The organism is Dickeya ananatis (genome assembly GCF_019464615.1).
GTDB lineage: Bacteria > Pseudomonadota > Gammaproteobacteria > Enterobacterales > Enterobacteriaceae > Dickeya > Dickeya oryzae.
In genome coordinates this window covers 3,397,467-3,512,809 of sequence record NZ_CP040816.1, presented here as the reverse complement: position 1 = coordinate 3,512,809, position 115,343 = coordinate 3,397,467, and the positions used below count along the sequence as shown (strand labels likewise).

General features: G+C 52.3%; 102 protein-coding genes and 4 tRNA genes (1 of these 106 only partly in view). 65 read left to right on the top strand and 41 right to left on the bottom strand.

Annotation, left to right across the window (positions count from 1 at the left end):
* Both ubiT and FGI04_RS15555 read left to right on the top strand, forming a co-directional pair.
* Positions 1-219 carry the 3' portion of a ubiquinone anaerobic biosynthesis accessory factor UbiT gene (gene ubiT / locus FGI04_RS15560; RefSeq protein WP_012883350.1) on the top strand. Its footprint begins 306 nt before the window's first position, so the window shows 219 of its 525 coding nt (coding positions 307-525); the start codon falls outside the window, past its left edge; the stop codon is at positions 217-219.
* Entirely contained in the window at positions 213-716 is a 504-nt protein-coding gene (locus FGI04_RS15555) for a GNAT family N-acetyltransferase (protein ID WP_016943556.1), read from the top strand. The genes ubiT and FGI04_RS15555 overlap by 7 nt, the downstream gene beginning before the upstream one ends.
* Here FGI04_RS15555 and FGI04_RS15550 read toward each other — a convergent pair.
* Entirely contained in the window at positions 703-1,005 is a 303-nt protein-coding gene (locus tag FGI04_RS15550; protein ID WP_210174343.1) for a GIY-YIG nuclease family protein, read from the bottom strand. The genes FGI04_RS15555 and FGI04_RS15550 overlap by 14 nt on opposite strands.
* A 301-nt stretch (positions 1,006-1,306) precedes the next feature.
* On the opposite strand from FGI04_RS15550, the gene deoC reads away from it, so the two are divergent.
* The 4 genes from deoC (at position 1,307) to deoD (ending at position 5,657) form a co-directional block, all read left to right on the top strand.
* Positions 1,307-2,086 carry a deoxyribose-phosphate aldolase gene (gene deoC / locus FGI04_RS15545; protein ID WP_407336960.1) on the top strand — a complete coding sequence of 260 codons (780 nt, stop codon included), beginning with the start codon at positions 1,307-1,309 and terminating at the stop codon, positions 2,084-2,086.
* Between the two features lie 60 nt (positions 2,087-2,146).
* Positions 2,147-3,478 carry a thymidine phosphorylase gene (gene deoA / locus FGI04_RS15540; protein WP_016943559.1) on the top strand — a complete coding sequence of 444 codons (1,332 nt, stop codon included), beginning with the start codon at positions 2,147-2,149 and terminating at the stop codon, positions 3,476-3,478.
* 82 nt (positions 3,479-3,560) lie between these two features.
* Positions 3,561-4,784 (top strand): phosphopentomutase, encoded by a 1,224-nt coding sequence (deoB, locus tag FGI04_RS15535; protein ID WP_407336959.1) that lies wholly within the window; start codon positions 3,561-3,563, stop codon positions 4,782-4,784.
* A 147-nt stretch (positions 4,785-4,931) separates the two neighbouring features.
* The gene (gene deoD, locus FGI04_RS15530; RefSeq protein ID WP_168364927.1) at positions 4,932-5,657 is read left to right on the top strand and encodes a purine-nucleoside phosphorylase; all 726 of its coding nucleotides are present in this window, start codon (positions 4,932-4,934) and stop codon (positions 5,655-5,657) included.
* 336 nt (positions 5,658-5,993) lie between these two features.
* Here the strand turns inward: deoD and rimI are convergent, their stop codons facing one another.
* Both rimI and FGI04_RS15520 read right to left on the bottom strand, forming a co-directional pair.
* Positions 5,994-6,437 (bottom strand): ribosomal protein S18-alanine N-acetyltransferase, encoded by a 444-nt coding sequence (gene rimI, locus FGI04_RS15525; RefSeq protein WP_016943562.1) that lies wholly within the window; start codon positions 6,435-6,437, stop codon positions 5,994-5,996.
* On the bottom strand, positions 6,406-6,825 hold the full coding sequence (locus FGI04_RS15520; RefSeq protein WP_033570699.1) for a DNA polymerase III subunit psi: 420 nt from the start codon (positions 6,823-6,825) through the stop codon (positions 6,406-6,408). Before FGI04_RS15520 ends, rimI begins: the two co-directional genes overlap by 32 nt.
* Positions 6,826-6,999: 174 nt before the next feature.
* On the opposite strand from FGI04_RS15520, the gene rsmC reads away from it, so the two are divergent.
* Entirely contained in the window at positions 7,000-8,028 is a 1,029-nt protein-coding gene (rsmC, locus tag FGI04_RS15515; protein ID WP_342698688.1) for a 16S rRNA (guanine(1207)-N(2))-methyltransferase RsmC, read from the top strand.
* A gap of 68 nt (positions 8,029-8,096) precedes the next feature.
* On the opposite strand, the gene FGI04_RS15510 is transcribed toward rsmC, so the two are convergent.
* The gene (locus FGI04_RS15510) at positions 8,097-9,092 is read right to left on the bottom strand and encodes an aldo/keto reductase (RefSeq protein ID WP_407336958.1); all 996 of its coding nucleotides are present in this window, start codon (positions 9,090-9,092) and stop codon (positions 8,097-8,099) included.
* 114 nt (positions 9,093-9,206) lie between these two features.
* Here FGI04_RS15510 and FGI04_RS15505 point away from each other — a divergent pair, with 114 nt between their 5' ends.
* From FGI04_RS15505 to FGI04_RS15490, 4 genes are all read left to right on the top strand, one after another.
* Entirely contained in the window at positions 9,207-10,109 is a 903-nt protein-coding gene (locus FGI04_RS15505; protein WP_342698686.1) for a LysR family transcriptional regulator, read from the top strand.
* 116 nt (positions 10,110-10,225) lie between these two features.
* A tRNA-Leu gene (locus FGI04_RS15500) sits at positions 10,226-10,311 on the top strand.
* 32 nt (positions 10,312-10,343) lie between these two features.
* Positions 10,344-10,429 (top strand) — tRNA-Leu (locus tag FGI04_RS15495).
* A 73-nt stretch (positions 10,430-10,502) separates the two neighbouring features.
* Positions 10,503-10,588 (top strand) — tRNA-Leu (locus FGI04_RS15490).
* A 102-nt stretch (positions 10,589-10,690) separates the two neighbouring features.
* Here FGI04_RS15490 and FGI04_RS15485 read toward each other — a convergent pair.
* Together FGI04_RS15485 and FGI04_RS15480 are read right to left on the bottom strand one after the other, a co-directional pair.
* Complete coding sequence (locus FGI04_RS15485; RefSeq protein WP_342698685.1) at positions 10,691-10,987, bottom strand: DUF1435 domain-containing protein; 297 nt, start codon at positions 10,985-10,987, stop codon at positions 10,691-10,693.
* A 115-nt stretch (positions 10,988-11,102) separates the two neighbouring features.
* Positions 11,103-12,008 carry a LysR family transcriptional regulator gene (locus tag FGI04_RS15480; RefSeq protein ID WP_342698684.1) on the bottom strand — a complete coding sequence of 302 codons (906 nt, stop codon included), beginning with the start codon at positions 12,006-12,008 and terminating at the stop codon, positions 11,103-11,105.
* A gap of 111 nt (positions 12,009-12,119) precedes the next feature.
* Between FGI04_RS15480 and budA the strand changes: the two genes are divergently transcribed.
* The 5 genes from budA (at position 12,120) to gcvP (ending at position 19,950) form a co-directional block, all read left to right on the top strand.
* Positions 12,120-12,908, top strand: a complete 789-nt coding sequence (gene budA, locus FGI04_RS15475) for an acetolactate decarboxylase (protein ID WP_080647262.1) — start codon at positions 12,120-12,122, stop codon at positions 12,906-12,908.
* Positions 12,909-12,969: 61 nt separating this feature from the next.
* A complete protein-coding gene (gene alsS / locus FGI04_RS15470; protein ID WP_342698683.1) occupies positions 12,970-14,649 on the top strand; it encodes an acetolactate synthase AlsS in 1,680 nt (559 codons plus the stop codon).
* Positions 14,650-15,367: 718 nt separating this feature from the next.
* Positions 15,368-16,468: a glycine cleavage system aminomethyltransferase GcvT gene (gcvT, locus tag FGI04_RS15465; protein ID WP_407336957.1), complete on the top strand. Its 1,101-nt coding sequence runs from the start codon at positions 15,368-15,370 to the stop codon at positions 16,466-16,468.
* A gap of 31 nt (positions 16,469-16,499) precedes the next feature.
* Positions 16,500-16,907: a glycine cleavage system protein GcvH gene (gene gcvH / locus FGI04_RS15460; protein ID WP_012771094.1), complete on the top strand. Its 408-nt coding sequence runs from the start codon at positions 16,500-16,502 to the stop codon at positions 16,905-16,907.
* 169 nt (positions 16,908-17,076) lie between these two features.
* A complete protein-coding gene (gcvP, locus tag FGI04_RS15455) occupies positions 17,077-19,950 on the top strand; it encodes an aminomethyl-transferring glycine dehydrogenase (protein ID WP_407336956.1) in 2,874 nt (957 codons plus the stop codon).
* 79 nt (positions 19,951-20,029) lie between these two features.
* On the opposite strand, the gene FGI04_RS15450 is transcribed toward gcvP, so the two are convergent.
* Entirely contained in the window at positions 20,030-20,638 is a 609-nt protein-coding gene (locus FGI04_RS15450; RefSeq protein ID WP_407336955.1) for an HD domain-containing protein, read from the bottom strand.
* Between the two features lie 212 nt (positions 20,639-20,850).
* Between FGI04_RS15450 and trhA the strand changes: the two genes are divergently transcribed.
* Positions 20,851-21,501: a PAQR family membrane homeostasis protein TrhA gene (trhA, locus tag FGI04_RS15445; RefSeq protein WP_342698740.1), complete on the top strand. Its 651-nt coding sequence runs from the start codon at positions 20,851-20,853 to the stop codon at positions 21,499-21,501.
* A gap of 61 nt (positions 21,502-21,562) precedes the next feature.
* Here trhA and ygfZ read toward each other — a convergent pair whose 3' ends face one another.
* Entirely contained in the window at positions 21,563-22,543 is a 981-nt protein-coding gene (gene ygfZ, locus FGI04_RS15440; protein WP_407274574.1) for a tRNA-modifying protein YgfZ, read from the bottom strand.
* Between the two features lie 308 nt (positions 22,544-22,851).
* On the opposite strand from ygfZ, the gene sdhE reads away from it, so the two are divergent.
* Complete coding sequence (sdhE, locus tag FGI04_RS15435; RefSeq protein ID WP_038906203.1) at positions 22,852-23,118, top strand: FAD assembly factor SdhE; 267 nt, start codon at positions 22,852-22,854, stop codon at positions 23,116-23,118.
* Positions 23,099-23,530, top strand: coding sequence for a protein YgfX (locus tag FGI04_RS15430; RefSeq protein ID WP_012883372.1), 432 nt, complete (start codon positions 23,099-23,101; stop codon positions 23,528-23,530). The genes sdhE and FGI04_RS15430 overlap by 20 nt, the downstream gene beginning before the upstream one ends.
* Positions 23,531-23,618: 88 nt before the next feature.
* On the opposite strand, the gene fldB is transcribed toward FGI04_RS15430, so the two are convergent.
* Together fldB and FGI04_RS15420 are read right to left on the bottom strand one after the other, a co-directional pair.
* On the bottom strand, positions 23,619-24,137 hold the full coding sequence (fldB, locus tag FGI04_RS15425; protein ID WP_342698678.1) for a flavodoxin FldB: 519 nt from the start codon (positions 24,135-24,137) through the stop codon (positions 23,619-23,621).
* Between the two features lie 152 nt (positions 24,138-24,289).
* A complete protein-coding gene (locus FGI04_RS15420) occupies positions 24,290-25,615 on the bottom strand; it encodes an MFS transporter (RefSeq protein WP_342698677.1) in 1,326 nt (441 codons plus the stop codon).
* 262 nt (positions 25,616-25,877) lie between these two features.
* On the opposite strand from FGI04_RS15420, the gene xerD reads away from it, so the two are divergent.
* The 21 genes from xerD (at position 25,878) to FGI04_RS15315 (ending at position 47,737) form a co-directional block, all read left to right on the top strand.
* Entirely contained in the window at positions 25,878-26,777 is a 900-nt protein-coding gene (gene xerD / locus FGI04_RS15415; RefSeq protein ID WP_342698676.1) for a site-specific tyrosine recombinase XerD, read from the top strand.
* A gap of 86 nt (positions 26,778-26,863) precedes the next feature.
* The gene (dsbC, locus tag FGI04_RS15410) at positions 26,864-27,580 is read left to right on the top strand and encodes a bifunctional protein-disulfide isomerase/oxidoreductase DsbC (protein ID WP_407274576.1); all 717 of its coding nucleotides are present in this window, start codon (positions 26,864-26,866) and stop codon (positions 27,578-27,580) included.
* Between the two features lie 23 nt (positions 27,581-27,603).
* Positions 27,604-29,334: a single-stranded-DNA-specific exonuclease RecJ gene (gene recJ, locus FGI04_RS15405; RefSeq protein WP_342698674.1), complete on the top strand. Its 1,731-nt coding sequence runs from the start codon at positions 27,604-27,606 to the stop codon at positions 29,332-29,334.
* A 167-nt stretch (positions 29,335-29,501) separates the two neighbouring features.
* Positions 29,502-30,600 (top strand): peptide chain release factor 2 gene (gene prfB, locus FGI04_RS15400; RefSeq protein ID WP_342698673.1). Its coding sequence is split into 2 segments (ribosomal slippage): positions 29,502-29,576 and positions 29,578-30,600, totalling 1,098 coding nucleotides; the frame shifts between segments, so codons are not numbered across the junction.
* Positions 30,601-30,608: 8 nt separating this feature from the next.
* Positions 30,609-32,126, top strand: coding sequence for a lysine--tRNA ligase (lysS, locus tag FGI04_RS15395; protein WP_016943583.1), 1,518 nt, complete (start codon positions 30,609-30,611; stop codon positions 32,124-32,126).
* A 271-nt stretch (positions 32,127-32,397) separates the two neighbouring features.
* Entirely contained in the window at positions 32,398-33,069 is a 672-nt protein-coding gene (locus FGI04_RS15390; protein ID WP_407336953.1) for a LysE family translocator, read from the top strand.
* A gap of 85 nt (positions 33,070-33,154) precedes the next feature.
* A tRNA-Gly gene (locus FGI04_RS15385) sits at positions 33,155-33,228 on the top strand.
* Between the two features lie 346 nt (positions 33,229-33,574).
* Complete coding sequence (locus FGI04_RS15380) at positions 33,575-33,952, top strand: winged helix-turn-helix transcriptional regulator (protein ID WP_168363468.1); 378 nt, start codon at positions 33,575-33,577, stop codon at positions 33,950-33,952.
* Between the two features lie 471 nt (positions 33,953-34,423).
* Complete coding sequence (gene rfbB / locus FGI04_RS15375; RefSeq protein WP_342700133.1) at positions 34,424-35,494, top strand: dTDP-glucose 4,6-dehydratase; 1,071 nt, start codon at positions 34,424-34,426, stop codon at positions 35,492-35,494.
* Positions 35,494-36,372, top strand: coding sequence for a glucose-1-phosphate thymidylyltransferase RfbA (rfbA, locus tag FGI04_RS15370; RefSeq protein WP_248588377.1), 879 nt, complete (start codon positions 35,494-35,496; stop codon positions 36,370-36,372). Before rfbB ends, rfbA begins: the two co-directional genes overlap by 1 nt.
* A 189-nt stretch (positions 36,373-36,561) precedes the next feature.
* Positions 36,562-37,344 (top strand): ABC transporter permease, encoded by a 783-nt coding sequence (locus FGI04_RS15365; protein WP_248588376.1) that lies wholly within the window; start codon positions 36,562-36,564, stop codon positions 37,342-37,344.
* Between the two features lies 1 nt (position 37,345).
* Positions 37,346-38,113, top strand: coding sequence for an ABC transporter ATP-binding protein (locus FGI04_RS15360; RefSeq protein ID WP_342700128.1), 768 nt, complete (start codon positions 37,346-37,348; stop codon positions 38,111-38,113).
* Positions 38,103-39,068, top strand: a complete 966-nt coding sequence (locus tag FGI04_RS15355) for a GNAT family N-acetyltransferase (protein WP_342700127.1) — start codon at positions 38,103-38,105, stop codon at positions 39,066-39,068. Before FGI04_RS15360 ends, FGI04_RS15355 begins: the two co-directional genes overlap by 11 nt.
* On the top strand, positions 39,069-39,479 hold the full coding sequence (locus FGI04_RS15350) for a sugar 3,4-ketoisomerase (protein WP_248588373.1): 411 nt from the start codon (positions 39,069-39,071) through the stop codon (positions 39,477-39,479).
* Between the two features lies 1 nt (position 39,480).
* Entirely contained in the window at positions 39,481-40,587 is a 1,107-nt protein-coding gene (locus tag FGI04_RS15345) for a DegT/DnrJ/EryC1/StrS family aminotransferase (protein ID WP_342700126.1), read from the top strand.
* 260 nt (positions 40,588-40,847) lie between these two features.
* Positions 40,848-41,957: a glycosyltransferase family 2 protein gene (locus tag FGI04_RS15340; protein ID WP_407274579.1), complete on the top strand. Its 1,110-nt coding sequence runs from the start codon at positions 40,848-40,850 to the stop codon at positions 41,955-41,957.
* Positions 41,958-41,960: 3 nt separating this feature from the next.
* A complete protein-coding gene (locus FGI04_RS15335; protein WP_342700124.1) occupies positions 41,961-43,355 on the top strand; it encodes a glycosyltransferase family protein in 1,395 nt (464 codons plus the stop codon).
* Between the two features lie 9 nt (positions 43,356-43,364).
* Positions 43,365-44,291 carry a glycoside hydrolase family protein gene (locus tag FGI04_RS15330; RefSeq protein WP_342700123.1) on the top strand — a complete coding sequence of 309 codons (927 nt, stop codon included), beginning with the start codon at positions 43,365-43,367 and terminating at the stop codon, positions 44,289-44,291.
* Positions 44,281-45,363: an ATP-grasp domain-containing protein gene (locus FGI04_RS15325; RefSeq protein WP_342700122.1), complete on the top strand. Its 1,083-nt coding sequence runs from the start codon at positions 44,281-44,283 to the stop codon at positions 45,361-45,363. Before FGI04_RS15330 ends, FGI04_RS15325 begins: the two co-directional genes overlap by 11 nt.
* Positions 45,360-47,027 (top strand): thiamine pyrophosphate-binding protein, encoded by a 1,668-nt coding sequence (locus FGI04_RS15320; RefSeq protein ID WP_407336952.1) that lies wholly within the window; start codon positions 45,360-45,362, stop codon positions 47,025-47,027. The genes FGI04_RS15325 and FGI04_RS15320 overlap by 4 nt, the downstream gene beginning before the upstream one ends.
* 83 nt (positions 47,028-47,110) lie before the next feature.
* Positions 47,111-47,737, top strand: coding sequence for an HAD family hydrolase (locus FGI04_RS15315; protein WP_342700120.1), 627 nt, complete (start codon positions 47,111-47,113; stop codon positions 47,735-47,737).
* Between the two features lie 127 nt (positions 47,738-47,864).
* Here the strand turns inward: FGI04_RS15315 and FGI04_RS15310 are convergent, their stop codons facing one another.
* The gene (locus FGI04_RS15310; protein WP_342700119.1) at positions 47,865-48,608 is read right to left on the bottom strand and encodes a glycosyltransferase; all 744 of its coding nucleotides are present in this window, start codon (positions 48,606-48,608) and stop codon (positions 47,865-47,867) included.
* Positions 48,609-48,618: 10 nt separating this feature from the next.
* Positions 48,619-50,502, bottom strand: a complete 1,884-nt coding sequence (locus tag FGI04_RS15305) for a polysaccharide biosynthesis protein (protein ID WP_407274583.1) — start codon at positions 50,500-50,502, stop codon at positions 48,619-48,621.
* A 151-nt stretch (positions 50,503-50,653) separates the two neighbouring features.
* On the opposite strand from FGI04_RS15305, the gene FGI04_RS15300 reads away from it, so the two are divergent.
* On the top strand, positions 50,654-51,628 hold the full coding sequence (locus tag FGI04_RS15300; protein WP_407320903.1) for a UDP-glucose 4-epimerase family protein: 975 nt from the start codon (positions 50,654-50,656) through the stop codon (positions 51,626-51,628).
* Between the two features lie 9 nt (positions 51,629-51,637).
* On the top strand, positions 51,638-52,186 hold the full coding sequence (locus FGI04_RS15295; protein WP_342700116.1) for a sugar transferase: 549 nt from the start codon (positions 51,638-51,640) through the stop codon (positions 52,184-52,186).
* A gap of 67 nt (positions 52,187-52,253) precedes the next feature.
* Here FGI04_RS15295 and FGI04_RS15290 read toward each other — a convergent pair whose 3' ends face one another.
* Genes FGI04_RS15290 through FGI04_RS15270 form a run of 5 tightly spaced genes read right to left on the bottom strand, consistent with a single transcriptional unit; the run spans position 52,254 to position 57,235 of the window.
* The gene (locus tag FGI04_RS15290; RefSeq protein WP_407336951.1) at positions 52,254-53,576 is read right to left on the bottom strand and encodes an ABC transporter substrate-binding protein; all 1,323 of its coding nucleotides are present in this window, start codon (positions 53,574-53,576) and stop codon (positions 52,254-52,256) included.
* Positions 53,569-54,654: an ABC transporter ATP-binding protein gene (locus FGI04_RS15285; RefSeq protein WP_407320904.1), complete on the bottom strand. Its 1,086-nt coding sequence runs from the start codon at positions 54,652-54,654 to the stop codon at positions 53,569-53,571. The genes FGI04_RS15290 and FGI04_RS15285 overlap by 8 nt, the downstream gene beginning before the upstream one ends.
* Positions 54,654-55,475 carry a glycerophosphodiester phosphodiesterase GpdQ gene (gene gpdQ, locus FGI04_RS15280; protein WP_407274585.1) on the bottom strand — a complete coding sequence of 274 codons (822 nt, stop codon included), beginning with the start codon at positions 55,473-55,475 and terminating at the stop codon, positions 54,654-54,656. Before gpdQ ends, FGI04_RS15285 begins: the two co-directional genes overlap by 1 nt.
* A 10-nt stretch (positions 55,476-55,485) precedes the next feature.
* Complete coding sequence (locus FGI04_RS15275; RefSeq protein WP_342700113.1) at positions 55,486-56,373, bottom strand: carbohydrate ABC transporter permease; 888 nt, start codon at positions 56,371-56,373, stop codon at positions 55,486-55,488.
* A complete protein-coding gene (locus FGI04_RS15270; RefSeq protein WP_407320906.1) occupies positions 56,363-57,235 on the bottom strand; it encodes a carbohydrate ABC transporter permease in 873 nt (290 codons plus the stop codon). Before FGI04_RS15270 ends, FGI04_RS15275 begins: the two co-directional genes overlap by 11 nt.
* Before the next feature lie 236 nt (positions 57,236-57,471).
* On the opposite strand from FGI04_RS15270, the gene FGI04_RS15265 reads away from it, so the two are divergent.
* From FGI04_RS15265 to FGI04_RS15250, 4 genes are all read left to right on the top strand, one after another.
* Positions 57,472-57,900: a TOBE domain-containing protein gene (locus FGI04_RS15265; RefSeq protein WP_342700111.1), complete on the top strand. Its 429-nt coding sequence runs from the start codon at positions 57,472-57,474 to the stop codon at positions 57,898-57,900.
* A 264-nt stretch (positions 57,901-58,164) separates the two neighbouring features.
* A complete protein-coding gene (lpxP, locus tag FGI04_RS15260) occupies positions 58,165-59,088 on the top strand; it encodes a kdo(2)-lipid IV(A) palmitoleoyltransferase (RefSeq protein WP_407274717.1) in 924 nt (307 codons plus the stop codon).
* An 816-nt stretch (positions 59,089-59,904) separates the two neighbouring features.
* Positions 59,905-61,272: an NCS2 family permease gene (locus FGI04_RS15255; RefSeq protein WP_342700109.1), complete on the top strand. Its 1,368-nt coding sequence runs from the start codon at positions 59,905-59,907 to the stop codon at positions 61,270-61,272.
* A gap of 208 nt (positions 61,273-61,480) precedes the next feature.
* Entirely contained in the window at positions 61,481-63,127 is a 1,647-nt protein-coding gene (locus FGI04_RS15250) for a Na+/H+ antiporter (protein WP_342700108.1), read from the top strand.
* Positions 63,128-63,182: 55 nt separating this feature from the next.
* On the opposite strand, the gene actP is transcribed toward FGI04_RS15250, so the two are convergent.
* From actP to acs, 3 genes are all read right to left on the bottom strand, one after another.
* A complete protein-coding gene (gene actP, locus FGI04_RS15245; RefSeq protein ID WP_342700107.1) occupies positions 63,183-64,841 on the bottom strand; it encodes a cation/acetate symporter ActP in 1,659 nt (552 codons plus the stop codon).
* Positions 64,838-65,149, bottom strand: a complete 312-nt coding sequence (locus FGI04_RS15240; RefSeq protein WP_342700132.1) for a DUF485 domain-containing protein — start codon at positions 65,147-65,149, stop codon at positions 64,838-64,840. Before FGI04_RS15240 ends, actP begins: the two co-directional genes overlap by 4 nt.
* A gap of 143 nt (positions 65,150-65,292) precedes the next feature.
* Entirely contained in the window at positions 65,293-67,254 is a 1,962-nt protein-coding gene (gene acs / locus FGI04_RS15235) for an acetate--CoA ligase (RefSeq protein WP_407274586.1), read from the bottom strand.
* 754 nt (positions 67,255-68,008) lie between these two features.
* Here acs and FGI04_RS15230 point away from each other — a divergent pair.
* On the top strand, positions 68,009-68,401 hold the full coding sequence (locus FGI04_RS15230; RefSeq protein ID WP_342700105.1) for a transcriptional regulator: 393 nt from the start codon (positions 68,009-68,011) through the stop codon (positions 68,399-68,401).
* 981 nt (positions 68,402-69,382) lie between these two features.
* On the top strand, positions 69,383-70,393 hold the full coding sequence (locus tag FGI04_RS15225) for an AI-2E family transporter (protein ID WP_168364960.1): 1,011 nt from the start codon (positions 69,383-69,385) through the stop codon (positions 70,391-70,393).
* Positions 70,394-70,509: 116 nt separating this feature from the next.
* Here FGI04_RS15225 and FGI04_RS15220 read toward each other — a convergent pair whose 3' ends face one another.
* A complete protein-coding gene (locus FGI04_RS15220) occupies positions 70,510-72,036 on the bottom strand; it encodes an MFS transporter (RefSeq protein ID WP_342700103.1) in 1,527 nt (508 codons plus the stop codon).
* A 464-nt stretch (positions 72,037-72,500) separates the two neighbouring features.
* On the opposite strand from FGI04_RS15220, the gene FGI04_RS15215 reads away from it, so the two are divergent.
* Positions 72,501-72,722: a helix-turn-helix domain-containing protein gene (locus FGI04_RS15215; protein WP_342700102.1), complete on the top strand. Its 222-nt coding sequence runs from the start codon at positions 72,501-72,503 to the stop codon at positions 72,720-72,722.
* A 38-nt stretch (positions 72,723-72,760) separates the two neighbouring features.
* Here the strand turns inward: FGI04_RS15215 and FGI04_RS15210 are convergent, their stop codons facing one another.
* From FGI04_RS15210 to nifJ, 6 genes are all read right to left on the bottom strand, one after another.
* Entirely contained in the window at positions 72,761-74,257 is a 1,497-nt protein-coding gene (locus tag FGI04_RS15210) for a mannitol dehydrogenase family protein (protein WP_342700101.1), read from the bottom strand.
* A 101-nt stretch (positions 74,258-74,358) separates the two neighbouring features.
* Complete coding sequence (locus FGI04_RS15205) at positions 74,359-75,963, bottom strand: DHA2 family efflux MFS transporter permease subunit (RefSeq protein ID WP_407320908.1); 1,605 nt, start codon at positions 75,961-75,963, stop codon at positions 74,359-74,361.
* A complete protein-coding gene (locus FGI04_RS15200; RefSeq protein WP_407320909.1) occupies positions 75,950-77,071 on the bottom strand; it encodes an HlyD family secretion protein in 1,122 nt (373 codons plus the stop codon). The genes FGI04_RS15205 and FGI04_RS15200 overlap by 14 nt, the downstream gene beginning before the upstream one ends.
* A complete protein-coding gene (locus FGI04_RS15195) occupies positions 77,068-77,523 on the bottom strand; it encodes a MarR family winged helix-turn-helix transcriptional regulator (protein WP_342700098.1) in 456 nt (151 codons plus the stop codon). Before FGI04_RS15195 ends, FGI04_RS15200 begins: the two co-directional genes overlap by 4 nt.
* A gap of 268 nt (positions 77,524-77,791) precedes the next feature.
* Positions 77,792-78,874 carry a L,D-transpeptidase family protein gene (locus tag FGI04_RS15190; RefSeq protein ID WP_342700097.1) on the bottom strand — a complete coding sequence of 361 codons (1,083 nt, stop codon included), beginning with the start codon at positions 78,872-78,874 and terminating at the stop codon, positions 77,792-77,794.
* Positions 78,875-79,181: 307 nt separating this feature from the next.
* Positions 79,182-82,715, bottom strand: a complete 3,534-nt coding sequence (gene nifJ / locus FGI04_RS15185; protein WP_407336950.1) for a pyruvate:ferredoxin (flavodoxin) oxidoreductase — start codon at positions 82,713-82,715, stop codon at positions 79,182-79,184.
* Positions 82,716-83,263: 548 nt separating this feature from the next.
* On the opposite strand from nifJ, the gene FGI04_RS15180 reads away from it, so the two are divergent.
* The 3 genes from FGI04_RS15180 to FGI04_RS15170 all read left to right on the top strand — a co-directional run bounded on the left by FGI04_RS15180 (position 83,264) and on the right by FGI04_RS15170 (position 85,243).
* Entirely contained in the window at positions 83,264-83,686 is a 423-nt protein-coding gene (locus FGI04_RS15180; protein WP_342700095.1) for a hypothetical protein, read from the top strand.
* A gap of 160 nt (positions 83,687-83,846) precedes the next feature.
* Complete coding sequence (locus tag FGI04_RS15175; protein ID WP_407336949.1) at positions 83,847-84,392, top strand: GNAT family N-acetyltransferase; 546 nt, start codon at positions 83,847-83,849, stop codon at positions 84,390-84,392.
* A 128-nt stretch (positions 84,393-84,520) separates the two neighbouring features.
* A complete protein-coding gene (locus FGI04_RS15170) occupies positions 84,521-85,243 on the top strand; it encodes a YnfC family lipoprotein (RefSeq protein WP_407336948.1) in 723 nt (240 codons plus the stop codon).
* A gap of 185 nt (positions 85,244-85,428) precedes the next feature.
* Here FGI04_RS15170 and FGI04_RS15165 read toward each other — a convergent pair whose 3' ends face one another.
* Both FGI04_RS15165 and FGI04_RS15160 read right to left on the bottom strand, forming a co-directional pair.
* Entirely contained in the window at positions 85,429-85,668 is a 240-nt protein-coding gene (locus tag FGI04_RS15165; protein WP_342700092.1) for a DinI family protein, read from the bottom strand.
* Between the two features lie 73 nt (positions 85,669-85,741).
* The gene (locus tag FGI04_RS15160; protein ID WP_407320913.1) at positions 85,742-86,224 is read right to left on the bottom strand and encodes a GNAT family N-acetyltransferase; all 483 of its coding nucleotides are present in this window, start codon (positions 86,222-86,224) and stop codon (positions 85,742-85,744) included.
* A gap of 136 nt (positions 86,225-86,360) precedes the next feature.
* Here FGI04_RS15160 and FGI04_RS15155 point away from each other — a divergent pair, with 136 nt between their 5' ends.
* Positions 86,361-86,753: a VOC family protein gene (locus FGI04_RS15155; protein WP_342700090.1), complete on the top strand. Its 393-nt coding sequence runs from the start codon at positions 86,361-86,363 to the stop codon at positions 86,751-86,753.
* Positions 86,754-86,773: 20 nt separating this feature from the next.
* A complete protein-coding gene (locus tag FGI04_RS15150) occupies positions 86,774-87,058 on the top strand; it encodes a YciI family protein (RefSeq protein ID WP_407336947.1) in 285 nt (94 codons plus the stop codon).
* A 46-nt stretch (positions 87,059-87,104) separates the two neighbouring features.
* Here the strand turns inward: FGI04_RS15150 and ddlA are convergent, their stop codons facing one another.
* Together ddlA and FGI04_RS15140 are read right to left on the bottom strand one after the other, a co-directional pair.
* Positions 87,105-88,205: a D-alanine--D-alanine ligase gene (ddlA, locus tag FGI04_RS15145; protein WP_342700088.1), complete on the bottom strand. Its 1,101-nt coding sequence runs from the start codon at positions 88,203-88,205 to the stop codon at positions 87,105-87,107.
* A 339-nt stretch (positions 88,206-88,544) separates the two neighbouring features.
* Positions 88,545-89,402 (bottom strand): MurR/RpiR family transcriptional regulator, encoded by an 858-nt coding sequence (locus FGI04_RS15140; protein ID WP_012883443.1) that lies wholly within the window; start codon positions 89,400-89,402, stop codon positions 88,545-88,547.
* A gap of 311 nt (positions 89,403-89,713) precedes the next feature.
* Between FGI04_RS15140 and FGI04_RS15135 the strand changes: the two genes are divergently transcribed.
* Positions 89,714-91,225: a CoA-acylating methylmalonate-semialdehyde dehydrogenase gene (locus tag FGI04_RS15135; protein ID WP_407336946.1), complete on the top strand. Its 1,512-nt coding sequence runs from the start codon at positions 89,714-89,716 to the stop codon at positions 91,223-91,225.
* 27 nt (positions 91,226-91,252) lie between these two features.
* On the top strand, positions 91,253-93,184 hold the full coding sequence (iolD, locus tag FGI04_RS15130) for a 3D-(3,5/4)-trihydroxycyclohexane-1,2-dione acylhydrolase (decyclizing) (RefSeq protein ID WP_407336945.1): 1,932 nt from the start codon (positions 91,253-91,255) through the stop codon (positions 93,182-93,184).
* 141 nt (positions 93,185-93,325) lie between these two features.
* On the opposite strand, the gene FGI04_RS15125 is transcribed toward iolD, so the two are convergent.
* The 5 genes from FGI04_RS15125 to FGI04_RS15105 all read right to left on the bottom strand — a co-directional run bounded on the left by FGI04_RS15125 (position 93,326) and on the right by FGI04_RS15105 (position 95,801).
* Complete coding sequence (locus tag FGI04_RS15125; protein ID WP_407340076.1) at positions 93,326-94,003, bottom strand: hypothetical protein; 678 nt, start codon at positions 94,001-94,003, stop codon at positions 93,326-93,328.
* Complete coding sequence (locus FGI04_RS15120; protein WP_407336943.1) at positions 94,000-94,293, bottom strand: 2Fe-2S iron-sulfur cluster-binding protein; 294 nt, start codon at positions 94,291-94,293, stop codon at positions 94,000-94,002. Before FGI04_RS15120 ends, FGI04_RS15125 begins: the two co-directional genes overlap by 4 nt.
* A complete protein-coding gene (locus FGI04_RS15115; RefSeq protein WP_407336942.1) occupies positions 94,293-94,541 on the bottom strand; it encodes a hypothetical protein in 249 nt (82 codons plus the stop codon). The genes FGI04_RS15120 and FGI04_RS15115 overlap by 1 nt, the downstream gene beginning before the upstream one ends.
* A 30-nt stretch (positions 94,542-94,571) precedes the next feature.
* The gene (locus FGI04_RS15110) at positions 94,572-94,919 is read right to left on the bottom strand and encodes a hypothetical protein (RefSeq protein ID WP_407336941.1); all 348 of its coding nucleotides are present in this window, start codon (positions 94,917-94,919) and stop codon (positions 94,572-94,574) included.
* A gap of 132 nt (positions 94,920-95,051) precedes the next feature.
* Positions 95,052-95,801, bottom strand: coding sequence for an AAA family ATPase (locus FGI04_RS15105; protein WP_407274600.1), 750 nt, complete (start codon positions 95,799-95,801; stop codon positions 95,052-95,054).
* A 654-nt stretch (positions 95,802-96,455) separates the two neighbouring features.
* Between FGI04_RS15105 and iolG the strand changes: the two genes are divergently transcribed.
* The 8 genes from iolG to iolB all read left to right on the top strand — a co-directional run bounded on the left by iolG (position 96,456) and on the right by iolB (position 106,110).
* On the top strand, positions 96,456-97,460 hold the full coding sequence (gene iolG / locus FGI04_RS15100) for an inositol 2-dehydrogenase (protein ID WP_407336940.1): 1,005 nt from the start codon (positions 96,456-96,458) through the stop codon (positions 97,458-97,460).
* 96 nt (positions 97,461-97,556) lie between these two features.
* The gene (locus FGI04_RS15095) at positions 97,557-98,495 is read left to right on the top strand and encodes a substrate-binding domain-containing protein (RefSeq protein WP_342700084.1); all 939 of its coding nucleotides are present in this window, start codon (positions 97,557-97,559) and stop codon (positions 98,493-98,495) included.
* A gap of 56 nt (positions 98,496-98,551) precedes the next feature.
* Complete coding sequence (locus FGI04_RS15090) at positions 98,552-100,099, top strand: sugar ABC transporter ATP-binding protein (RefSeq protein ID WP_342700083.1); 1,548 nt, start codon at positions 98,552-98,554, stop codon at positions 100,097-100,099.
* A 16-nt stretch (positions 100,100-100,115) separates the two neighbouring features.
* On the top strand, positions 100,116-101,150 hold the full coding sequence (locus tag FGI04_RS15085) for an ABC transporter permease (RefSeq protein WP_342700131.1): 1,035 nt from the start codon (positions 100,116-100,118) through the stop codon (positions 101,148-101,150).
* Between the two features lie 17 nt (positions 101,151-101,167).
* The gene (locus FGI04_RS15080) at positions 101,168-102,301 is read left to right on the top strand and encodes a Gfo/Idh/MocA family protein (RefSeq protein ID WP_407336939.1); all 1,134 of its coding nucleotides are present in this window, start codon (positions 101,168-101,170) and stop codon (positions 102,299-102,301) included.
* A gap of 72 nt (positions 102,302-102,373) precedes the next feature.
* Complete coding sequence (locus FGI04_RS15075; RefSeq protein WP_407336938.1) at positions 102,374-104,338, top strand: bifunctional 5-dehydro-2-deoxygluconokinase/5-dehydro-2-deoxyphosphogluconate aldolase; 1,965 nt, start codon at positions 102,374-102,376, stop codon at positions 104,336-104,338.
* Positions 104,339-104,368: 30 nt separating this feature from the next.
* Positions 104,369-105,259: a myo-inosose-2 dehydratase gene (gene iolE / locus FGI04_RS15070; protein ID WP_210176021.1), complete on the top strand. Its 891-nt coding sequence runs from the start codon at positions 104,369-104,371 to the stop codon at positions 105,257-105,259.
* A 23-nt stretch (positions 105,260-105,282) separates the two neighbouring features.
* Positions 105,283-106,110 carry a 5-deoxy-glucuronate isomerase gene (gene iolB, locus FGI04_RS15065; RefSeq protein WP_407336937.1) on the top strand — a complete coding sequence of 276 codons (828 nt, stop codon included), beginning with the start codon at positions 105,283-105,285 and terminating at the stop codon, positions 106,108-106,110.
* Between the two features lie 205 nt (positions 106,111-106,315).
* Here the strand turns inward: iolB and mltB are convergent, their stop codons facing one another.
* The gene (gene mltB, locus FGI04_RS15060) at positions 106,316-107,419 is read right to left on the bottom strand and encodes a lytic murein transglycosylase B (RefSeq protein ID WP_038906211.1); all 1,104 of its coding nucleotides are present in this window, start codon (positions 107,417-107,419) and stop codon (positions 106,316-106,318) included.
* Between the two features lie 278 nt (positions 107,420-107,697).
* On the opposite strand from mltB, the gene FGI04_RS15055 reads away from it, so the two are divergent.
* Positions 107,698-108,630, top strand: coding sequence for a nucleoside recognition domain-containing protein (locus tag FGI04_RS15055; RefSeq protein ID WP_210176019.1), 933 nt, complete (start codon positions 107,698-107,700; stop codon positions 108,628-108,630).
* Positions 108,631-108,790: 160 nt separating this feature from the next.
* Here FGI04_RS15055 and FGI04_RS15050 read toward each other — a convergent pair whose 3' ends face one another.
* The 4 genes from FGI04_RS15050 to FGI04_RS15035 form a co-directional block, all read right to left on the bottom strand.
* Positions 108,791-109,573 (bottom strand): transporter substrate-binding domain-containing protein, encoded by a 783-nt coding sequence (locus FGI04_RS15050; protein WP_342700078.1) that lies wholly within the window; start codon positions 109,571-109,573, stop codon positions 108,791-108,793.
* Positions 109,574-110,377: 804 nt separating this feature from the next.
* Positions 110,378-110,848 carry an MEKHLA domain-containing protein gene (locus FGI04_RS15045; RefSeq protein ID WP_342700077.1) on the bottom strand — a complete coding sequence of 157 codons (471 nt, stop codon included), beginning with the start codon at positions 110,846-110,848 and terminating at the stop codon, positions 110,378-110,380.
* A gap of 243 nt (positions 110,849-111,091) precedes the next feature.
* A complete protein-coding gene (locus FGI04_RS15040; RefSeq protein WP_434964869.1) occupies positions 111,092-114,157 on the bottom strand; it encodes an efflux RND transporter permease subunit in 3,066 nt (1,021 codons plus the stop codon).
* Positions 114,154-115,266, bottom strand: a complete 1,113-nt coding sequence (locus FGI04_RS15035) for an efflux RND transporter periplasmic adaptor subunit (RefSeq protein ID WP_407336936.1) — start codon at positions 115,264-115,266, stop codon at positions 114,154-114,156. Before FGI04_RS15035 ends, FGI04_RS15040 begins: the two co-directional genes overlap by 4 nt.
* Positions 115,267-115,343: the final 77 nt, after the last annotated feature.

The following is a 115,343-nucleotide window of genomic DNA, read 5'->3' as shown; positions in this document are numbered from 1 at the left end:
CGCCGGGAAGACCCGGATACGCTGTTTTTCCAGCGTCGTCTGCGTATTGAAGGCGATACCGAGCTGGGGCTGTACGTCAAAAACCTGATGGACGCCATCGAGCTGGAAAATATGCCTGCACCGTTGCGGGTGGCGTTGCTGCAACTGGCGGGATTTGTCGCAGCCGGTTTACAGGAGGGCGCGGAGCCGGTTAGCCCGCACGCGCCAGTATCATGTTGATTCGCGTTGAGATTCCGGTGGATGCACCGGGGATTGATGCCTTACTGCGGCGCTCGTTCCCTACCAGTGCGGAGGCGGAGCTGGTGCATCAGTTGCGTGAAGACGGCCAGCTGACGCTGGGGATCGTCGCGACTGACGACGAGGGCGGTGTCATCGGCTATGCCGCGTTTAGCCCGGTCACGCTGGGCGGCGAAGATTTACAGTGGGTCGCGCTGGCACCGATGGCGGTGGACGAAAACCACCGTTGTCAGGGTATTGGCGAGAAGCTGGTGTACGAAGGGCTGGATGCACTTAACGAGTTTGGTTATACCGCGGTGGTGGTGCTGGGCAACCCGCGCTACTACGCGCGTTTCGGCTTTGTGCCGGCAGCGGAACAGCAACTGTATTGCCGCTGGCTGGGTTACGAGTCGGACTTTCAGGTCTATCCGCTGGCAGATAACCACTTTCAGGGTGCCAGCGGTCTGGTGGAGTACGCCGAACCGTTTAATCGTTTTTAAAGCACGGCAGAAAATCGGTCAGTGTCGAAGGCTGGTGTTGTACCAGCCTTTCTTTTTGCAGTTTGCTCAGTTGCTTGATGCGGTATTCCCATTTCAGCGCCGTCGAGCGATCACCCGCCACACAATGATACACCAGCGTCAACGGCCCTTTTCCGCGCAGTGATCGCGCACCTTTGCCATTCTGATGCTCTGCCAGACGCCTGTCGACATCGGTGGTAATGCCGGTATAAAGCCATCCGCTGCCAGTACGCAGCAGATACACAAACCAGATAGTCTCACTGTTGTTCACGCCATTTCCTTTTCGTGGTTTAGCGCTTATTTTACGGTGACAAGCCGATAAAGGCTGCCTGTTTGACGGCATTCAGGCAAGTATTCCCCGCGTCAGCGGGGATAAGCGTGAACCTAATAGCGCGGCACAATCCGTCACGATGTCCTGGGCTTTATTGTGATAATATTCACATCTATCGTGAATTATGTGTGTGTAATTTCTTTTTTATGTGAATAAAACCACAAAATGGGTTGTCATCTCCGGGTGAAATAGCCGTATTCGCCGGAGATATGACCGTGTGGTCGATGATCGGGAGCCTTGTATGACTGATTTAACTGCAGCAGCGCAGCGTGCGCTGGGATTGATGGATTTAACCACCCTGAATGATGACGACACCGATGAAAAGGTGACGGCCCTGTGTCGTCAGGCCAATAGCCCGGCGGGGAAAACCGCTGCTATCTGTATCTACCCGCGTTTTATACCGCTGGCGCGTAAGGTGCTGCGTGAGCAGGGTACGCCGGATGTTCGTATCGCCACCGTGACCAATTTCCCACACGGTAACGACGACATTGATATCGCGCTGGCGGAAACCAATGCGGCTATCGCCTACGGTGCCGACGAGGTGGACGTGGTGTTCCCGTATCGGGCGTTGATGGCGGGTAACCGTGAGATCGGTTTCGAGCTGGTGAAAGCCTGTAAATCGGCCTGTGCGGCAGCCGGTGTGCTGCTGAAAGTGATCATTGAAACCGGTGAGTTGAAAACCGACGCACTGATCCGTGAAGCCAGTGAGATTGCGATTGATGCGGGTGCGGATTTCATCAAAACCTCGACCGGGAAAGTCGCGGTAAACGCTACGCTGCATTCGGCTGAGGTGATGTTGAGTATCATCCGCGATAAAGGCGTTGGCGAGCAGGTTGGGTTTAAACCCGCGGGTGGCGTGCGTACGGCACAAGATGCTGCCGATTATCTGCAACTGGCCGATAGCATAATGGGCGCTGGCTGGGCAGATGCCCGTCATTTTCGTTTCGGCGCGTCCGGTTTGCTCGGCAGCTTGCTGACCACACTGGGCCATGCCGTCGGGCAGGCGCGCAGCAGCTACTGATGCGGTTCGTGCTACCGGCGCGACGCAGGCGTACCTCAGCACCAGACAGGAGAAGCTATCGTGTTTCTGATTCAGGAAATTATTCGTAAAAAACGGGACGGCCATCCGCTCAGTGCGGAAGAGATTCGCTTTTTTATTAACGGTGTGCGCGATAACACCGTGTCAGAGGGGCAAATTGCCGCACTGGCGATGACCATCTTCTTTCACGATATGACGATGGATGAACGGGTGTCGCTGACGCTGGCGATGCGCGATTCCGGCACGGTGCTGGATTGGTCCGGCTTACACCTGAATGGCCCGCTGGTGGACAAGCACTCTACCGGTGGCGTTGGCGATGTGACATCACTGATGCTGGGGCCGATGGTGGCGGCTTGCGGCGGCTATGTGCCGATGATCTCTGGCCGTGGACTGGGCCACACCGGTGGCACGCTGGATAAACTGGAGTCCATTCCGGGGCTGGATATCTTCCCTGATGACGAGGTGTTTCGTCAGATTATCCGTCAGGTCGGGGTGGCGATTATCGGACAAACCAGCTCCCTGGCCCCGGCAGACAAGCGTTTTTACGCCACCCGCGACATCACCGCTACCGTGGATTCCATCCCGCTGATTACCGCTTCCATTCTGGCGAAAAAACTGGCGGAAGGGCTGGATGCGCTGGTGATGGATGTTAAGGTCGGTTCCGGTGCGTTTATGCCGACCTATGAGCAGTCTGAACAGCTGGCGAAGGCGATTGTCGGTGTCGCCAATAATGCCGGTTGCCGTACCAGTGCGTTGTTGACCGACATGAACCAGGTGCTGGCTTCCAGTGCGGGTAACGCGTTGGAAGTCCGCGAAGCGGTGCGCTTTTTGACCGGTGAGCAGCGTAATCCTCGTCTGTTTGAAGTGACGATGGCGCTGTGCGAATCGATGTTGCTGTCGGGCAACCTGGCGCGTGATGCCGCCGAGGCGCGAGCTAAACTCCAGAGTGCGTTGGACAGTGGCCGTGCGGCGGAGGTCTTTGGCCGTATGGTGGCAGCCCAGCATGGCCCGGCGGATTTCGTCGAGCATTACGATCGTTATCTGCAACCGGCGACGCTAAGCAAACCCGTGTTTGCTGAACGGGACGGGATTGTCAGCGCGATGGATGCGCGTGCGTTGGGTATGGTTGTGGTGGCGTTGGGTGGTGGCCGACGTCAGGCCAGTGATATCATTGATAGCAGCGTAGGGTTGAGCGACATGGTCAGCCTGGGTGATCGGGTGGATGCCGAGCGTCCGCTGGCGGTTATCCATGCCAGAACCGAATCGGATTGGCAGCAGGCGGCACAGGCGTTGCGTGAAGCAATCTGTCTGGATTCTCAGGCACCTGCGCCTTGTCCATTGATTTATCGCCGACTGGATATCGCGGATATCTAAGCGTTGGTCGCCGTTTTGCCCTACGCGCATTTATACTTTATGTACACGCTGTGCCCTTACGCACGACGCAGGAGATAACAACATGAAACGTGCATTTATTATGGTTCTCGACTCGTTTGGGATTGGCAGCACTGCTGATGCCAGGCGGTTTGGCGACGCGGGTTCAGATACGCTGGGCCATATCGCACACGCCTGCGCACAAGGCAAGGCGGATACCGGTCGGCAGGGGCCGCTGCGGTTGCCGAACCTGAGCCGTTTAGGGTTGGGCAAGGCGGCGGAAGGCTCCACCGGGCAGTTTCCGCCGGGGCTGGATGCACAGGCGGATATTATCGGTGCGTATGCCTACGCCAGCGAAATCTCCTCGGGTAAAGATACGCCATCCGGCCACTGGGAAATCGCCGGGGTGCCGGTGTTGTTCGACTGGGGCTACTTCCTCGACGAACACAACAGCTTCCCGCAGGCGCTGCTGGACCGGCTGGTGGAGCGTGCCGGGTTACCGGGCTATCTCGGTAACTGCCACTCTTCCGGTACGGTGATCCTTGACCAGCTTGGTGAGGAACACATGAAAACCGGCAAGCCGATTTTCTATACCTCGGCGGATTCGGTATTTCAGATCGCCTGCCATGAAGAGACCTTCGGGCTGGATAAACTGTATGAACTGTGTGAAATCGCCCGTGAGGAACTGACCGAAGGCGGTTACAACATTGGTCGTGTGATCGCCCGGCCGTTCGTTGGTGATAAAGCCGGCCAGTTCCAGCGTACCGGCAATCGCCATGATCTGGCGGTGGAACCGCCAGCACCGACCATGCTGAAAAAGCTGGTGGATGAAAAAGGCGGCCAGGTGGTATCGGTAGGGAAAATCGCCGATATCTACGCTAACGTCGGTATCACCAAAAAGATCAAAGCCACCGGTATCGATGCGTTGTTTGACGCCACGCTCAGCGAAATGGAGCAGGCGGGTGACAACACCATCGTGTTCACCAACTTTGTGGATTTCGACTCGTCTTACGGCCATCGTCGTGATGTGGCGGGGTATGCCGCCGCGCTGGAGCTGTTTGACCGCCGTCTGCCGGAGATGCTCGCTCGCGTGACGGGTGATGACATTCTGATTCTGACGGCCGACCACGGCTGCGACCCGACCTGGCCCGGAACCGATCACACCCGTGAGCACGTACCGGTGCTGATGTACGGGCCGGGTGTGAAGCCGGGTGATTACGGCCATCGCACCACCTTTGCCGACATAGGCCAGACGGTTGTCCGTTATTTCGGCCTGTCGCCGATGGATTACGGTACGCCGCTGTTTTAACGGATCGGCTCAATGTTTTGATGAATCGATGTTTTAGCGGATCGATGTTTTAACCGATCGATACGTTGATAGGTCGATGCGCTGACCGCGCGACGCTATACTTCATCATCATGAATTCACACTGGATTTAAAAAGGAAGAAAAAAGGATGGCTACGCCACATATCAATGCAGAAATGGGTGACTTCGCTGACGTGGTACTGATGCCGGGCGACCCGCTGCGCGCTAAGTACATCGCGGAAACTTTTCTGGAAAACGCGGTGGAAGTGAACAACGTGCGTGGCATGCTGGGCTTCACCGGTACTTACAAAGGCCGTCGTATCTCCGTGATGGGCCACGGCATGGGCATCCCGTCCTGCTCGATTTACACCAAAGAACTGATAACCGAGTTCGGCGTGAAGAAAATCATCCGCGTGGGGTCCTGCGGTGCGGTGCGCGCCGATGTGAAACTGCGTGATGTTGTGATCGGCATGGGGGCTTGCACTGATTCCAAAGTGAACCGCATGCGTTTTAAAGATCATGATTTCTCGGCGATTGCCGACTTTGATCTGCTGCGTCACGCGGTGGATGCGGCGAAAGCGCGCGGCATCAACGCCCGCGTTGGTAACCTGTTCTCCGCTGATTTGTTCTACACGCCGGACCCGCAAATGTTTGACGTAATGGAAAAATACGGCATTCTGGGCGTGGAAATGGAAGCGGCCGGTATTTACGGCGTGGCGGCGGAATTCGGCGCGAAAGCGCTGGCTATCTGCACCGTGTCTGACCATATCCGTACCCACGAGCAGACCACGGCGGCCGAGCGCCAGACCACCTTCAACGAGATGATCGAAATCGCGCTGGAGTCGGTACTGCTGGGCGATAAAGCCGAGGCTTGAGGCTGTTGACAAACAGCTATGTTGTATTGTGAATAGTGATGTTTGTCCGGTCAGTGAGTCATTTCGTGCGGGATAAACGGTGTAATTTCTTTGCTGCTTCATTGCACGCACGACAAGGAGAGGTGCAAGCGCCACCTCTCCTTGACCACTGGCTAGTGGCTAAACTGCGGCGCTACTCGCTACCTTCGGCGTTCGACTTCGCGGTTCGGGCCGCCTGTGACGCGCTCCAGGCGCGGCACAGGCTTTCGCGACGTCCTGTCGCTCACCCGGCGAAGTCGCCCACCTCAGCGCAGTTTTTGATGCCAGAAAAGCGTCATCCTGTACTTAAGGATTTTATCACCCCAGCGGTAGCGCCATAATAATGGCGTCTTCGCGGCCGTTGGCCGTCGGGTAATAATCCCGCCGTACCGAGACTTCGTTGAATCCCAAACTTTGATACAGCGCGATGGCGCGGGCGTTGGACGCGCGCACTTCCAGCCACAGCGTCACAATGCCACGCTGCTCCAGTTCGGTAATCAGGTGTTCCAGCAACTGACGCCCGTAGCCGTGGCGCTGGTGCGCCGGGTCAACCGCAATATTGAACAGCGTGGCTTCATCCAGCACCACCTGAGTAATGGCGTAGGCCACCAGTTGCTGGTCATGACACAGTTTCAGGTTGAGGTAACGCTCGCCCTGATTGCTGATGAAGGTTTTTTCGCTCCACGGAAAAGCGTGGCTTAAGCATTCAATGTCAAACGCCTGCGGCAGGTCAGCCGTGGTCAGGGTGGAAATCATGTTCATGGTGACAAATCTGTTGCCACAGGGCGCGTTTCGCCCCGGCGTTGTGAGAGAGCTCGGCCAGAGCCGGGCTGGTCAGTTGCACGCCATCCAATGCCAGCGCATCGGTGACTGGCTGACCCAGCCACCAACTGTGGCAGCGGGTATGTTCCGGTAGCATCTGCGCCTGACGTGGCGTCAGGCTTATCATCTGCTGCGAAGAGAGATTCAGGCTGCGCAAGACATCCTGTAACAGCGGGTCATCGCTGGCGGGCAGTGGATCGGCGATGATAATCAGCCGGACATCAGGCGGCAGGCTGACGGCGATTTCGCCTTTCAGCACCGACGGACGACGCAAGGTCCACTGGGTGATCCCCAGTTGCTGTAACAGCCAGTCCCGTCTTGATGTCATGCCTTACTCACTCTGCGTGCGATGTTAGTGCCCGTGGTAACCGCGCCCGATGTCGCAAATCGTCGTATCTGGCGATGGTGGCGCACGATTGTGCGGCGCTATGCTAACAAATCGCTGAACCTGCGCCAACAAACCACTATAATCCCCGCTCAGTTTATTGAGGAGCCAGACCTGATGTCAGCATTAACCCCCGCCAGTGAAGTGATATTGCGCCATAGTGATGAATTTGTTGCCCGCCGGGTACTGTTTGCCGGTGATTTGCAGGATACATTGCCTGCGCATTTTGAGGCGGCGGCCGTTACTGTGCACACCACGCAATACCATCATTGGCAGCAGTTGCAGCCTGTATTGGGCGACAACGTGCATTTTTCGCTGCTGGCGCAGGCGGACATGGTCGCCGGGTGCGACACCTTGATTTACTACTGGCCGAAGAGCAAACAGGAAGCACAGTTCCAGTTGTCTAATCTGCTGTCGCTGTTGCCGGTCGGGTGCGAAATTTTTGTCGTCGGCGAAAACCGTAGTGGGGTGCGCAGCGCTGAAGGTATTTTGGAGCCGATCGCCGCTATCAATAAGATCGACAGCGCGCGTCGCTGCGGTTTGTACCACGGTCGTCTGGATGCCGCCTCCGCGTTTGCACTGGAAGACTGGTGGCTGGAATATGACGTGGATGGCGTGCCGGTACGCACATTGCCGGGGGTATTCAGCCGTGAGGGACTGGATAGCGGCAGCCAGTTGCTGCTCTCGACGCTGGAACCACACCGTAAGGGGAAAGTGTTGGATCTTGCCTGCGGTTCTGGGGTGCTGGCAGCATCGTTTGCCCGGTTATCGCCGAAAATTCGCCTGACGCTGAGCGATGTGAGCGCGGCGGCGCTGGAAGCGAGCCAGGCGACGCTGGCGGCGAATGGACTGGAAGGCCAGGTTATCGCCAGCAATGCCTACTCAGATATTCAAGGGCGCTTTGATCTGATTATCTCGAACCCACCGTTCCACGACGGCATGCAAACCAGCCTGCATGCGGCGGAAATGATGATTCGCGGTGCTGCTGCTCATCTGAACATCGAAGGTGAACTGCGTATCGTCGCCAACGCCTTCCTGCCGTACCCGGCGCTGCTGGACGAGACATTCGGTAGTCATGAAGTGCTGGCTCAGACTGGCCGTTTCCGCGTATACCGCGCCGTGCTGCGTCGCCATAAGAACCGCTAATTCACCCGAAAGTAACCCGCCATTTACCCGAAGGCCCGGCTTTCTGGCCGGACCTTCAGGCTTGATGCTCAGGCGTTATCGATCGTCGCCATCCCCTCTCGTCCATAGCGCTCGCCAGCGGCGACATGCGGCGGGAAGATAGCGTTAATCTCATCCAGTTCATGTGGTGTCAGAGCGATCGACTGCGCGCCGATATTTTCTTCCAGATAGCGACGACGTTTGGTCCCAGGGATCGGCACGATATGCTCGTCTTGTGCCATCACCCAGGCTAATGCCAATTGTGAGGGCGTGACGGCTTTTTCCCGCGCCATTTGCGTGATTTTTTCTACCAGTTGTAGATTTTTAGCGAAATTCTCATCGCTAAAACGCGGGTTACTGCGCCGAAAATCGTCTGTGGACAGGGCATCCGGGCGCGTGATGGCACCGGTCAGGAAGCCACGCCCCAACGGGCTGTAAGGCACAAAACCAATACCCAGACGGCGACAGGTGGGGAGGATCTCTGCTTCCACATCTCGCGTCCACAAGGAGTATTCACTTTGCAGCGCGGTGATAGGATGCACGCGCTGTGCCCGCTCCAGCGTGGCGGCCGACGCCTCGCTCAGGCCGATATACCGAATCTTGCCCGCTTTCACCAAATCAGCCAGCGCGCCGACGCTCTCTTCGATCGGCACGGCCGGGTCGATACGATGTTGGTAGTAGAGATCGATAACATCAACGCCCAGACGCGTCAGGCTGCCCTCAACGGCCTGACGGATATACTCAGGTCGGCCACAGACACCGCGCAACGCCGGGTTGGTCGGATCGCGCAAAATGCCGAATTTGGTAGCCAGAAATACCTGATCCCGTTTGCCCTTGATGGCTTTGCCTACCAGTATTTCATTGGTGTGGGGGCCGTACATGTCGGCGGTGTCCAGCAGGGTGACACCCAGTTCCAGCGCCCGATGCAGGGTGGCGATGGCTTCGTTTTCATCCTGACTGGTGGAATAGAAATCACTCATCCCCATACAGCCGAGGCCGAGGGCGGATACCGTTGGCCCCTGCGGGCCGAGTTTTCGCTGTTGCATGTTTCTTGCTCCGTGTTGTTAGCGGCGTTTTCTCAGTGTGGTTGTTTCAATCAAAAAGATAAATTCGCGGTTTTATGCAACACTGTTTGTAAAATACAAACAATGGGGCCGGGGATGGATCAGGTTCAGGCCATGCGGGTCTTCGTGCGTATCGTGGAGGCGGAGAGCTTCAGCCGGGCGGCGGAAAAGCTGGGATTGCCGCGCGCCACCGTGAGCCAGACGCTGAAACGGCTGGAAGTCAGGCTGGGCGTGCGCTTGCTGCAACGTACTACACGTCAGGTGCAGGTGACGGACGAAGGCCTGCTGTACTACCAGCGTTGTGTACAACTGCTGGCGGAGCTCGACGAGACGGATGCGTTGTTTTCCCATCAGCGTCAGCAGCCCAGCGGCCGTGTGCGTATCGATATGCCGCACTCGCTGGCACGACAGGTGGTGATCCCGTCATTACCTGCGTTTTACCGCCGGTACCCGCAGATTTCGTTGGTGCTGAGTGCCAACGACGCGGCGATAAATGTGTTGCGAGAAGGCGTGGACTGCGTATTGCGTGCCTGGCAGGTGGATGATGACTCACTGGTCGCGCGATCATTACCGTCGCTGCCGCAGGTTACCTGTGCTTCGGCGACCTATTGTGCCGAGTTTGGTGTGCCTGACTCGCTGGAGGCGCTGGCGACACACCGCATGGTCGGGTATTTTTCGTTACGCACATTGCAGCGTTATCCGCTGGAATTCATGCAGCAAGGGCAGCTCGTTACCCGTACCTTGCCCAGTCTGGTCGAGATAAGCGGTGCGGATGCGTATATCGCTGCCTGTCAGGCTGGGATGGGGATTATTCAGGCTCCCCGTTATGGCCTGGAATCGTTGCTGTCTGGCGGTGAATTGATTGAGATATTGCCGCAGTTGCCACCGCCCGACATGCCGCTGTATGTGATGTATCCTTCCGGGCGTTTTCTGGCTCCGCGCATTCGGGCCGTGATCGACTGGTTGGCGCAATGCTTTCATCAGCCACCGTTTGGGTGAATGCTGGTTTTTACAGCAAACGCCGCGGCGTGGCGGAAATAATGATTGACGTTGGTGCTAAAACCTCTAGAATGCGCCTCCGTGGTGGCATTATGTGACGTAATGTTGCTTGGTTTGCGAAGGTGGCGGAATTGGTAGACGCGCTAGCTTCAGGTGTTAGTGTCCTTAGGACGTGAGGGTTCAAGTCCCTCTCTTCGCACCAAACTCACCACAGATTTGTATTTCACAGTACCTGCGAAGGTGGCGGAATTGGTAGACGCGCTAGCTTCAGGTGTTAGTGTCCTTAGGACGTGAGGGTTCAAGTCCCTCTCTTCGCACCACTGGGATACAAATCAGCGTCTTGCTGTATCATCGCAGTAAGCAATCGTGCAGTAAGCAATCGTAGTAAACAGTGCGAAGGTGGCGGAATTGGTAGACGCGCTAGCTTCAGGTGTTAGTTTCCTTAGGACGTGAGGGTTCAAGTCCCTCTCTTCGCACCACTCTCCTTATCTTTCTTCGGCTTCAACACAGCAATATCCATCCATAACAACATCTATCTACTACTGCTCGTTTTCCCTCATACGCCCGACCGTTATGCTGATTCAGGGCCAATGCGGCCACCCTTTGAGCGTGAGCGACAGCGCCGCCAGGCCGCCTGCCAGCGCAATGCAGGAAGGCAGCAGCAGATAGTGGCGCATACGCCGGTGGAACAACATGCCCACCGTGAGCAGCATGGCCAGCGCACAGATGTATTTTAAGTGAGTTTGATTCAGTTCCGGCAGGGCCAGTAACGGCATCAACGCAGTCGGTAGCAGTACACCCCAGGCGCTGGACAGGCGTTTACCAAAATACCAGCTTATTCCCCACAGCCCGCACGCCGCGATCATGGCAGTCAGCATGGTGGTTTCTCTTGTTGATAATGATAACCAATATCATATATCAGATTTTCCGCTATACAACCGATGTCGTGTGATTTTTCTATGACCTGCCGCTTGGCCGACGGCAGGGGATAAATCAGGCAGATTCAGGCGCGGCACGCAGATAGTCGCGTACCAGCTGTAACATGTTGAGTAGCGTGGCACTGCGGTCATGTTTACGCCAGATAACGGCAATCTGCGTGGTGAGGTGGGGGGTGTTGGTATCGTGGTAGGTCACATTACCGGTCTGGATGCTGGTCATCGATGCCGGGACGAAGGTCACGCCAAAGCCGGACGCCACCATACTGATGGTCGCGGTGAGGTGTGGTGCCAGCGGGTTGATTTTGGGCTGATAACCCGACAGGTAGCAGGCTCGGACAATCAGGTCGTGCAGGCTAGGGCAGAGTTCACGCGGGAAAATAATCAGCGGTTCATTCTGCAACTGCCCAAGATTGATTCGTGTTTGATCGCTAAATGGGTGGTTTTCCGGCAGCACCAGACGCATCGATTCATTAGCCAGTAGTTCACCTTCAAACTCTTCGCCGATGTTGTCTGGCAGGCGTACAAACGCGATATCAATGGTGCGGTTACGCAGGCTCTCCAGAATTTCATGGATATGCTCTTCCCGCGGCTGTAGCCGTACCTTGGGGTGGTGTTGCCGATAGCGGCGCAGCAGCGTCAGTACCGCTGGGTGAAAGGTGACGGCACAGGAAAAGCCGACATTGATAATACCGCTCTCTCCACGAGCGATGCTGCGTACCCTTTCCACCGCGGCATCGGTCAGTTCAAGAATATGGCTGGCGTCCTGATACAGCGCTTCGCCCGCTTCCGTCATTTCCACTCCACGGGTCAGCCGCTTGAACAGCGGTGTGCCGATTTCTCGCTCAAGTTTTTGAATCTGCTGACTTAATGGTGGTTGTGATATGCCAAGGCTTTCCGCTGCACGGGTGAAATGCCGGGTTGAGGCCACTGCGACAAAATAGCGCAGATAACGTAATTCCATATATTTTCGATCTCCAATTGGCCACTTCTCTGTATTGGAACTTTGGTGTGACGGCGGTCAATATTCAAGTGAAAGGTTAAATAAATTTAAGTCGATCATCGTCGGAAGGGAATGGATATGAAAGATGTTAACTGTGTCGACCCGTGTGTCAGGGAACTGGCCAGCTTTGCACTTCATCATCAGGAACAGCATCCAGAATGCGTTATTTATCAGACCTCATTAATGAGCGGCCTTATTAATGGGGTTTACGAAGGTCACACCACCATGGAAGAGCTTCTTAAACATGGCGATTTTGGATTAGGAACATTTAACAATCTTGATGGTGAACTGGTGGCGCTCAATAGCCGCATCTTTCAGCTTCGTGAAGACGGTAGCGCACGTGCGGCGTTACCGTACCAGAAAACCCCTTTCGCGGTAATGACCTTTTTCCGGCCGACGGAACAGATCCACTTTGGACAGACCATCGGCCGCGAAGCGATTCATCAGCGCATTAATGAGTTGATTGCAACAGATAATCTGTTTTGTGCCCTGCGGATAGATGGCCGTTTTAGCCATGCAGAAACCCGTACGGTACCCCGCCAGGAACGACCTTATAAACCGATGCTGGAAGCGATTGCCCAACAACCGACGTTTCGTTTCGAACACTGTCAGGGCAGCGTAATCGGTTTCCGTAGTCCTGCCTATGTTCAGGGGATTAATGTGGCTGGTTATCATGAACATTTCATCACCGACGATCGCAAAGGTGGTGGACATCTCCTTGATTATCAATTGGAAGAAGGCGTATTGACCTTTGGCTCCATCGCGAAGCTGGTTATCGACCTTCCCCGTGACCGGGATTTCCTGAAGGCCAATTTATCCCCTGACGATCTCGATAGCGTCATTCACTCCGTAGAGAGCTGAGACATCGGGTAGGTGTAGGTACTGAAAGCACAAGCACACTGTTATGCAGAGGATAAACATTATGGAAAATATGGATGGTCAACAGCACTGGACGAGCGGTGCGGAGCTGATCGTAAAACATCTTGAGCAACAAGGCGTCAACTATGTCTTCGGCATTCCTGGTGCAAAAGTCGACCGCGTGTTTGATTCATTGGTGGACTCCCCCATTCAGACCATTCCCGTCAGGCATGAAGCCAACGGCGCGTTTATGGCGGCGGCTGTCGGTCGCCTGACCGGTAAAGCCGGTGTGACGCTGGTGACATCGGGGCCTGGCTGTTCGAATCTGGTGACCGGGATGGCTACCGCGACAACAGAAGGCGACCCGGTGGTAGCGCTGGGGGGCGCGGTAAAACGTGCCGACCGCCTGAAGCTGACCCACCAAAGCCTGGATACCGTTAGCCTGTTTCAGCCCGTGACCAAGTACAGTGCGGAGATCACCGTGTCGTCGGCGATTTCAGAAGTGATGGCCAACGCCTTTCGTGCCGCCGAATTTGGTCGTCCGGGGGCCGCGTTTATCAGCCTGCCGGAAGACATTGTTAATGAACCGGTTGATAGCCCGGTTCTGGCTCGAACCACGTTGCCGACCCTCAACAGTGCGCCGTATGCCGATGTCGAGCGGGTAGCCGGGCTTATCAAAAATGCCAAAAACCCGATCCTGTTGCTGGGGTTGATGGCCAGCCAGCCGAAAAATGCGCAGGCGTTGCGCCGGTTGCTGCATCACAGCGGTCTACCGGTCACCAGTACTTATCAGGCGGCTGGGGTGATCGACCAACAGCACTTTGACCATTTTGCCGGGCGGGTTGGGCTGTTTAATAATCAGGCTGGCGACAAGCTGTTACAGCAGGCCGATCTTATCGTGACGGTGGGATACAGCCCGGTGGAGTATGCCCCGGCGCTGTGGAATACCGGTAAGGCGACGCTGGTGCACATTGATGTGTTGCCCGCTGAAGTGGAAAGTGCCTACCGCCCGGATGTGGAACTGGTGGGTGACATCAGCATCACCATCGATATGCTCAATGAGCAACTGGCCTCACCGATTGTGCTGTCGTCAACGGCTCAGGCAATTTTGGAAGAGCGCCGTCAGTTGCGCCATCAACTGGCGACCCGCGCGATTAACATGGATGGCTTTGCCATTCACCCGCTGCGGCTGGTGCGGGTCATGCAGGATCTGGTCAATAAAGATGTGACCTTGTGCGTGGACATGGGCAGCTTCCATATCTGGCTGGCGCGCTATCTTTATAGCTTCCGTGCCCGTCAGGTGTTGATGACGAATGGACAACAAACCATGGGGGTGGCATTGCCGTGGGCGATTGCTGCCGCGTTGGTCAATCCTGGTCAGAAGGTGGTGTCGGTTTCGGGGGATGGCGGTTTCATGCAATCCAGTATGGAGCTGGAAACGGCGGTACGGCTGAAATCTAACATCCTGCATATTATCTGGGTGGATAACGCCTACAACATGGTGGAAATTCAGGAAGAGAAAAAGTATCACCGTGCTTCTGGCGTCAAGTTCGGGCCTATCGATTTCAAAGCCTATGCGGAAGCCTTCGGTGCCAAAGGGTTTGCCGTGGAATCGGCGGCTGAACTGGTGCCGAAACTCTGGCAGGCCATGGATGTGGACGGCCCGGCGGTTATCGCCATTCCGGTGGATTATTCTGACAACCATTACCTGATGGAGAACGTCAACATCAGCCACCTGATTTAAGACGTCGTATCGTCAGTTATTCAGGCCCTGTCATCCTACCTGCTGCAGGATTTGCAGCCTTTTTGAGTGTGATTCGCTCATGATGCTCCACGCGTCCTGAAGCCCCGAGATAGGGCGCTTCGCGTTCCCCACTGTGTTTCACACGGTGGGGAACGCCGTCCGAGAGTGGCAGGACGCGCATTTTTTCGCCTTATCTTGTTATGTCTTGCATTGAAATATCCCACCGTTGGTGATGGTCTGACGTGATCATCCATATTCTGTATCTGTCACCTTCTCGCGCTCGCCAGTAACCGCATCAGGTTGTCGTTGATGGGAAGATGTCCACGATGGCGATCACAAAATCAGCCTGTGCATGTGATGATTGAGGGCATCTCGATTGCCTGAAATAATCTAATTTTAGGGGTTTTTCGCATTACTTTATCTAATTAACATGGCGAATTCTGAATCTGATATCGCACCATGAAACCAATTTTTAATAATTATTGGTGCTAATTTTATTTAATGTATTGGATTTAAATTTCAATTAATTAAAAATTTATAGATTTTTGTTCTTTTCATTTGTTTTGTGAATGGGGTGGAGTTCTGTCTTTTTATATAGATAAACTTATGGCTATGGGAGTGGTGGAACGTCGGCTTCAGTGGTAAGTTCAGGTGCAGGATAAACGTTTGCGTCGTGAGGTTTGGCGTCACAACGCACGGCTAACGTAGAGAGAAAAGAATGGCAAACCACACCCCGTTATATGAACAGCATCTGGCCGATGGCGCCAAAATGGTGGATTTTCATGGCTGGATGATGCCGCTGCATTATGGCTCCCAACTGGATGAACATCATATTGTACGCAGCAGTGCTGGCATGTTTGATGTGTCGCACATGACTATCGTGGATTTGCGCGGTGCCCGTGTCCGCGAATTTTTGCGTTACCTGTTGGCGAATGACGTTGCCAAACTGACCCAGCCCGGCAAGGCGCTCTATACCGCGATGCTGACGCCGTCTGCTGGCGTGATCGACGATTTAATCGTGTATTTCCAGACCGAAGACTATTTCCGGCTGGTGGTGAACTCCGCCACGCGCGAGAAAGATTTGGCCTGGATTACCGAGCATGCCGCTTCCTTCCAGGTTGCGATTACCGAACGCGAAGACCTGTCGCTGATTGCGGTGCAAGGGCCGCAGGCACAGGATAAAGTGCGTAGCCTGCTCAGCGATGCGCAGCGCGACATCATTGCGGGTATGAAACCTTTCTTTGGTTTGCAGGCGGGCGACCTTTTTATCGCCACCACTGGCTATACTGGCGAAGCAGGCTATGAAATTGCGTTGCCGCAGGAACTCGCGGTCAACTTCTGGCAACAATTGCTGGTCGTTGGCGTAAAACCCTGTGGGCTGGGCGCACGTGACACGTTGCGTCTGGAAGCGGGCATGAACCTGTACGGTCAGGATATGGATGAAACCATCTCTCCACTGGCGGCCAACATGGGCTGGACTATTGCCTGGCAGCCGGAAGATCGTCAGTTTATCGGCCGTGAGGCGCTTGAACGTCAGCGTTCTGAAGGCACTGAACAGTTGGTCGGTTTGGTGATGACGGAAAAAGGCGTGCTGCGTCACGGTCAACCCGTTCGCTTTACCGATAATCATGGCGTGATGCAGGAAGGGGTGATCACCAGCGGGTCGTTTTCGCCTACGCTGGGCGTCAGCATTGCGCTGGCCCGTGTTCCCGCCGGTATTGGCGAGCAGGCAATCGTGCAGATTCGCCATCGTGAGATGCCGGTGCACGTGACCAAACCGAATTTCGTCCGTGCAGGCAAAGCGCTGGTTCAGTTTTAATTTTTGGCATTAATGGAAGGAGAAGGTGGCAATGAGCAATGTTCCGGCAGAACTGAAATATACCTCATCCCATGAGTGGGTGATGGCGGAAGGCAATGGCGTTTACAGCGTGGGTATCACCGAGCATGCCCAGGAATTGTTGGGTGATATGGTGTTTGTCGATCTGCCGGAAGTCGGCAGTACGGTGAATGCTGGCGACGACTGCGCGGTAGCGGAATCCGTCAAGGCCGCGTCGGATATCTACGCGCCGATCAGCGGTGAAATCGTGGAGATCAACGAAGAGCTGGAAGGTGCACCGGAATTGGTAAACAGCGCGCCTTACGCTGAGGGCTGGTTGTTCCGCATTAAAGCCTCTGACGAAGCCGAACTGAACGAATTGCTTGATGCCGCCGGTTATCAGGCACTGCTGGAAGAAGAAGACAGCGACGAAGAAGAATAAGCCTGACGCCCCGTTTGCTTCCCGCAACGGGGCGTTTTTATGGTCCGCTTGGTTTTGCGATTGGTTTGTTTTGTGAATGGTTTGCTTGTTTTTCTGAATGATTTGCTTGTTTTCTGAATTAGTTAATTGCGCTGCACATCACTGTGCCAAATGCAGGAAATTCCCCCACATGACCCAGACTCTCAGTCAACTCGAACACGGTATTGCGTTCACCGAGCGCCACATCGGCCCGTCAGCGGCTCAGCAACAGCAGATGCTGACCGCCATTGGCGCGGCTTCGCTGGACGAACTTATCCGTCACATCGTACCTGCTGATATCCAGTTACCTCAGCCGCCAGCGGTGGGCGACGCCGCCACCGAATATCAGGCGCTGGCTGAACTCAAAGCCATCGCCAGCCGCAACCAGCGTTATAAGAGCTATATCGGCATGGGGTATCACGCCGTGCTGACGCCGCCTGTGATTTTGCGCAATGTACTGGAAAACCCAGGTTGGTATACCGCGTATACGCCGTACCAGCCGGAAGTATCGCAGGGGCGTCTGGAAGCGTTGCTGAATTTCCAGCAATTGACACAGGACCTGACCGGGCTGGAGCTGGCTTCCGCCTCGTTACTGGATGAAGCGACTGCTGCCGCTGAAGCGATGGCGATGGCTAAACGTGTTAGCAAGCTCAAGCAGGCCAATCGTTTCTTTGTCGCCGACGATGTACATCCACAGACGCTGGATGTGGTGCGTACTCGTGCTCAGACCTTTGGTTTTGAGATAGTGACCGGCAACGCCGCTGATGCGGTGAAATTCGACGACGTTTTCGGCGTGTTGTTGCAACAGACAGGCACCACCGGCGAGTTGCACGACTATCGCGCGTTGATGACCGAGTTGAAAGAGCGGAAAGTTATCATCAGTGTGGTGTCGGACATGATGGCGCTGGTGCTGCTGGCGGCACCCGGCAAACAGGGCGCGGACATTGTGTTGGGCTCTGCCCAGCGTTTTGGTGTACCGATGGGGTACGGCGGTCCGCACGCGGCATTTTTCGCCTGTCGTGATGAATACAAACGTGCCATGCCGGGCCGTATTATCGGTGTTTCCCGCGATGCGGCCGGTAACACCGCGCTGCGTATGGCGATGCAGACCCGCGAACAACATATCCGCCGGGAAAAAGCCAACTCCAATATCTGTACCTCACAGGTGCTGCTGGCCAACATTGCCGGGATGTACGCGGTGTATCACGGTCCGCAGGGGCTGAAACGCATTGCCGGTCGTATCCATCGTTTGACGGATATTTTGGCCGCCGGTCTGACGGCGCGCAGTCTGACGCTGCGTCATCAGCACTGGTTCGATACCCTGACCGTCGAAGTCGCTGATAAAGCGGCCGTACTGGGGCGTGCGGTGAGCGCCGGTATCAACTTGCGTGCCGATCTCGATGGCGCGGTCGGCATTGCGCTGGATGAAACCACCAGTCGTGATGACGTTCTGTCACTGTTCACTGTCTTGCTGGGCGACGCGCATGGGCTGGACATCGATACGCTGGATGCAGCAGTAAGCCAGCAGTCGGCGTCGATCCCCTCAGCCTTGTTGCGCAGCGACGACATACTGGCTCACCCGGTGTTCAATCAATACCACAGCGAAACCGAGATGATGCGTTATCTGCACCGTCTGGAAAGCAAGGATCTGGCGCTGAATCAGGCGATGATCCCGCTCGGTTCTTGCACCATGAAACTCAATGCGGTGGCGGAAATGCTGCCGATCACCTGGCCGGAATTTGCCGAACTGCACCCGTTCTGCCCGACTGAGCAGGCACTGGGTTATCGCCAACTGATCACGCAGTTGTCCGAGTGGCTGGTGCAACTGACCGGTTATGACGCGGTGTGCATGCAGCCAAACTCCGGTGCGCAGGGTGAATACGCCGGTTTGCTGGCTATCCGTCGTTATCACGAAAGCCGTCATGAAGGCGAGCGTACTCTGTGTCTGATCCCGAGTTCCGCCCACGGCACCAACCCGGCTTCTGCACAGATGGCGGGGATGCAGGTGGTGGTGGTGGCCTGTGACAAGCAGGGGAACATCGACCTGCACGACCTGCGGGAAAAAGCACAGCAGGCGGGAGATAAGCTCTCTTGCATCATGGTGACGTACCCGTCTACCCACGGCGTGTATGAAGAAACCATCCGTGAAGTGTGCCAGATTGTCCACCAGTACGGCGGTCAGGTTTATCTGGATGGTGCCAACATGAACGCGCAGGTTGGGATTACCTCGCCGGGTTACATCGGCGCGGACGTGTCGCACCTTAACCTGCACAAGACCTTCTGCATTCCCCACGGTGGTGGTGGCCCGGGCATGGGGCCTATCGGCGTGAAAGCGCATCTGGCACCGTTCGTGCCGGGCCATCAGGTGGTGGAAATGGACGGCGTGCTGACTCGCCAGGGGGCGGTTTCCGCTGCGCCGTTCGGTAGCGCCTCTATCCTGCCGATCAGTTGGATGTATATCCGTATGATGGGGGCCGAGGGGCTGAAGCAGGCCAGCCAGATGGCTATTTTGAACGCTAACTATGTGGCGACGCGCCTGAAAGACGCCTACCCGGTGTTGTACACCGGCCGTGATGGTCGCGTAGCGCATGAGTGCATTCTGGACATTCGGCCGCTGAAAGACAGCACTGGCATCAGCGAGATGGATATCGCCAAACGTTTGATTGACTATGGATTCCATGCGCCGACGATGTCGTTCCCGGTCGCAGGTACACTGATGATCGAACCGACCGAGTCAGAAAGCAAAGTGGAACTGGACCGCTTCATCGACGCAATGCTGGCGATTCGCGCTGAGGTAGACCGTGTTGCCGCCGGTGAATGGCCGCATGACGATAACCCACTGGTGAACGCACCGCATACCCAGACCGAACTGGCGGCTGACTGGTCGCATCCGTACAGCCGTGAACTGGCGGTATTCCCGGCCGGGCAGACCCACAAGTACTGGCCTGCGGTAAAACGTCTGGATGACGTCTACGGTGACCGTAACCTGTTCTGCTCCTGTGTGCCGATGAGCGAGTACCAGTAAACGCAAGTCTTGTTGTGAATAACCGGGGGGCGTGAGCCTCCCGTTTTTCGTTATGCCGGTTCTTGATGCCAGCGGCAGATTACTTCAGCCAGCCTTTCGCCTGTGCATCTTCCAGATGCTGCTTCAGATAACCCCACAGCGCCGGATTAATATCCTGGATAAAATCGTTACGGTTTAGCACCTGCTCCAGCCGAATGCCATGCTCTACCCAGCTCTGCCCGCCATTGTGCAGGTTCATCAGTACTGGCATAACGCGGTCAATCATCAAGGCAAAGCGAGCTTCTGCACTGTCACCGGCTTCGTATTCGTGCCAGAGCGCCAGAAACTGGTCATGCTGTGGTTGCGGCAGCAGACCAAAAATACGTGTGGCGGCCGCCTGTTCCTGCTGCTGAATAGCTTCACGGGCTTTGAGGTCGTAAACCAGTACGTCACCGGCATCAATCTCCACGATATCGTGGATCAACGCCATTTTGAGTACACGGGTGATATCGATAGTGTCATCGGCATACGGTGCCAGGCTCATCACGGCGACGGCAAAATGCCAACTGTGTTCTGCGGAGTCTTCCTGACGGTCAGTGCCGATTACCTTGGAGCGGCGCTGAACACTCTTGAGTTTGTCGATTTCCATCAGAAATTTGACGACATCGGTCATGGGGCCGAAATCCAGTACGGGTAAAGCAGACGACATCCGTTAACCTCCTGTAATAAAGAGAGGCCATTGTAGGAGATATGGGGGGCGATGAACATGCAAGAATATCCCCCCGATGCAACGGATTTTTATTTTAGCGTACAGGTGTACACTGGAATAGTTCTCAGTTAATCTGCTCAAAACTTGCTCGGCGCGACAGTCTGTGTGTCGCAGTTACACAGAGTGAGGTAGGTATGGGACAAGAGGTTGGCATGAAGAAAAATGTGAGGGAATCCGGGTATACGCTGGCGGAAGAAATCGCCAACAGCATTAGCCATGGAGTCGGTTGTGTGTTTGGGATCGTCGGACTGGTGTTGCTGCTGGTACAGGCAGTAAATAATGGTGCCACGTCTTTGGCCATTACCAGCTACAGTCTCTATGGCGGTAGCCTTATCTTATTATTTCTTGCATCCACGCTGTATCACGCCATTCCGCATCAACGCGCAAAACGCTGGCTAAAGATATTTGACCATTGCGCCATCTATCTGCTGATTGCCGGAACCTATACCCCGTTTCTGTTGGTGGGGCTGGATTCACCGTTGGCGCGAGGATTGATGATCGCCATCTGGAGTCTGGCGCTACTGGGTGTCATTTTCAAACTGGCGTTTGTACACCGTTTCGAAGTGTTGTCACTGATTACTTACCTGGTGATGGGATGGCTATCACTGATTGTGGTTTACCAACTGGCGATGAAGCTGTCCATCGGTGGGGTGACTCTGCTGGCGATAGGGGGAGCGATATATACGCTGGGTGTGGTGTTTTATGTCTGCAAGCGGATTCCGTTCAATCACGCTATCTGGCATGGGTTTGTCTTAGGCGGTAGCGTATGCCATTTTCTGGCCATTTACCTGTATGTGGGGTAACGGCGCGGTGAGTCGATAATCTCAGGGAGCAGTGGCTCCCTGAGGTTTTTTACCGCATCGGTTATTCTGCGAGAGAATAAGGCAGCGGCTGAATCGCAAGCTGGCTGCTGTTATCGTCGCGAACCCGCAGTACGCTGTCTGCGTCCAGATCGTTATTTAATACTGCCTGAACCCACAGCGTGCCGTCATGCAATTGGCTGCTTGCCAGTACCGTACCGGTGCGCCGCCAGTTATCACCCAGTTTCAGTTCCAGTTCATCGCCCACGGCAGGTGTCTGTGCGCCAGAGCCAGACAGCCAGTACAGTGCGCGTTTATTGGCACCACGGTATTTGGCACGGGCGACCATTTCCTGACCAGCATAGCATCCTTTGGTGAAGCTGATGCCTTGTAGCGCTTGTAAATTGGTGGCCTGCGGAATGAACTGCGCACTGTTAGTACCGTCAATGACGGGGCGGCCCGCTTCTATCTCCAGCGCCAGCCACTGGCGGCTATCATTGAGCGTAATCTGTGCTTGCAGTGCGTCGATAACAGCAGCAGCACGTTGTGCATTCAGCACCAGCACGAAACGCTCGGCGGGCTGTGACAGATGCACGAGTGTTGCGCCGGGTTGGTGTACGACGGCGTTATCGGCATCGGGCAGGGTATCAAACAGCGGGGCCAGATGATGACGGATGTTGTCACCAGCGGCACCCAGCAACACGACGCTGTCGTCAGCCGTAAGGGTGGTTTTGGAGAACACCGCGTATTTTTTCAGCTCCGCCAGTTGAGAATCGCGTACACTACGGCGCTCCAGATAAGCCAGTCCATCGGCATAATGGAATAGGTGTACCGTGCTCCACATTTTTCCCTTGGCGTCACAGTGAGCACACAGTACCTGCTCACCGGCCTGTAACGCATTAACGTCAGCCGTGAGTTGCCCCTGAAGGTATTTGACGGTGTCTGGCCCGGTGAGGGTAACCAGCGCCCAGTCGTCCAGCGACATCAGGGTGGCGGGGAGATGAGCAGAAGAAAACAGCGGTTGTTCGGTAAACGGATGAGCCATATTACAATCCTGCGATGCGTAATGTCAGCGAATCATCCAATGGTAAAAGAGCGACAACGGTTTGCAAGCAGTTTAGGCTGTGTTCTGCCATCCGATCGCTGATTCGCGCGTCTGGCGACATGATCAGCAAAATGGCGCGAATCGTGCGATACGCAAGGTCGCGGTAAAATAGTACAGGCGCTGATACGCGAAAATATGTCAAAGTGTTACTATTGGTTGAAGGGCATCAGGTAGAATAGCGGTACACTGGCGGTCATTATCGACCCGCACGGATAACCAGACAGAACAGAGAAGTAGGCGACATGAACATGGACATCAATAACAAAGCACGTATTCACTGGGCGTGCAGGCGTGGAATGCGCGAACTGGACATCTCCATCATGCCGTTTTTCGAGCATGAATACGATACGCTGAGCGATGACGACAAGCAGCAGTTTATTCGTCTGCTGCAGTGTGACGATCCCGACCTGTTTAATTGGTTGATGAACCACGGCGAGCCGGTTGATCCCGGTTTGAAGCGGATGGTTTCCCTTATTCAGACGCGAAATAAAGATCGTGGCCCAGTGGCAATGTGATTTACGCGTATCCTGGCGTATGCAGTTGTTTTCGCTGCTGACGCACGGATTTCTGATGCTGATGATCCTGCTGGCTCCCTGGCCGGACGGCTACGCACCGCTGTGGCTCGGGTTAGTGACGCTGGTCGTGTTTGACTTTGTGCGTAGCCAGAGAAGTATCAAATCGCGCCAGGGGGAAATTTCCCTGCGTGGCGATAACCAACTGCACTGGCAGCAACGTGACTGGCAGATTGTCCGGCGACCGTGGTTCATGCGCAACGGCGTATTGTTATCGCTACGTGCGGTGGATGGTAAAGGGCAACAGCGTTTGTGGCTGGCGTCAGACAGTATGGGGAGTGAGGAATGGCGGCTGTTACGTCAACAGCTGCAGCAGCCTGCGCTGCATGGAACGGAATCTTCCCGCCATCATTAACGGGCGAACGGTATTTGTGCGATTCAGGCGTGCCAGACACGCCTGAATGCTCATCTGGCCTGATGACATCAAATAACGCGAGAGCGTGTCAAAGTAACTCTGCCATTTCCAGCAGGATTTGTTCGCACCATTGCTGAAGACGATCATCGCTCATGTCGTACTGGTTTACCTCATCCAGCGCCAGGCCAACAAAGTGCTTACCGTCTTCGGTGACGGGTTTGGGGCTGGTGAAATCGTAACCCGACGTTGGCCAGTAGCCAATGAAGCGCACACCTAATGGTTTGAGCTGGTCATGCAACATGCCGAGTGCATCCAAAAACCATTCGCCATACCCTAACTGGTCACCCATACCGTAGAGCGCGACAATTTTTCCATTCAGATTCAATGTTGGCAATTGCGCCCAGATGGCTTCCCAGTCTTCCTGTATCTCACCAAAGTCCCAGGTGGGGATGCCAAGGATCAGCATCTCGTAGTTTTCCATCTCCTGCGGCGCAACGTCTTTCACGTTATGCAGGTCAACCAGCTCCTCACCCAGAATGTCGCGGATTTTCTCTGCTGCCATTTCGGTGTAGCAGGTGCTGGTGCCGTAAAAAAGTCCTATCTTCATAAGTTGTCTGATCGTGATTGCATCAATAAAAGGCGATATTGCTGTGCGCTTAGCCTAACGGAATAACCTGGGAGCGTACAGGGTGGGGCGGAAGATGGAGTACGGTAAGCAAGAAAGCAGGGATGAAAGCAACGCCCCCATCCCTGTAAGACTTAACCGAGAGACTGGTGACGGGTTTCTTTTGTCAGCAGCAACGCAATCAGTGTCAGCGAGGCCATGGCGGCGAGGTAAACACCGACATAGAACAGCCCATAATGGCTGGTCAGCCAGGCGGCGATATACGGCGCTACGGATGCCCCCAGAATCGAGGACACATTGTAGGAAAACGAGGCACCAGTATAGCGCACTTCAGTGGGGAACAGTTCCGGCAATAGTGCGCCCATCGGACCGAAGGTCAGCCCCATCAGGCTCAGGCCGCAGACCAGAAAGGCCATAATCAGCATCTGGTTACCAGAGCCCAGCAGCGACGGGAACGCCATCGCGAAGACCAGCATAATGCAGGTCACGGTGATCATGGTCTTGCGACGACCGACGACGTCGGCCAGATAGCCTGCCACCGGGATCATCAGACCAAAACCGATGACCGCCATCATCAGCATCCACAGGAAGTTATTACGTGGAATGCCAAGCCCTGCCGGTGCTGGGGTGGTGCCGTAGGTCATGGAGTAGACGGTCATGATGTAAAACAGGGTATACGTTGCCAGCATAATGAAGGTGCCCAAAACGGTGGCTTTCACATGCTTGCTCAGCAGGGTACCCAACGGTACACGTACCTGTTTCCCTTCTTTGGCGACTTTGGCAAACACCGGTGTTTCGTGCAACGACACACGCACATACAGGCCGATAATCACCAGCACCGCCGAGGCGATGAACGGCACACGCCATCCCCAGCTCATGAACTGCTCGTTAGTGAGTATCCAGGACAGCAGCAGGAAAGTACCGTTGGCGAAGAAGAAGCCGATGGGCGCTCCCAACTGCGGGAACGAACCGTACAACGCGCGTTTGTGGGCCGGCGCGTTTTCGGTTGCCAGCAGTGCTGCGCCGCCCCATTCGCCACCGAGACCCAGTCCTTGACCGAAACGGGCCAGCGCCAGCAGCAGTGGCGCCAGTACGCCGATAGTTTCATAGCTCGGCAGCAAGCCGATTAAGACGGTGGAGATCCCCATGGTCAGCAGCGAGGCGACCAGAGTCACTTTACGGCCGACACGATCACCAAAGTGACCGAATAGCGCAGAACCGATAGGCCGGGCGACAAATGCGATGGCGAAGGTCGCCAGCGATTGTAGCGTAGCGGCGGTCGCATCCCCCTGTGGGAAAAAGATGTGCGGAAATATCAGCACGGCAGCGGTAGCATAAATGTAAAAATCGAAGAATTCGATGGCGGTACCGATCAACGAGGCGACCACCACCTTATTGCGCGAGTTGACTGGCGCTTCTGGTGCTTGAGTATTAATAGTGGATGAGATGGAGGCTTGCATAATTTTTTGCTTTTTTGTAACACACGGACGAGCATTCTATGCATAGAAAAAAATTCTTTTCAAACCACTGCGGCGGCCGAAGTCAAGCCTTGTGGTAACAGCGTTCCGTGATCTGCATCAATAAGAAAATATAATCCCTTTCATGCTTCATTTTGCCACAGGATGTGATGAAGTTGAGAATGATTACCGAATTGTACCCCGAACATACTCTGTCAGGCATAATGGCGGGAGAGTATGGTCTGCGGCATGGCAGGAGAGTGTAATGCAGCAACAGGATCAGGCCTTAATCGAGCAGTTTCTGGATGCCTTGTGGCTGGAGCGCAACCTGGCGGAAAATACGTTGTCGTCCTATCGCAATGATCTGTCCTCGCTGGCGGAGTGGCTGGCGCACCATGACTGTCATCTGCTAGAGGCGCAGCCGTCTGATCTGCAGGATTTTCTGGCTGAGCGACTGGAAGGCGGTTACAAGGCCACCAGTTCGGCGCGTTTGCTGAGCGCAATGCGGCGCTTGTTTCAGTATCTGTACCGGGAAAAGCGACGAGCAGATGACCCGAGTGCGCCCTTGTCTTCTCCTAAGTTGCCGCAGCGATTACCGAAAGATCTCACTGAAGCGCAGGTGGAAGCGCTGTTGGCGGCACCGGTTACCGACCAGCCGATCGAACTACGGGATAAGGCGATGCTGGAACTGCTGTACGCGACTGGTCTGCGTGTATCGGAACTGGTGGGGCTGACGATGAGTGATGTCAGCCTGCGCCAGGGGGTAGTGCGCGTAGTGGGGAAAGGTAACAAGGAGCGGCTGGTGCCGCTCGGGGAAGAGGCGGTGTACTGGCTGGAGCAGTATCTGGAGTACAGTCGTCCCTGGTTGCTAAACGGGCAGACGCTGGATGTGTTGTTTCCGAGTAACCGTGCCCAGCAGATGACGCGCCAGACGTTCTGGCACCGCATCAAGCACTATGCGACACTGGCATCTATTGACAGCAATAAACTTTCTCCGCATGTTTTGCGTCATGCCTTTGCAACCCACCTGCTAAATCACGGTGCGGATTTGCGAGTGGTGCAGATGTTATTGGGCCACAGCGATCTTTCCACCACGCAGATTTATACCCACGTTGCGACGGAGCGGTTGAAACAACTGCATCAACAGCACCATCCCCGGGCATGATGCCTCTGGGTCGATAGGATGATAATGGCGGTTTCCGCCTATAATGGATAAGCGCGGCGCTTGTGCCCTGAGAACAGGATAACTCCATGAAAAAACGTGTAATACTCCTTTCGTTGCTGACGCTGGCTTTCGGCAACATGGCTCACGCGGATGACGCCGCGATTAAGCAGACGCTTAACCGTTTGGGAATACAGAACGCGGAAGTGAAAGATTCCCCCATCAGCGGAATGAAAACCCTGCTGACGGAGAATGGCGTGCTTTACATCACCGACGACGGTAAACACCTGTTGCAGGGCCCACTGTATGACGTCAGCGGTAAGGATCCGGTGAATGTCACCAATTATATTCTGAATGATCGTCTGAATGCCCTGAAAGACCAGATGATCGTTTATAAGGCACCACAGGAAAAACACGTCATCACCGTGTTTACCGACATCACCTGCGGCTACTGCCACAAACTGCATGAGCAGATCAAAGATTACAACGCGCTGGGTATTACCGTGCGTTATCTGGCTTTCCCTCGTCAGGGCATGAACTCTCAGGCAGCGAAAGACATGCAATCCATCTGGTGCGTCGCGGATCGCAATAAGGCGTTTGATGCGGCCATGAAAGGGGATGATGTATCGCCTGCGACCTGTAAAACGGATATCGGCGCGCACTACCAACTGGGTGTGCTGTTTGGCGTGCAGGGGACACCGGCTGTCGTATTGAGTGACGGCACAGTGGTGCCGGGGTATCAGCCGCCTAAAGAGATGATGGCTATGCTGGAAGCACACAAAGCCTCGCTGAAATCAGGCGGCTAATTGAATCGAGTGGTTAATCAAGCGTGAATGTTGTTACCCAACTCCGTCGCCGCCCGGTGACGGAGACAGAGTTACCAGACTCCTTCCCGGCACTATTACGTCGTTTATACGCCCAGCGTGGTGTGAGACAGGCGCAGGAACTGGAGCGTAGTCTGCGCGGGCTGCTGGATTATCGTCTGCTGAGCGGTATTTCTCAGGCCGTCGACGTGTTGTGTCGGGCGCTGGCGGAAGAGCGTCGCATTGTGATTGTCGGTGATTTTGACGCTGACGGTGCCACCAGTACCGCGCTGACGGTGCTGGCGCTGCGCAGTATGGGAGGGCGAGAGGTTCAGTATCTGGTGCCCAACCGTTTCGAAGATGGTTATGGGCTCAGTCCTGAAGTGGTCGCTCAGGCGGCTGCCAAAGGGGCGGAGTTGATAGTCACCGTCGATAACGGCATTTCGTCCCACGCAGGGGTGGATGATGCGCACCGGCGAGGTATCGAGGTGGTGGTGACTGACCACCATTTGCCGGGGGACACCCTGCCAGCGGCAGAGGCGATGGTTAATCCTAATCTGGTGGATTGTGCGTTTCCGTCGAAGGCGTTAGCCGGCGTGGGCGTGGCGTTCTACCTGATGATGGCGTTGCGGGCCCGCCTGCGTGAGTCTGGCTGGTTTACTGAACGCAGGCTGGCCGAGCCTAATCTGGCGGAATTGCTGGATTTGGTGGCGTTGGGGACGGTGGCGGATGTGGTGCCGCTGGACGCCAATAACCGTATTCTGGTCGCACAGGGGCTGAGCCGCATCCGAGCCGGGAAATGTCGGCCGGGGATCCGCGCCTTGCTGGAGGTCTCTAACCGCGATGCTGCCCAACTGGTAGCCAGTGATTTGGGCTTTGCGCTTGGGCCGCGCCTGAATGCCGCCGGTCGACTGGACGATATGTCCGTCGGGGTTGAGCTGCTGTTGTGCCATGACATCGTGCAGGCGCGGATGCTGGCCAGCGATCTGGATGCGCTCAACCAAAGTCGGCGTGAGATTGAAGCGGGGATGCAGGTAGAAGCGTTGCAGTTGTGCGAACAACTGGAGCGTAGCCGTGATACGTTGCCGCTGGGGCTGGCGATGTACCACCCGGATTGGCATCAGGGCGTGGTGGGCATTCTGGCGTCGCGCATCAAAGAGCGTTTTCATCGCCCGGTGATTGCGTTTGCACCGGCGGGCGACGGCATTCTGAAAGGCTCCGGGCGGTCTATCGCCGGGTTGCACTTGCGTGACGCGCTGGAGCGACTGGATACCTGTTATCCCGGCCTGATGCTGAAGTTTGGTGGTCATGCAATGGCGGCGGGATTGTCGCTGGCTGAAGATCGTTTTGACGAGTTTCGCCAGCGTTTTGCCGATCTGGTTGGCGAGTGGCTGGATGCTTCACAACTGGAAGGGGTAGTGTGGTCCGATGGCGAATTAGCCGTGCCTGAACTGTCGCTTGGCACCGCCGAAATGCTGCGTGAGGCCGGGCCGTGGGGGCAGGCTTTTCCTGAGCCGCTTTTCGACGGCCGTTTTCGGTTGCTGCAACAACGGCTGGTTGGTGAACGCCATCTCAAGGTGATGGTGGAGCCGCTGGGTGGCGGCCCGCTGTTGGATGGTATCGCGTTTAACGTGGATACCGTGCTGTGGCCTGACAGCAGCGTGCGTGAAGTCGAACTGGCTTATAAACTGGACGTTAACGAATTCCGCGGCAAACGCTCGGTACAACTGCTGATCGAGCACCTATGGCCGCTGTAGCGTACAGACGCTGAAGTCGACGCCGGGTTTTCCCGGCGTTTTCTTTTCACCCGGCGGGACATCCCGCTAAAATCGGTAAAAAGCTATAAACCACGGCGTGGATCCGCTACAATTCGCGGTTTACATGCATTCTGTCATCGACAAACAACTATTAAGATCTTACGACCATGTTTGAAATCAATCCGGTAAAAAACCGCATTCAGGACCTGTCTGACCGGACAGCCGTTCTGAGGGGGTATCTTTGACTATGACGCCAAGAAAGAGCGCCTGGAAGAGGTAAACGCCGAGCTGGAACAGCCCGACGTATGGAACGAACCTGAGCGCGCTCAGGCGCTGGGGAAAGAGCGCTCCTCCCTGGAAATGATCGTCGACACCATTGATCAGATGGTTCAGGGGCTGGACGATGTTGCCGGCTTGCTGGATCTGGCAGTGGAAGCCGACGACGAAGAGACCTTTAACGAAGCCATCGCTGAGCTGGATATACTGGAAGACAAGCTGGGCCAGCTGGAATTCCGCCGTATGTTCTCCGGCGAGTACGATAGCGCTGATTGTTACCTCGATTTGCAGGCCGGTTCCGGCGGCACCGAAGCGCAGGATTGGGCCAGTATGCTGCTGCGTATGTATCTGCGCTGGGCGGAAAGCAAAGGCTTCAAAACCGAAGTCATTGAAGAGTCTGAAGGCGAAGTCGCGGGCATCAAGTCTGCCACTATCAAAATTATGGGCGACTATGCGTTTGGCTGGCTGCGTACCGAAACCGGCGTACACCGTCTGGTACGCAAGAGTCCGTTTGACTCGGGCGGCCGCCGCCATACGTCGTTCAGTTCCGCTTTCGTGTATCCGGAAGTCGATGACGATATTGATATCGAGATCAATCCTGCCGACCTGCGTATCGACGTGTATCGTGCTTCTGGTGCGGGTGGTCAGCACGTTAACCGTACTGAGTCCGCGGTGCGTATTACTCACATCCCGACCAATATCGTGACGCAGTGCCAGAACGATCGCTCTCAGCATAAGAACAAAGATCAGGCGATGAAACAGCTGAAAGCCAAGCTGTATGAGTTCGAAATGCAGAAGAAGAACGCTGAGAAGCAGGCGTTGGAAGACAATAAGTCCGATATCGGCTGGGGTAGCCAGATTCGTTCTTATGTACTGGACGATTCCCGCATTAAAGATCTGCGTACTGGGGTTGAAACACGTAATACCCAGTCGGTGCTGGATGGCGATCTGGACAAGTTTATCGAAGCAAGTTTAAAAGCGGGGTTATAAGGAATCTCATGTCTGAACCACAAAATCAGGGTGCCGAGCAGGCGCTGGATCTTAACAACGAACTCAGAACCCGCCGTGAGAAGCTGGCGGCGTTGCGTGAGACCGGCATCGCTTTTCCGAACGATTTCCGCCGTGACAGCACTGCTGATCAACTGCACGCCAGCTATGACGAAAAAGAGAACGAAGAGCTGGAAGCATTGGGTCTGGAAGTGACGGTTGCCGGACGTATGATGACCCGCCGTATCATGGGTAAGGCGTCGTTCGTGACCTTGCAGGATGTCGGTGGCCGTATTCAGTTGTATGTGGCGCGTGATGACCTGCCGGAAGGCGTCTACAACGAGCAGTTCAAAAAATGGGATTTGGGCGACATCCTTGGCGCACGCGGCAAGCTGTTTAAAACCAAGACCGGTGAGCTGTCTATCCACTGTACTGAACTGCGTTTGCTGACCAAAGCGTTGCGCCCGTTGCCGGATAAGTTCCACGGCCTGGCGGATCAGGAAACCCGTTACCGCCAGCGTTATCTGGACCTGATCGCCAACGACGAATCCCGCCACACTTTCCGTGTGCGTTCGCAGATTCTGGCTGGTATTCGCCAGTTCATGGTCGGTCGTGATTTTATGGAAGTCGAAACGCCGATGATGCAGGTGATCCCCGGCGGGGCGTCTGCTCGTCCGTTCATCACCCATCACAATGCGCTGGATATCGACATGTATCTGCGTATCGCGCCAGAGCTGTACCTGAAGCGTCTGGTGGTCGGTGGTTTTGAGCGTGTATTCGAGATCAACCGTAACTTCCGTAACGAAGGTGTGTCGCCGCGTCATAACCCTGAGTTCACCATGATGGAACTCTACATGGCGTATGCGGATTATAAAGACCTGATCGAACTGACCGAATCACTGTTCCGCACGCTGGCGCAGAACGTTCTGGGCACCACCGAGGTGCCGTATGGCGACCAGGTGTTTGATTTCGGTAAGCCGTTCGAGAAGCTGACCATGCGTGAAGCCATCAAGAAATACCGTCCGGAAACCAACCTGGCGGATCTGGATAGCTTCGACGCGGCAAAAGCCATCGCGGAATCTATCGGCATCAAGGTAGAGAAGAGCTGGGGCTTGGGCCGTCTCGTCACCGAGATCTTCGAAGAAGTGGCAGAAGCCCATCTGATCCAGCCGACGTTCATCACCGAATACCCGGCTGAAGTGTCGCCATTGGCACGTCGCAATGACCAGAACCCGGAAATCACCGACCGCTTCGAGTTCTTCATCGGCGGACGTGAGATCGGCAACGGTTTCTCCGAGCTGAACGACGCAGAAGATCAGGCTCAACGCTTCCAGGATCAGGTTGCGGCGAAAGATGCCGGTGACGACGAAGCGATGTTCTACGACGAAGACTATGTTACCGCTCTGGAACATGGTTTGCCGCCGACTGCAGGTCTGGGCATTGGTATCGACCGTATGGTGATGCTGTTTACCAACAGTCACACCATTCGCGACGTGATCCTGTTCCCGGCGATGCGTCCGCAGAAATAAGCCTCACCGCTGTATCCCGGCTCGTTTGCCAGCAGGCAGACGAGCCGTTTTTTTATTCCCCGTATTTTCCTCTTTTACGCGCATTTTTATCTGACAGGCTCGCCTTGCCGTTGGCGTGGGGGGAATGCTACTGTCGTTTGTCCTGATGCGGCATTGCCGTAGGGCATTTATCTCGCTGTATCGGCATAGCCGTCTTGCCAGTAAGGCAAGCAGGAAAGTGGATTCATCGGCCCAGCATGAGACAGAGTGAAGGTCATAAGAAGAGGGATGTATGTTACTGGTGATGTTGAGTGGGTTGTTACTGTCGCTGTCGCTGTGTCTGGATTTGGGCATCGTCAACACCGCCATTATTAATCGTGGTATTCGGGACGGCGCAGGCGCGGCGTTTTTTATTGGGCTGGGATCCTGCTTTGGTGATTTGCTCTATGCGACCCTGTCGGTGTTAGGGATGGCGGTGATTTTTAACTACACCCCAGTACGGTGGCTGTTGTGGATTGGTGGCGGCGGTGTACTGCTGTGGCTGTCATTCAACATGGCACGTAGCGCCTGGCGCGACTATCGCCAGCACCGTGGTTTGGCTATTGATAGCGCGAGTGAGCCTTCATCTCGTGCATCTGCCCCCGCGCGCCGCCATTTTATCAGCGGAATGGGAATGGCACTGGCGTCACCCAGCGCATTACTGTGGTTCGCTGCTGTAGGTGGGACGTTGATTGCCCAGGCGACGGATGGTTCTGCCAGACAAATTGCACTGTTTCTGGCGGGATTTTTCATTGGCGGCATACTCTGGACGCTGTTTATGGCGGTCTTAATTAAGTACGGGCGTGGTGCGTTAAAAGGCAGGCTGTCGTTGTACTGCAGTGCGGTATCGGCAGTGTTATTCGCGGTGTTTGCCGTGCAGGTGATCGTCAACGGGTACCAAACGCTACTGGTGACAGCGGTGTGAATCGACCGCTCAAAACACGCGCAATCAAACCGTGTTTTATCTTGCCCGCCAGAAAGATGACGCTATAATGCCAGTCACTTTCTACGCGGGCGTAGTTCAATGGTAGAACGAGAGCTTCCCAAGCTCTATACGAGGGTTCGATTCCCTTCGCCCGCTCCAAGTCCTTTCTTCTGTCTCTTTAAGACTAATTACTTTTACTATCACGTCTTGCTGCCTAGGTAAGCGACGGTACTGCTATTGCCTCAATTGAGAGGCTTCCCATGTTTTTACCGCGTGATACCGGCTTAGCGCGATATTGATTCATATCGGTACGAAAAAACGAAAGCAGGCGCTAACTGTAGATTCAATCAGACAGATCTCCTCTCCATGCCATTTACGCGCGCCGTGTTGCTTCCTTAGTTTTAAAAAGAAACTAACTCCCCAAAAGAAACAACATGCGTTATGGTAAGCAGATATACCGAGATATACCGAATAAAACCTTAACTGAGAAAACAGAGGTCATAGGATGCCTGAATTCAGTGTTTACAGTAAAACCTGCCCGGCGCGTGTGGTGCTGGATCGTCTGTCCAATAAATGGTCGCTGCTGATTCTGGATCGACTGGCGTGTGAGCCGGTCAGGTTCAATCAACTAAGACGTGATATTGAAGGCGTATCGCAGAAAGTGTTGTCACAAACGCTCAAACACCTGGAACGTGACGGTATGATTCACCGGCAGGTATTTGCTACCGTGCCAGTGACGGTGGAGTACTCGATTACTACGCTGGGTAAGACACTGGTCAAAACCGTGCATGAACTGACCCACTGGGCGGAGCGGAACATCGATGAAGTCATGCTGGCGCAGCAGCGGTATGACGAACTCAACTCGATTTCCTCCGTGGCATAGGTGCATTCCCATTCCGGACGATTTGTAGAACCTAAAAGTCGATGTCGTTTCCGTTGCATTTACGGTTTCCAGAATAGACTTATGTATTAACACATTATCTCCGTAGTTAAATTTATAGCCTAAAAAACCATTAATGAGAATGGTAATTGTTATTTTCTACTTATATTTATGAGGCACTTTTACTCTGCGCATACAACAAGAAAGGACTACAAACGGGGTGTAAATTTTTAGTTTGGGGAGGAGGGAGGTCACAATACTGCTACACCTCCTTTGCTGTGACATGTAAAATACGCGAACTATTTTTCATGGCACTGGCCATATTTCCAGCAGAATCGCTTGTGCAATCACAATTTGAGGGCAGTGTCTGCGTTTGGGTTCAGTCCCAAGGGCGGTAGCATGCCTGAATTTTGCCCATTCACGGTCAAATACAACTGAGTTAAGCCATAGAATACTTCGCTTCCTGGATGTAACATTATGAAAATATTAGTAACGGGTGGGGCCGGGTTTATCGGCTCTGCCGTTGTTCGTCATATCATAAAGAACACAGCAGATTCTGTTGTTAACGTGGACAAGCTCACGTATGCAGGTAATCTGGAGTCTCTGGCCGATGTGGGTAGTCATGAGCGTTATGAGTTTAAGCATATCGATATTTGTGATGCGCTGGCACTTAAGAGTGTGTTTGAAACCTGTCAGCCTGATGCGGTCATGCATTTAGCGGCTGAATCTCATGTTGATCGTTCCATTGATGGTCCTGCTGCTTTTATCGAAACGAATATCGTCGGTACTTATACGTTGCTTGAGGCTGCTCGAGCTTACTGGGGGGGACTGGCTCCAGCAAGAAAGTCCGCTTTTCGCTTCCATCATATTTCAACGGATGAAGTCTATGGTGATCTGGAGGGAACAGATTCGTTATTTACTGAAACGACTCCATATGCCCCCAGTAGCCCTTATTCCGCGTCTAAAGCATCGAGCGATCATTTGGTACGCGCCTGGTTGCGAACCTATGGATTACCAACGATTGTCACCAATTGTTCCAATAACTATGGTCCTTACCATTTCCCGGAGAAATTAATTCCGTTGATGATCCTGAACGCGCTGGAGGGAAAAGCGTTGCCAGTGTATGGCGATGGCATGCAGATTCGCGATTGGCTATTTGTTGAAGATCATGCTCGGGCACTTTATAAGGTTGTGACTGAGGGGCAAGTCGGGGAAACCTACAACATTGGTGGGCATAATGAAAAAGCCAATATTGATGTTGTAAAAACTATCTGTGCTCTGTTGGAAGAACTGGTTCCACAAAAACCAGCAGGGATTGGCGCGTACCAGGATCTGATCACTTATGTGAAAGATCGTCCCGGTCATGATGTGCGCTACGCTATTGATGCAGGAAAGATTGGTCGTGAGCTAGGCTGGAAACCACAAGAAACCTTTGAAAGTGGCATTCGTAAAACAGTAGAGTGGTACCTTAATAATCGCTCTTGGTGGAGTAGAGTGTTGGATGGTTCTTATAGCCGTGAGCGTTTGGGGAGTGTAGAAAAATAATGAAAGGCATTATCCTCGCAGGCGGTTCAGGTACTCGGTTGTACCCTTTGACCCGGGGTGTATCTAAGCAATTACTGCCTGTTTATAACAAACCAATGATCTACTACCCGCTATCAACACTGATGCTAGCTGGGATCCGCGATGTATTAATTATTACTACACCTGAAGATAACGAGGGGTTCCGGCGCTTGCTAGGGGATGGTAGTAATTTTGGTATTAATATTGATTATGCGGTTCAGCCTAGTCCAGATGGTTTGGCCCAGGCATTCATTATTGGTGAAACGTTTATTGGTAGTGAACGTTGCTGTTTGGTGCTAGGTGATAATATTTTTTATGGCCGCTCCTTCGTTGAGATTCTAAGAAGTGCTGCGAGTAAAGAGGTTGGCGCAACTGTATTTGGTTATCAAGTCAAAGATCCTGAACGCTTTGGTGTTGTAGAGTTTGATGAAAAGATGACAGCAATTTCTATTGAGGAAAAGCCTATTAAGCCTAAATCAGATTATGCTGTTACAGGGCTTTATTTCTACGATAATAAGGTCATTGATTTTGCTAAGCAAGTGAAGCCTTCATCTCGTGGGGAGCTTGAAATTACCTCTATTAACCAGATGTATTTAGAAGCTGGGTTATTAAGTGTTGAGCTATTTGGACGTGGGTTTGCTTGGCTAGATACAGGAACACATGAGAGCCTACATAACGCGTCTTCCTTTGTGCAGGCGATAGAGAGCGTTCAAGGGTTAAAAGTTGCATGTCTTGAAGAAATTGCTTGGCGTAATAACTGGCTTAGTGATTCGGAACTGGAAATCGTTGCTCAACCCATGAAGAAAAATGAATATGGACAGTATCTTATCGGCTTGCTGAATAAGAAAATTGCTAAATAGCTATCCGTAGCTATTATTTTTACAGCCATAGTAACTATCTATCTAAGTTCCTTTAATATATTAAACACTTATTAAGTTACTGGATATATAAATAATACAGTATGATATCTGAATACCTCCATATTGTATGGTTGAAGCATTATAGACTCTCCTAATTCATCATGTGGTGTTTAATTATCGGGTTTTTTAATGAAGAATTTCAAAAGTACTGATTTATATCATGCCCTGAGACAGTATGATCTATGGGTTTTTTTGGCTTGGCAAGATATTAAATTGAGATATCGAAGATCCAGAATAGGGCCGTTTTGGATAACGATAAGTATGTCCATATTTATTGTTGTCTTAGGTGTTGTTTATAGTAAATTATTCAAAACGGAAACAAGGGATTATTTGCCATATTTATCTGTTGGATATGTGGCTTGGGGTTTTTTCGCCGGGGTGCTTGGTGATTTCTCTAATATATTTGTAGAGCATGCAAATTATATGAGAGATATCAAGATGAATCCATTTGTTATATTATTTAGAGTTTTGTTTAGATATATAATAATATTTCTCCACAATATAGTAATTATATTCGGTGTTTATATCTATTTTGCAATTAATCCCGGTCTCCCTTTCTTTCTTGCTATTCCTGGTTTCTTATTAATTGTCTGTAATTTTGCTGCAATAGGTGTGATTTTAGGGATCGCCGGAGTCCGTTTTAGGGATATCGCACAAATTTCACAGAATATGATTCAAATACTGTTTTTTGTTACACCAGTTATCTGGATGCCTAGATTAGTTTCTGAAAATAGTTGGATTGTCTTGGTGAACCCATTTAAATACTATATTGACCTGATTAGAGAGCCCTTATTGGGGAAAATTCCCGGCATAGAAGCTTGGTGCGTTTCTTTTTCTACATTCATTGTATTCGCATTAATTGCAGCTGTCGTTTATAAGTACAAGTCAAGCAGAATTCCTTTTTGGTTATAATATGATTAAGATAGAAGCTAAAGATATATGTCTTGACTACCCCATTGTAGGCGTCGGGAGTAGGTCAATAAAGAATCGTGTATTATCCGCAGCAACTGGAGGAATAATCTCTGGAGGAGATAAGATTCCAGTGATTAGCGCACTCCGTGACGTGTCGTTTAATATATATGAAGGTGATCGCATCGGACTTATTGGTCATAATGGTGCGGGTAAATCTACGCTATTGAGAACGCTTGCAGGTATATACAAACCAAGTAGTGGTCAATTAAATATTACTGGTCGTGTTGTATCTACATTAAACTTATCCGTTGGGTTAGAAATGGAGGCAACAGGTATTGAGAATATTATTATCCGTGGCTTGCTACTTGGGATGAGTAAAAAAGAAATCAAACAGCGACTAAATACAATAGCTGATGCCACTGAATTGAATGAGTATCTGGATATGCCAGTTAGAACTTACTCATCAGGGATGACGATGCGGTTGGCTTTTGCAACTGTAACGTCAATGGATGCCGACATCTTATTGATGGATGAAGTCATTGGCACTGGTGATGCTGTCTTTATGGCAAGGGCAGAGAAAAAATTAAATGAATTTATTGATCGTAGTAAAATTTTCGTTCTAGCTTCTCATAGCGAAGCTGTCATCAAGAAATTTTGCAATAAAGCAATATTATTAGAGCATGGCAGACTAATTGGCATGGGAGATGTGAATGAAGTCTTTGAACAATACGATGATTTCGTGAACAGTAAAGAGAAACATGAAAATTAATATTCGATCTTACAATCCAAGTTCTGATGCAGAAGAGTGGAATACATTTTGTTCTGGCTCATATCAGGCTACGTTTTTGCATTCCAGACGTTATTTGTCATATCATGAAGATCGATTTATAGATCGATCATTGATCATTGAGGATGAAGAAGGAAAATGGCTTGGTATCTTCCCGGCAGCAATTCAGCCTAATGATACTCAATGCATTTCTAGCCATCCTGGCATTACTTACGGTGGTGTTATTCAGCAAGGTGCTCTACGAGGAGAGTTGATGGTAGATGCACTGAATATGGTATGCCAGTATTATAAAGAGCAAGGTTACACAAAGCTAATATACAAGGTTACACCGTGGATATATCATTCTACACCTGCACAGGATGATTTATATGCATTATTTCGTGTCGGCGCAATATGCTTTCGCCGCGATTTAAGTAGTACGATTGATTTAGAGTATCGCCGTTCTTTAAGTAGTAGAAGAAAACGTAGTCTGAAAAAGGCGGTGTCAAATGGCATTAGCGTAGTTTCGGGTATTGAATACTTATCGAAATTATGGGATGTGTTGATTGATAATTTAAATAGAAAACATGGCGTTAATCCTGTCCATACTGTTCAGGAGATATTGCTTCTGATAGAACGTTTTCCTGAAAATATTGAATGTGTTGTAGCTCTTAAAGATGATGAGGTTGTCGCAGGTACTCTGTTATTTAAAACAATGCAGGTAGCACATGCACAATATATTGCATCTAGTGAGTTGGGCTATGAGCTATCTGCTTTAGACGCAGTTTTTGAGCACTGTATTACTCGCTCTAAGGATGATGGCAAAAGGTGGTTCGATTTTGGTATTAGTACCGAGAATGGTGGGTTAGTTTTAAATAAAGGTCTCTACCAGTTTAAGTCTGAGTTCGGTGGGGGAGGAATTGTTCATGAGTTTTTCCAATTATCTTTGGTGGATTAAATGTCAATAGATCAATGTAAACTTATTGAGTTACCTAAAATTCATGATAACCGAGGCAACTTGACGTTTATTGAGAGCAGCAGACACATCCCATTTGATATTAAACGTGTTTATTATCTATATGATGTACCGGGAGGTGCTTCTCGCGCAGCCCACGGGCACAAGGCTCTTCATCAATTGATGATCGCCATGTCCGGTAGTTTTGACGTTATTATTGATGACGGTTCAAACAAAAAGATATTTAATCTTAATCGCTCATATTATGGACTCTATATTCCACCAATGATGTGGCGTGATTTAATGAATTTCTCATCAGGTGCTGTTTGCATGGTATTAGCTTCTGACTACTATGATGAAAGCGATTATTACCGAGACTATTCTGATTTTTTGAAAGATGTGGAGAGGCCATAGGATGAACGTTTCATTTTTAGATTTGAAAGGTATTCACCAGGAAATTGAGTCTGAACTTAAAAATGTTTTTGAGAAGGTACTTCATTCTGGCTGGTATATCATGGGGCCAGAACTAGAGTCCTTTGAGCAAGAGTTCGCTGAGTATTGTGGTGTTGATTATTCTATCGGTGTCGGCAATGGGCTCGAAGCGCTTTTCCTTTTGATGAAAGCATACGACATTGGTCCTGGTGATGAAGTTCTGGTTCCAGCTAACACATTTATAGCAACATGGCTTGCGGTGACTCAGGCTGGAGCAACCCCTGTTCCTGTAAAAGCAGATACAAATACGTGTAATATCTCGATTCATCATATAGAAGATGCTATTACATCGAAAACTCGAGCGATTATTCCTGTTCACCTCTATGGGCAACCTGCTGATATGGACGAGATTAATCGAATTGCAAAGAAACATAATCTCGTTGTTATTGAAGATGCGGCCCAAGCCCAAGGCGCTTACTATAAAGGGCGCAAGGTTGGTTCTCTCGGCAATGCAGCTGCAACAAGCTTTTACCCAGGAAAAAACATCGGTTGCTTGGGTGACGGTGGTGCAGTATTAACAAGTGATAAGGTGATCGCTGAAAAAATAAGAAAACTGCGTAGCTATGGTTCAACTATAAAATATCAGCATGATATCATTGGGTATAATTCCCGCCTGGATGAGCTTCAAGCCGCTATTTTGAGAGTGAAACTTAAACATTTAGATGAGTGGAATAGCCGCCGTACTCTTATCGCTGAAAAATACTGTGCAGAGCTGAATGGAATAGGTATACAACTACCATTTGTTCCTGAGTGGGCTAAACCTGTATGGCACTTATTCGTTATCCAAAGTCAACATAGAGATGAGTTACAAGATTATTTAAAAAATAATAATGTACAAAGCCTAATTCATTATCCAATCCCCCCCGCTCTGCAAGAGTGTTATAAGGATTTTACTGAAGAAAGATTTTTTCAGCATGATGATTTAGCAAATAAAATTCTTAGTTTGCCAATATATCCCACTATGTCGTCAAAAGAGACAGATCGTGTTATCGAAGTAATCAAATCATTTCAGATGAAGAAAAATGGATAATAAGATCCATTGATTTTTATGTGATATAAAAGTTGTTGGCGGTAGACTTTGGCTAATATATTTCATAGCATCTGGGGTGATTTTAAAGTCTGCCGCTATTACTCAGTAAATGAAAGTATTTTTCGATGCTCTAAAAAATTCCCATATATAGTAATTATTACTTTATTAATTGTTTATAACGATCTTGTTATGCTTTTTCATCTAAAAATGATCCTGTAAGAGAGTTATCAATAATTTCGAAAAAACTAGAGTTTTATAATATGGCAAGCCCGCTTATTTCTATTGGTATTCCTGCATATAATCACGCAGCATTTATCAAAGAGACGATAGAGTCTGCATTAAATCAAAGTATTAAAGATATTGAAATTATTATTGTCGATGATGCTTCGACTGATGATACGGCGAAGATCGCCTCAGCATATGTAGGTAAGGATCCGAGAGTAAAGTTTATCCAGAATGAGAAAAATCTAGGGCCTGCAAAAACGACTGAGATTTTATTGGAAAATGCGAAAGGAAAGTATTTTTCGCCTGTACCGTCAGATGACTTTTTGGCGCCCGATAAATATGAGAAGCTGTTAAAGGTTATCGAAGCAGATCCTGAAATGGCATTCGTTTTTAACGATGTTATTTTTGTTGATGAAAGTAGCCATGAGATAAAACATAATAATCATTTTGCTAGTGGACATTTTGACACAACGCCGCGAGATCGTTTTGCATGGCTAAGATATTTTTTTAATGCAGGGAATTGCGTTTGTGCATCAGGGCCATTGATTAGACGAGATATCTTAAATCGTTATAAACCGGACCATAGACTAATATTATTACATGACTATGATTTGTGGGTTAGAATGTCAATAGATGGTTTTAATATTGGTACCGTTAACGAAAAATTATCATATTATCGTATACTAAATGATCAAAAAAATTTGAGTGCTCCAAGTAAAAGCGTAAAAGCCAGAAGGATTTTTGAGCATTTCAAAGTGTTGAAGCGATTTTCAACATTATCAACACTTGAGGAATTAAGTGCAATAACAAAGAAAAAATTTGATCAAATTCCGAAAGGAGTATCTGAGAAAGTTTTTGTTCAGCATCAGTTATCGATGCATGCCTGGGAGATGAAGAGGGCGCAGTACCGGAATTTCGCGATTGAAAGCTGGTATGAGATGCTGGGAGATTCAACGATTGAGAAAGAGTTAAGTATACTTTCAGTTAATCCAAGATTTTTAGCTGAAAGAATGGAGAGTAATCCTTTAGTTTCAGGGCGCTCTTTACTGGCGATAGACTTCATTCAGCAATTACTAGAAAACTTACTACCTGGAAGTATTAGATGTTTTTTAGTAAAAAAGATAAAGAAATCCAGAGGGGATTAAACTTTGGCAAATATAGTTATTTGTGCCATGTCAAATGTGACATGGCTGAGAAAACCTTATGTTGATTCATTTGTTGAAGGTTTAATAAGAGCGCTAACAAGAGTAGGAAATAATGTATTAAATATCAGAGCTAATGATTTTTTATATGGTGGAGTTTCAGTTATATCTAAATCTCGAATGAGAAATAAAATTAAGGAATTTCAACCTGATTTGATTCTAACCCTTAATAATGTATTACCTTATCCAACAATGTTGGATGATATAGATTGTCCTGTAGCCTGTTTAGCGGCTGATTCTTATGCTTTTTTTTCGAATAAAGATGTAATAAAAAAATATGCAGAACGATATTATTTCTTCAATTTTTCTGGTGATACATTAAATACCCTCAAAGATTGGTTCCCCTATGTAGACTCTGGGAGCAATCGAAATATTCTTTTTGGTCATGCTTCTGATATGCGTGCCGAAAATATAGAACAAGATATTCCTGTTTCTTTTGTTGGATCCATGGGGAACTGGAACAAAGAGTTTGTCGCATTCTTTCAACGGATTAGCCAGGATGGAGATTTAGGGCCTAAAGAATGCAATTTTATAAAAGATAGGTTTTTTGAGCATATCGCTCAATTTAAAGAAAACCCATATCTGCAATTGTCTAAAGATGAATTAAGATATTTTAATTTGCCTCATTTCCCATTTGAGGTATCAATGATTCATTTATTGACATGCCAGAAAAGATTTGATGTTCTTTCTGAGTTAACTGATCTCGGTCTTAAGATTTATGGTTATCCTCATGCCTACAGCGATGTGCTGCTATATAGTCAAAACATATTTGAATGTTTTGATTTCGAGCCAAGTGTTACATTAAGTCATAATACAAAAACTTATAATCGAAGTAAGGTTTCCCTGAATCTTCCTCATGCACATGCTAAAGAAGGTTTTAGTTGGCGTGTATGTGATATATTAGCATCAAACGCTGTGTTACTGTCATGTCCTCAACCGGATTTGCTTAAGCTTTCAAAAGGGTATGTTGATTTGCCAACATATGAAAGTCCTGCAGAGGCACGGGATTTAGTCACTAAATTGTTGAATGATCCCGTATGGCGTAAGGATTTAGCCCTTGGTTCACAACAGATGATTGATGATAAGTGTCGATTTGAACCTAAATTCAAATTAATTCAGGATGCAATTCCAGGTGTCAATATGTTTAGTGACAAAGCTGGGAATGTTGAATGGATTGATGGGCTCAGCTTAAAGTATAATAATAAAATAAAGCTCAATACATTGAAAGGAATTAACCGCACAAGAAATATTCTTATCATGGTGCTTAACCGTGAGATATCTGTTTATCATGGATTTAAATTCTTTATGAAATCATTCGTTAATCTGTATAAGGCTTTCTAAAGGTGCAACATGAAATGGATTAAAAAGGGTCTTATTTGTAGTTTTGAATCATTTGATCTGGAATGGTACAAGAAGAATACTATGGTGCCTGTTCCACTGTTAATTTCAAAAGATTGCCTGCGTATTTTTTTGACAATGTGTGATGCAGAAAATGTCGGAAGAATTGGGTATGTCGATGTTAACCCAAATAACCCCTCTGAGATCATCAACTATAGCAAAGAAGCTGTGTTAGATATTGGTAGAGATGGGTGTTTTGATGATAGTGGAGTTTTACCGTCAGCTATATTTGAGCATGAGGGTAAACACTATATGTTTTATTCAGCATACCAGAAGCAGACAAAGATTCCCTATACAATATTGACAGGTGTTGCCGTATTTAATAATGACTTTACTAAACTTGAGAGAGTTACAGAGGTTCCATTATTAGAGAGAACGGATGATGAGCGCTTTATTCGCTCCGCTGTTTTCTGTATTAAAGATCAAGAGAAGTTTAAGATTTATTACTCTAGTGGGAATGAGTGGGTTGATAACACACTGAAAATAGTTCCTAGGTATGACATCAAATGCATTGAATCAGATGATTTACTGGATTGGCATAAATCAGAACCTAAACCATGTATTAGTCTTTCTGGCGATGAGTATGGATTAACTACCCCTAATGTTTACAAAGATGGTAACATTTACAAGATGACGTATGCCATTAGAAGTATATCTAAGGGGTATCGGCTCGGGTATGCAGAATCTACGGATGGCATCCACTGGCAGCGTATTGATAACCTTATGGATATAGAAGTATCGCCGAGTGGCTGGGATAGTGAGATGGTTTGTTTCGGTAATGTTTTCCAGTATGAGGAAAAAGAGTATCTATTTTACTGTGGAAATCATTACGGTATTGGTGGTATGGGGTATGCGGAGTTGATGAAGAATGAAATATAAGATTGTTATTACCGGTGCAGGCAGTGCTCAGTCAAATGGTGTTATTAATTCATTATTAATGGCCAATGATGGTGAAGAGATTATTGGTCTTGGTTCTGACCCTGCGGACTTGATGCTGTGTAAAGCACATAAAAAGTATTTGATGCCGCATTCTAAAGACCCGCTGTATAAAAAATCGCTATTAGCTGTTTTAAATGCTGAGAAACCTCAAATGATTCATTTTCAGCATGATGCAGAATTAGCCATAGCATTAAAATTTCAGGATGAAATAGAGGCGACTGGAGCAAAGTTACTCGTTCCTGATTATGAAACTATTGATACCTGTGTTCGCAAATATGAAACATGGGTTAAATTCCGTGATGCAGGGATAACAGTTCCTAAAAATATTCTTTTGCATTCTCATGATGATTTGAAATTAGCATTCCAAGAGTTAGGTGGTGAAGACGGTACGATTTGGATTCGAGCTAACGCGATTGGTGGTGGTGGCTTAGGTTCGCTTCCTACTAGTGATTATGATGAAGCTGTTGAGTGGATTGATAAGCATAACGGATGGGGGAATTTTATTGCTGCTGAGTTATTGACAAAGAAAACTGTGACATCATTATCCATCTGGAAGGATGGCGAATTAATTATTGCTCAATCTCGTAGCCGTCACGGATGGGTACATAGTGCTTTAAGTCCATCAGGTGTTACCGGTGTGACTAAAGTGGGTGAAACTTGTTCTGATCCTGTAGTGGATGACATTGCTAGAAGAGCTGTATTAGCTGTTAGTGAAGTTCCTAATGGTATTTACGGTGTCGATATGACGTACGACAGAAATGGCATTCCCAATCCAACAGAAATTAATATTTCTCGCTTCTTTACAACAATTCAGTTCTTTGCCGAGGCAGGGCTGAATATGCCCAAAATCCTTAAAGATATTGTTTTGTACGATAAATATCCGGATTTACCTAACAAAGTCAACCCATTGCCTAATGGATTGTTGTGGTTGCGTGGTATGGATTGCTTGCCAAAACTAACGACTCAAAAAGAGATTGAAGCGACTCTCTTAAGGCCGGAGATAGATAAATGAATGTTGCTGCCTATATAGCTAAATTTCTTGTTGATAAACATGTTAGGCATGTCTTCGGCTATCAAGGGGGCGCGATCCTAAAGCTTCTAGATGAAATGGTTGCTACGGGGCAGATTCAGTATATTCAGAATTATCATGAGCAAGCATCGGCCCTGGCGGCCGATGCCTATGCCAGAGTGACTGATACTATTGGGGTTGCATTAGCGACATCAGGCCCAGGTGCAACTAACCTGATTACCGGTATTGCGAATGCTCAGTTTGACTCTATACCCACATTATTTATAACTGGGCAGGATTATTTGTCTAATGTGCGAGCAAATAATCATGCGCGCCAAAATGGATTCCAGGATCTAGATGTGGTGAAAGTAGTCCAATCTATTACCAAATATTCGGCAATGTTGGATGATCCGCTTCGAGTTCGATATGAACTGGAGAAAGCCTATTGGTATGCAACTTCGGGAAGGCCCGGAGCTGTATTATTAGATGTGCCAATTGATATTCAGTTTAAGGAAATAGAACCAGAGCAGTTAGAGGGTTTTGTGCCTGATTCAGAACCTACATATGATACTGATTTTGAAAAAATTCTCCCTTACCTGAAAAACAGTAGCAGACCAGTAATCTTGGTCGGTGGAGGAGTTCGTATTAGTAAAGCAGTAGAAGAAGTGAGAGAGTTTATTCAACTCTCTCATATTCCAGTTGTTTCTACTGTAAATGGCCTTGATGTTGTAGAAGGAATATATGGTTTTGCCGGATTGCATGGGCATACACATGCAAATCTTGCGATGCAAAATGCTGATCTGATTATCGCACTAGGCGTCCGATTTGGTCAGCGCCAGGTCGGCAAAGTACCTGCACAATATACAAATGCCAAAGTTATTCATGTTGATATTGATGAGAATGAGTTAAAAAGAATTTTCCCTGATGAGATAGCTATTCAGTCAGATATTAAGTCTTTCCTGAAGTTACTGAATGTGTCTGTCTCAAGTATGAGTTTTCCTCATTTTAACAATTGGCATGAGCAGATACAAAAATGGTCTGATAAGTATAAGGAAAATACTTGTCTTACAAGAAATGGTATTGAGCCTGTTAAGTTTATTGAAAGATTGATAGCACAATGCCCCCAAAATACTATATTTACTAATGATGTGGGGCAAAACCAAATGTGGGTTTCGCAGGCATTTAAAGTAAAAAATGGACAGCGATTACTTAATTCCTGTGGGCATGGAACAATGGGATATTCATTGCCAGCATCTATTGGTGCTAAAGTAGCCCATCCGGATAAGACAGTTGTCTGCTTTACCGGCGATGGTGGTTTACAGATGAACCTGCAGGAGCTTGTTTTTGTTGGACACAAAAAACTAGGGATTAAGTGTGTTGTCTTCAATAATCGCTCTTTGGGAATGATGCGTGAAGTTCAGGAGCGTTATTATAATAGTCACTACTATGGTAATAACGAGAATGAGTTTACATGTGTTAATTTGGAAAAATTGGCTGATACATGTGATATTAATTATTGCTGTATTAATTCTCTTGAGGACGTTGATAATTTGGAAGGGATATTGAACGATAATACCCCTTACATTGTTGAAGTCTGTCTATCCAGAGAAACAATGCTTTCCAATCGTTATGATGAAGCTGATATATTTAAAAAGGAAGTGTTGTAATTTTATTTCCTCTTAAGTGTTGATAACAACAGGTTTTACCTGTTGTTATTTTATTTTTATCCGTAATGTCTGAAAGGCCTTTGATGAATATCTTTTTTGATTTTGATGGTACGCTTATTGACTCCAAGCTTCGACAATATGAGCTTTTTTGCAAGCTAGTACCAGAAAGTCATTTTAGTTATGAAGAATATTGGGATATTAAACGGAATAGAATCAATCAGGAAAAGTTGCTCGTTGATTTCTTCTCGTACAAGCCTGAACAATTGCACTATATAAAAAAAACATGGATGGATGAAATAGAAAATCCTGATAATATAGAGAAAGATACGCCTTTTGATGGTGTTGAACAGCTCTTGTCACAGCTTAGCAAAAAGTGTGATTTATATTTGGTGACTGCCCGGCAATCGACAGATGTTGTAAAGCATCAGGTTGATAAGTTTGGTTGGTCGAGTTTCTTCGAAAAACTACTTGTTACTAATCAAATTCATACAAAAGTAGATTTGATAAGAGAGAGTGTGAATTATAATAGTACCGATATTTTTGTTGGTGATACTGGAGAAGATATTAAAACAGGAAAGTTGTTGGGTATAAAAACTATAGCGGTTACATACGGTATTCTGAACAATAAAGTCTTGAGTGAGTACAACCCAGACCACCTGGTTGATAGCATTGATGGATTAAAGGATGTCATCAATACTCTCTTGATTTAATTTAAATTACACCATAGATAATTATACTTATATTTGTATGGATAGCTCTTCGATATCTTACATCAGTAATGGTTCATTTACTGATGTAAGAGCATAACCAGATAGCTTCCAGTTTTTCTAATACTTATTAGATTGTAAAATGGTATCGTAGATAACTACGCATATACCATTTAAAATGCTGCGAAAAAATCTTTCTGTTACTGTATGCCCCCAGATGAACAGCTTTTAATTCTGGGTAGTAAATAATGCTCAGTCCTTTTTCTTTAGCCCTTCTACAAATATCGACATCTTCAAAGTACATAAAGAATTTTTCATTGAATCCATTCAGTCTCTTATAAATGCCAGTCTGAAAAAGTAGAAAGGAACCAGCTGCCCAATCAATACACATGGGAGCATTGATTTTAGATTTATCATATGTATCCGGGCGCGATTTCTTGAACATCGCAATCCATGGTGTCAGTAAAGATGGGAATTTCTTTATTGAGTCTTCAACTTGACGTTTATCTTTGTCTTTGAAAAGGTTGATTGTACATATATCTGGTTTCTCTTGTTGGACTATGGCATATAGTTTGGCTAATTCATTTTTATCAATAAGTACATCAGGGTTTAACACGAGGAATTGATCAGAGTCGGACATGCTTAATGTTTTACAGCAGTAGTCATAAACAAAATTATTGTTTTGAGCAAACCCCAAGCCGTAATTCTGATCAAGCAGTGTAATGGCTGCTTTCTTAGTGTATTCAATCAATGATGCTGTTGCTGGTGTGTTGCATTTTAGTACAACAGTGAAATCTTCAGCTAACTTAGATAAAATGTCATTCTCTATGATGAGAGCATCACTATTGTGACTGACAACAGAAATATAAAGCATGGTCAATGTATCAAGCCTTTTTATTTAATATGGGAGAATAGCCAGTCGGAGCATCTAATAAGAGTTCTTTAATTGCTTCAACATCAAATTCATGGCAATTCTTATCCAGTTTATCTAGTAACTGCTCCATCTCTTGCCAGCTCAGCTTCTCTTCCTGGGCAGTCATAATTTTCGGGTGACTGGTGCCTTCAACATTTTCGCCGATCAATAACTCTTCGTAGAGTTTCTCCCCTGGGCGTAATCCTGTGAATTTAATCGCGATATCGCCTTCTTCAGCGTGTCCTTGCCCTTCTATGTAGCTTTTCATCCCCATCAGGTTGATCATCCTGCGGGCTAAATCGAGTATTTTGACCGGTTCGCCCATATCCAGCACGAACACCTGCCCGTTAATTCCCATTGCGCCCGCCTGTATAACCAACTGTGATGCTTCAGGAATGAGCATGAAATAACGGATAATATCCGGGTGTGTCACGGTAACCGGGCCACCCTGACGGATCTGCCTTTTAAACAGTGGGACAACAGAGCCCGATGACCCCAGTACGTTCCCAAATCGGACCATGGTGAATATTGTCTGGTTTTGTCGCTCAGCCAATGCTTGTAAAATTAATTCCGCCATCCGTTTGCTGGTGCCCATGATATTGGTTGGGCGTACCGCTTTGTCTGTGGAGATCAGCGTGAAATTTTTTACCCCTTCGGCTATCGCTGCTTCGGCACAGGCCAATGTACCAAATACGTTATTGCGGATCCCTTCAATCACATTCTCTTCAACTAATGGCACATGTTTGTAAGCGGCGGCATGGTAAATCGTTTCGACTTGATGGGTATGAATCAGCTTTTGTACCCGGTTTTGCTTTTGTACCGAACCTAATGCGGTGACGATTTTTGTCTCAAGCATGAGGCGTTTTTTGATACCCTGCAGTTCCTGATCGATGGTATAGAGGTTGTACTCATTGAGTTCAAACAACACCAACGTTTTTGGGCGCTGGGCCAGAATTTGGCGGCACAGCTCAGAGCCTATCGAACCGCCAGCGCCTGTCACCATCACCGATTTTCCCGTAATGTTTTTCGCCATCAGGTTTTTATCGGGGGCAACCGCTTCACGTCCCAGCAGGTCAGCAACATCCAGGTCACGTATCTCTGTCGCCGTTGCTTTGCCGGCGGCGATATCTTCAACCGAGGGAACGGACTGTACTTCGATGGGCCAGTGGGAGAGCCTTTCAAGTAATCTTAATCGCTGACCTTTTTGTATGTTATTGATGGCTAAAAGTAACTTTACAGGCTGGTAGAGCGGTTTTAGTTTCTCGAATTCATTACTGTGGTGTACTTTGATACCACAAATGATTTGGCCTACTTTCTTCTCGTCATCATCAAGGATGATAACGGGGTGATATTCATCTCCCTGAATCAACGCATAAAGCAAATCTCGCCCGGTCGCCCCTGCTCCGTAAATAAACACGTTCGGTTTCTGGCGTTTATAGTAGTGGTAATAGAAGGTTCGGATGAGTACGCGAGGGCTGCCCAAAGCGAGAGTCGCCAGACCCGCGTAAATAAACGGTACGCTGCGTGGAACAAAAGACTGAAAAAAGAAGCTACTCAGCGCCAGGCTGACAGCGGATAAAATAACCGATAGAAATACATACCCCATTGCGGGCAGCATCATATAGCGCAGTACGGCGCGGTACATGCCACAACGAATGAAGACCAGGATTGTGATGGATAACGTGACAACGACACTGGCTATTTCAGCTGAGCCGATTGGAAAATCAGTGGTACCTAAACGGACGGCAACGGCCAGATACAATGAGGCCACAATGGCAACAACGTCATAGAATACAGTCACTATGCGTTTGGTGGCACGCTCTGCGTTAAGCAAAAGCGGAATAAGTTTAAACATCAGAGCCTGAATGTCCGTGTGCGACAATAGAGTGGTATTAGCGGACTATTTTAGTGGTCTAGCCATGTCTTGACCAGATGTGCTCATCTTAATTTTAGTTATGGCGTTATGCCGGGTATTATGAGCCGGGCTATTCAGGAAGGTAATCTCATTGAAAATCTTAGTAACGGGAAGCCGGGGGTTTATCGGTAACCGGGTAGTTGCGTTGGCGAATGAGCAAGGCGTGCGCTGTGTTTTACATGGTAGCGAACGTAGTAACGCAACTGACAGTGACATGATTCGCGCCAATCTGGGTGCGACGACAGACTGGGCACCGGCACTGCAGGACGTGGATGCGGTTGTGCATTGCGCCGCCAGAGTTCACCAGATGCAAGATGGCCGTGATGCGCTGGCATTGTACCGGGAAACCAATGTCGCAGGGACATTGCGTCTGGCGCAGCAGGCGGCGGCGTCGGGTGTGAAGCGTTTTGTTTTTGTGAGTTCAATTAAAGTGAATGGCGAGGCAACGCAGCCGGGGGCACCTTTTCAGCCGGATGTGGCCGTGCCACCGCTCGACCCTTACGGTTTGAGTAAGTATGAGGCGGAGCAAGGCCTGATGCGTTTGTCCCAGGAGACAGGCCTGGAGGTGGTGATTATTCGCCCACCGTTAGTGTATGGCCCCGGTGTAAAAGCCAACTTCCGCGCCATGATGAATTGGGTTCACAAAGGCGTGCCGTTGCCGCTGGCGGCGGTACATAATCAACGTAGTCTGGTGTTTGTTGACAATGTGGCTGACCTGATATTGCTCAGTGTGCGTCATCCGCAGGCGCCTGGACGGGTGTGGCTGGTGTCAGACTGTCATGATGTCTCTACCGCTGACTTGTTGGCGGACATGGCCATGGCGCTGGGGGTTAAAAACCGCTGCTGGCCGCTGCCGTCGTGGGTACTGAAAGGTGCTGCAACACTGTTGGGAAAATCTGCGGTGGCGGATCGCCTGCTGGGCTCATTGCAGGTCGATGTGAGTGAAACCCAGCGACAGCTTGGCTGGCAGCCAGCCGTTTCCTATCATCAGGCGATTGCCATCACGGCGCGGGCGTTTCTGTCGGAAATACCCGGCGCATCTGAGTCTTTATCCAAAGAAGGTTGACCGATTATTATGTTGCGTGTTCTGGATATCTTACTGGCGTTGGTGGGATTGCTGTGTTTGTGGCCGGTGATGCTGATCGTTTATGTGTTGGGATTATTTGATACGGGGTCGCCGGTTTTTATCCAGCAACGCGTTGGGCGGAATCAGCGGCCATTTAATCTGATCAAGTTTCGCACCATGGCAGTAGCGACTGAGTCAGTGGCGACACATCTTGCCAGTCGTAGCTCGGTGACCCGCTTAGGGGCGTTTTTGCGTAAAACCAAACTGGATGAATTGCCTCAGTTGATCAATGTACTGAGGGGCGAAATGAGTCTGGTCGGGCCGCGTCCTTGTCTGTTTAATCAACAAGAACTGATTGCCGAACGCCAGGCGCGTGGCGTCTTTGATGTGTTGCCGGGCATAACCGGGCTGGCGCAGGTGAATGCCATCGACATGTCCACACCGCAAAAACTGGCCGAGTGGGATCAGAAGATGATTCAGACCCTGTCGGTGAAGCACTACTTTACCTATCTGGTACAAACGGTAGTCGGTAAAGGCTCCGGCGACCGAGTGCGCTGATACCCTTGATAAAAAATGATGCCGGTCAGGCCGGCATCGTAAGTACAGCATCATGTGCGTCGATAGATTACTTTATCGGGGCTAACGCAGTCTGATCAACGTAAGGCTTCATGATGGTATCCGCTTCCTGCTGGGCGGCTTTGGCGGCGGCCTCAGGCGTCACCTTCTCATCATTCACTACGGCAGCCAGCTGGTTTTCCATCGCTTTGCGCACCGCCACAGTTTCATAGGTGGAGTACCACGGATGTGCGTATTTCAACTGCTCCAGCGCCGTGGCGGCACGAGGATCCTGCTGCAGATACGCTTTCATTTCCGGCGTGTCGTACGCGGCTTTGCGCGGTGAGAAATAGCCGGTGAAGCGACTCCAGGCACCATTAACTTGCGGGCTGACCAGATAGCTCAGGAATTGGTAAGCTGCTTTTTTCTGCTCATCCGAGATACCTTTGAAACTGACCAGACTGGCACCGCCGATCGGTACTGCTCGCTGCTCTTTGGCAGGCAACATGGCGACACCCAGCTCAAAGTCTTTGGTGTTTTCACGCATGAACCCCAGCGCGCCGGTGCTCAGCATTGTCATGCCCAGTTTGCCGGAGAAGAAGGCGGCACTGATTTGTTTAGAATCCAACACGCCGGATGGCATCACTTTATCTTTGTAGATCAGGTTCTGCCAAAAACGCAGCGCGCCGATGGTGGTCGGGCTGTTGTAATAAACCTCACCTGGATAGTTTTCGTTGAAGTAGTTGCCGCCATTGGCGCGCACCAGCGAGGAGATAATCCAGCCGCCGTAGTCGTCATTGGTTGAAGGCAGCATGATACCCCACTGGCCTTTGCTCTGGTCGGTCAGCTTTTTCGCGTCGGCCAGCAGTTCTTGCCAGGTTTGCGGCGGCTGCGCTATCCCGGCTTTTTCAAACAGGTTTTTGTTGTAGTAGAGGATCGGGGTGGAGTTGTGGAACGGGATCGCGTAGGTCACGCCCATCACCTGGGCGTTTTTGTGCATGGCTGGCCAGAACTCATTGGTTAAAAACGTACCGGCTTGTTCATTACCGTATTTGAATAGCTCATCCATCGGCAGGATTTCATTTTTCAGCGCCAGGTCGGTCGTGAAGTTGGCGGACATAATCACCAATGCCGGTGGCTGACCGGCTTTTTGCGCCGCTTCCGCTTTCATTTTGGTGGTGTCGTAGTTACCGGTGAAAATTCCCCGCACTTCGACATCCTGCTGGGAATTGTTGAATTCTTTGATGATGCGCGTCATTTCCATCGTCAGTTTGCCATCCACCGGGGCTGGGAACATGAAATCGATGTTCTGTTTGGCCAGCGCCGACGCGCTAAAGGCCAGCGAAATGCCGAGAGTGAGCGCCTGTAACCGCTGTTTCAGGGGCTTATGCATGGGGGATCTCCTGGTATATATTCTGCTGTGTTTCAGCATGAAAAAGATGAACATCAAAAGGTGAAAAGCCGAGGTTGACGGTGTCGCCGACCATCGGGATATCGCCGCGATTTTTGCGGCTGTAGCGTAGTTCGCCGATTGGCGTGCTGATGTGCAGCAGATAGTCTGCGCCCATCAATTCTCGTTGCGTCACGGTACCGGACACGTGATGCGTATGCTGTTCTGCTTCTGGCGTATCGGTGAGGTGTTCCGGGCGGATACCGAAGAACACGTACTGAAGATGTGCCGCGTGGGGGGGCAGAGGAAGTGTTTTTTCTCCAATCTGAACCATGCCGCCGCTGCAAGGCAGGGTGATAATGTTCATGGCCGGTGAGCCGATGAAACTGGCGACAAACAGGTTGGTCGGGAAAGCGTACAGTTGTTCCGGGGTGCCGACCTGTTGGACCTCGCCGTTATTCATGACGACGATGCGATCCGCCATCGACATGGCTTCTATCTGGTCGTGGGTGACGTAAACGGTGCTGGTCTTGAGTTGCTGATGCAGTGCCATAATACCGTCGCGTACCTCGGTGCGCAGTCGGGCATCCAGATTGGACAGCGGTTCATCCATCAAAAACAGTTTTGGGTCGCGTACAATGGCGCGTGCCATCGCGACGCGTTGGCGCTGACCACCAGACAGCTTGCCTGGTTTGCGATCCAACAAGGTATCCAGTTGCAGCAGGTGCGCCACTTTTTCCAGCCGCGGCTGCCAGCTTGCTTTGGGTTCATGGCGAATTTGCATACCAAAGGTGATGTTTTCTTTCACCGTCAGGTGGGGAAACAGCGCGTAGTTCTGAAAGATCATCGCGAAGTTCCGCTCACGTGGGGATTGGGCGGTAATGTTATCGCCATCCAGCCAAATTTCGCCGTCGCTTACCGTTTCCAGCCCGGCCAGTAAGCGTAGCAGGGTACTTTTACCACAGCCGGACGGCCCGACCAGCACCAGAAATTCGCCATCGGCGATCTCCAGTGAAAGGGAATGTAGTGCCGGTTTATCGTCAAATTGTTTGCTGACGTTGTGCAGTCGTAACATGGCCATTAACGCGCATCCACCGGGCAACTGATTTTTTCGTCGTACAACCATGGACCGGCATAATGCGACAGCGGGTGCAGGTAGCTTACCCACTGCTGATTAATCTGACGGTGCATCAGGCAGGCAGGCGGGGACATGTCGTAATAAGGGCGAGTATCTTCGTGGTAGTAGGGCACCTGATGAACCGTACCCGGAACGGTGGCGATGATCGCCTGACGGTACTGCGTCATGATAAGGCAATGATTGTGACCGCAGAAAATGCGCACCAGCGACGGAAAACGCTCCACCAGTTCCAGCAGGCGGTGCCCGTTTTCACAGGCGATGCGGTCCATCTGGGCGGAGCCGAGAGCCAGCGGTGGGTGATGCATAAAGACGGCGGTAGGTTTGTCATCACGTGCCAGTTGTGCTTCCAGCCAGGACAGGGTCTCTTCCGTCAGCCAGCCTTTGGATGTCCCAGCACGGCTGGAGTCGATAAACAGCAACCGCGTGGCGAAATCATCAATCGCGTAACGCATATTTTGTGGATCGTTACCCAACTGGGGGCACAGTGGCTGCAAATATTCCAGAAAATGCGTTTTGTCGTCGTGGTTGCCGGGAATAATGTACAAGGGGTAGTTGAGGCTACCTAAAATCTGGCGGGCGACCTGATATTCCGACGCAAGGCCGCAGTTGACGATATCGCCGCTGACCACCACCGCGTCCGGGCGTTCGGTGAGCGCGTTCAGTTGTGATACCACATCGGCGTTACCGGCATTGATATCGATAAAATCGTACAGTTTTTGCCCTGTGCTTCGAAAATGAGTATCAGAAATTTGTGCTAAAAGCATGAAAAACCCCTTATTTTATTCCTGAAAAACCAAAACTTCTCAGGAACTGTTTTTGGAAAGCGATAAACGCCAGCATTAACGGCAGGCATACCATCAGCGTACCGGCACTGATCATTCCCCACTGACCACCAGACTCTGCGCCCATCGCGAATGACACTAACCCGACGGTCAATACCTGTTTGTCCGGGTCGTTGAGCATCATCAGTGGCCACAGATATTCGTTCCAGTGATAGGTAATGCTGACGGTGGCAAACGCCAAAATGGAAGGCCAGGACATCGGCAGCAGTACGCGAAATACCACTTGCCACCAACGACATCCTTCCATCAGCGCAGCTTCTTCAATCTCTTTGGGAATGGACAGGAACGCCTGGCGCATCAGAAACACGCCAAATGCTGAAGTGAAATAGGGCATCATCACGCCGGTCAACGTATTGAGCAGACCGAATGCCTTCAGCGTCATCATGTTCGGGACCATCATCACGACCGGCATGATCATCAACTGCACCAAAAACAGCAGAAACAGTGTCTGCTTGCCGCGAAACTCGTGGCAGGCGAACACGTAACCCGCGGTGGTGATGGTCAGTAACTGGATGAAAAAGGTGCCAAAGGTAAAGAAAATCGTGTTGGCATAGAGGCTTATCCAGTCAGCGCTTTGCCAGGCATCACGGAAGTTGTCCAGCGTCAATGGCCAGCGTGGTAACAGTGAGGCCATGCCGGTACCAAAGGTGGTGGCGCTAAAGGCGGATGACAGCATCCAGATAAACGGGCTGACCCAGAGCAGCGCGGCACAGATCATCAGTAGACTCAGGGTGGCGCGCCTTGACTGGCGCCAGCGCAGCCAGGTCGGTAACGGGGCCCGTGTCGAGCAGACAACGGCGGGGGAAATATCAACGCTCATAATGTGCCCCTTTCTCGAGTACTTTCAGGTTAATCAGCGAGAAGATGAACAGACCGGCCAGTGTCAGAAAGGTCGCAGCGGAGGCTTTGCCGAGGTCATGGGTGTCCCAGGCTAAATTCTGGATGTAATACAGCAGCACGGTAGTGGCGTTATCCGGTCCACCGTGGGTCATTACTGCAACGTGGTCAATCTGGGTGATGGAGTAAATCAGCGCCGTGGTAATGACGAAGCTCAGCGTCGGGCGCAGCAGCGGCAACGTGACGCGGAAAAATACCTGTGTTGGTGTAGCGCCTTCCATGACGGCGGCTTCACGAGTTGACGGCGGGATACTCTGCAGACCAGCCAAAAAGAACAGCATGTAATAGCCAGCGAATTTCCACACGCCAATCAGCGCGAGTGCCAGCAGAGCACTATTGCTACGACCCAGATAGTTGTTGTTCATCGGACCGAACAGTTTGGCCAGGTAATAATCCAGCAAGCCGATACCGGGCATGAAGATAAACAGCCACAGCGCGGCGGCACTGACCATCGGAATGATCATCGGGAAGAAGAAGGCGGTGCGCAGCCAGCGATTGACCGCGTGGTTTTCCCATAACGCGACGGCTAATATCAGCGCCAGTACCACGCCGGGGATGACCGTCAACAGGATGTAGATCAGATTATTGGATACGGCACGCCAGAAAACGGTGTCATCCAACAGGCGAATCACATTTCCCAAACCGACAAATGGCGCATTCGCGCTAGCCATGCGGGTATCGAACAAGCTGTCATAAACGGAGCGCAACAGCGGAAAATAGGTAAACAGCAGTAGAAACAACAAAGAAGGCGACAGAATCACCCAAGGGAGCCAGTTTTTTTGCATGGTGATAGTTTTCGCATGGTGATGGTTAATGCCAGTCAACGAATTCCCGTAAAAACGGAACACATATGCTGTGCGGGGAATACTGCAAAGGCATGGCAGGTCAGTGACGATTTGGTGACAGTCGTTTCCAGAAAATAAAACCAACGCGGATGGCTTGTGCTGAGGAGGGAAAAAGCGTTTGATGGATACGCTTCATCCGATTTAGGGGTTATTCACTGATTCATCCAGGAGGGGATATGTCCGTTTCTGCACGAAACCAATTAAACGGCACGGTGGCCAGTGTCACCGAGGGGGCCGTTAACAGTGAAGTGGTGCTAACGCTGGAAAGCGGAGAAGCACTCACCACGGTCATCACTCGCAATAGTGTGGTGACGCTTGGGCTGGCGCCAGGTAAACCTGCGCTGGCGTTGATCAAAGCGCCATGGGTGATTCTGGCATCGGCAGATTGTGGCCTGAATTTCTCGGCCCGTAACCAGTTTAGCGGCACGGTTAATCGTATTGTCGACGGTGCAGTGAACGCGACGGTTCACATCACCACTACCAAAGGATTAAAGCTGACCGCCAGTGTAACCAATGACAGTGTACAGGAGATGGGGTTATACGCAGGTTCTGCCGTGATTGCCTTGGTTAAGGCTTCGAGTGTGATTCTGGCAACCCGCGCCTGACGAAGAACGTATGGTGGTTGTTCACAATCTTTACACTCGATGCTCTCCTTTCCGGGACCGATTTCGGGTAATCTGGGTAACCTCGTAGTGGCAGAGAGGCATGGGATTTATTGGCGCGTTCTCTGCCGCCTGTTTTTCCTCTTTTCACATTGACCGTTTTTCACATTAACTGTGTTTTCCTTCGTGCTGTCTGGATACTGACATAGCAGTCGTACATGGCTGGTTTGTTAAAACTGGCTGGTATGACTTTCAATAAGATATTCGATAATGACTCAACAAACCTTTACTAAGGACTTGTTCCATCCTCGCTACTGGCTGCTGTGGTTCGGCCTGGCGGTGTTATTTCTGCTGGTACAACTGCCTTATCCGCTACTGATGCGGCTGGGAAGCTGGCTGGGGCGTACTTCCCGCCATTTTCTTAAGCGGCGGGTGAACATCGCGCGTCGTAATCTGGAGCTGTGCTTTCCCGATATGTCGGCATCGCAGCGTGACATGCTGCTGGAGGCGAATTTTGCATCGTTGGGGATGGCGCTGATGGAAACGGGCATGGCCTGGTTTTGGTCGGATCGGCGAGTCAAAGCCTGGTTCGAGGTATCCGGTTTTGAAAACCTTCAGCAGGCGGGGCGTGAGCAACGTGGTGTGATGGTGATAGGCATTCACTTTATGTCGCTGGAATTAGGCGGCCGCGCGATGGGGCTATGCCAGCCGATGATGGCGATGTATCGACGCCATAACAATAAAGTCATGGAGCTGGTGCAGACCTGGGGACGTTCCCGTTCCAATAAAGCGATGATTGATCGCAAAGATTTGCGTGGCATGGTGCAGGCGCTGAAAAGCGGCGAAGCAGTATGGTTTGCGCCTGATCAGGACTATGGCCCCAAAGGTAGCGTGTTCGCGCCGTTCTTTGCGGTGGATCAGGCAGCTACGACCAGCGGTACCTTCACCATTCATCGGTTAGCCAAGCCGGCGATGATCACCACCGTGTTGATTCGCAAACCAAACCGTCAGGGATATCAGTTGGTGATTGAGCCGGAGCTGGAAGATTATCCGAGTGAGGATCAACAGCAGGCCGCGCAATACATGAACCGGGTAATAGAGCGGGAAATTCTGCGCGCACCGGAACAATACCTATGGCTGCATCGCCGTTTCAAGACGCGTCCGTGTGGCGAGGCGTCGTTGTACCGATAACATTCGGTACAACGAACCAGTATAAAAAAGAGATAAAAAAAGTGGCAGCCCGAGGGCTGCCACAATTCAAGAAGGAGAGAATGATTTGATGATTAACGGAACAGCGCGTAAGGACGGACACCGCGGTAGGTTTTGCCCAGCGCTTTTAGTAGTTGAGTGATTTGACGGACAAGACTCATGGTGTTTCCCCCTACGCATAAAATAATTACTGGTTGAACGTACCGAAGTGGATGTTGAAGTTTTCAAACATGGCGATAATTTTGTGCAACAGTTTCATTGTCGTATTCCTCTATGTGATTCATTATTTATGTGACGTTGTTCACGGTTTTAAAGATATACCCAGCTCAGGCAGCGGTCAACTTTTTTTGTGAACTCCATCACAAAAAAATAAACGTACAGTCTGCTCTTCCTGAACCATGGTTTTATTTTCTTTCATACTCAATGTATTGCTATGTGAACGATGTTGGCCGGTTGCCAGGTGGGGGGCTGTGTCAGCGCTGTGTTGCGCAGGGTTGGCACCATTTTCAGCACAACCATGATGCGTATGCAGGGAATAGCAGTTGAAATGGATGTCCCGAAGGCAGGATAATCTGCCGCCTCAACAACAACTGGCAGGATTCAGCCGCTCTGTAACGCAATGGTTAATCGTTTGCGTGTCAGGATGGCAGGGGAAAGCGGCAGGTTTACGGCGTCTGGCAAGGACGTTGATTTACACCGTTTTTCGAATGTTGACCAGATGCCGGCCACCGTGCGGTGATAACCCGGCGTTTGATAACCAATAGCATTTGATAACAACGACATTTCAGGGGATATACCATGTCCAATACCACTCGTCAGGCTGACGATGCGGCTCGTCCCGCAGGCGCGCTTGATGCCTTTTTCAAGATTACACAGCGCGGTAGCAGCGTTCGTCAGGAAGTGCTGGCGGGTCTGACCACGTTTCTGGCGATGGTTTACTCGGTCATCGTCGTACCCGGCATGCTGGGCAAAGCAGGCTTTCCGCCTGCGGCTGTGTTTGTCGCCACTTGCCTGGTGGCGGGGCTCGGTTCCCTGCTGATGGGATTGTGGGCCAACCTGCCGATGGCGATTGGTTGCGCGATTTCGTTGACGGCGTTTACTGCTTTTAGTCTGGTGCTGGGGCAGCATATCAGTGTGCCGGTAGCACTGGGCGCTATCTTCATGATGGGCGTGCTGTTCACGGTGATTTCTGCGACCGGCATCCGTTCCTGGATCCTGCGCAATCTGCCCATGGGCGTGGCGCACGGTGCGGGTATTGGTATCGGGTTGTTCCTACTGATCATTGCGGCGAACGGCATCGGTCTGGTCATTAAAAACCCGATCGATGGTTTACCGGTGGCATTGGGGCATTTCACCGCGTTTCCGGTGGTGATGTCGCTGATTGGTCTGGCGGCAACCATCGGTCTTGAAAAACGTCGCGTACCGGGTGGGATCCTGCTGGTGATCGTCGCTATTTCGGTCATCGGCCTGATTTTTGATCCGAACGTGAAATACCAAGGGCTGTTTGCGTTGCCGAGCCTGACGGATGCCAATGGTCAGTCGCTGATTTTCAGCCTCGACATCAAAGGCGCGTTGCAGCCGGTGGTGTTGCCGAGTGTGCTGGCACTGGTGATGACGGCGGTATTTGACGCGACGGGTACCATCCGCGCGGTGGCCGGTCAGGCTAACCTGCTGGATAAAGACGGACAGATTATCAACGGTGGACGTGCGCTGACAGCTGACTCCATCAGTAGCATTTTCTCCAGCCTGGTGGGAACCTCTCCGGCGGCGGTCTACATTGAGTCGGCGGCGGGTACTGCCGCAGGTGGCAAAACCGGTTTGACTGCGACGGTAGTTGGCGTGTTGTTTCTGCTGATCCTGTTCCTGTCGCCGTTGTCCTATCTGGTACCTGCTTATGCCACAGCACCTGCGCTGATGTATGTCGGCCTGCTGATGCTGAGCAATGTGTCCAAACTCGATTTCAACGACTTTGTCGATGCGATGTCCGGCCTGGTGTGTGCGGTATTCATCGTACTGACCTGTAACATTGTGACCGGCATCATGCTGGGTTTTGGATCACTGGTGCTGGGCCGTCTTTTCTCCGGCGAATGGCGCAAGCTGAATGTCGGCACGGTGATTATCGCTGTGGCGTTGGTGGCCTTTTACGCTGGCGGCTGGGCGCTGTAAACCCGTTTTACCGTATCTGGCACGAAGGGGAACAGGGGTTCCCCTTTTTTATCCTGTGATGCCAATGTGATGATTTTTTGTCATCGTTTTCTGTTCATCACACAATATCTTGTTATTATTCATAAAGATCACCCATTGGTGAGCGCAGTCCGCCCTAATGGTAGCTACCCGGAGTCCTTTCATGTAACGGCAATTAACCAAGGAACACATGGAAATATTTTTCACCATTCTGATCATGACGTTGATCGTGTCGCTTTCCGGCGTGATGACGCGCCTCCTGCCTTTCCAGATACCACTGCCATTGATGCAGATTGCACTTGGCGCCATGTTGGCGTGGCCACAGTTCGGCCTGCATGTCGACTTTAATCCTGAGTTGTTCATGGTGTTGTTTATCCCGCCGTTGCTGTTTGCTGACGGCTGGAAAACCTCGACCCGTGAGTTCTTGCATCATATGCGCGAAATTCTGGGGCTGGCACTGGTGCTGGTGGTGATTACCGTGGTGGGTATTGGTTACCTGCTGCATTGGATGATCCCGGAAATGCCGTTGGTGGCGGCGTTTGCACTGGCTGCTGTGTTGTCTCCCACTGATGCGGTCGCGTTGTCCGGTATCGTCGGTGAAGACCGGATCCCTAAAAAACTGATGGGGATCCTGCAAGGGGAGGCGCTCATGAATGACGCCTCTGCGCTGGTGTCGCTCAAGTTTGCCGTGGCGATTGCCATGGGCACCATGGTGTTTACTGTGTCCGGCGCGACGCTGGCGTTCTTGCAGGTAGCACTAGGGGGCTTGTTGGCCGGGATCGGCATCACCTGGGTGTACAGCAAATCCCTGTCGCTGCTCGGTCATCAAAACGATGATGATGCCGCCACGCAGATCGTATTGCTACTGCTGCTGCCATTTGCCGCTTACCTGATTGCCGAGCATTTCGGTGTGTCGGGCATTTTGGCTGCGGTCGCGTCGGGTATGACGATCAGTCGAACGCAACTGCTGAGACAGGCACCGCTCAACATGCGCTTGCGGGCTAACGGCGTGTGGAACATGCTGGAATTTGTGTTCAACGGAATGGTGTTCCTGATGCTGGGGCTGCAACTGCCGGGCGTGATTGAAGAGTCGATTGTGCAGGCGGAACTGGATCCTACCATTGAAACCTGGCTGCTGTTTGCTGATATCGCATTGATCTATTGCGCCTTGTTGTTGTTGCGTTTTGCCTGGTTGTGGCTGATGAAACTCTACAGCCGCTATGTGCAGAATAAGCGCCCGATGTTGTTTGCCCGCTATACCGCGCGTGAAATCTGGATCAGTACCTTTGCCGGTGTGCGTGGTGCCATTACGCTGGCGGGTGTGCTGTCTATCCCGTTGTTTCTGAGTGGCGGTGAGCCGTTCCCATCCCGTTATCAACTGGTATTTATTGCTACCGGTGTGATCCTGTTTTCACTGTTGTGCGGCGTAGTGGCGCTACCGCTGCTACTACGGGGGATTACCATGACGGATCACAGCATGCAGAAAAAAGAGGAACGCATGGCGCGGGTGACGATGGCACAGGTCGCTATCGATTGCCTTAAAAAAATGCAGGAGCGTCTGGCGGCAGACAGGGAAGAGAATCTGGATGATCAAATCTTGGCGGAGGTCAGTGCCCGCGTCATCGGTATGCTGCATCGGCGTGTGGCAGGCACCGATGAACTGGAAAACAATATGGCGGTTGAGAATTTGGAGCGGCGCTTTCGTCTGGCGGCGGTCAGTGCTGAGCGTGCCGAGCTGTATCACCTGCGTGCCACGCAGCGCATCAGTAATGAAACGCTGCAAAAGATGCTGCGGGAGCTGGATTTGCTGGAAGCGGTGCTCAGCGAGAAGGTGTAAAAAAACCGGGGAGCAGGCTCCCCGGTTTTTGTTGTACGTTTGCGCTTGTCTCGTGTTAGTGAGATGAACCCTTGGAGATGCCAAGGCCGGTTTGTGAACGGATGAATTGCGCCTTGAATTTGCCGCGTTCTTCGATTGCATTGGCGGAGTTATCGGTAATGGAGAAAAACCAGATACCAATAAACGCTACCAGCATTGAGAACAGCGCAGGGTATTCATAGGGGTAGATTGGGGTAGCGTGACCGAGAATTTTCACCCAGATGGTCGGCCCCAGAATCATCAGAATGACGGCCGTTAACAACCCAGCCCAGCCGCCGATCATTGCCCCGCGAGTGGTCAGCTTCGACCAGTACATCGACAGCAGGATAATCGGGAAGTTACAACTGGCGGCAATCGAGAACGCCAGACCCACCATAAAGGCGATATTCTGGTTTTCGAACAAAATCCCCAGCAGGATAGCGATGATCCCTAGCGCCAGTACCGTCAGTTTGGATACTCTCAGTTCGTCACGCTCAGTGGCCTGGCCTTTCTTGATAACATTCGAGTACAGGTCATGCGATACCGCAGATGCACCCGCCAGCGTCAGCCCGGCCACCACCGCCAGAATAGTGGCGAAGGCCACGGCGGAGATAAAGCCCAGGAAGAAGTTACCGCCGACCGCATTGGCCAGATGTATCGCCGCCATATTATTGCCGCCGATTAACGCGCCTGCTGCATCTTTGAATGCCGGGTTGGAGCTTACCAGCAGAATCGCACCAAAGCCGATAATGAAGGTCAGGAAGTAGAAATACCCCATGAAACCGGTAGCAAAGAGCACGCTCTTACGCGCTTCTTTGGCATCGCTGACGGTGAAGAAACGCATCAGGATATGCGGCAGACCCGCCGTACCGAACATCAACCCCAACCCAAGAGACAAGGCGGAAACCGGGTCGGATACCAGGCCACCGGGTCTCATGATGGCGATGCCTTTCGCGTGAACCTTGGTGGCTTCGGTGAACAGGCTGTCAAAGCTGAAATTGACCGTTTTCAGCACCATGATTGCCATGAAGGTCGCGCCACACAGCAACAAGACCGCTTTGATGATTTGCACCCAGGTGGTAGCCAGCATGCCGCCAAACAGCACGTACATCACCATCAGAATGCCAACCAACACCACGGCGACATGGTAATTCAGCCCAAACAGCAACTGGATGAGCTTACCGGCACCCACCATCTGGGCTATCAGGTATAGCGCCACGACCACTAACGAGCCACAGGCCGACAGGGTACGGATAGGTTTTTGCTGCAATCGGTAAGAAGCCACGTCAGCGAAGGTATAGCGACCAAGGTTACGCAGCCGCTCTGCTATCAGGAACAGAATGATCGGCCACCCCACCAGAAAACCAAGCGAGTAGATAAGGCCGTCAAAGCCGGAAGTATATACCAGCGCCGAAATGCCGAGAAACGAGGCGGCGGACATGTAGTCGCCCGCAATCGCCAGCCCGTTTTGAAAGCCGGTGATATTACCACCCGCTGTATAGTAATCACTACGCGAACGGGTGCGCTTGGATGCCCAGTAGGTGATATAGAGCGTTGCCGCCACAAATAACACAAACAGTACGATAGCCTGGATATTTAGCGGTTGTTTCTGAACGTTGCCGGAAACGGCATCCGCCGCTTGCGCCCATATTGGTAGCCCCAGAAGACCGGTCAGCAGGAAAATGCGGCTTTTCATTTTTGCACCTCATTTAGCAATGCTTTGGTCAGGCGGTCGAATTCACCATTGGCTCGGTAGACGTAAATACCGGTAAGCACAAAAGAAATGATAATGAGCCCGATACCCAACGGGATGCCGCGGGTCGTCCCCGCTCCAGGCGCAATCGGCGTTCCCAGCCAGCCCGGTGCAAAGGCGATCAACAGAATGAAACCGACGTACAACACCAGCATGATCAGCGAAAGAAAGGCGGCAAAACGTTGCCGTTTCTGAACCAGTTCTTTAAATAGCGGGTTATCTTCAATCCGTTGATAAATGAGATCATTCATCATAAATCTCCAGTCAGATAAGTCGCGTCGCCTTAACAGACGACTGTTTTTCAGGTGCCACCACACACCAGAACAACATATTGTTACCAACAACATATTGTTACCTGGTGCGGGCGGCGCTGTTTTTATCTATCGGATAACGGTTAAGACGGTGTATTGCCCATGGCTTGTTTTTCTTCCAGCAATTTCTCTACTACGCCAGGATCGGCGAGGGTAGATATATCACCCAGATTGCTGGTATCCCCGGCTGCAATCTTGCGCAGAATACGGCGCATGATTTTGCCGGATCGGGTTTTCGGTAGTGCATCGGTCCAATGCAGAATATCGGGAGTCGCAATCGGGCCGATCTCTTTTCTCACCCAGTTGCGCACCTCGGTGTACAACTCGCTGGTGGGTTCTTCACCATGATTGAGCGTGATGTAGGCATAGATAGCCTGTCCCTTGAGACTGTGCGGAATGCCAACCACCGCGGCTTCGGCGATTTTCGGGTGTGATACCAGTGCAGACTCGATTTCTGCTGTCCCCAGACGGTGTCCGGACACGTTCAGTACGTCGTCTACTCGGCCGGTTATCCAGTAATAACCGTCTTCATCACGGCGCGCGCCGTCACCGCTGAAATACATGCCTTTGAACGTAGAAAAGTAGGTCTGTTCGAAACGTTCATGGTCACCAAACAGCGTGCGGGCCTGACCCGGCCAGGAGTCGGTAATCACCAGATTGCCTTCGCAGGCACCGTCTTGTGGGTTACCGACGTTATCCACCAAGGCGGGTTGTACCCCGAAAAACGGCAGCGTTGCGGAACCGGGTTTGGCTTCAATCGCGCCGGGTAGCGGGGTGATCATGAATCCCCCGGTCTCTGTCTGCCACCAGGTATCGACGATTGGGCAGCGGCTGTTACCAATTTTCTTGAAGTACCATTCCCAGGCTTCCGGGTTGATGGGTTCCCCCACAGAACCCATGATTTTGAGCGACTGGCGTGAGGTGCCCTCGATCGCTTTGTCGCCATCCGCCATTAATGCGCGGATAGCGGTGGGAGCGGTATACAGAATATTGACCTGATGTTTGTCTACTACTTGTCCCATCCGGCTGGCGGTTGGCCAGTTGGGTACACCTTCGAACATCAGCGTGATGGCGCCGCAGGCCAGAGGACCGTACAACAAATAGCTGTGGCCGGTGACCCAACCAACGTCGGCGGTACACCAATAGACATCGCCGGGATGGTAATCAAAGACATACTTAAACGTTGTGGCGGCGTATACCAGATACCCCCCGGTAGTGTGCAGAACCCCTTTGGGTTTACCGGTTGATCCGGAGGTATACAGGATAAACAAGGGGTCTTCGGCATTCATTTCTTCCGGTGGGCAGTCATCGCTCACCTGAGCAACCAGCTCGTGCCACCATAGATCGCGGCCATCCTGCCAGTTACCGGGTTTGCCGGTACGCTGGAAAACGATGACATTGCTCACGGTGGTAACGGCAGGATTACGCAGTGCTTCATCGATGTTCTTTTTCAGTGGAATCGAGCGCCCGGCACGGATCCCCTCATCGGCGGTGATCACCAGTTTGGCGCTGGAATCGACGATGCGCCCGGCGATCGATTCAGGGGAGAACCCTCCGAAGATAACCGAATGTACAGCACCGATACGGGCACAAGCCAGCATCGCGACAGCCGCTTCCGGTACCATTGGCATATAAATGGCGACCACATCACCTTTGCGGATCCCTTTTGCTTTTAATACGTTAGCAAAACGGCAAACCGCCTGATACAACTCGCGGTAGGTGACTGTCTTGCTTTCTTTGGCATCGTCACCTTCCCAGATGATCGCGGTTTGATCACCTTGCGTGGCAAGGTGGCGATCGAGACAGTTCGCTGCGACATTCAGCGTACCGTCTTCAAACCAGCGAATGCGAACATGGCCTGGGTCAAAAGAGGTGTTTTTGACCTGCTGATAAGGTTTGATCCAATCAACGATCTTGCCTTGTTCCCGCCAGAAAGAATCAGGATCTTGCACCGATTCCTGATACATCTTTTTATATTGTTCGGCGGTGATTAAGGCGTTCTCCGCAATCGCGGTAGGTATAGGGTGTTTATTATATTGGCTCATAGCGCTTCTCCTTAAACATTGTTAATATTATGTCAATCAATGGTTAATAATAGTGAGCCATTAACATTTGTTTCTTTTTTGCGCGATGGATCACGCATTACAGAAATGGTTTCCAGATGTTTGCTTTTAAGAGTAGTCCCAGATCGAGAAGCATGGGGAAGCCGTTGTGGAAGTACGCTGTTTTATGCGATTTCGCTCACGTTTTTGCCGGTTGGGGCGGCCCGTTGAGCTCGTAAAGGGAACGGTGAATGAAAATGACTATTCAATTGGCATTAACTATCATTAGCAAGATTTTGATCGGACGATATGATCAAACAAGCAAAAGATCGGCCTTATTTGAGCGATCGACCTCCAGCGAAAGCGGATATAGTGCTCACAATGCCTAAAGGGTCGCATGTAATGCCGCTCATAAGTTACGGAATTGTGTTTTTTGTAAGCAATCCGTAGCAACCAGTAGGCTGATTATTATGATAGGTAATTTCAACTTTCAGTCAGCCAGATGCAATGGGATATAATTTACCAAAGTATAATACTTATTATTTTTTGGACTACGTAATAACGTAGGAAATTAAGTTATCACTCATCATGTCTTGTTCAGGTTGGTTGGATTCTAATTATATCAACGGTTTGATTATTGTGGTTGCCAGAGACATTTGCTGGCTGACTTTAAAAACTATCCCCATATACTCCTGCGCCGACATTCTCTGGTTGCTTCAGGAGGGATAGATTTCACATAGCAAGAAGCAGAGGACATATGAGTCTGATATTTGGGCAGAATGAAATCATGAGCATGTTAAGTGCCCCTGTTCACAATGACAGACGCGCAATTGCGGTCATTGATGATAAATGCAAGATACTCTGTGCAAATTCCGCATTTAATGCACATTTTGGTTTGCGTACCGGTGCTACCGTCCCTGCCTCTATTGATGAGGTCTTGCCGGTTAACGTTCGGTTCGCTTACCAGGATTTCATGACTAACAACGAGTTACTGAGCACACATGTCGCCTGGGATTTGTTGTCTGATGGTTTCGCTAAAAAGCCGCTCAGTACACTTTCGTTTTCCAAGCTGAATGTAGAAGACAGAGTTCTGTCGTTGTTAATCCTCAATCAAGATGACGGGGACATGACCGCGACGATGGCTTCATAACGAGCCAACGATTAGGAAAATGAAATTTGTACACTATCAATGTTATTCGTTGATGTGAATTTTTATGCTTTTATACTGGCTATTACTATTATATTGAGCGCATTTTAATTCCTCATTTTTTGTCCCGCCTTTATATCGATACGTTTCGATAATCAATTTCACAAGCAAGCTAATAAATCATTCATATTTAAATACACTTTCTTATACTCTTCATACTTCAAGTTGCAGGTGTGTTGGCTGCGTTACTCGGCCCATAAACGGGCCTTGCCCTTCGGGCCGCTGCAAGCAGCGTTCAAATCGGCGTATGCCGATTTGTCGTTCACCCGAATCACTTACCTGAGTAAGCTCATCGGGATGAAATGAGAGACATCTTGTCTCTCACCAGAGGCCAGCCGTTGGCTGGTCAAATTCGTTCCCAACGAATTTGTCACTCACTTGCCGCGTGACAAGGCTCTAATAAGCCTTGCCCTAAAGGGCCAACGCGTTGCGTTGCTCAACACGCGAGCGTGTTGTCCTACAACTCGAATTATTTGGGGTATAGTTAAACGTACCTTCTATATTAATCTTGACACAGGGATTTTACTGGCGGGGTATGCCGGAGCAAAAGATATTGGTCGGGATGAACGTATCTTGCTATCTGGAAGTGCCACATCCACCGGTTTTCGTATTTTTACTGTCTGATGATGCACCTCGCATGTCAGGCGTCGTTTCTCATTGTTCCTGACGAATCTCCCGCGATGACACTATCTATATGGCCTATCTATACGTTATATGGCCTATCTATACGGCAGGTGACCAAACGCGACGATAGATGACCAAAATTGATGCTAATCCTGCTGGTGTTTCGTAGTCAAAACGCTAAGAATGGTTGCTGAAATATTATTTCAGGTCAGGGTATTGCCGCCCTCTGGCGTAAGGTTTCCTTGTCGCTGGTCGGTGTGGCACTCCCTTCTGACGTCGCGGTAAGAAACAGGATGTCGTATGCAGTTGTTGAATGTGAAACAAGCCAGATTGCTGAGCTTTGCGTTTATCCTTGGGGGGTTGCTGCTCTTGATTGAGTTGCGGCTGCTTGCCTGCTTTATCGCCGGCTTTCTGGTGTATGAAATCATTAATCTACTGACACCGTATTTCCAGAAGGTGATCAGCGGTAAACGCGCCCGTCTTGCAGTCGTGGCGGTGATCAGTACCTTAGTCGTCTGCCTGCTGAGCGTAATTTTCGGCTCGCTGGTCGGGTTGTTGATGCAGGAAATGAAAGATACCAGCGTGTTCAACGCCCGTATTGCCTTTATTCTCGAAGATGTACAAAAACAGATCATGACCTATCTACCGGGCTACCTGCCGGTTAGTGTGGAAGAGTTGCAGCATGAGTTCGTGATGTGGCTACAAAAGCACGTGGAGATGCTGCAAAACATGGGGAAAGATTTCCTGCATGGTTTTGTCACGATGTTGATCGGCATGATCCTGGGCGCGATCATCTCTTTGTATAACATTGAGCCGACGGTGGAAAAACCCTTGCTGAAAACCGAGCTGATGCATCGGGTCGCGCTGTTGTCGTCCTCGTTTCGCAATATTGTGTTTGCACAGGTGAAGATTTCACTGGTGAACACAGTACTGTCGGCGTTGTTTATTTTAGGTCTGTTACCCGGTTTCGGCATTCATCTGCCATTTGCCAAAACGCTGGTGGCGCTTACCTTCATTTTTGGCTTGCTGCCGGTCATCGGTAATCTGATTTCTAATTCCGTGGTGTTCATCGCGTCGTTATCGATCTCTTTACCGATAGCACTGTTGTCGCTGGTCTACCTGATGTTGATCCACAAGCTGGAGTACTTCCTTAATGCGCAGATTGTCGGCACCCGCATCAAGGCGCATGCCTGGGAAATTCTGCTGGCGATGCTGGTGTTTGAGGCAGCATTCGGTATTTCCGGTGTGATTGCTGCTCCTATTTATTATGCCTACCTGAAAAGTGAATTGCGGGAAGCGGCGCTGATCTGAGCGTCTTCTCGGGCATGGCTGCGTGGTATTCACCGATGCTGCCATGTGAACCCGCCGACCAGCCGTATAAAAACGACAATGCCGCCCTCGGGCGGCATTGTGTTGACTGGCATGGCTTAGCGAGGAGAGGTTGCAATGACAGGTTCAGGCTCAGTCGGTTGCAGGCCGAGCGGGTTGTTGCCCCAGCATTGTTCGTATTTCCAGCCGGTAAGCTCTTCAGCAACGGCGCGAGCTTCTGCAGGCGCATCAGCAATGGCACCGCCTGCTTTGATACGTGCAATTTCCTGCAGCAAAATCATGTGGTTCTTACGGTCCAGACGCATTTGAGCACTGAAGTAGATAGCGACTATCGCCAGTGCGATAACACCCAGTGAGAACACACCGATAATCGCCAGTACTGCACTTTCCGGTTGCGCGGCTTTGCCGGAGACAAAGCCGAACTGACTCAAAATCCAGCCCATGGCGAAGACGATGACAGAGCGTACCATCTTGCCCGCGAATGTCATGGCACCGGCATAAATCCCTTCACGACGACGCCCCGTCAGCACTTCGTCTACATCCGCCAGGAAGGTGTAGACCGTCCACGGAATGTAGTAGATACCACCGGTACTCAAACCAAAGATAGCGGTAATACCAAACAAAACGACGATGGTAGCGGTCTGAGACCAGCCGGTGAAATAGAGCGCGGCATACGCGATCACACTGACGATCACCACCATCAACGCCATGCGGTACGGGCGACCAAAGCCCATCTTCACGCAAATACCGATAAACAGGAACGTGGAGATAAACTGCATGATGGAGCTGAAGCTGTTGAGCTGGGAGACCACCGCGGTGCTTTGCTTCAGGCCAAAGACGATGAAGTACGTGAACGCGGAAGCAAACAGCCATTCAGCACCAAAACCGAACAGGTACATCCCAAGGTGTTTGCGGAAAATACGCAGACGGAACGTGGAAGCCATGTCGATGCTGAGTTTCTTCAGGGACTGCAACAGGTTCTGTGTGTGCTCGCGGGCCACTTCGTTCGGAGAACGTTCCCAGGACGTGAAGTAAAGGGCGATCATCGCCGCGCACATGATGAAACCGTAGGCCAGACCGGTGTAGAAGAACGGTGTGGCGGAGTCTTTACCGTAGATCCCGATGAACTGACCTGGGATGAACGCGGCCAGGAAATTGGCGACTTTACCGAAGATAGCCTTGGAGCCGGTCAGTTTTGAGCGAACTTTGAAATCAGTCGTCATTTCGGTGGCGAGCGTTTCGTATGGCACCATGATGGAGGTATAGATCAACTCGAACAACACGTAGGTCGACAGGTAATACCAGAACCCTAAACCTTCCATCCACAACATCGGGTAGACCAGCACCAGCGGGATACCGAGCATGATGAAGAAACGACGACGGCCGAAAAGGCGGCCAATACGGGTGTTGTAGAAGTTATCACTGATGTAACCCATTATCGGGTTACTGATCGCGTCGATAACGCTGGCGACGGAGAAAATAGCCGCCGCTTCAACCAGGGTCAAGCCACAGAAGGTGGTGTAGAAGTACATTAACCAGGCACCACTGATGGCTAACGCACCGCTGCCTAGCAAGTTCGCGCTGCCGTAGCAGAACGTGTGTTTAAACGTAATAGGTTTACTCATGATCAATTCGCCTAACAATATTAAAACATTATTTCATTTGAAATGAACTTATGTTCTTATCATTTGCCTGATTGCGACAAAAGTAAACTAGCCATCCCGCCCCTGACGGCTTTTAATAGGAATCTGTCATGGAGATCATGAAATAAGTTTTTTTAATTTGATCACGGCTACTGCCAGATAAAACGTAATGTCTTACCGGGAATGGGTATTTTTTTATCGCTATACGATAAAAAGTGGAACTGTCACTCGTGGTGACATCAGCGGAAATGGTGAAACTATCGGCACTATTTCGCCGTGTGGGCCAATAAAAAGCAAGTATAATTGTAAAAAATAGCGAGCAATTGTGACCGCATTGTGATCTCGTCGGGATCTTGCGTCAATGCATCGCGCAAAGTGTGATTTATCTCACTGTGCCGGACAGTGTATTTTATCGGGTTATGGGTAGATCGTTGGTAAGGCGGGTTATGCCAATCGTTATCAGGCTGGATGTATTGCTGGCACAGAAAAAGATGAAGTCCCGCGAGCTGGCGAGACTTATTGGTATTACAGAGCAAAACCTGTCATTGCTGAAATCCGGTAAGGTGAAGAGCATCCGGTTCGAGACGTTGCAGAAAATATGCGAAGCGCTGGCCTGCCAGCCCGGTGATGTGCTGGAATCTCTGCCGGAGTGTTTGCCTGAAAAGTAAAGCCGCGCACTCCCTGCACGGCTCTGGTGACAGACTGACTAGCGGCTGAATAGCGCGGCGACGGTTGCTTTCGCGCCGTTATCACGCAACGACAGGTAGGCATTGGTCAGCTCGGCTACCCACGGCGCGTTGTTGGGCAAATCATCGCCGAACAAGGCATTGATGGCGAGCAGGCCGCGAACGCGCTCTTCGTTGTCAGCGGTTGTGCTGACAACCTGCTGCAAGGTGGTGACCAGTGGATCGCGGATATCGATCGCCTGGCCGGCATCGTCAACGCCACCGACATAACGCATCCAACCCGCCACGCCAAGCGTTAGTGCGCGGTGGTCGCTGCCATGCGCCAGATGCCAGCGCAGTGAGGCCAGCATACGTTGTGGCAGTTTCTGGCTACCATCCATCGCAATCTGCCAGGTGCGGTGTTTCAACGCCGGGTTAGAAAAACGCTCAAGCAACTGGTCGGCATACGCGGTCAGATCGACGCCGGAAACCTGTAAGGTCGGAGCCTGTTCCTGCAACATCAAATGGCGTACCGCCTGCCGGTAGTGCGGGTCTTCCATACCGTCATTGATATGCTCGTAGCCAGCCAGATAACCGAGGTAAGCCAGGAGAGAGTGGCTACCGTTGAGCATACGCAGTTTCATCTCTTCAAACGGCAGTACGTCATCAACCAACTGTGCTCCCGCCAGTTCCCACTCGGGGCGACCGGCAACAAACTTGTCTTCCACCACCCACTGGATGAAGGGCTCACAGGCGATACCGCAAGGATCGGCAACCCCAATAGCATCGGCTATCTGGGTCAGCGTTTCTGGTGTGGCGGCCGGTACGATGCGGTCCACCATGGTATTGGGGAAGGTCACGTGTTGTGCTATCCAGTCCGCCAGTGAGGGATCCTGCAAACGAGCGGCATCCATGACAACTTGTCGGGTCACTTTACCGTTTTCCGGAACGTTGTCGCAGGAAAGCACCGAGAAGGGCGCAATACCGCGTTCACGACGCAGGCGCAGCGCTTCGGCCAGTAAGCCCGGTACTGACGACGGTTGACGTGGGGTGGCCAGGTCTTGCTGAACCAGCGGGTTATTCTGATCCAGCTCGCCTTTGTTGCCTGCGCGACAGTAACCTTTTTCGGTGATAGTCAGCGATACGATCGCCACGACAGGGTCCGCCAGTTGTTCCAGAATGGTCGCAATCCCTTCGACACGGGCGTGTAGCGACTTACAGACGGCGCCCACCACGATGGCCTGATTACCGTTAGCGGCTTTCTCAAGCACGGTAAAGCGGTGATCCTGACGACGCAGGGCGGAAATCAGGGAGTCGTCGCTAAATAGCACCACTTCGCAAATCCCCCAGTCGCCGCCCTGACGGTTGAGCACCCGATCGGTTAGCAGCGCCTGATGGGCACGGTGAAATGCACCAAAGCCGATGTGTACGATGCGGGGCTTCAACGACTGGCGGTCGTAGCGGGGTTGTTGAACAGTGGCGGGAAGCGCCGTATTGGACAGATTTTTTTCGTTGCCGGACAGACTGTTACTGGACATAGCTGGCGTCCTGAAAAGGGAAAAATTAACCGCCCAACCTTAGCGATCTTTCGGCTGGGCGGCAACTGTCATATCACGTGTTCTGAAGACTGTTCACAGTGTCATGAGCGGGCTTTTACCGTCTCTACCTGCGAGGTTGGGGCCAGTACCGGGCGAGGCCGGATAAGCCAGGCGGGGACTATCGCCAGAAAAAAGAACAACGCCACCATAAAAAAGCCGTCCAGATAAGCAAACATCTGCGCTTTGGGCGTTAGCATGGATTCCAGATACGTCATGATCCCTGGGTTGATGTGGGTACTGAGTGGGTCGCCAAGCGGGTTACCACCGTGACCGAACAACAGACTGAGCTGGCGGATGGCATCGGTGCTGCGGATATTATCCAGTGTGAGCGATTGTGCCAGCATCTGGCCGTGGAATGTCGCGCGTCGTTCAATAAATACCGACAGCAGGTTGACCCCCATCGCACCGCCTAACTGGCGGATAAAATTGAGACTGCCTGCGCCTTGCGCCAGTTGCGCCGGGGGCAGTGCCCGCAATGCGCCAGCGTTCATGGCAGGCAGCATGACCCCAAGCCCGATACGCCCAATGACTATCCACCAGGCCATGGTCCAAAATGGTGTATCGGTATCTGCCTCGCTGGATAACCAGCAGGATAGTCCAAACAACACTAAGCCTGAAATCACCAGCAGATGGGGCTTGAGCTTGTCGCTGAGCGAGCCCGCCAGTGGGAAAACCATACCGAGCGCCAGCCCGGCCGGCATCAGCAACAGACCGGAGCGGGTCGGGGTATACCCCTGAATACTTTGAACAAACAGCGGGATGATATACGTCGAACCGTAGATACCTGCCCCCAATGCGAATGCCACAACACAGCCAGAGGTAAACGCCGGGTTCGCGAACACCCTAAGGCTGAGCAACGGGTACGGTGTGGTGAATTCACGGATAATAAAGGCCAGTGTGGCTATCACGGCGGTGGTGAGCAGGCAGAGAATGAAAAATGAGTCCCAGCCTTCGCGCTGCCCATTGGATAACCCGGCCAACAGTGAGGTCAGCGCGATGACCAGTAGAATAAACCCCACTGTATCGAAACGACGCGGTGTACTCGTCGTCTGTGTGCTTTTAGCGGGCAGGATCACCCATGCTGCGGCGATCCCAGCCAGACAGAACGGCACCACCACCATGAAGACGGCACGCCAGTCGAGCTGGTCGACCATCAATCCGCCAGCGGCTGGCCCCAGCGCCGGTGCCAGCACCACCCCGACACCGTAAATTCCCATCGCTTTGCCACGTTCCGATACCGGAAAAACCTGCGAAATGATGATCATCGCCAGCGGTTGGATCACGCCGCTGGCGCTACCCTGCAGAACACGAGCCAGGATCACTTCAGTACTGCTCTGACTGAAGGTACCAAGCAGGCTGCCTGCGATGAACACCGCCAGTGAGCCGACGTAAGTGGCGCGGTAACCAAAGCGCTCCAGCATCCAGGCGGTGATCAGCATGGTCGCGGTCATTGAGGCCAGAAAGGCGGTGGATAGCCACTGTGCCTGATCCTGACCCATACCGAATGCACCCATGATGTCACGCATCGCGACATTAACGATGGTAGCAGTCGCGGTGGTGGCGATCGTACCCAGCATAATTGTCACCGTCGCCAGCCAGCGGTAGCGATGACCAAAACGGGCTGCCTGGGCTTCAATCGGCGACATTGATGCTCACTTCCGCCATCAGGCCCGGTTTCAGGCCGTTATTCTGGGAATCCAGCGCGATGCGGACCGGGACGCGTTGGGTAATTTTGGTGAAGTTGCCAGAAGGATTGGGGCTTGGCAGCAACGCAAACTGGTTGGTGGCAGCATCGCCAACCCGGATAACATGGCCGCTGAAATGCTTATCCGGGTAAGCATCGACCTGAATATCGACATGTTGGCCGACTCGTACCCGGCCAATGGCCGTTTCTTTGATATTGGCCTCGACCCACAGGTTACGCGGATCGTGTACCAGCATGATCCACTGACCGGTTTGTGCGTAACTGCCCACATTGACGATGGTACGATCCACGACGCCGTCTACTGGGGAGCGTAACGCCCGGTCGGCGATCTCCTGTTTGATCTGATCGACTTGCGCCTGCAACGCAATACGCTGCTGACGCTGCATCTCTATTTGTCTGTCGAGCACCTGCAATGTGTTGCGCTGCGCTAAGGCGTTGTTCAGTTCAGCTTGTTGCGCTGTACGCTGGGCTTCGGCTTCACGCAGCTCGCTCTGGCGTTGCAACAGCAGGGTGTGGGATTCGTCCCAGGTTTTACGGGCGGTCAGGTTACTTTTCAGTAATTGATCATCGCGCTGAAAGTTGTTCTGGGCCAGGCTGAGCTGATAACCGGCGTTGCTGACGGCGGAGTCATTGGATGCCAGTCTGGCACGCGCTTGATCCAACGCTGCCTGGGTCGTGAGGTCGGTGACCTGGCGCTGGGTCTGGCTGTAGGCAATTTGCGCGTCTGCTGCGGCCAGATTGCCTTCCTGCTCCGCCAGTCGTAGGCGGGCATCGCGATCGTCTATTTGTGCCAGTAATTGGTCTTTGTGGATGATATCGCCGTCAATGACAGGACGGGCTGTCACCCAACCGTCTTCGCGGCTGGCCAGCGAGATCACTTCCCCCATGACACGGGCATCTGTTTCGCTGATGTGTGTAAAACGCTGGTGAAACCAATAGGCTAGCATCAGCAATGCCAGCAATAACAGGACGACACCTGTCAGCAAAAAAGTACGCTGACGCTGGCTAAGACGGCGAAATCCCGTCAGTCTGGATAGGTGATGGTTCATGGGTGGCTGTTTTCGTTGCGGGAGAGATTAGCAATAACCTGATCGATAGTCCGGCTGACCTGTTGAATATCCTGCTCTGATACCCCGGCCAGCGCCTGATTGCGCACCTGCCAGGCGATGGATTCCACCTTTTTCACCTGTTCCTGCCCGAGTGCGGTGAGATGAATCTCGCGAAAACGGCGGTCATGGCCTTCCCGACGTTCAATAAGCCCCTGTTTTTGTAGATTATCCAGTATCCGTACCACCGCAGAGGCATCGAGTCCCAATGATTCGGCCAGCGCTTTTTGATGGGTGGACGTTTCTCCACGAGCAATAAACAGCAAGGGCAGCCAACTGGCCTGGGTTAAGCCGAATGGCTGCAATTCCCGGTCAATGACTCGACGCCACAGGCGGGTGGTCTGTCCCAGTTGGATGGCAAAACGTCGGCGAGCTGCAGATTCTGTCTGTGGCATGGTGAGTTCCGTTTAAATAGATGACAGTGTCATTAGTTAACAAATCAATTAATGATAAGTCAATTGATTTTGTGCAGTGAGGACAAAATAGCCGGGCGGCAAACGGATAAGACGCATCAGGCGATAAGCGTGAGACAGTGAACACCAAAGGAGAACGTCAGACGATGACGGATAGGACAGGATGAAACGGACTAATGAGGAATCGTGTCGGACTGAAAATAAACAGGGCAGCTTACGCTGCCCTGGGAAAAGCATTCATCTGTAGTAATCAGGATTTGCTGCTGTCAGCCGCGGCAGCCTGATTGGCGTCGGTGACGACAGGTTGTGCCTGAGGCGCTGCCGGTTGTGCGTTGTCCGGTGCATTGGTCTGCTGGATAGCCGGTGCCTGTGGTGCAGCCGGAGCAGCAGGCGCGATCGGGGCGATGTTGTCATCGGCACCGTTCACTTTCGTCGGCATACCAGAACGGTTTTGCAGTGCCTGGTCAACCGCGCTTTCGCTCACGCTGGCGTCAGACAGTACTTTGGCGACGACCGGGCTCAGTTGCAGCGGCACCGGCGTGTCAGAGTTGAACTCAGCTTCGGTACGAGACAGCGGATTGTGTACTTCAACATACCGTGAACCATCGGGTTCCACCGTGGCTTTTACCGGTTCGTTGATGAACTGAACGCGGGTACCGACCGGAACGTGTTCAAACAGGTACTTGATGTCTTTATCGCGCAGACGGACGCAACCGTGGCTAACGCGCAGGCCAATACCGAAGTTGGCGTTCGTACCGTGGATAGCGTACAGCTTGCCGATGTAAAGCGCATACAGCCCCATCGGGTTATCCGGACCCGCCGGGTAAACCTGAGGCAGATATTCGCCGCGAGCCGCGTATTCCGCATGCATGGCAGCAGTCGGTGTCCAGGTCGGACGCTCTTTCTTACGTTGTACCGACGTCACCCAGTTGATCGGGGTATCTTTGCCGAGTTGGCCGATACCAATCGGCAAGACCACCACGGTTTTGGAACCTTTCGGGTAATAATACAGGCGCATTTCGGCACTGTTGATCACGATGCCCTCGCGCGGTGCGTCGGGGAGAATCAGTTGCTGCGGCACCGTCATGGTGGTGCCCGGTTTCGGCAGATAGACATCAATGCCTGGGTTGGCTTCCAGCAAGTTGCTCAGCCCCATCTGATACTGGGCGGCAAAGTGCTCCAGCGCATCGGTACTGCCGCTGGGAATCGTAACTTGGATGTTTTCTCCTACCAGCCGACTATTCGGTGCTGGCAATGGATAAACTACGGCGAGTGCTGTCTGGCTGAAAGCAGCCGCCGCCACAACTAACGTCAGGATCGCGCGAATACTCATTTTCATATCTTTGTTGAGTGTTAAAAGCCATTGCGGCAAAGGAATTGTTGTTATCCGGATCATAAAGCCCGGATGCGCATTATATGTGCAGAAGGTCGGCAGGAAAACCAGATGTACAATCCATTACATTATATCCCACTCATATTTCAGGCTACTGACGTGTTGGAGCAGGAAATAAGGCGACGGATGAAGGATACGAACAAAAAAATCGAATAAGAGTCGTCAGGCGTTGTTAGCTAAAAAAAACCGGGAGTGATTTCTCACTCCCGGTGTTGAACGACTGAAGGTGCCAGCGCGTTTCTATTCTTTATTCCTGTGCGTTTTTCTCTGCTTTGCCTGCCAGCAAGCTCAGGAAGTCATAGCGGCGGCGCAAGTCAGCTTCGGCTTCTTCATACAACCGTGCCGCTTCTTGCGGTTGCTGCGTATTGAGCCGACGGAAACGTTGCTCATTGAGCAGGGTATCGCTCAGGCTGGCTGACGGTGGACGGGAATCCGTCACCAGTGCCGGTTTCCCTTCTGCCGTACGGCGTGGATCGAAGCGGTACAACGGCCAGAAGCCGGTCGCGGTCAACTGACGCATTTGGTCGTGGCTAAACGCCAGGTCGTAGCCGTGCTCTTCGCAAGGGCTGTAGGCAATGATCAGGGAAGGACCCGGCCAGGCTTCCGCTTCCTGAATCGCTTTCACCGTTTGGTTCAACTGAGCACCCAGTGAAATTTGCGCCACATAGACATGGCCGTACATCATGACGGTGACACCAAGGTCTTTGCGTGCCTTGCGTTTGCCGTGTTCACCAAACTTGGTGACGGCACCGAGCGGGGTGGCTTTAGATTGCTGACCGCCGGTGTTGGAATAGCACTGGGTGTCCAGTACCAGCACGTTGACGTTTTCCGACAGACTCATCACGTGGTCAAGACCGCCGTAACCGATATCGTAAGCCCAACCGTCACCGCCAATCAGCCAGATGGATTTATCCACCAGATGATCGGCATCGGCGGCCAACTGACGAGCATTGGCGCTGTCGATGGCGCTGAGCGACTGACGCAGGCGGGCAATCTGCTCGCGTTGTACATCGGCAGCAACCGATTCCTCCAGCAGGTCGGCCACCAGTTCAGCAGGCAGTTGTGGCTTAAGTTCTGCCAGCAGACGCAGGGCGCGCTGACGGTGCTGGTCGACGCTCAGACGGAAGCCCAGGCCGAATTCGGCGTTGTCTTCAAACAGCGAGTTGGCCCAGGCAGGCCCTCGGCCGTTGGCGTCGGTGGTCCAAGGGGTTGTCGGCAGGTTGCCGCCGTAAATCGAGGAGCACCCGGTCGCGTTGGCGACCAGCAGTCGATCGCCATACAACTGGGTCAGCAACTTGATGTACGGGGTTTCGCCGCAACCGGAGCAGGCCCCGGAATACTCGAACAGCGGTGTGATCAACTGCGAGGTACGAATATCGATGCGTTCCAGTTTGCTGCGGTCAATTTCCGGCAGCTTGAGGAAGAAATCGTAATGGGTTTTCTCGGTCGCCACATGTTCCAGACGCGGTTCCATGTTGATGGCTTTGATTTCTGGATTTTGGCGATCTTTCGCTGGGCAGACTTCCACGCACAGATTACAGCCGGTGCAGTCTTCTGGCGCGACTTGCAACACATATTTCTGACCACGCATGTCACGCGCTTTCACGTCCAGCGACTGTAACGACGCCGGTGCATCGGTCATCGCCTCGGCTGGCACTACTTTGGCGCGAATAGCGGAGTGCGGACAGGCGGCCACGCAGTGGTTACATTGGGTACACAGATCTGGCTTCCACAGCGGGATGGCTTCGGCGATGTTGCGTTTTTCCCACTGTGTGGTGCCGACAGGCCAGGTCCCGTCCGGCGGAAGGGCGGAAACCGGCAGGCTGTCGCCCAGACCGGCCAGCATCGCGGCGGTGACGGTTTTGACAAAATCAGGTGCCGCGTCGGAGACGACCGGTGGGCGGCATGCGCTTTGGGGATTGACCGGCTCAAGTGCGACGGCCTCCAGCGCGTCGAGTGTTGCGTCCAGTGCCCGCCAGTTGCGCTCCACCAATTCCTGGCCTTTGTTGCCATAGCTGCTGGCGATAGCCGCGCGCAGCTTATCTTGCGCATCGTTGCCCGGCAGGATTTGTGTCAGATGGAAGAACGCCATTTGCATCACGGTGTTGATGCGTGCGCCCAACTGGCATTCACGTGCGATTTTCGCCGCATTGATGCAGTACACCCGGGCCTGACGCTGATTCAGACCGGCCTGTACTTCCTGCGGCAGTCGGTGCCACAGATCGTCAGCGCTGTATGGCGTATTGATAAGGAAGATACCGCCTGGCTTGAGGCGATCCACCATGCTGTATTTGTCGATGAACTGCCACTGGTGGCAGGCCACGAAATCAGCCTGCTCAATCAGATAAGCAGAGTGAATCGGGTGCGGGCCGACGCGCATGTGCGATACTGTCAGGCTACCGGCTTTTTTGGAGTCGTAAACGAAATAGCCTTGAACGAACAGCGGTGTCGAATTGCCGACGATTTTGATCGAGTTCTTGGCAGCCGAAACGGTGCCATCGCTGCCAAGCCCGTAGAACAGCGCTTCCAGAGACATCTGGGTCGGCATCGGTTGGTCGGACAGCGGCAACGACAGGTGGGTGATATCGTCATAAATACCCACGGTAAAACGCGGCCTGGGGTTAGTAAGCGCCAACTCTTTATACGTCGCTTCAACGCATTGTGGGGTGAACTCTTTTGACGATAACCCATAACGGCCGCCAATGACCTTCGGCATAAGTGGGCGCTCACCTCGTGAAAACGCCTCCGCCAGTGCGGTCATTACATCCAGATACAGCGGTTCAGCCAGCGCACCGGGCTCTTTGGTGCGGTCCAATACCGCGATGGATTGCGCGCTTTGCGGGATGACCGCCAGCAGGTGTTGCGCAGAGAACGGCCGGTACAGCCGCACTTTCACTACCCCCACTTTTTCACCGCGAGTCAGCAGGGTGTCGATCACTTCTTCGCAGGTGCCGACGCCAGAGCCCATCATTACGATAACGCGGGTGGCATCCGGATGACCGTAGTATTCGAACGGCTGGTATTGACGACCGGTTTCGCGGGCGAAGTCGTTCATGACCTGTTCAACGTGGCCGAATGCCGCGTTGTACCACGGGTTGGTGGCTTCACGGGCCTGGAAAAAGGTATCCGGGTTCGATGCGGTGCCACGAATCACTGGACGCTCAGGAGTAAGTGCACGCTCACGATGTGCGTCAATCGCCGCTTGCGGCAGCAGACTATGCAACTGGGCGTCGCTGAGCGGTTCTATTTTGTTGATTTCGTGCGAAGTGCGAAAGCCGTCGAAGAAATGGATAAACGGCAGGCGGCTGTTCAGGCTGGCTACCTGAGCAATCAGCGCAAAGTCCTGTGCTTCCTGCACATTACTGGCACACAGCATGGCGCAACCGGTCTGGCGTACCGCCATCACATCTGAATGGTCGCAGAAAATCGACAACGCATGGGTAGCCACGGTACGAGCCGCGACATGCAGTACAAACGGCGTTAACTGACCGGCCAGCTTGTACAGCGTTGGGATCATTAACAACAACCCTTGTGACGATGTGAAGGTCGTGGATAACGCACCGGTTTGCAATGCGCCATGCACCGTCGCGATAGCCCCCGCTTCGGACTGCATCTCGATGACGCGCGGCGTATCTCCCCAAATATTTTTACGTTCGTCGCTCGACCAGGCAGCGGCTTGTTCGGCCATGGTAGAGCTGGGGGTAATAGGGTAGATAGCGATAACTTCATTGGTGCGCCAGGCGACTGAGGCGACAGCGTTATTACCGTCGGTGGTAATCATGATTAAACCTCCTTGCTGAAGGATGGCCCGACAAAACAAAGACAGCCATTATCAACATTCAGCGGGTTTTGTTGACCGATTATAGCTCACTGGGTTGTTGCAATATGTGTATGGCGTGCAGGCGCAGTAGCATAGGGTGGGAGATAATACCAGCTAAAAACGGGCTTGTGCAGTTTTGTGAACGATGGTCATACCATCAACTTTACCGGTGTCGCATTCTTATCAGGAATATAAGCGCAGCGATAAAAAACAATATTAATGTATCGTTAATAGAATTAGGGTGTAGTGATGGGTAACAGGTGCTGACCAGGACGCGTGTTACCGGGTCAGTGTAAAAATTCGGCGTTTGCCCGCAAAGCAGGAAATACCAGTGGAAGGATAGGCATCTGCGCCTATGCTGAAATTAAAGCACCGGGCCTGCTGATGCGGGGTAACGGCAGACAGGCAGGAAAATCCCAGACGCGACCATTAAGGAAATCTGTTTATACCTCAGGGATAGCCTTCGCGCGCTTCGGGTTGATTATCGACTTTGACGAAGGAATAGCACTATGTTTAACGATCTGAGAGACAAAATGATTTCGGTATTAACCCGAATTCGTGAAAGAGGTTATGGACCGGAAGATGCTATCAATCATATTGTTCAATCGCTGGGTAGCCGTTATAGCGATGTATCCAAGATCAATGTGCTGACCTCGAAACTGATAGCCGATGTGATTTATTCGACCTATCAGGATGAAACGTCACCACTGGAGATTGCCGCTATCATTCGTATGCTTGGCTACGCCAGTCGGGATGTGGTCGGTGGTATTCATGAACAGTTTCCGCAACTGACGCCGGAAGAGGTGGGTCGACTGGTATTGCATGAAAAGGTGTATCCTAAAACTGACCGAGCCTCTTTTATCACAGCCATGACTTACGGCGGGTATTCCCGCGAAGAGAGTGAACAGGCGGCTAACAGCCTGTATTCCTGATCGTTGCTGACAAGCGACATCAGCGGCAGGTGATGCTGCATAGTAAACGGTATAGTAAGCCGACGAGATTCGCGTCGGCTGGAACTCTGCTCCGCTATGATGCCACCTAACAGCGCGCCCGTAGACACGATGACGGGAGGCGACTGATGAGGAGAATCTGATGCGGCAACCTACCTTGACTACCGAACATCTTCTGTTGCGACCATTACAGGCGTCAGACATCACTGATGTCTGCGTTTTGCTTAACAGCACCCCTGATATTTCTGCCATGACCATGTTGATTCCCTATCCTTGTCCACGTGAAACGGTCGCTAACTGGATTACTGATTTGCACAGCAATTGGGAACAGCGTAAAGGTGTGGCCTACGCCATTTGTTTATCGCAAAACCAGCAGTTGATCGGTTCCATTTCGCTGGTGGCGCTGGATACCGCCCAGCCGGAGATCGGTTACTGGCTGAGCGCTGATTTTCGACGACGAGGATTGAGCACCGAAGCCAGTCGGGCGTTATGCCAGTTCGCGTTTAGTCAGTTAGGTGTCGCGAAAATCTACGGCTGCCATTTGCCGCAGAACGTGGCGTCTGGCCGGGTGTTACTCAAATGTGGTTTCCACTCGTTGGGGATACGTCAGGTGTTCCTGTCGTCACGACGTCAGCAGGAAACCGTAGCGGTTTACATGATGCCATCGCCCATGATGGCGACGGCGTGAGTGCTTCTGTCTGGCGATATCCTTATTCTTTCCCAGCTTTCTCAGAAATGATGGCGCGTTATCTTTATCCTCTCTTTTGGAATTGGCGTAAACTGGCGCGACTTAGCAAGGTATCCAGGGTAAGGACTATGAAACTACACGCCATGGCGCTGGTGGTATTACTGGCAGGGTGTGATCGAAAACCGACGCCTGAGCCGGTGAACCCGGTATTGGCTGGGCTTTCCAATATCTTTGGTTTTGATGCGCTACGGGGGAAGGTGAAGCACTTTACCCAAACCCAGACCGACGAAGCAGGCAAAGTGACTGCCTATGTGGATGGGACATTTGATGCCGAAGGATGCCTTGTGACGTTACGCACCTATCAACCGGCGATGAACTTTGACCTGGATTTGGTGCGAGCGGGGCAGACGCTGTTAGAAAAGAGCGATCGACAAGCGTTGTTTCAACTGACGGAACACTGCCAGTTGGCGAAAACCTCAGATGGTCGCCTGAGCTACCGTTCTGACGATAAGCAGGCTATCAGCGAGGTGGTATATCGCGATCGACCAACGCCGTTGGCGCGTTACCGCTACGATGATGAGGGATTCCCGGTCAGCATGACGTTTGTTTCACCGGAAAATGGCAAGGTGACCCGCGTGGAGATGCAAAGTGATGCGCCGATGCAAAAACGGCTGGATGCTACGGTTATCGTGACAGAAGACAACCAGCAGGTTAGCGTGACCCGTACCACATGCCAGTATGACCAGCATTTTAACCCGCGTGTGTGCCAGGTGCTGGTATCGAATGGCAAAGGCGTGGCGCAAACGGTCACCACACTGACGCATACGACCAAAATTGAGTATTACGAGTAATCGTCCCCGTCAGGTGATCAGTTCGCGATGTGTAGCCGATGTTTGATGAATGCTTAACCGACAGCGAACCTGCGCGGTGTTCGTCTCTCTCATCTTGCCTATCGCGGGTTGCCGACAGGCGCTGCATTGCTTTTTGTCCATGCCGACGGAGGGTGTCAGAAGCGCCGGTCGGCATGGGATAGTGGTTATTCCTGCACCAGCCATTCGTCGGCTTCATTGAACATGTCTTCGATGATCCGGTTGATGGTGGATTTGTCCTGTTTGCTGGCATTGGAATTGATGGCATTGGCCTGCATCGGTTTTACCTTGATTTCCGCATCAGGAAACACCTTGTGGATCCGTTTGGTGAGTTCGTTTTTTATCTGCTCTGCCGCGTTGGGTAACCCGCTCACGTTTCTCTTATCGTACACCAGCTCTACATACATCAGCCGCATCTCCATGAAAAATACTGGCTAAATATACAGTATTAGCTTTAGGATCCGCAATCGTTTTTTCGGATCACGCATCCAGCTTTTTTTCCATATACACGCTAAGCGGATCGTCGCCGTAAGGAAAAAATGGGCCGTGCAGGTGATAACCATGACGCTGGTAGAGCCGGATAGCTTGTGGCTGATGGATGCCGGTTTCGAGCCGGATGACCTGACACCCCGCCAGAGACGCCTGTTTTTCCAACTGACGCAGTAACTGATCTGCTGCGCCGCTGCCACGATAGGTTGGCTCGACATAAATGCGTTTCATCTCACCTTCTCCCGGTTGACGCAGCACGATAGCGCCGCAACCTACCGCGTGCCCGTCACGGTGGCGGATCACCAGAAAAATCAGCTCGTCAGCGGCCAGTGTGCGCAAATCGGTAAAGTGGCAGCACTCTGGCGGATACAGCGTCGATTGATAAGCATCCAGTTTTTCCAACAGCGTCAGAATGTCCGGCTGATCAACGGCCTCTGGCCGGATGGTAAACAGCGGCGTGCAATATGTGGGCATCACGGGCTCCCAGGTAACCAGTCATCGACGTACTATTTCATATAATACCATGATAAAAAAGGGGAATAAGCAGCGTGGCCGATAGGGACTATTCGTGATATCACTGTCTTTACCATCAACAGAAAAGGAGTGACGCATGACCACATTACGCATAGCTCGGCCAGTAACGGACCTGCAACGGAGTGAGCGAATGTACTGTGACGGCATGGGGTTACAGAAACTTGGCTCGTTTGCGCAACACGATGGCTTTAGTGGTGTTATGCTGGGACAGCAGGGGCTGGCCTGGCACCTTGAGTTTACCTTTTGTCATACTCATCCGATCATGCCGGCGCCGACGGAAGACGATTTACTGGTGCTGTACATGCCTGACCATGAACGCTGGCGAGAGGCCTGCGATCGTATGGTGCAGGCCGGCTTCAGCATGGTGGCGTCATTTAATCCTTATTGGGAGCGGCAGGGAAAAACTTTCCGTGATCCTGACGGTTACCGGGTGGTGTTGCAGCAAGGGCGCTGGCCGAATACCGATTAATAACAAAGAGAAGAGTAACCATGTATATCATCAGTCTGACATACCATGCGCCGCTGGATGATGTGGAAACCTTGTTGGAACGGCATGTAACCTGGTTGAAGCGAGGATATGAACAAGGCCTGTTTGTGGCTTCCGGACGTAAAAAACCGCGTACTGGCGGTGTTATTCTGGCCAAAAGTGTCGGACGAGAAGAGCTGGAAGCGTTTCTTAAACAGGATCCGTTCCAGGCGGTAGCAAATTACGATGTGATCGATTTCCATCCATCCATGACGGCCGAGGCTTTTACCGCCCTGAGTCGTATCTGAGTTAACAGGCTCCGGCAGGCGTCGTGCGCGTACCGGAGCGGTACCATCAGGTGCGTACCGAGCTTTGCAGGTTACTGTCTTGCGCGTGGCGCTCCAGCGCCAGTTCGATCAGTTGCGTGATCAGGCTGGTATAGTCAAGGCCGCTGGCTTCCCACAATTTGGGATACATACTGATGTTAGTGAAGCCGGGCAGGGTGTTGACCTCGTTGACGACAACCTGCTGATCCGGTGTCAGAAAGACGTCTACCCGCGCCATACCCTGACACTCTAATGCCTGGAATGCCCGCAAGGCGATGTCGCGAATATGCTGGTGTACGTCGTCGTCCATCACCGCCGGGATAGCCACAGCGGCACCGTCTTCGTTGATGTACTTGGTGTCGTAGGAATAGAATTCGTCATGCAACACGATTTCGCCGCAGACACTGGCTTTCGGGTAGTCATTACCCAGCACCGCACACTCAATTTCCCGTCCGATAATCGCGGACTCCACCAACACTTTATGGTCATAACGGAACGCCAGCTCGACAGCATGATCGAATTCTGCCTGATTACGCACCTTGCTGACGCCGACGGACGACCCCTGATTGGCGGGTTTAATGAACAGCGGCAAACCGAGCTCGGCGGTCACACTGTCGTAATGATGGCGGGTGCGGTTGGCACGGGTCAGGGTGACGAACGGAGCGACTTGCAACCCTGCGTCGCGCAACAGACGTTTGGTGACGTCTTTATCCATACTGACGGCGGAACCCAGCACGCTGCTGCCGACAAACGGGATGTTCGCCATGCGCAGCAGGCCCTGCAATGAGCCGTCTTCGCCCAGCGTACCGTGAACGATTGGGAAAATAACGTCAATCTGCGACAACGCGCTGGCGCTGGTTGTATCGATCAACTGATGGTGGGTTTGTCCTGGGATCAGCGCCACATTCTGACTGGAACGGTTCAGGGCGATCAACGCTGGATTATCGGCGTTGAGCAGGTAGTTGGAGGCGTCGTTGACGTGCCATTCCCCTTGCTTGTCGATGCCCAGTAACACCACATCGAATCGCGTTTTATCAATGGCATCCACAATATTTTTTGCGGACTGCAGTGACACTTCGTGCTCAGAGGATTTACCACCAAAAACCACGCCAACCCGAATTTTACTCATATCACTCTTTCCGTTATGGGATCGTTTTCTGTTATTAGGATCGTTGAACTGTCTGGCACCTAATGGGATAGGCTCTAAGTCAAACGTCTTGATCCGTGGGTGCAAGAGTATCACTTCATACCGCGAGGCGGGACTTTTTTCAGGTAACTGGGGGCTGTCTTTTTCGGTGGTGATGCAGAATTAACCCATATGAAAGAAAGGGCGTAAAAAGAGAGGGGGCGAACCCGATTTCATTGCGTTTGTGACAGTAGCAGCGTGAGGTATGAGAGCGTCAACCAGGGATGATGAACCTGACTGCCGGGAGGGCGACCCGGCTGAAATTTCTCTCGTCGGTGCCGTTCAGGCACTTTTTTGCCCTTCTTCACGTTGACGCAGGCTGTTGCCCTGACGGTACGCCAGCGACACCATGAGCGATTGCACCAGACACAGCGTGGCGGACTGGGAGCGAAAGGCATCGACCTGCGCTTCTTTTACCACGAAGCACAGGTCGCTCAGGGTGGCCAGCGGGCTTAGCTGACTGTCGGTGATCACTATCTGGCGCGCACCGGCGTTGGCGGCCATTTCACTGACCATCACGGTTTCCTGCGCGTAAGGCGAGAAGCTGATGGAGACCACGATGTCTTTGTCGCTCAGGCGGCATAGCTGTTCGCGAAACATCCCACCCAGTCCGTTAACCAGTACCGGACGGCTTTCCAGATGACTCAGGGCGTAGCAGAGGTAAGTGGCGACGCTGAATGAACGCCGTAGCCCGACGATGTAGATAGTGTCAGCCTGTGCCAGCAGGTCGACCGCTTTTTCCAGATCGTCTGGCTGGGTGCGGGCGGCCAGTTGTTGCATCGCCTGTGCGTTGGAACGGGCGAATTCATGCAAAATGTCCTGCGGGCGTTCTGGCACCCGGTCTTCCATCTCGCGAAATAAGCGCGCCCGGTCGGTATAGCTGGCGGTTTCTTCCACCAGATTCATACGAAATAGCTGTTTCATTTCATTGAAACCGCTGAAATCGAACGCGTTGGCGAAACGGATTAACGTGGAAGGGGGCACGTCTGCCTGCTCGGCGATCACCGCGACGGTGTCGAACGCTACACTGTTGGTGTTGTCCAGCACATAACGCGCCACCTGTTGCAAACGCTTGCTCAGGGAATCGTACCGTGCGCGGATCTGCTCCTGTAATTCTCTCAGGCTGGTCGCCATCGCCATAATCGTCTTCTCCGTCATCCCGGCGGGATGCTGTTGATCCGATTCTAGTGAGTTGAACCGGCATTTCAAACCGATTTGTTATTTTTTCGGCGAAAAATAGAATGAATAATTCAGTTTTCACGCACGTTATGAGCGAATGAATTCGCTGAATAATGCGGTTAAATGCCGGTTACCTGCCGTTTACCAGAAAATCTATCCTGGATCACAATAATCAACATTTGTTTTATTTCTTATTAAAATGGAATTTTTATTTCATATACAGTAAAGCGGTATTAGCCATCTGTCACCCTAAATCCTGCAGAGGTGTAACCATGGAAACCGTATCCAATTTCATTCATGGCGAGATTGCGCCCAGTCATAGCGGGCGCTCCGCACCGGTGTTTAATCCTGCGACCGGCGAAGCGATTCGTCAGGTGGCGCTGAGTAGCGCCGACGAGGTAAAACACGCCATCAGCGTAGCCGCAGCGGCTTTCCCCTACTGGGCGAAGCACTCACCGCTGCGTCGTGCCCGCATCCTGTTTCGTTTCAAAGCGTTGCTGGAAGAGAATCTGAGTACGCTGGCACGGCAGATTTCCGAAGAACATGGCAAAGTCTACTCTGATGCCGTGGGCGAACTGACCCGTGGGCTGGAAGTGGTGGAATTTGCGTGTGGTATTCCGCATCTGCAAAAAGGCGAGCATTCCGCCAACGTTGGTACCGGCGTCGACAGCCATTCGCTGATGCAGCCGCTCGGGGTGTGCGTGGGGATCACGCCATTCAATTTCCCGGCGATGGTGCCGATGTGGATGTTCCCGATTGCACTGGCTACTGGTAACACCTTTGTCCTCAAGCCTTCGGAGAAAGATCCGTCGCTGTCGCTGATGCTGGCAACACTGCTGAAAGAAGCGGGCCTGCCGGACGGCGTATTCAATGTCGTGCAGGGCGATAAAGAAGCGGTCGACGTGCTGTTGACCGACCCACGCGTTCAGGCGGTGAGCTTTGTCGGCTCGACACCGGTGGCAGAGTACATCTATCGCACCGCATCGGCGCACGGTAAACGTTGTCAGGCGCTGGGCGGCGCTAAAAACCACTGCATTTTGATGCCGGATGCCGACATGGACATGGCGGCCAGCGCGATCCTCGGTGCGGCATTTGGCGCAGCGGGCGAGCGCTGTATGGCGCTGTCGGTGGTGGTCGCGGTAGGTGATGACACCGCCGAAGCGTTGTGCAGTCGGTTGGAAACGCAGATTGCCGCCATGCGTGTCGGCCCCGGTCTGGTGGACGGCAAAGAAAACGACATGGGGCCGGTGATTTCAGGCCCACATCGCGACAAGATTAGCGGTTATATTCAAAGCGGCGTCGATCAGGGCGCGACGTTGCGCATCGATGGCCGTGGGCTTCGTGTTCCGGGGCATGAGCAGGGCTATTTCGTCGGCCCAACGCTGTTTGACCATGTCATGCCAGACATGCAGATCTACCGGGAAGAGATTTTCGGCCCGGTGCTGTCGGTGGTGCGCGTACCGGATTACCACACCGCGCTGACCCTGATTAACCAGCATGAATACGGCAATGGTACGGCGATATTTACCCGCGACGGCGAAACCGCCCGCCAGTTCAGTGAAGAGGTGCAGGCAGGGATGGTCGGGATCAACGTACCGATCCCGGTGCCGATGGCGTTCCACAGTTTTGGCGGTTGGAAGCGGTCCATTTTTGGTCCGCTCAATGTACACGGTAACGACGGCGTGCGTTTCTATACCCGAATGAAAACCGTCACCAGTCGTTGGCCTGCCAGCGTGCGTCTGGAACAGCACGCCAGCAGCTTTGTGATGCCGACGCTGGAGTAATTCCACCTGATTTGCGGGAGCAAAACGATGGACACGTTGAAAATGACCATGGCGCAGGCGCTGGTCCGGTTTCTCAATCAGCAATACCTTGAGGTTGACGGTGAGGAAACACCGTTGTTTGCCGGGGTGATGACCATTTTTGGGCACGGCAACGTGCTGGGTATCGGGCAGGCGCTGGAGCAGGATGCCGGGCATCTGCAGGTGCATCAGGGCTGTAATGAGCAGGGCATGGCGCACATCGCAGCGGGATTTGCCAAACAGCACCGGCGGCGGCGGGTGTACGCGGTGACTACCTCGGTGGGGCCGGGGGCGGCTAATCTGGTGACGGCGGCCGCCACCGCGACGGCCAACCGGATTCCGCTATTGCTACTGCCGGGGGATCTGTTCGCCAGTCGACAGCCTGACCCGGTGTTGCAGCAAATTGAGCAGTATCACGATGCCACCATCAGCACCAATGATTGCCTGCGGCCGGTTTCGCGCTACTGGGATCGTATCTGCCGCCCGGAGCAACTGATGAGCGCGCTTGTCAACGCCATGAGGGTGCTGACTGACCCGGCGGATACCGGCACGGTAACGCTGTGTCTGCCGCAGGATGTGCAGGCGGAAGCCTGGGATTACCCGCGGTCGTTCTTCCAGCGGCGGGTGCACCATCTGGAGCGCCGCCCGCCAGATACCACCCGGCTGGCGCAGGCGGCGGCGTTGCTGGCGCGTAAACGTCGCCCGCTGTTGATCTGCGGCGGTGGGGTACGCTACGCCGGTGCGCATGAGGCATTTTGCCAGTTTGCGGAACGTTTCAACCTGCCGTTCGGCGAAACCCAGGCGGGCAAGGGCGTGCTGGTCTCGTCGCATCCGCTGAATGTGGGCGGCATCGGCGTCACCGGCGGGCAGGCTGCCAACCGGCTGGCGGCGCAGGCGGATCTGGTGATTGGCGTCGGCACCCGTCTGACCGATTTCACCACCGCCTCCAAATCGCTGTTTACGCACCCGGAGGTCGAGTTTTTGCTGCTCAATGTGGCGGAGTTCGACGCGTTCAAGCTGGATGCTACCGCGCTGGTGGCTGATGCCCGTGAGGGGCTGACGCAACTGGCGCAGGCACTGGCGACGCAGGGCTATCGCAGTGGCTGGGGTGAGGAGATAGCGCAGGCGCGCTGCGACTGGCAGCAGGAGCGCCAGCGGCTGTTTGAGCGGCGTGACGACGACGGGCAGGCGTTGGAAATCGCCGGGCATCTGGAGGCACAACTGGCGGAGTACCGCGAAACCTTGGGGACCCGTCTGACACAAACCCGGGTGCTGGGGTTGCTCAACGACGCGTTGGAAGATAACGCTATCGTGGTGGGCGCTGCCGGGTCACTGCCCGGTGACCTGCAACGGTTATGGCAGGTGAAAACCCCGGACAGCTATCACCTGGAGTACGGCTACTCCTGCATGGGGTATGAAATCGCGGCGGCGGTGGGTGCGAGGTTGGCCGCCCCACAACAGCCGGTGTACGCCATGGTAGGGGACGGGTCGTATTTGATGCTGCACAGTGAGCTGCAAACCGCGGTGCAAGAAGGCATCAAGGTCACCGTGCTGCTGTTCGACAATGCCGGGTTCGGCTGCATCAACAACCTGCAAATGAGTCAGGGTATGGGAAGTTTTTGTACCGAGAACCGGCAGCGTGATCAGAGCAGCGGCAAACTGACTGGCCCATTAGTCACGGTAGACTTCGCCCGCAATGCCGAGAGTTACGGTTGTCGGGCGTGGACGGTGCGCGATGAGGCGTCGTTGTTACAGGCGGTGCGCGAAGCGCAGACACACCCCGGCCCTTGTCTGCTGGATATCAAGGTGCTGCCGAAAACCATGACCCACGGCTACGACGCCTGGTGGAACACCGGCACCGCGCAAGTCGCGGACAACCCGGCGATTGAAGCCGCCGCGCGTGAGGTGCACTTGCAGCGTACAAAGGCCAGACAGTATTAAAATACGGAGTTTAGTGAATCAGTATCCCGTTTTACGAATGGGATACTGATTCAATGCTATATGATAACTTTGTTTATAGTTACTGGAAAATCACAACTGATATACCACTCTTGCTTGCCCTTGGATATACGGTGATGTGTTTTACAGATTAGTATCATCAACAATAAAATCTATAGCGATGCGAAAATAACCTTGTGCCATTTCGGGTGTTAATTCAGCTACCGAGCTATCAATGCTTTGGCCAGAAATCTCTATAGCCCGATCAGTTAATGTCTGTGTGTATACGCCATTTTTAACCTCTTTATGTAAATCCCTTCGTGTTTTTAAGAAATCATTCGAAAAATTAAATCTGGATATTGAGAATTTATCCTCTCTTCTGATGATAAAGTCGATTGGATTCATAAATCTGTCTTTTTTTAGTGTGATCTTGGGAACATAAGTGGAAAACTCTATATGATTGTCTCCAGTCACCTCAGCCCATGTCGCATTACATATATTATTTGTTGAGGGAGTTTTTCCTTTTGTTTTGAAAGCATCAGAAAGGCACATTCCTACTTTAGCGCCAATCAGCGGTTTCATAGTGTCTTTTTCAAAAAAACGTAAAGTGAATTTTACAGGTATACGGCCTTTCGAATCGGAAATAACACACTGACCTCTTTTAAACAGAAATTTATCCAATCTGTCGATAATTCTCTGTTCGTCATTGATTAGTGTCGTATTTATTATGATAGGACTTTTCGTTAGGGCGCTATAAGTTCGATACGTGATACCGTAAAGCCCCAACGCTATACCCGATATGATGAATTTTCTCCGGTTCATGATGTTAAATCCGTCTCTGCATGAGACATAATAAACATATCAGAGCGAGGATATGTGACACATGATAATATATATTTATCTTGTTGATCTTGATTGAGGAAAGATTGGTCAGTGTCATCATAGTTTCCAGATAAAACTCTACATGCACATGAAGAACATGCGCCTGCACGGCAACTGTAGGGTAGTTTTAATCCGGCATTTTCAGCAGCATCCAGTATATATTCATCATCGGAACATTTTATAGTCGTTGTGTCTCCGCAATTTAGAATGCTTATATTATAAACTGGCATTATTTGTTTTCCTCTTTTCTAATATACACAGGAAAATTTTTTGGTTTTAAATCAGGGTGATCAATAGAAATATCATTGATGACATTGCAAAGAGTATAAAAAAGTTCACCTACTCTATATTTGCATTTATTATACTCTTCTTCTGGTATTTGAGTGCCTAATTCGATTAGTTCTTTTTCAATTAACGTTATCATGAGTGATGACTTATTAATGATTTTTCTAGCGACATCTTTGTCTGAAATGAACATGGTTATTACTCCGTGAATTTTTTATGTGGTCTAAATGTTACACATGGACATCATTCCCATGCATTCATTCATACATCTGTGGAATGGTGCACCGTCAAGCGTACCAGTTGGTAGTGTAGATAAACATTCTGCTATGCATCTTTCTTTCTTTTCTGTGTAACTATCATTAAATGCATTGCTAGAATAATTTGATCTAATGAAATGTACTGTTTTTATTTCTTTTTGAGAAGTAAAATGTAATCTATCTATTTTTCCATTTTTATTTTCTTGTGTCAATATTTTGTTTGTTTTTTCATCGGAAAAGCCCATGTTATGATAGAGGGAAGCTGTAACATAAATAGATAAGAAAAATATTTTCTTTGTGAGTTTATAACGCACCTGTTATTCCTTTTATGGTGTTGTTGTTAGTTTGATTTGCATTGTTCCTAGAGATATTTTTTAACAAACCTCCGTAAATATATTTTCCCATGATAATTATATAAATAATAAGTGTGGTTAATAATTCGACTTCTATTTCTTCATCAACTCTTGCAACATTTTTTCCGGGTTGTTCAGAAAGGAGCGTGTAATTTGATAATGATCGGTGTCTTTATAATTTACCGGCGAGAGGCTGTCGCCATCAAACTGGTAGATTAACGCGTCCGGGTAACCCAGCAGAATCGGCGAGTGGGTGGCGATAATAAATTGTGAATCATCCTGAATCAGGTCATGCATTCTGGCGAGCATGGCCAACTGCCTGGCCGGCGACAACGCAGCCTCCGGTTCGTCTAGCAGGTATAACCCCTTGCCACCAAAGCGGTTCATCATCAGCGAGAGAAAAGATTCGCCGTGTGACTGCTCATGTAACGAGTAGCCGCCATAGGAATTAATCACTGGTGGGCTGCTGGCCGGTTCCGCATCAAGGTGTTCGATTTCTGAGGCCAGATTAAAAAAGCTTTCGGCCCGAAAAAAAAATCCATTCCGGGGGCGTTTCACGCCTTTGGCGATTCTCAGGTAATTCGATAATTCTGAATGTGATGCTCGCGTACTGAAATTAAAGTTTTGGGTGCCTCCTTCGGGGTTAAATCCCATGGCGACGGCAATCGCTTCCAGCAATGTGGATTTCCCGCTGCCGTTCTCGCCAATAAAAAAGGTCACCTTAGGGTGAGGGTCAATAAAGTCAAATGAATGAATGGCTGGAATAGAAAATGGATAAAGGTCGAATGATTCCACCTTATCGCGGTTAAGAGAGATGCGGCTGATGTACTGATTTGAAATCATTCTGCGTTATTTCCTGCCTTGGTCTACCCACAACTACTCACTATCACAGTGGGCCAATTATTCCAATCCCTTTAGCCCTGAACAGGTATGCAATGCTCAGGAACTGTTTTGTTAAACCGCACGCATATTATTCGTTTGTTTTTATGAGGCAATGCAGGTCGCTAAAATTAACCATCTTGATGGTAATGATTGTCATTATCAAAATCAACGTTGTTTTTAGGGAAAACGTTATCTTCAGGAAAACAAATGCAGTGTTGAGGTTTCGGTTTTTCTGCATATGAGAGATTACGGTTGAAATATTTATTTCATTTCAGTCTGACAAACCGAACTCTGTAACGATGAGATTGGCAGGGGCGCTATATGCACCGCGTGGGTCTCCACTGCCAGTGATTCGGCTATTCTGACGCACTAATCCCCCGCCTTTACTGGGTTTTTTCCTGCCTTGCAATACGCTGACGACATGACGGTGGTTTCGTGATTTTGCTAACACTATTTTGCTCATATGTCACCAAAATGTTAGCTAGCACGCAAAAACATAATTTCCAGTTTTACTGAAATTGAAATAAACGTTTTATTGTCTTTACTCTAACAAGCAGAACAGACCCTGACCCCTACAACCAACCAGTGATACCCCAGGGTATCGAGGGAGTAGCCATGTTTAACATCGCTTTACTGGGTGCCGGCCGCATTGGCCAGGTTCACGCCGTCAACATCGCCGAACATCGGGAAACCTGTCTCTATTCGGTGGTGGATCCCAACCTCGCTAACGCGCAGGCGTTGTCTGATAAGTATCAGGCGCGTTTGCAAACCATCGATGAGGCGATGGCCGACCCGGCGGTACACGCGGTGCTGATTGCCTCCGCCACCGATACCCACGCTGACCTGATTGAGCTGGCCGCCCGCCACGGCAAAGCCATCTTCTGTGAAAAACCGGTGCATCTGGATATCGCACGGGTACGCGACTGCCTGAACGTGGTGGAGCAACAGCAGGTGCCATTGTTCGTCGGGTTTAACCGTCGCTACGACCCGCAATTTCGCCGGGTGAAGACGCTGGCGGAGGAAGGGCGTATCGGCAAGCCTGAATCACTGATGATTATCTCCCGTGACCCTTCACCGCCGCCCGCAGAGTATGTGCGTGTGTCAGGCGGCATGTTCCGCGATATGACCATCCATGATTTCGACATGGTGCGTTTCATCATGGGTGAAGAGCCGGTCTCGGTCTTCGCACAAGGCAGCAATCTGGTAGACCCGGCTATCGGTGCGGCTGGCGACATTGATACCGCGTTTGTGGTGTTCAAATTTGCCTCCGGTGCGATGGCGACCATCGCTAACAGTCGCCGCTCCGGTTATGGCTACGACCAGCGGCTGGAACTGCACGGCGAACTCGGCGTGTTGAGCGCGGGCAACATCCGCGAAAACCAGGTGGAACACTGGGGCGATGCCGGGTGCCTTGCCGCCAAACCGGAACACTTTTTCCTGCAACGTTACCGCGACGCCTACGCGGCAGAATGGCGTCATTTCGTTGAGGTGTTACACGGGCGTACCCGGCCTGAGTGCAGCGGCGTCGATGGTGAGCGGGCGCTGTATCTGGCCGACAAAGCGCTGGAGTCGCTGGCGACAGGGCGTGCGGTTTCGCTCTGGCATAACTACATGACATAACCACGGGGTCTGGCATGGCACAGAGCCTGGCATCACGATATCAATAACAACATGACCTGACGTTTATACCCAACTAACTGATGCAGAGACAACACCATGAAAAAGATAACCATTATGGCTGCCGCGATGGCCTTCACGATGTCGTCCGGTCTGGCGCAGGCACAGAACGAACAGATTGTATTCAGTACCCCCAACCTGGCGATGCCTTTTGAAGTCCACATGCAACGCACAGCGGTCAAAGCCGCTAAAGAGCTGGGCGTGAACCTGCAGGTGTTAGATAGCCAGGGCAGTTCCCCGAAACAGGTGGCAGATCTGGAAAACGCCATCACTCGCGGAGCCCAGGGTTTTATCGTGTCACCGAATGATGTCAACGCGGTGTCCGGTGCGGTAACAGAAATTCAGGATGCCAATCTGCCGGTGGTGACACTGGACCGCTCGGTGAAGACCGACAAGAAAGTGCCGCACTTCGGCGCGAATAACTACAAAGGTGGTCAGGCGATTGCCGATTTCGTCAAAGCGCGTTTTCCAAACGGTGCCGACATCGTGTTGCTGACCGGTCAGCCGGGGTCGTCATCCAACATCGAACGTACGCAGGGTATCCGCGACAGTCTGAAAGCGGGTGGCAGTAAGTACCGTCTGGTGGCGGATCAGACCGGCAACTGGATGCGTTCTGAAGGGATGCGCATTGTGGAAAGCGTGCTGCCGTCGCTGCCCAAACGCCCACAGGTGATTTTGTCGGCTAACGACGATATGGCGCTGGGGGCGATTGAAGCGCTGCAAAGCCAGGGGCTGAAGCCGGGTGATGTCATGGTGACCGGTTTTGACGCCGTACCGGAGGCGCTGGCGCGAGTTCGTGATGGCTGGATGGCGGTGACCGCTGATCAGCGCCCCGGCTATGCGGTCACGCAAGCGATGACGCAGTTGACCAATAATATTCGCACCAAGTCGGCGATCACCGGGGCGGACTACCCACCGACCATGATCACCAAAGACAACCTGAACGATGCAGAACGTATCGGCGAAGCGGGCAAATAAGCGGACACACCACTCACTCACCGGCCGGGAGGCCGGTGATGAAGGAGGGCTATCCCATGACTGAACCCTTACTGGCTATTACTGATCTGGCCAAGAATTTCTCCGGCGTCTGGGCGCTGAATAAGGTGCAACTGACGGTGCTGCCGGGGGAAATCCACGCGTTGCTGGGTGAGAACGGCGCGGGAAAATCCACCCTGCTCAAGGCGCTGGCCGGGGCGCAACCCCAGACCAGCGGCGATATCCGCTTCAACGGTGAGCTGCTGTCACCGCAGGATTCGCCGGTAGCACGGCAAAACCGCGGTATCGTCACCATCTATCAGGAATTCAACCTGCTGCCCAACATGACAGTGGCGGAAAACCTATTTCTTGGCCGTGAATTACAGCGCAACCGGCTGTTTGTCGATGCGCAGGCGGTCAATCAGGAAGCCCGTACGGTACTGGAGTACCTGCAACTGAACATATCGCCGACCACTCAGGTGGCGCGGCTGAGTGTGGCGCAGCAACAGATGGTGGAAATCGCCCGTGCACTGACGCTGAATGCCCGCTTGATTGTGATGGATGAACCCTCCGCCGCGCTGAGCGACAGCGAGGTCGAGAGCCTGCACCGGGTGGTACGTGAACTCAAAGCACGCGGTGTCAGCGTGATTTATGTCACGCACCGGCTGCATGAGGTGTTTCAACTGTGCGACCGCTTCACCGTCTTGCAGGACGGCCGTTACACCGGTTCCGGCAATGTGGCCGACATCGATGTGGCGGGCATCATCCGCATGATGGTTGGGCGAGATGTGGTGTTTACCCGTCGTCCGCCATCAGAAACCCATCATCAGGACAAGCCGGTGCGGCTGGCCGTGAAAGGGCTGTGCCGTGAAAAACCACCGCTCGACCCGCACGGTATCGCGCTCGATAACATCGGTTTTCAGGTGCACGAGGGCGAGATCCTGGGGATCGCCGGGCTGGTGGGTGCCGGGCGAACCGAGGTGGCACGCTGCCTGTTCGGCGCTGACCCGTTTACCTCCGGTGAGTTCTGGCTCGACGGCCAGCCTTATCAGCCGGTCGATCCGCTGCACGCGCTGGAGCAAGGCATCGCGCTGGTACCGGAAGATCGCAAAAAAGAGGGTGCCGTGCTGGGGTTGTCTATCCGCAATAACCTGTCGCTTTCCAGCCTGTCGTCACTGTTGCGCTGGCGCTACTTCGTTGATACCCGCCGTGAGGACGACCTGATTGAATCTTACCGGCAGGCGTTGCGCATCAAGATGGTGGACAGCGAGCAGGAGGTGCGCAAGCTCTCTGGCGGCAACCAGCAGAAAGTGATTCTGGCGCGCTGTATGGCGCTCAACCCCCGGGTGTTGATAGTCGATGAGCCGACGCGCGGCATCGACGTCGGCACCAAGTCCGAAGTGCATCAAGTGCTGTTCGATATGGCAAAACGCGGCGTGGCGGTGATCGTGATTTCTTCCGACCTGCCAGAGGTGATGGCGATTTCCGATCGCATCATCACGCTGAGCGAAGGCCGGATGACCGGCGAACTGCACGGCGATGACGCTACGGAAGAGCGGCTGATGACCCTGATGGCCATCTGCCATGACGCACAACAGGCCGCATAACGGAGATACCATGAGCATGCAGCAACCCTTATCCCGTATTAAATTGCCGACGCCGACCAACGGCCGGGGACGCATCGACCCGATCGCCTTCTTCGAGCGTTTCGGTGTGTTGATTTTCATGATCCTGCTGCTGATCTTTTTCCAGTCGCAGAACAGCAACTTCCTGACAGAACGCAACATCACCAACATTCTTACTGAGGTGTCTATCTACGGCATCATGGCGGTGGGGATGACCTTCGTGATCCTAACGGCGGGCATCGATCTGTCGGTCGGGTCGATTCTGGCGGTGTGCGCTATGACCGCCGCTTATGTGATCAAAGGCGATAACTTCACCACGGTTGATGCACAAGCCTGGGGCGGCATGAGCTGGCTGGTGGGGATCGGCATCTGTCTGGCGATGGGCACGGTCATCGGTTTTCTGCACGGCTTGGGGGTCACCCGCCTGCGTTTATCACCGTTCATCGTCACGCTGGGCGGCATGACCATCTGGCGTGGTCTGACGCTGGTCATCAACGATGGCGCGCCTATCGCCGGGTTTGATCCTGGCTACCGTTGGTGGGGCCGTGGCGAACTGCTCGGCGTCTCCATCCCTATCTGGATCTTCGCGTTGGTGGCGCTGATAGGCTGGCTGGCGCTGCATAAAACCCGCTGGGGGCGCTTTGTGTATGCCATCGGCGGTAATACCGAAGCAGCACGACTGGCCGGGGTTAACGTGCAGCGGGTACTGGTCAGCGTTTACGTGGTGATCGGCGCGCTGGCGGGGCTGGCCGGTTTTATTCTCAGCGCGCGCTTAGGCAGTGCCGAAGCGGTGGCCGGTATCTCGTTCGAACTGCGGGTGATTGCGTCAGTGGTGATTGGCGGTACCTCGCTGATGGGCGGTTACGGGCGTATCAGCGGCACCATTATCGGTTCCGTCATTATGGGGATCCTGATTAACGGGCTGGTGCTGATGAATGTCTCGGCTTACTACCAGCAGATCATCACCGGGCTGATTATTGTGCTGGCAGTGGCGTTCGATACCTACGCCAAAAGCCGACGCGGCGCACTCTGACAGTGGGAGCGACAGTCATGAAACAGGTTCGAATCGGCCTTATCGGCACCGGTTACATCGGCCGCGCTCATGCCATCGCTTATGCGCAGGCACCGGTGGTGTATCCCCTTAAAGGGCAACTGGTGCGTGACATGCTGGCGGAAGTCTCGCCAGCGCTGGCAGAGCAACGCTCGCGTGAGATGGGGTTTGCCCGCTTCACCGGTGACTGGCAGGAACTGGTGGCTGACCCGGCCATCGACGTGGTGGATATCTGCGCACCTAACTTTTTGCACCAGACCATGGCGATGGCGGCGATTCGTCACGGCAAACACGTCTATTCGGAAAAACCGCTGGCGCTGAATGCCGCCGAAGCACGCGAGATGGTGGATGCCGCCCGTCAGGCTGGGGTGAAAACGCTGGTCGGGTTTAACTACATGAAAAACCCGGCGGCACAGCTGGCGAAAGAGATTATCGCCCGCGGTGAAATCGGCGAGGTGACCCATTTCTACGGCACCCACAACGAAGACTATCTGGCCGACCCAAACAAACCGGCGGACTGGCACTGCTTCCGGCACACCGCCGGGTTGGGTGCACTGGGCGATGTGGGCGCGCACATTGTCAATATGGCGCACTACCTGGTGGGCGAGATTGCCGAGGTGTGCGGCGATTTGCACACGGTGGTGCCACAGCGGCCGGTGAGTGCCGGGAGTGCGGATCGAGTAACGGTGGAAAACGAGGATCAGGCCCATGCCATGGTGCGTTTCGCCAGCGGCGCACGCGGGGTGATCGAAGCCTCGCGGGTGGCCTGTGGCCGCAAAATGGGGCTGAGTTATGTCGTCACCGGCACCCGCGGTGCCATCAGTTTTACCCAGGAGCGGATGGCGGAACTGAAGCTCTATCGGCATGACGACCCGGTAAACCGGCAGGGGTTCCAAACCTTGCTGATTGGGCCGCAGCACCCGGAATACGCCGCGTTTTGCGCCAGCGCCGGGCATGGTATCGGCTTTAACGATCAGAAAACCGTCGAGGTGCGTGATCTTATCGACGGCATCGCCGCCGACCAGCCACTGTGGCCCGATTTTGAAGAAGGCTGGCGAGTCTCCCGGGTGTTGGACGCGATTGTGTTGTCGCATCAGGCTGCGCGCTGGGTGGCGGTACATGAGGTGGGATAAGTGGAATAAGTGGGATAACCGTCGGGCCGACGTGTTGTCGATTTCCCTTTTTGGCTGACAGGAATGGACGTAATGACTACGCAAAAGCAGTTTGATGTGATTTGCATGGGGAGAGTGGCGGTGGACCTGTACGGTCAGCAGATCGGCGCACGTCTCGAAGACATGGGCAGCTTCGCCAAATATCTGGGCGGCTCTTCCGGTAATGTCGCCTACGGTACCGCCCGGCAGGGGCTGCGCTCGTCCATGCTGGCGCGGGTCGGCGATGAACACATGGGGCGCTTTCTGCGTGAAGAGCTACAGCAGGTCGGCTGCGATACCAGCCATTTGATTACCGACCCGACGCGGCTGACGGCGCTGGTGCTGCTCGGTATCAAAGACCGGGAAACCTTTCCGCTGATTTTTTACCGCGATAACTGCGCCGATATGGCCATCACGCCGGAAGACGTCAGCGAGGAATACATCGCTTCATCGCGTTGTCTGGCGATCACCGGCACCCACTTGTCGCATCCCAATACCCGCGAGGCGGTATTAACCGCATTGCGTTACGCCCGTCGCCACGGCGTGAAAACGGTGCTGGATATCGATTACCGGCCGGTGCTGTGGGGATTAACCTCATTAGGCGACGGCGAAACCCGTTTTATTGAATCTGCGGCGGTGACGGCACAGTTGCAACAGGTACTGAACCTGTTTGACCTGATTGTTGGCACCGAAGAGGAGTTTCATATTGCCGGTGGCAGCACCGATAGCCTGCAGGCGTTGCGGCAGGTACGGGCAAACACCGCAGCGGAACTGGTGTGTAAACGCGGCCCACTGGGCTGTTCGGTGTTCACCGGCGATATTCCAGCATCGCTGGATGATGGCATTACCGTGCAAGGTGTGCGCGTTGACGTGCTCAATGTGCTGGGGGCGGGCGATGCGTTCATGTCTGGTCTGCTGCGTGGTTATCTCAGCGGCGAAGGCTGGGAAAAAGCCTGTGCTTACGCCAATGCCTGCGGTGCGCTGGTGGTATCACGCCACGGCTGCGCCCCGGCGATGCCGAGCCGCATCGAACTGGATAACTATCTGGCGCGGGCGCATGCAGTGCCAAGGCCAGACCTGGACCCGGAACTGAACCACCTGCATCGCGTCACCACCCGTCGGCAGCACTGGGAGGAGCTGTGCGTGATCGCCTTCGATCACCGCATCCAACTGGAAGAGATGGCGCTGGCTTGCGGTGCTGAGCGCAGCCGGATCCCGCTGCTCAAACAGTTGATTCTCAACGCCAGCCAGCAGGCAGCGGAGCAGGCCGGGTTGCTGGGCTTTGCCGGGTCGCCCGGCAGAGCCGGATTAACACCTGGCAAAGCCGGATTAGCCCCCGGCAGAGCCGGATTACTGTGCGATGGCACCTTCGGGCAGGACGCGCTGAATACCATTACCGGGCAAGGCTGGTGGATAGGTCGCCCAATCGAACTGCCGGGCTCACGCCCACTGGCGCTGGAGCACGGCAACATTGGGTCGCAACTGGTGAGCTGGCCGCTGGAACAGGTGGTGAAATGTCTGGTGTTCTTCCACCCGGAAGACGACAGCCCATTACGGTTGGCGCAGGAGCGGCAGGTGAGTGAGGTCTATCGCGCCTGTTGCCAGTCGGGTCATGAACTGTTGCTGGAGGTGATCCTCCCTGCCGATATGCCGCGCAGCGATGATTTGTACCTGCGGGCGATTCAGCGGTTTTACAACCTTGGCGTTCGGCCCGACTGGTGGAAGCTACCGCCGCTGTCGGCCAGCGGCTGGCAACGGCTGGAAACGTTACTGGCCGAGCGTGACCCCTATTGCCGTGGTGTGGTGATCCTCGGGTTGGATGCGCCGATCGAGACGTTACGTCAGGGGTTCAACGCTGCCGCAGGTCAATCGGTGGTGAAAGGCTTTGCGGTGGGACGAACACTGTTTGCCCAACCGGCGCAGCAATGGCTGCGTGGTGATATCGACGATCAGCAGTTGATCGCCGACATCAAAGATAACTACTTGCACCTGATCGCCTTGTGGCGTCAGCGCGGCTAACTCCATTAATTCTGAGCAGAGGGAATCGAAATGAGCGTTCAACTGGGTATTAATCCGCTGACCTGGACCAATGACGACCTGCCATCGCTGGGCGCGGAAACCCCGCTGGAAACCTGCCTGAGCGAGGGGCGTGAGGCCGGTTTCGCCGGGTTTGAACTGGGTAACAAGTTTCCGCGCCAGTCCAGCGTGCTGGGGCCAATTCTGCAACAGCATGGGCTGCGTCTGGTCTCTGGCTGGTATTCCGGCCAACTGCTGACCCGCTCGGTAGCAGAGGAAATCGCTGCCGTACAAGACCACCTCAACCTGCTGCGGGAATTAGGCGCTACCGTACTGGTGTTCGCTGAGGTGACCGGCGCGATTCACGGCGAGCAAGGCACACCGGTGCATTTACGTCCGCGCTTCCCGGCGGCGCGCTGGCAGGAGTACGGTGAGAAGCTCAGCGAATTTGCCCGTTATACCCAGCAGCAAGGGGTACAAATCGCCTATCACCACCATATGGGGACGGTGATTGAAACCGCCGATGACGTAGACCAGTTGATGACCCATACCGGGCCGGAGGTCGGGTTGCTGCTGGATACCGGCCATCTCACCTTTGCCGGTGCCGACCCGCTGGCAGTGGCGCAACGCTGGGCGGCGCGCATCAACCACGTGCATTGCAAAGATATTCGCCCCGAGGTGCTCAAAGACGTGAAAAACCGCAAAACCAGTTTTCTGGATGCAGTGCTGAGTGGGGTGTTCACCGTACCGGGTGACGGCTGTGTCGATTACCCGTCGCTGTTCCAACTGCTAAAAGCGCAGGATTATCAGGGCTGGCTGGTGGTGGAAGCCGAACAGGACCCGGCAGTGGCGCATCCGCTGACTTACGCGACGTTGGGATTCAATAACCTGCAGCGCTTCGCCCGCGATGCCGGTTTGATCTGACGGTTGCAGCCAGGAGGTGGGTCATGTCTGAATTACTGTCTCGTTATCATGCGCCGGATGAGCAAGGGTGTATCCAACAGATTACCCCGGCTCGCGCGGGGTGGCGTCATGTCGGATTTGAGGTTTACCAGCTATCGACTGGTGCAACGCTGTCACTGCCTGCGGTGGCGCAGGAGCGTTGTCTGGTGCTGGTTGGCGGCCGGGCGACGGTGATAACACCGCAGGCGCGCTTTGAACATATCGGCGAACGCATGAACCCGTTCGAGCGCAAGAAACCCTGGGCGGTGTACGTCACGCCGGGGGAAACGGTGACGGTGATAGCCGACACTCCGCTGGAACTGGCGGTCTGTGCCGCGCCAGGCACCGGGAACCATCCTACCCGGTTGATTGCGCCGCAGGATATCGGTGCCGAAGCGCGTGGTGCCGGGCGCAACCGTCGCTTCGTGCACAACATTTTGCCGGAGGACAAAGCGGCGGACAGTCTGCTGGTGGTTGAGGTTTACACCGACGAAGGCTGTACCAGCTCTTACCCCAGCCATAAACATGATGTCGATAATCCGCCGCAGGAAACGTATCTGGAAGAGACGTACTATCACCGGCTCAACCCGCCGCAGGGGTTCTGTCTGCAACGGGTGTATACCGAGGATCGCTCGCTGGACGAGTGCATGGCGGTGTACGACCGGGATGTGGTGATGGTGCCGCGTGGTTACCACCCGGTAGCGACGCTGGCGGGCTACGACAGCTACTATCTCAACGTGATGGCTGGGCCGGTGCGCCAGTGGCGCTTTAGCTGGGAGCAGGATCACCAGTGGGTGAACAGCGCGGAATATGCCGCACGGCATAGCGGATAGCGCTTATTGTGAATATCACATGGGTTGTTAACCCAAACCGCCATGTTGTCTCGTGAACGGTGACGTCTGCCTGGGTGGTGAATGGTTTCGTGCAGTGATGTTGCAAAGGAATTACCGATGCCATCACGCACGAAACTTCCCACTGCCCTGACATAAATCTGCCAGTAATAAAACACCCGGCTGTTGTTCAACAGCCAGTCCAGGTTTAGTACCCCTGCCGTGCTTTTCTGACTTCTTCCCCTAACTGCCATACCGCCATGGCGTAGTGCACGCTGTGGTTGTAACGGGTAATCGCGTAGAAGTTCGGCAGACCGTACCAGAACTGGTAGTAGCTACCCATATCGAGGCGCAGCAGGCTGGCTTCCTGATAGCCACCCAGTGACGCGGTTGGACGTAGCCCGGCTGCGGCCAGCGTTGACAGGGAATAACGGGTTTTAAAGCCGGTTTCCAGCGAGAAAGTCTGACCGCTGGCGGGTATGGCGACCTGTTGGTTCGGTTGCCAGCCGTTTGATTTGAAATAGTTGGCGACGCTGCCGATGGCATCCACCGGGTCCCACAGGTTGGCGATGCCGTCGCCGTTGAAATCCACCGCGTATTTCTTGAACGCCGATGGCATGAACTGACCGTAGCCCATCGCCCCGGCAAACGAACCTCGCAGCGATAACGGGTCAAAGCCATCTTCCCGCGCCATCAGCAGAAAGTACTCCAGCTCGCTTTGGAAGTACTCCGCGCGGCGTGGGTAAGCGAAGGACAACGTAGCCAGCGCATCCAGAATGCGGGTTTTCCCCATCACCCGGCCCCAGCGGGTTTCTACCCCGATAATACCGACGATGATCTCCGGCGGCACACCGTAGACTTGCTGGGCGCGCGCCAGTGCATCCTGATACTGGTTCCAGAATGCGACACCGTTTTGCACGTTATCCGGGGTGATGAACTGCTTGCGGTAACGCAGCCAGGAGCCATTGGGAATGTTGGATGGGGTGGCGGTGGACGGCGCGGGTGCCTGCTTGTCCATGAGTCTTATCACCCAGTCCAGCCGCTGCGCTTGTGCCAGCACATCATGCAACTGCTGGCGCTCGAAGCCATACTGCCGCACCATCTTGTCTACAAAGCGGTCCACGTCCGGGCTGTTGGCAAAATCGCCGTTAGTCAGCAGGCCACCAGAATGGCCGGGAGACAACAGAAAACCACCGGAAGGGGCAGTGGAAGGGGGAGTACCGATAATTTCAGCCCCAGCGGGCTCAGCGGATTTATTGCTGCAGGCGGACAGCGCCAACAACAGCGGGAGAACAGCAACCAGGCGACGCATCAGATATCCATATAATTCTGTCAAAAACAACGTGGCGGCCATGGTAGCGCAACGTCCATAGGGAAAAAACCGAATTGTGGCGCACTGGCACACAATGGGTTATCTGTCAGTCATGACATCGCTGCCAGCCACGACCATGGCGCAGGCCGGGATGAGACGGGGATAAAAAACGTGGTGGAATATTGTGATGATTGTCACGAAAATAGCCGGTAAGAAAAGTCGGGCTGGCGTCGCCAGCGACAACAACCGGAACTGTTTCACCCGCACAGGGACATTACATGAACGTGATTGGAATTATCATGTCATCGGGGAAGGCCTCCGTTGACGTTGCACTGTACACACTGTTGCCGATTATGGTGGTGATGCTGGTCATCATGCGTTTTCTGGAAGTGAAAGGTGTTGTCGATGCGCTGGTTCGCTGGATGGCACCGATTCTCAAGCCGTTTGGGCTCACCGGGATGAGCACCTTTGCGCTGATCCAGCTCAATTTCGTCAGTTTCGCCGCGCCGCTCGCCACCTTGTCGATGATGGAAAAACGTGGCGTGTCCGATCGCCACATGGCAGCGACGTTGGCGATGGTGTTTGCGATGGGGCAGGGCAACGTGTTTTATCCGCTGACGCCGTTTGGTCTGCACTGGGCGGGGGCGATTGTCATCTCGATTGTCGGCGGACTGGCTGCCGCTGCGCTGACCTATCATGTGCTGGGGCGCAGATTGTCTGTCGCAGAGAGTCAGCGTTCCAGCGAGATGGCGGCGGATGAACCCACCGCCCGTGGCCTCATCGGCATTATTAACAGTGCCGGGGCGGATGCCATCCGTCTGGCGCTGGGGTCGGTGCCGATGCTGATCCTCTCCATGACGATCGTTGGCATACTGGAAGCGGCGGGCGCGGTGACGGCACTTGAGCACTTTTTCTCGCCACTGCTGGCTGCCGCGCATATTTCTCCGGTTTTTGTGTTGCCGACGCTGGTGAAATGTCTGGCGGGCGGTACCGCTTATTTTGGTGTGGTGTCGGACTTGATGCAGCAAGGAAAGATGACCGCCAGCCAGATCAACGCCTCTGCCGGTTTACTGATTCAGACCTTTGATTTACCGGGGATCGGTATTTTTCTTGGTGTCGGCTCCCGCTTTACTCGTCTGTTCCGCTATGCCGCATTAGGAGCACTGTTCGGTATTGCAGTCAGAACAGTGCTGCATGTGGCGGTGTTTTAGCGGATGTTGCGCGCTGTTGCGTGACACCCACGGCATTTAACTGAGGGTGTTCCCGCAGTGTGTATGTTATTTTTCCCGGCCTTGTTGTGGCCGGGTGCAATACGGTGAGTGCAAGGAGATAAGGAGAAACACGTGAAGGGATAGCCGAATTCCCCCCCAATTATTCTTTTACGCTTAAATCCATATCCCCAAAGTACCGCGTCTTGATGCGCAAAAACGTACCGTCATTGATGATATTTTGCAGGCCCTGATTGAAAAGCTGTTGGGTTTCCGTATCCCCTTTGCGTATGCCGTAGGCTGAACCGATGCTGAATAACCCGTCATCTGTGATTTCCGGGCCCTTTAATTCAAAATCCTTACCTTGTGGGGTCTGTAGAAAACCGAAGATCAGGGACACGGACGGACACAACGCACCGTCAACCCTTCCGGAGCGTAAATCTTCATAGATGGCGTCCTGATCCGGATAGCTTTTCACGTTGACCCCGGCGGGTAGCCAGTATTTGTTGGCGTAGGTTTCCTGGATGGTGCCTTGCTGTACGGCGATATTTTTACCCCGCAGCTTGTCGACCTGAGGTAGCAGCGCGCTCCCTTTTCTGGCAACGAATCGGGTCGGGACATGAAAAACATAGTGGCTGAAATCTATCGCTTCTTTTCTCTTGGGGGTGACCGCCAGTGGCGAGATGACATCTATTTTCCTGGCAAGCAGTGCTGGGATCTGAGCATCAAAGGTATTGACGATGTAATCACATTTCGCGTTGACGGATTTACAGATAGCATCGGTAATATCAATTTCAAATCCTGCCGGATTGCCATTGACGTCTCTGGTTTGAAAGGGTGAATAAGCGAGATCAACACCAATACGAATGACGCCTTGTTTGGCAAATACAACCGGTGAGATCGCAAGGAGAATAATGGCTGGAAAAATGAATAGTTTTTTAAACATAAAGATGACACCTCTTTTTAACCGAGTAAAAATGAATGTGAATATTCAGATATTCATATCGTTACCTGTGAACTGTGAAATAAAGACGCTGTCCTGAGTCGGGTTGCTCTTTACACTCCAGTGGCGGCCAGATGCTAGCGGCGGTCTTCCCGAAGGGGGATACCTGAAAGTGCGGCTGACGTGGCCTGTTATCGATGGGTGAGAATAACGCCGATGAGTCAATGCTCTGCCAGTTAATGGCATGCTTTTTATAGGGAAAAAGCATGCTTTCACTCAGTGCGAACGACGGGATGGCGGGCAACATCGCTGATGTTGTATCGCCAGAGACGGCACAGCATATAGCCTGTAAAACGAGGACGGAAAAAACGTCGGGCACGGCATGACTATTTTTTGCTACATCCCTGTACTGATTCATATCCCTGTTCATACCTTATCTGGAAAGTGGTCGTTAATTTATACGTGAAAGAATGATAGGGGGCGTTATTTTATTTTCAGGATGTAAATTTATGCATGTTCAGGTGTCGGTGCCTGAATTTATCTCACCAGCGCAAGGCATTTTAGCGGATATAGAAATGGTAACAGGTCGTAAATATCGGCAGACGAGATGATTGCTTTTGATAAATTCGGTTTATTTGCAATAAAAGAATCATTTTTTATTCGGACGAGTCTTATGTGAATGGAGAGTCGTTGCTATATATCCGTCATATACGCCTCATACTTCAAGTCGCAGGTGTGTTGGTTGTATTATTTGGCCCATCCCTGGGCCTCGTTATTTCCGGAAAGCATTCAACGCCTAAAAAGCCGTTATTGGGTATATAGGGTATTTTTACGTGGCACAGGCCAGAACAGTGCCGCTTGTCCCCAGGCGTTGCCGCTGTTGTATCCTAACTGCCATACCTCGCCATCATAAATCGTGAAGGTATTGCCTTGCTTATCGACACGTGGCCCGGTGTAGTTTTTCGCAATGCCATCGCGGGTGACGATATCGAGTAATTTTTGACGTTCAGCGCGATCTGCCGGGGAAGCGCTCAGTCGCGACGGCAACTGTAACATCTCCTCATGGCTGTACTTAAAGCAACGTAAAGCACACTGGTTGGCATAGATAAAGACAGGGTCGCTTGTGCTGCCATGGGCCAGAATACTGTAGGGGGCGGCTTGATCCAGCCACAGATAGCGATCTTCTACATCCTCAGGACAATAGAGCCCCTTACCGTTCAATACGCGGTAACATTCATCGATCCGTCTTAATAGCGTCAGATGTTCTGCCGTTGTCATCACACTCCCTCCTTCAGATGTTGAGCTGGGCTGGCTTTAGTACGCACAGTACATCAGTTATATAATCCAGCCGAATAACAATTGTCATGCTGATGAGGTGTGGTGTTGCCGCTGATTAGCGATTTCAGACTTATCTGGCTGGCGTACCACGACACTGCGCCAGCCTTTGTCGAGCTTATCATCACCGCATTCCATTTCGGTATCGTGGCGCTATCACACCGCCTGATAGCGCCACGCTACGCCTCAGCCGTGGCGAACGGGCTTGATCCTGAACCAGATAGAATACATGGCTGGCAGGAACACCAGCGTCAGGACGGTTCCAGCCAGCGTGCCACCAATCAGCGTGTAGGCCAGGGTTCCCCAGAACACCGAATGGGTGAGCGGGATGAACGCCAGAATCGCCGCCAGCGCCGTCAGCAGTACCGGTCGGGCACGCTGTACGGTAGCTTCAACGACCGCACGGAACGGATCCAACCCCTCCTGTTCGTTGTGGTGGATCTGCCCTATCAGGATCAGTGTGTTGCGCATCAGGATCCCCGATAAGGCGATAAGGCCGACCAGTGCATTGATGCCAAACGGCTGCTGAAAGATGAGCAGTGTAGGCACCACACCGATCAAACCCAGCGGGCTAGTCAGGAACACCATCACCATGGCCGCCATTGAGCGTACCTGCAAAATAATGATGAGCAGCGTGAGAGCGATCATGATCGGGAAAAGGGGTGCCATGGCCTTGGTCGCCTTGGCAGATTCCTCGATCGAACCAGCCTGTTCTATCCGGTAGCCTGCCGGCAGACGCGCGATGATTGGTTGCAACTGGGTCATGATGGCGGTGGAAACATCCGGTGGTTGCAGCCCGTCGGCGATGTCGCCTCGAACCGTGATAGTGGGTGTGCGGTCACGGCGTCGCAGGATAGGGTCTTCCATACGCACATCGACCTGACCCACCTGAGATAGCGGGATGCGCTGCCCGGCGGAGCCGACCAGCGTAAAGTCGGCGATCCTGGCAGGATCAAGGCGGATGTCGCCCGCCGCACGGCCGATCACCTGCACCGAACGAATATCTTCTCGCACCGCCGTCAGCGGTGTGCCACTCAGCAGGAACTGCAATTGCAGGGATACGGCGTTGGTGGTCAGCCCCATGGCCTGTAGCCTGTCCTGATTGAGCGTGAAGTGCAGCGTTGGCACTCTCGGCCCCCAATCCGTATTGACGGTGCGCATCATCGGGCTGGCGTGCATGATGGCTTTGACCTCATCGGCGATGGCGCGCAGCTTGTCCGGGTCTGGCCCCATGACGCGGTAAGCCACGGGGAAAGGCGAGGGCGGACCGAAGACAATCTGCGTCACACGCACCTGTGCCTCGGATGCCAGCCCATCGGCCACCGCCTGCCGTAACCTGAATTTAAGGGCTTCCCGCTCCTTGTCATTATCGGCAAGCACCACGATTTTGGCGAATGAGGGGTCAGGCAATTCAGGTGCCATTGCCAGAAAGAAGCGGGGTGCACCCTGACCGATGTAAGACGTTACGATCCTGGCCTCTTTTTGCTGCGCCAGCCAGGCCTCGACCTTCGCGGTGGCCGCGCTGGTTTGCTCAATCGAGGTGCCATACGGCATTTGCACCTCGACAAGAACCTCTGGCCGATCGGAGGTTGGGAAGAACTGCTTCTTGACCACTGCCATACCGAGCACGGATGTGACGAAAAGCCCGACGACAGTACTGGCGACCATCCACTTGTGGGCAATGGCGTACTCCAGCACGTGCCGAAAACGGTTGTAGTGGCGGGTGTTGTAGATGGCATCGTGTCCACCTTCTACCCGCTTGATATCCGGCAGCATCTTCACCCCCAGATAGGGCGTAAAGACGACGGCGACAACCCAGGAGGTGATCAGCGCGATGCCGACGATCCAGAACATATTGCTGGTGTATTCACCGGCGGTGGATCGGGCAAATCCATTGGGCATAAAGCCGATGGCGGTCACCAATGTACCGGAAAGCATCGGGGCGGCGGTGTGGCTCCAGGCATAGGCGGACGCTTTGATGCGGCTGTAACCCTCTTCCATTTTCACCACCATCATTTCGATGGCGATGATGGCGTCATCCACCAACAGGCCCAGCGCCAGAATCAGTGAGCCTAGCGTGATACGGTCGAAGTTTTTGCCGGTGGCAGCCATGATGACAAACACCGCCGCCAGTGTCAGCGGGACTGCGGCGGCAACCACGATACCGACGCGCCAGCCCATACTGATAAAGCACACCACCATCACCACGAGCAAGGCGGCGAAGAACTTGACCATGAATTCGTCGACGGCAGAGCTGATGTTGACGGCCTGGTCGGTCACCTTGGTCAAGGTCATGCCCAGGGGCAGTGTCGCATTGATGCTGCTGACTTCCGCCTCCAGTGCTTTGCCGAGTGCCAGCCCATTCCAGTCATCGCGCATCACGACGCCCAGCAGCAGGGCCGGTTCACCGTTATTACGAACCATAAAGGTCGCGGGGTCTTCATAGCCACGCTCGACGGTCGCCACATCCGACAGCTTCAGTGTCCGCCCTTGCGCCACGATAGGGGTCTGGCGGATTTTCTCCAGGTTGTCTAACGCGCCGTCGACGCGCACAAACACCTGCGGCCCTTTGGTCTCGATGGAACCGGCTGGGGTCAGGACGTTCTGGTTATTGAGCGCGGCAAAGATATCCTGTGGTGTCACACCGAGTGTAGCCAGACGGTCATGGGAGAACGAAACGAAAATACGTTCTGGCTGCTCCCCGATGATATTGACCTTCTTCACCCCAGGCACGTGCAGCAGTTGCTGGCGCAGCGTTTCTGCATCACGCACCAGCAGCCGCTGCGGTTCGCCTTTGGCTTTGAGCGCAAAGAGTGCGAACGTCACGTCTGCATACTCGTCGTTGACGCTGGGGCCGATGACGCCAGCAGGCAATTTTTGAGCTTCATCGGCTATTTTCTTGCGGGCCTGATAGAACTCTTCCTGAACCTCCGAAGGCGGTGTGTTGTCGAGCAGTGACAGCATGGTGAAAGCCAGTCCGGGGCGGGTGTAGGTTTCGCTACGATCGTACCAGCGCAATTCCTGCAGGCGCTTTTCCAACGGTTCGGCGACCTGATCCTGCATCTCCTGCGCGGTGGCTCCCGGCCAGGCAGTGACGATCGTCATCTGTTTGATGGTAAACGGTGGATCTTCCGCGCGCCCGAGCTTAAAAAACGAGAGGATACCGGCGACGGAGATCAACAGGATCAGAAACAGGGTGATGGCGCGTTCGCGTACCGCGAGCGCCGACAGGTTAAAACGGCTTTCACTCACGGGCGGCCTCCTGCCACAGCGGCTGTGGCAGCAACGTCGGCGATACGCACCGCTTCGCCTTCACGCAGTAACTGGGCACCGAGTGCGACGATCGGTTCGCCAGACTTGAGCTGGCCGGTGACGCGTGCTGTATCCTCCCCCATGTTTTCAATGGTGACCGGACGCCAGGTTACCGTTGCCGGTTCGCCGTGAATTACCCACACCCCAGGCCCTTTGCCTGCGTCAAACAAGGCGGCCAGCGGCACTTGCAGGCCTTGCGTTGTGGATGGTTGTTCGGGGATTCGAATCGTCACCGTCGTGCCCAGTGGGGCGTTGGCCAGCTCGCCTTGCAGTACATAGCGGGCCTCGAATGTCCGTGTGAGTCTGTCCGCCATATTGGAGAGTTGCCGTAGTGTGGCTGGGCTGACGGCGCTTTCTTTGCCAAAGCCGGTTGCCAGCGCGAGTGAGCCGAGCGCGGGGCGCAGTGTTTCCGGTAGCTGGATAACCGCTTCGCGCTGCCCGGCTTGCGCCAGACGTACGACGGTCTGCCCGGCGTTGACCACCTGCCCTGGTTCGGCCAGCGTGTCCATCACGATGCCATCGCTGTCAGCGACGAGTACCGCATAGCGGTTAGCATTGCGGGCCACGTCGGCCTGGGCTTGTGCAGCACTCAGTTGAGCCTTGGCGGCGTCTGCCGCGGCTTTCACCTGGTCATAAGCGGATGATGATATTGCCCCGGTTCCTTGCAGGCCACGGTAACGGGCTTCATCTTCCGCGGTTTGCAACGCCCGTGCCCGGGCGGCGGCTGCGGTTTCCTGCTGTGCACGCGCAGCGAGCTCCAGGTCAACAGGGTCAAGACGCATCAGCGGTTGGCCCCGTTTCACTGCTTGTCCCGTATCAACCAGCCGTTCCAGTACTTTGCCGGAGACCCGAAACCCTAAATCACTCTCTATTCTGGCGGCGATCGTGCCGGTGAAGGCCCGCGATTCAACCCCGGCGGCCCTCACCACAGTGGGGCGTACCAGCGGTGCCTGTGTTCGCGGGTCGGAAGGTGTTTTTTCGCCACAAGCGGCCAGGGCAAACGGCAATGCGCAGATGGCTGCAAGTGGAAGGAGGCGGTGACGAGCCATAAGTAGAGTCCCCTTGACGGATTAATCAGGAGACCTATCTTTAATCATGTGACCATTTTAGTCAATGGTCACAATGT

What these genes read in the sequence shown, in the direction of transcription:
- FGI04_RS15555 (WP_016943556.1), top strand. Translation starts at nt 213, where the DNA reads ATGTTGATTCGCGTTGAGATTCCGGTGGATGCACCGGGGATTGATGCC.
- deoC (WP_407336960.1), top strand. Translation starts at nt 1,307, where the DNA reads ATGACTGATTTAACTGCAGCAGCGCAGCGTGCGCTGGGATTGATGGAT.
- deoB (WP_407336959.1), top strand. Translation starts at nt 3,561, where the DNA reads ATGAAACGTGCATTTATTATGGTTCTCGACTCGTTTGGGATTGGCAGC.
- deoD (WP_168364927.1), top strand. Translation starts at nt 4,932, where the DNA reads ATGGCTACGCCACATATCAATGCAGAAATGGGTGACTTCGCTGACGTG.
- rimI (WP_016943562.1), bottom strand. Translation starts at nt 6,437, where the DNA reads ATGAACATGATTTCCACCCTGACCACGGCTGACCTGCCGCAGGCGTTT.
- FGI04_RS15520 (WP_033570699.1), bottom strand. Translation starts at nt 6,825, where the DNA reads ATGACATCAAGACGGGACTGGCTGTTACAGCAACTGGGGATCACCCAG.
- rsmC (WP_342698688.1), top strand. Translation starts at nt 7,000, where the DNA reads ATGTCAGCATTAACCCCCGCCAGTGAAGTGATATTGCGCCATAGTGAT.
- FGI04_RS15510 (WP_407336958.1), bottom strand. Translation starts at nt 9,092, where the DNA reads ATGCAACAGCGAAAACTCGGCCCGCAGGGGCCAACGGTATCCGCCCTC.
- FGI04_RS15505 (WP_342698686.1), top strand. Translation starts at nt 9,207, where the DNA reads ATGGATCAGGTTCAGGCCATGCGGGTCTTCGTGCGTATCGTGGAGGCG.
- FGI04_RS15485 (WP_342698685.1), bottom strand. Translation starts at nt 10,987, where the DNA reads ATGCTGACTGCCATGATCGCGGCGTGCGGGCTGTGGGGAATAAGCTGG.
- FGI04_RS15480 (WP_342698684.1), bottom strand. Translation starts at nt 12,008, where the DNA reads ATGGAATTACGTTATCTGCGCTATTTTGTCGCAGTGGCCTCAACCCGG.
- budA (WP_080647262.1), top strand. Translation starts at nt 12,120, where the DNA reads ATGGATATGAAAGATGTTAACTGTGTCGACCCGTGTGTCAGGGAACTG.
- alsS (WP_342698683.1), top strand. Translation starts at nt 12,970, where the DNA reads ATGGAAAATATGGATGGTCAACAGCACTGGACGAGCGGTGCGGAGCTG.
- gcvT (WP_407336957.1), top strand. Translation starts at nt 15,368, where the DNA reads ATGGCAAACCACACCCCGTTATATGAACAGCATCTGGCCGATGGCGCC.
- gcvH (WP_012771094.1), top strand. Translation starts at nt 16,500, where the DNA reads ATGAGCAATGTTCCGGCAGAACTGAAATATACCTCATCCCATGAGTGG.
- gcvP (WP_407336956.1), top strand. Translation starts at nt 17,077, where the DNA reads ATGACCCAGACTCTCAGTCAACTCGAACACGGTATTGCGTTCACCGAG.
- FGI04_RS15450 (WP_407336955.1), bottom strand. Translation starts at nt 20,638, where the DNA reads ATGTCGTCTGCTTTACCCGTACTGGATTTCGGCCCCATGACCGATGTC.
- trhA (WP_342698740.1), top strand. Translation starts at nt 20,851, where the DNA reads ATGAAGAAAAATGTGAGGGAATCCGGGTATACGCTGGCGGAAGAAATC.
- ygfZ (WP_407274574.1), bottom strand. Translation starts at nt 22,543, where the DNA reads ATGGCTCATCCGTTTACCGAACAACCGCTGTTTTCTTCTGCTCATCTC.
- sdhE (WP_038906203.1), top strand. Translation starts at nt 22,852, where the DNA reads ATGGACATCAATAACAAAGCACGTATTCACTGGGCGTGCAGGCGTGGA.
- fldB (WP_342698678.1), bottom strand. Translation starts at nt 24,137, where the DNA reads ATGAAGATAGGACTTTTTTACGGCACCAGCACCTGCTACACCGAAATG.
- FGI04_RS15420 (WP_342698677.1), bottom strand. Translation starts at nt 25,615, where the DNA reads ATGCAAGCCTCCATCTCATCCACTATTAATACTCAAGCACCAGAAGCG.
- xerD (WP_342698676.1), top strand. Translation starts at nt 25,878, where the DNA reads ATGCAGCAACAGGATCAGGCCTTAATCGAGCAGTTTCTGGATGCCTTG.
- dsbC (WP_407274576.1), top strand. Translation starts at nt 26,864, where the DNA reads ATGAAAAAACGTGTAATACTCCTTTCGTTGCTGACGCTGGCTTTCGGC.
- lysS (WP_016943583.1), top strand. Translation starts at nt 30,609, where the DNA reads ATGTCTGAACCACAAAATCAGGGTGCCGAGCAGGCGCTGGATCTTAAC.
- FGI04_RS15390 (WP_407336953.1), top strand. Translation starts at nt 32,398, where the DNA reads ATGTTACTGGTGATGTTGAGTGGGTTGTTACTGTCGCTGTCGCTGTGT.
- FGI04_RS15380 (WP_168363468.1), top strand. Translation starts at nt 33,575, where the DNA reads ATGCCTGAATTCAGTGTTTACAGTAAAACCTGCCCGGCGCGTGTGGTG.
- rfbA (WP_248588377.1), top strand. Translation starts at nt 35,494, where the DNA reads ATGAAAGGCATTATCCTCGCAGGCGGTTCAGGTACTCGGTTGTACCCT.
- FGI04_RS15365 (WP_248588376.1), top strand. Translation starts at nt 36,562, where the DNA reads ATGAAGAATTTCAAAAGTACTGATTTATATCATGCCCTGAGACAGTAT.
- FGI04_RS15360 (WP_342700128.1), top strand. Translation starts at nt 37,346, where the DNA reads ATGATTAAGATAGAAGCTAAAGATATATGTCTTGACTACCCCATTGTA.
- FGI04_RS15355 (WP_342700127.1), top strand. Translation starts at nt 38,103, where the DNA reads ATGAAAATTAATATTCGATCTTACAATCCAAGTTCTGATGCAGAAGAG.
- FGI04_RS15350 (WP_248588373.1), top strand. Translation starts at nt 39,069, where the DNA reads ATGTCAATAGATCAATGTAAACTTATTGAGTTACCTAAAATTCATGAT.
- FGI04_RS15345 (WP_342700126.1), top strand. Translation starts at nt 39,481, where the DNA reads ATGAACGTTTCATTTTTAGATTTGAAAGGTATTCACCAGGAAATTGAG.
- FGI04_RS15340 (WP_407274579.1), top strand. Translation starts at nt 40,848, where the DNA reads ATGGCAAGCCCGCTTATTTCTATTGGTATTCCTGCATATAATCACGCA.
- FGI04_RS15330 (WP_342700123.1), top strand. Translation starts at nt 43,365, where the DNA reads ATGAAATGGATTAAAAAGGGTCTTATTTGTAGTTTTGAATCATTTGAT.
- FGI04_RS15325 (WP_342700122.1), top strand. Translation starts at nt 44,281, where the DNA reads ATGAAATATAAGATTGTTATTACCGGTGCAGGCAGTGCTCAGTCAAAT.
- FGI04_RS15320 (WP_407336952.1), top strand. Translation starts at nt 45,360, where the DNA reads ATGAATGTTGCTGCCTATATAGCTAAATTTCTTGTTGATAAACATGTT.
- FGI04_RS15315 (WP_342700120.1), top strand. Translation starts at nt 47,111, where the DNA reads ATGAATATCTTTTTTGATTTTGATGGTACGCTTATTGACTCCAAGCTT.
- FGI04_RS15310 (WP_342700119.1), bottom strand. Translation starts at nt 48,608, where the DNA reads ATGCTTTATATTTCTGTTGTCAGTCACAATAGTGATGCTCTCATCATA.
- FGI04_RS15305 (WP_407274583.1), bottom strand. Translation starts at nt 50,502, where the DNA reads ATGTTTAAACTTATTCCGCTTTTGCTTAACGCAGAGCGTGCCACCAAA.
- FGI04_RS15295 (WP_342700116.1), top strand. Translation starts at nt 51,638, where the DNA reads ATGTTGCGTGTTCTGGATATCTTACTGGCGTTGGTGGGATTGCTGTGT.
- FGI04_RS15290 (WP_407336951.1), bottom strand. Translation starts at nt 53,576, where the DNA reads ATGCATAAGCCCCTGAAACAGCGGTTACAGGCGCTCACTCTCGGCATT.
- FGI04_RS15285 (WP_407320904.1), bottom strand. Translation starts at nt 54,654, where the DNA reads ATGGCCATGTTACGACTGCACAACGTCAGCAAACAATTTGACGATAAA.
- gpdQ (WP_407274585.1), bottom strand. Translation starts at nt 55,475, where the DNA reads ATGCTTTTAGCACAAATTTCTGATACTCATTTTCGAAGCACAGGGCAA.
- FGI04_RS15275 (WP_342700113.1), bottom strand. Translation starts at nt 56,373, where the DNA reads ATGAGCGTTGATATTTCCCCCGCCGTTGTCTGCTCGACACGGGCCCCG.
- FGI04_RS15270 (WP_407320906.1), bottom strand. Translation starts at nt 57,235, where the DNA reads ATGCAAAAAAACTGGCTCCCTTGGGTGATTCTGTCGCCTTCTTTGTTG.
- FGI04_RS15265 (WP_342700111.1), top strand. Translation starts at nt 57,472, where the DNA reads ATGTCCGTTTCTGCACGAAACCAATTAAACGGCACGGTGGCCAGTGTC.
- FGI04_RS15255 (WP_342700109.1), top strand. Translation starts at nt 59,905, where the DNA reads ATGTCCAATACCACTCGTCAGGCTGACGATGCGGCTCGTCCCGCAGGC.
- FGI04_RS15250 (WP_342700108.1), top strand. Translation starts at nt 61,481, where the DNA reads ATGGAAATATTTTTCACCATTCTGATCATGACGTTGATCGTGTCGCTT.
- actP (WP_342700107.1), bottom strand. Translation starts at nt 64,841, where the DNA reads ATGAAAAGCCGCATTTTCCTGCTGACCGGTCTTCTGGGGCTACCAATA.
- FGI04_RS15240 (WP_342700132.1), bottom strand. Translation starts at nt 65,149, where the DNA reads ATGAATGATCTCATTTATCAACGGATTGAAGATAACCCGCTATTTAAA.
- acs (WP_407274586.1), bottom strand. Translation starts at nt 67,254, where the DNA reads ATGAGCCAATATAATAAACACCCTATACCTACCGCGATTGCGGAGAAC.
- FGI04_RS15230 (WP_342700105.1), top strand. Translation starts at nt 68,009, where the DNA reads ATGAGTCTGATATTTGGGCAGAATGAAATCATGAGCATGTTAAGTGCC.
- FGI04_RS15225 (WP_168364960.1), top strand. Translation starts at nt 69,383, where the DNA reads ATGCAGTTGTTGAATGTGAAACAAGCCAGATTGCTGAGCTTTGCGTTT.
- FGI04_RS15220 (WP_342700103.1), bottom strand. Translation starts at nt 72,036, where the DNA reads ATGAGTAAACCTATTACGTTTAAACACACGTTCTGCTACGGCAGCGCG.
- FGI04_RS15215 (WP_342700102.1), top strand. Translation starts at nt 72,501, where the DNA reads ATGCCAATCGTTATCAGGCTGGATGTATTGCTGGCACAGAAAAAGATG.
- FGI04_RS15210 (WP_342700101.1), bottom strand. Translation starts at nt 74,257, where the DNA reads ATGTCCAGTAACAGTCTGTCCGGCAACGAAAAAAATCTGTCCAATACG.
- FGI04_RS15205 (WP_407320908.1), bottom strand. Translation starts at nt 75,963, where the DNA reads ATGTCGCCGATTGAAGCCCAGGCAGCCCGTTTTGGTCATCGCTACCGC.
- FGI04_RS15200 (WP_407320909.1), bottom strand. Translation starts at nt 77,071, where the DNA reads ATGAACCATCACCTATCCAGACTGACGGGATTTCGCCGTCTTAGCCAG.
- FGI04_RS15195 (WP_342700098.1), bottom strand. Translation starts at nt 77,523, where the DNA reads ATGCCACAGACAGAATCTGCAGCTCGCCGACGTTTTGCCATCCAACTG.
- FGI04_RS15190 (WP_342700097.1), bottom strand. Translation starts at nt 78,874, where the DNA reads ATGAGTATTCGCGCGATCCTGACGTTAGTTGTGGCGGCGGCTGCTTTC.
- nifJ (WP_407336950.1), bottom strand. Translation starts at nt 82,715, where the DNA reads ATGATTACCACCGACGGTAATAACGCTGTCGCCTCAGTCGCCTGGCGC.
- FGI04_RS15180 (WP_342700095.1), top strand. Translation starts at nt 83,264, where the DNA reads ATGTTTAACGATCTGAGAGACAAAATGATTTCGGTATTAACCCGAATT.
- FGI04_RS15175 (WP_407336949.1), top strand. Translation starts at nt 83,847, where the DNA reads ATGCGGCAACCTACCTTGACTACCGAACATCTTCTGTTGCGACCATTA.
- FGI04_RS15170 (WP_407336948.1), top strand. Translation starts at nt 84,521, where the DNA reads ATGAAACTACACGCCATGGCGCTGGTGGTATTACTGGCAGGGTGTGAT.
- FGI04_RS15165 (WP_342700092.1), bottom strand. Translation starts at nt 85,668, where the DNA reads ATGTATGTAGAGCTGGTGTACGATAAGAGAAACGTGAGCGGGTTACCC.
- FGI04_RS15160 (WP_407320913.1), bottom strand. Translation starts at nt 86,224, where the DNA reads ATGCCCACATATTGCACGCCGCTGTTTACCATCCGGCCAGAGGCCGTT.
- FGI04_RS15155 (WP_342700090.1), top strand. Translation starts at nt 86,361, where the DNA reads ATGACCACATTACGCATAGCTCGGCCAGTAACGGACCTGCAACGGAGT.
- FGI04_RS15150 (WP_407336947.1), top strand. Translation starts at nt 86,774, where the DNA reads ATGTATATCATCAGTCTGACATACCATGCGCCGCTGGATGATGTGGAA.
- ddlA (WP_342700088.1), bottom strand. Translation starts at nt 88,205, where the DNA reads ATGAGTAAAATTCGGGTTGGCGTGGTTTTTGGTGGTAAATCCTCTGAG.
- FGI04_RS15140 (WP_012883443.1), bottom strand. Translation starts at nt 89,402, where the DNA reads ATGGCGATGGCGACCAGCCTGAGAGAATTACAGGAGCAGATCCGCGCA.
- FGI04_RS15135 (WP_407336946.1), top strand. Translation starts at nt 89,714, where the DNA reads ATGGAAACCGTATCCAATTTCATTCATGGCGAGATTGCGCCCAGTCAT.
- iolD (WP_407336945.1), top strand. Translation starts at nt 91,253, where the DNA reads ATGGACACGTTGAAAATGACCATGGCGCAGGCGCTGGTCCGGTTTCTC.
- FGI04_RS15125 (WP_407340076.1), bottom strand. Translation starts at nt 94,003, where the DNA reads ATGAACCGGAGAAAATTCATCATATCGGGTATAGCGTTGGGGCTTTAC.
- FGI04_RS15120 (WP_407336943.1), bottom strand. Translation starts at nt 94,293, where the DNA reads ATGCCAGTTTATAATATAAGCATTCTAAATTGCGGAGACACAACGACT.
- FGI04_RS15115 (WP_407336942.1), bottom strand. Translation starts at nt 94,541, where the DNA reads ATGTTCATTTCAGACAAAGATGTCGCTAGAAAAATCATTAATAAGTCA.
- FGI04_RS15105 (WP_407274600.1), bottom strand. Translation starts at nt 95,801, where the DNA reads ATGATTTCAAATCAGTACATCAGCCGCATCTCTCTTAACCGCGATAAG.
- iolG (WP_407336940.1), top strand. Translation starts at nt 96,456, where the DNA reads ATGTTTAACATCGCTTTACTGGGTGCCGGCCGCATTGGCCAGGTTCAC.
- FGI04_RS15095 (WP_342700084.1), top strand. Translation starts at nt 97,557, where the DNA reads ATGAAAAAGATAACCATTATGGCTGCCGCGATGGCCTTCACGATGTCG.
- FGI04_RS15090 (WP_342700083.1), top strand. Translation starts at nt 98,552, where the DNA reads ATGACTGAACCCTTACTGGCTATTACTGATCTGGCCAAGAATTTCTCC.
- FGI04_RS15085 (WP_342700131.1), top strand. Translation starts at nt 100,116, where the DNA reads ATGCAGCAACCCTTATCCCGTATTAAATTGCCGACGCCGACCAACGGC.
- FGI04_RS15080 (WP_407336939.1), top strand. Translation starts at nt 101,168, where the DNA reads ATGAAACAGGTTCGAATCGGCCTTATCGGCACCGGTTACATCGGCCGC.
- FGI04_RS15075 (WP_407336938.1), top strand. Translation starts at nt 102,374, where the DNA reads ATGACTACGCAAAAGCAGTTTGATGTGATTTGCATGGGGAGAGTGGCG.
- iolE (WP_210176021.1), top strand. Translation starts at nt 104,369, where the DNA reads ATGAGCGTTCAACTGGGTATTAATCCGCTGACCTGGACCAATGACGAC.
- iolB (WP_407336937.1), top strand. Translation starts at nt 105,283, where the DNA reads ATGTCTGAATTACTGTCTCGTTATCATGCGCCGGATGAGCAAGGGTGT.
- mltB (WP_038906211.1), bottom strand. Translation starts at nt 107,419, where the DNA reads ATGCGTCGCCTGGTTGCTGTTCTCCCGCTGTTGTTGGCGCTGTCCGCC.
- FGI04_RS15055 (WP_210176019.1), top strand. Translation starts at nt 107,698, where the DNA reads ATGAACGTGATTGGAATTATCATGTCATCGGGGAAGGCCTCCGTTGAC.
- FGI04_RS15050 (WP_342700078.1), bottom strand. Translation starts at nt 109,573, where the DNA reads ATGTTTAAAAAACTATTCATTTTTCCAGCCATTATTCTCCTTGCGATC.
- FGI04_RS15045 (WP_342700077.1), bottom strand. Translation starts at nt 110,848, where the DNA reads ATGACAACGGCAGAACATCTGACGCTATTAAGACGGATCGATGAATGT.
- FGI04_RS15035 (WP_407336936.1), bottom strand. Translation starts at nt 115,266, where the DNA reads ATGGCTCGTCACCGCCTCCTTCCACTTGCAGCCATCTGCGCATTGCCG.